Origin of the sequence: Bacillus sp. FSL H8-0516, assembly GCF_038635285.1 — a bacterium.
GTDB classification, from domain to species: Bacteria; Bacillota; Bacilli; order Bacillales; family Bacillaceae; genus Bacillus; species Bacillus safensis.
The window spans coordinates 3334519-3449861 of sequence record NZ_CP152051.1; the positions used below are offsets into that span (position 1 = coordinate 3334519).

General features: G+C 42.1%; 118 protein-coding genes and 1 pseudogene (1 of these 119 running past the window's edge). 30 read left to right on the forward strand and 89 right to left on the reverse strand.

Annotation, left to right across the window (positions count from 1 at the left end):
• Positions 1-182: 182 nt before the first annotated feature.
• The 3 genes from fsa to MHB67_RS16980 all read right to left on the reverse strand — a co-directional run bounded on the left by fsa (position 183) and on the right by MHB67_RS16980 (position 2343).
• Positions 183-821: a fructose-6-phosphate aldolase gene (fsa, locus tag MHB67_RS16970; protein WP_024426351.1), complete on the reverse strand. Its 639-nt coding sequence runs from the start codon at positions 819-821 to the stop codon at positions 183-185.
• Between the two features lie 111 nt (positions 822-932).
• Entirely contained in the window at positions 933-1790 is an 858-nt protein-coding gene (locus tag MHB67_RS16975; RefSeq protein ID WP_024423748.1) for a class II fructose-bisphosphate aldolase, read from the reverse strand.
• 178 nt (positions 1791-1968) lie between these two features.
• Positions 1969-2343, reverse strand: coding sequence for a response regulator (locus MHB67_RS16980; protein WP_003214681.1), 375 nt, complete (start codon positions 2341-2343; stop codon positions 1969-1971).
• 180 nt (positions 2344-2523) lie between these two features.
• On the opposite strand from MHB67_RS16980, the gene MHB67_RS16985 reads away from it, so the two are divergent.
• Complete coding sequence (locus MHB67_RS16985; RefSeq protein ID WP_024423749.1) at positions 2524-3054, forward strand: DUF2529 domain-containing protein; 531 nt, start codon at positions 2524-2526, stop codon at positions 3052-3054.
• Positions 3055-3094: 40 nt separating this feature from the next.
• On the opposite strand, the gene pyrG is transcribed toward MHB67_RS16985, so the two are convergent.
• The 8 genes from pyrG to MHB67_RS17025 form a co-directional block, all read right to left on the reverse strand.
• On the reverse strand, positions 3095-4702 hold the full coding sequence (pyrG, locus tag MHB67_RS16990) for a CTP synthase (glutamine hydrolyzing) (RefSeq protein WP_133744466.1): 1608 nt from the start codon (positions 4700-4702) through the stop codon (positions 3095-3097).
• Between the two features lie 239 nt (positions 4703-4941).
• On the reverse strand, positions 4942-5481 hold the full coding sequence (rpoE, locus tag MHB67_RS16995) for a DNA-directed RNA polymerase subunit delta (protein ID WP_044330927.1): 540 nt from the start codon (positions 5479-5481) through the stop codon (positions 4942-4944).
• Between the two features lie 216 nt (positions 5482-5697).
• Entirely contained in the window at positions 5698-5895 is a 198-nt protein-coding gene (locus MHB67_RS17000) for a hypothetical protein (protein WP_197172998.1), read from the reverse strand.
• Positions 5896-6034: 139 nt separating this feature from the next.
• Positions 6035-7177 carry an acyl-CoA dehydrogenase gene (locus MHB67_RS17005; RefSeq protein WP_133744464.1) on the reverse strand — a complete coding sequence of 381 codons (1143 nt, stop codon included), beginning with the start codon at positions 7175-7177 and terminating at the stop codon, positions 6035-6037.
• Between the two features lie 16 nt (positions 7178-7193).
• A complete protein-coding gene (locus tag MHB67_RS17010) occupies positions 7194-8306 on the reverse strand; it encodes an acyl-CoA dehydrogenase family protein (protein WP_342492658.1) in 1113 nt (370 codons plus the stop codon).
• Between the two features lie 11 nt (positions 8307-8317).
• Positions 8318-9181, reverse strand: a complete 864-nt coding sequence (locus tag MHB67_RS17015; RefSeq protein WP_024423755.1) for a 3-hydroxybutyryl-CoA dehydrogenase — start codon at positions 9179-9181, stop codon at positions 8318-8320.
• Positions 9181-10374, reverse strand: a complete 1194-nt coding sequence (locus MHB67_RS17020; RefSeq protein WP_122631631.1) for an acetyl-CoA C-acetyltransferase — start codon at positions 10372-10374, stop codon at positions 9181-9183. The genes MHB67_RS17015 and MHB67_RS17020 overlap by 1 nt, the downstream gene beginning before the upstream one ends.
• A gap of 103 nt (positions 10375-10477) precedes the next feature.
• Positions 10478-12589: a heterodisulfide reductase-related iron-sulfur binding cluster gene (locus tag MHB67_RS17025; protein WP_185853910.1), complete on the reverse strand. Its 2112-nt coding sequence runs from the start codon at positions 12587-12589 to the stop codon at positions 10478-10480.
• A gap of 142 nt (positions 12590-12731) precedes the next feature.
• Between MHB67_RS17025 and cls (MHB67_RS17030) the strand changes: the two genes are divergently transcribed.
• The 3 genes from cls (MHB67_RS17030) (at position 12732) to MHB67_RS17040 (ending at position 15231) form a co-directional block, all read left to right on the forward strand.
• A complete protein-coding gene (gene cls, locus MHB67_RS17030) occupies positions 12732-13928 on the forward strand; it encodes a cardiolipin synthase (protein WP_197202540.1) in 1197 nt (398 codons plus the stop codon).
• Positions 13929-13940: 12 nt separating this feature from the next.
• Positions 13941-14903 carry a UV DNA damage repair endonuclease UvsE gene (gene uvsE / locus MHB67_RS17035; RefSeq protein WP_342492659.1) on the forward strand — a complete coding sequence of 321 codons (963 nt, stop codon included), beginning with the start codon at positions 13941-13943 and terminating at the stop codon, positions 14901-14903.
• A 73-nt stretch (positions 14904-14976) separates the two neighbouring features.
• Entirely contained in the window at positions 14977-15231 is a 255-nt protein-coding gene (locus MHB67_RS17040; protein WP_024423759.1) for a hypothetical protein, read from the forward strand.
• A 229-nt stretch (positions 15232-15460) separates the two neighbouring features.
• Here the strand turns inward: MHB67_RS17040 and MHB67_RS17045 are convergent, their stop codons facing one another.
• The 3 genes from MHB67_RS17045 to cls (MHB67_RS17055) form a co-directional block, all read right to left on the reverse strand.
• Complete coding sequence (locus MHB67_RS17045; RefSeq protein WP_342492660.1) at positions 15461-16459, reverse strand: S66 peptidase family protein; 999 nt, start codon at positions 16457-16459, stop codon at positions 15461-15463.
• A 204-nt stretch (positions 16460-16663) separates the two neighbouring features.
• Positions 16664-18379 (reverse strand): ABC transporter ATP-binding protein, encoded by a 1716-nt coding sequence (locus MHB67_RS17050; protein WP_024426361.1) that lies wholly within the window; start codon positions 18377-18379, stop codon positions 16664-16666.
• Between the two features lie 105 nt (positions 18380-18484).
• The gene (gene cls, locus MHB67_RS17055) at positions 18485-19987 is read right to left on the reverse strand and encodes a cardiolipin synthase (protein WP_342492661.1); all 1503 of its coding nucleotides are present in this window, start codon (positions 19985-19987) and stop codon (positions 18485-18487) included.
• Between the two features lie 152 nt (positions 19988-20139).
• Between cls (MHB67_RS17055) and MHB67_RS17060 the strand changes: the two are divergent.
• A pseudogene (locus MHB67_RS17060) lies at positions 20140-20271 on the forward strand (LD-carboxypeptidase); the annotation flags it as partial.
• A 471-nt stretch (positions 20272-20742) separates the two neighbouring features.
• Here MHB67_RS17060 and MHB67_RS17065 read toward each other — a convergent pair.
• The 9 genes from MHB67_RS17065 to speE form a co-directional block, all read right to left on the reverse strand.
• Positions 20743-22689 (reverse strand): AAA family ATPase, encoded by a 1947-nt coding sequence (locus MHB67_RS17065; protein WP_041115503.1) that lies wholly within the window; start codon positions 22687-22689, stop codon positions 20743-20745.
• Positions 22686-23171, reverse strand: coding sequence for an ABC-three component system middle component 2 (locus tag MHB67_RS17070; RefSeq protein ID WP_052470320.1), 486 nt, complete (start codon positions 23169-23171; stop codon positions 22686-22688). The genes MHB67_RS17065 and MHB67_RS17070 overlap by 4 nt, the downstream gene beginning before the upstream one ends.
• Positions 23164-24255, reverse strand: coding sequence for a hypothetical protein (locus tag MHB67_RS17075; RefSeq protein WP_052470319.1), 1092 nt, complete (start codon positions 24253-24255; stop codon positions 23164-23166). The genes MHB67_RS17070 and MHB67_RS17075 overlap by 8 nt, the downstream gene beginning before the upstream one ends.
• A 13-nt stretch (positions 24256-24268) precedes the next feature.
• Complete coding sequence (avs1a, locus tag MHB67_RS17080; protein ID WP_041115502.1) at positions 24269-25498, reverse strand: AVAST type 1 anti-phage system MBL fold metallo-hydrolase Avs1a; 1230 nt, start codon at positions 25496-25498, stop codon at positions 24269-24271.
• A 453-nt stretch (positions 25499-25951) separates the two neighbouring features.
• Positions 25952-27625 (reverse strand): arginine--tRNA ligase, encoded by a 1674-nt coding sequence (gene argS / locus MHB67_RS17085; protein WP_342492662.1) that lies wholly within the window; start codon positions 27623-27625, stop codon positions 25952-25954.
• Complete coding sequence (locus MHB67_RS17090; RefSeq protein ID WP_003215400.1) at positions 27622-28044, reverse strand: DUF1934 family protein; 423 nt, start codon at positions 28042-28044, stop codon at positions 27622-27624. Before MHB67_RS17090 ends, argS begins: the two co-directional genes overlap by 4 nt.
• Before the next feature lie 124 nt (positions 28045-28168).
• Positions 28169-28516: a hypothetical protein gene (locus tag MHB67_RS17095; RefSeq protein ID WP_034621833.1), complete on the reverse strand. Its 348-nt coding sequence runs from the start codon at positions 28514-28516 to the stop codon at positions 28169-28171.
• A gap of 78 nt (positions 28517-28594) precedes the next feature.
• Positions 28595-29467 (reverse strand): agmatinase, encoded by an 873-nt coding sequence (gene speB / locus MHB67_RS17100; RefSeq protein WP_103131732.1) that lies wholly within the window; start codon positions 29465-29467, stop codon positions 28595-28597.
• A gap of 69 nt (positions 29468-29536) precedes the next feature.
• Entirely contained in the window at positions 29537-30367 is an 831-nt protein-coding gene (gene speE / locus MHB67_RS17105) for a spermidine synthase (protein WP_025093862.1), read from the reverse strand.
• A 224-nt stretch (positions 30368-30591) separates the two neighbouring features.
• On the opposite strand from speE, the gene MHB67_RS17110 reads away from it, so the two are divergent.
• Positions 30592-32661, forward strand: coding sequence for a transglycosylase domain-containing protein (locus MHB67_RS17110; RefSeq protein WP_342492663.1), 2070 nt, complete (start codon positions 30592-30594; stop codon positions 32659-32661).
• Positions 32662-32785: 124 nt separating this feature from the next.
• On the opposite strand, the gene MHB67_RS17115 is transcribed toward MHB67_RS17110, so the two are convergent.
• Together MHB67_RS17115 and MHB67_RS17120 are read right to left on the reverse strand one after the other, a co-directional pair.
• Complete coding sequence (locus MHB67_RS17115; RefSeq protein ID WP_024423769.1) at positions 32786-33304, reverse strand: YwhD family protein; 519 nt, start codon at positions 33302-33304, stop codon at positions 32786-32788.
• A gap of 12 nt (positions 33305-33316) precedes the next feature.
• A complete protein-coding gene (locus MHB67_RS17120) occupies positions 33317-33973 on the reverse strand; it encodes a site-2 protease family protein (RefSeq protein WP_225315513.1) in 657 nt (218 codons plus the stop codon).
• A 113-nt stretch (positions 33974-34086) separates the two neighbouring features.
• Between MHB67_RS17120 and MHB67_RS17125 the strand changes: the two genes are divergently transcribed.
• The gene (locus MHB67_RS17125; RefSeq protein WP_012011601.1) at positions 34087-34272 is read left to right on the forward strand and encodes a 2-hydroxymuconate tautomerase; all 186 of its coding nucleotides are present in this window, start codon (positions 34087-34089) and stop codon (positions 34270-34272) included.
• Positions 34273-34322: 50 nt separating this feature from the next.
• Here the strand turns inward: MHB67_RS17125 and MHB67_RS17130 are convergent, their stop codons facing one another.
• The 4 genes from MHB67_RS17130 to MHB67_RS17145 all read right to left on the reverse strand — a co-directional run bounded on the left by MHB67_RS17130 (position 34323) and on the right by MHB67_RS17145 (position 37584).
• Entirely contained in the window at positions 34323-35135 is an 813-nt protein-coding gene (locus MHB67_RS17130) for a zinc-dependent metalloprotease (protein ID WP_103131736.1), read from the reverse strand.
• Between the two features lie 224 nt (positions 35136-35359).
• Entirely contained in the window at positions 35360-35860 is a 501-nt protein-coding gene (locus MHB67_RS17135) for a YwgA family protein (protein WP_024426378.1), read from the reverse strand.
• 30 nt (positions 35861-35890) lie between these two features.
• Entirely contained in the window at positions 35891-37192 is a 1302-nt protein-coding gene (locus MHB67_RS17140) for an HD domain-containing protein (protein WP_007497716.1), read from the reverse strand.
• Between the two features lie 170 nt (positions 37193-37362).
• Entirely contained in the window at positions 37363-37584 is a 222-nt protein-coding gene (locus tag MHB67_RS17145; RefSeq protein ID WP_003215259.1) for a DUF1450 domain-containing protein, read from the reverse strand.
• Between the two features lie 242 nt (positions 37585-37826).
• Here MHB67_RS17145 and MHB67_RS17150 point away from each other — a divergent pair, with 242 nt between their 5' ends.
• On the forward strand, positions 37827-38636 hold the full coding sequence (locus MHB67_RS17150) for an RsfA family transcriptional regulator (protein WP_025093853.1): 810 nt from the start codon (positions 37827-37829) through the stop codon (positions 38634-38636).
• 33 nt (positions 38637-38669) lie between these two features.
• On the opposite strand, the gene MHB67_RS17155 is transcribed toward MHB67_RS17150, so the two are convergent.
• The 18 genes from MHB67_RS17155 to pta form a co-directional block, all read right to left on the reverse strand.
• Positions 38670-38903: a DUF5970 family protein gene (locus MHB67_RS17155; protein WP_024426379.1), complete on the reverse strand. Its 234-nt coding sequence runs from the start codon at positions 38901-38903 to the stop codon at positions 38670-38672.
• The gene (locus MHB67_RS17160) at positions 38900-41176 is read right to left on the reverse strand and encodes a glycosyltransferase (RefSeq protein ID WP_332285066.1); all 2277 of its coding nucleotides are present in this window, start codon (positions 41174-41176) and stop codon (positions 38900-38902) included. The genes MHB67_RS17155 and MHB67_RS17160 overlap by 4 nt, the downstream gene beginning before the upstream one ends.
• A 118-nt stretch (positions 41177-41294) precedes the next feature.
• On the reverse strand, positions 41295-41780 hold the full coding sequence (locus tag MHB67_RS17165) for a tetratricopeptide repeat protein (RefSeq protein ID WP_122631698.1): 486 nt from the start codon (positions 41778-41780) through the stop codon (positions 41295-41297).
• 40 nt (positions 41781-41820) lie between these two features.
• Entirely contained in the window at positions 41821-42666 is an 846-nt protein-coding gene (locus tag MHB67_RS17170) for a lipoate--protein ligase family protein (RefSeq protein ID WP_332285068.1), read from the reverse strand.
• A gap of 239 nt (positions 42667-42905) precedes the next feature.
• Positions 42906-43319 (reverse strand): SMI1/KNR4 family protein, encoded by a 414-nt coding sequence (locus MHB67_RS17175; protein ID WP_342492935.1) that lies wholly within the window; start codon positions 43317-43319, stop codon positions 42906-42908.
• A gap of 1 nt (position 43320) precedes the next feature.
• Positions 43321-43584, reverse strand: coding sequence for a hypothetical protein (locus MHB67_RS17180; protein ID WP_342492664.1), 264 nt, complete (start codon positions 43582-43584; stop codon positions 43321-43323).
• Positions 43585-43653: 69 nt separating this feature from the next.
• Positions 43654-43926, reverse strand: a complete 273-nt coding sequence (locus MHB67_RS17185; protein WP_024423781.1) for a hypothetical protein — start codon at positions 43924-43926, stop codon at positions 43654-43656.
• Between the two features lie 29 nt (positions 43927-43955).
• Positions 43956-44318 carry a hypothetical protein gene (locus MHB67_RS17190; protein ID WP_122631697.1) on the reverse strand — a complete coding sequence of 121 codons (363 nt, stop codon included), beginning with the start codon at positions 44316-44318 and terminating at the stop codon, positions 43956-43958.
• A gap of 333 nt (positions 44319-44651) precedes the next feature.
• Complete coding sequence (locus MHB67_RS17195; RefSeq protein ID WP_133744450.1) at positions 44652-45047, reverse strand: hypothetical protein; 396 nt, start codon at positions 45045-45047, stop codon at positions 44652-44654.
• An 11-nt stretch (positions 45048-45058) separates the two neighbouring features.
• Complete coding sequence (locus tag MHB67_RS17200) at positions 45059-46594, reverse strand: T7SS effector LXG polymorphic toxin (protein WP_342492665.1); 1536 nt, start codon at positions 46592-46594, stop codon at positions 45059-45061.
• Positions 46595-46605: 11 nt separating this feature from the next.
• Complete coding sequence (locus tag MHB67_RS17205; RefSeq protein WP_151039732.1) at positions 46606-46884, reverse strand: YwqI/YxiC family protein; 279 nt, start codon at positions 46882-46884, stop codon at positions 46606-46608.
• A 4-nt stretch (positions 46885-46888) separates the two neighbouring features.
• A complete protein-coding gene (locus tag MHB67_RS17210) occupies positions 46889-47287 on the reverse strand; it encodes a DUF5082 family protein (RefSeq protein ID WP_076840627.1) in 399 nt (132 codons plus the stop codon).
• 174 nt (positions 47288-47461) lie between these two features.
• Positions 47462-47728: a hypothetical protein gene (locus MHB67_RS17215; protein WP_342492666.1), complete on the reverse strand. Its 267-nt coding sequence runs from the start codon at positions 47726-47728 to the stop codon at positions 47462-47464.
• 13 nt (positions 47729-47741) lie between these two features.
• The gene (locus tag MHB67_RS17220; RefSeq protein WP_024426389.1) at positions 47742-49076 is read right to left on the reverse strand and encodes a TRAP transporter large permease subunit; all 1335 of its coding nucleotides are present in this window, start codon (positions 49074-49076) and stop codon (positions 47742-47744) included.
• A gap of 43 nt (positions 49077-49119) precedes the next feature.
• A complete protein-coding gene (locus tag MHB67_RS17225; RefSeq protein ID WP_342492667.1) occupies positions 49120-49998 on the reverse strand; it encodes a prephenate dehydrogenase/arogenate dehydrogenase family protein in 879 nt (292 codons plus the stop codon).
• Between the two features lie 11 nt (positions 49999-50009).
• Positions 50010-50681, reverse strand: a complete 672-nt coding sequence (locus MHB67_RS17230; protein WP_133744444.1) for an RraA family protein — start codon at positions 50679-50681, stop codon at positions 50010-50012.
• 150 nt (positions 50682-50831) lie between these two features.
• Positions 50832-51683: a MurR/RpiR family transcriptional regulator gene (locus MHB67_RS17235; RefSeq protein ID WP_122631617.1), complete on the reverse strand. Its 852-nt coding sequence runs from the start codon at positions 51681-51683 to the stop codon at positions 50832-50834.
• Positions 51684-51813: 130 nt separating this feature from the next.
• Positions 51814-52785: a phosphate acetyltransferase gene (gene pta, locus MHB67_RS17240; RefSeq protein ID WP_024423792.1), complete on the reverse strand. Its 972-nt coding sequence runs from the start codon at positions 52783-52785 to the stop codon at positions 51814-51816.
• Between the two features lie 240 nt (positions 52786-53025).
• On the opposite strand from pta, the gene hemQ reads away from it, so the two are divergent.
• Both hemQ and MHB67_RS17250 read left to right on the forward strand, forming a co-directional pair.
• On the forward strand, positions 53026-53796 hold the full coding sequence (hemQ, locus tag MHB67_RS17245) for a hydrogen peroxide-dependent heme synthase (RefSeq protein ID WP_024423793.1): 771 nt from the start codon (positions 53026-53028) through the stop codon (positions 53794-53796).
• Between the two features lie 67 nt (positions 53797-53863).
• On the forward strand, positions 53864-55024 hold the full coding sequence (locus MHB67_RS17250) for an MFS transporter (protein WP_342492668.1): 1161 nt from the start codon (positions 53864-53866) through the stop codon (positions 55022-55024).
• A gap of 13 nt (positions 55025-55037) precedes the next feature.
• On the opposite strand, the gene MHB67_RS17255 is transcribed toward MHB67_RS17250, so the two are convergent.
• Positions 55038-55517 carry an Lrp/AsnC family transcriptional regulator gene (locus tag MHB67_RS17255; protein ID WP_283859714.1) on the reverse strand — a complete coding sequence of 160 codons (480 nt, stop codon included), beginning with the start codon at positions 55515-55517 and terminating at the stop codon, positions 55038-55040.
• Positions 55518-55662: 145 nt separating this feature from the next.
• On the opposite strand from MHB67_RS17255, the gene MHB67_RS17260 reads away from it, so the two are divergent.
• The 6 genes from MHB67_RS17260 to MHB67_RS17285 all read left to right on the forward strand — a co-directional run bounded on the left by MHB67_RS17260 (position 55663) and on the right by MHB67_RS17285 (position 61762).
• Entirely contained in the window at positions 55663-56895 is a 1233-nt protein-coding gene (locus tag MHB67_RS17260) for an MFS transporter (RefSeq protein WP_133744441.1), read from the forward strand.
• A gap of 149 nt (positions 56896-57044) precedes the next feature.
• Positions 57045-57647, forward strand: a complete 603-nt coding sequence (locus tag MHB67_RS17265) for a bacilysin biosynthesis protein BacA (RefSeq protein WP_024423797.1) — start codon at positions 57045-57047, stop codon at positions 57645-57647.
• Between the two features lies 1 nt (position 57648).
• Entirely contained in the window at positions 57649-58356 is a 708-nt protein-coding gene (locus MHB67_RS17270) for a cupin domain-containing protein (protein ID WP_034281271.1), read from the forward strand.
• The gene (locus tag MHB67_RS17275) at positions 58353-59114 is read left to right on the forward strand and encodes a glucose 1-dehydrogenase (RefSeq protein WP_024423798.1); all 762 of its coding nucleotides are present in this window, start codon (positions 58353-58355) and stop codon (positions 59112-59114) included. The genes MHB67_RS17270 and MHB67_RS17275 overlap by 4 nt, the downstream gene beginning before the upstream one ends.
• Before the next feature lie 15 nt (positions 59115-59129).
• The gene (locus MHB67_RS17280) at positions 59130-60551 is read left to right on the forward strand and encodes an ATP-grasp domain-containing protein (RefSeq protein ID WP_341082547.1); all 1422 of its coding nucleotides are present in this window, start codon (positions 59130-59132) and stop codon (positions 60549-60551) included.
• Between the two features lie 17 nt (positions 60552-60568).
• Positions 60569-61762, forward strand: a complete 1194-nt coding sequence (locus MHB67_RS17285) for a pyridoxal phosphate-dependent aminotransferase (RefSeq protein ID WP_342492669.1) — start codon at positions 60569-60571, stop codon at positions 61760-61762.
• 14 nt (positions 61763-61776) lie between these two features.
• Here the strand turns inward: MHB67_RS17285 and MHB67_RS17290 are convergent, their stop codons facing one another.
• The 12 genes from MHB67_RS17290 to MHB67_RS17345 form a co-directional block, all read right to left on the reverse strand.
• Positions 61777-62568, reverse strand: a complete 792-nt coding sequence (locus tag MHB67_RS17290; protein ID WP_269780168.1) for an SDR family oxidoreductase — start codon at positions 62566-62568, stop codon at positions 61777-61779.
• A 103-nt stretch (positions 62569-62671) separates the two neighbouring features.
• The gene (locus MHB67_RS17295; RefSeq protein ID WP_024423802.1) at positions 62672-63127 is read right to left on the reverse strand and encodes a dTDP-4-dehydrorhamnose 3,5-epimerase family protein; all 456 of its coding nucleotides are present in this window, start codon (positions 63125-63127) and stop codon (positions 62672-62674) included.
• Positions 63120-63974 (reverse strand): dTDP-4-dehydrorhamnose reductase, encoded by an 855-nt coding sequence (gene rfbD, locus MHB67_RS17300; protein ID WP_149126167.1) that lies wholly within the window; start codon positions 63972-63974, stop codon positions 63120-63122. The genes MHB67_RS17295 and rfbD overlap by 8 nt, the downstream gene beginning before the upstream one ends.
• A gap of 3 nt (positions 63975-63977) precedes the next feature.
• The gene (gene rfbB, locus MHB67_RS17305; protein ID WP_024426396.1) at positions 63978-64943 is read right to left on the reverse strand and encodes a dTDP-glucose 4,6-dehydratase; all 966 of its coding nucleotides are present in this window, start codon (positions 64941-64943) and stop codon (positions 63978-63980) included.
• Positions 64940-65680 (reverse strand): sugar phosphate nucleotidyltransferase, encoded by a 741-nt coding sequence (locus MHB67_RS17310; protein WP_125585818.1) that lies wholly within the window; start codon positions 65678-65680, stop codon positions 64940-64942. Before MHB67_RS17310 ends, rfbB begins: the two co-directional genes overlap by 4 nt.
• Before the next feature lie 2 nt (positions 65681-65682).
• Positions 65683-66711 carry a glycosyltransferase gene (locus MHB67_RS17315; protein ID WP_342492670.1) on the reverse strand — a complete coding sequence of 343 codons (1029 nt, stop codon included), beginning with the start codon at positions 66709-66711 and terminating at the stop codon, positions 65683-65685.
• Complete coding sequence (locus MHB67_RS17320; protein ID WP_029707507.1) at positions 66708-67448, reverse strand: glycosyltransferase family protein; 741 nt, start codon at positions 67446-67448, stop codon at positions 66708-66710. Before MHB67_RS17320 ends, MHB67_RS17315 begins: the two co-directional genes overlap by 4 nt.
• Positions 67438-68562, reverse strand: coding sequence for an N-acetylneuraminate synthase family protein (locus MHB67_RS17325; RefSeq protein WP_151862801.1), 1125 nt, complete (start codon positions 68560-68562; stop codon positions 67438-67440). The genes MHB67_RS17320 and MHB67_RS17325 overlap by 11 nt, the downstream gene beginning before the upstream one ends.
• Position 68563: 1 nt before the next feature.
• Positions 68564-69439, reverse strand: coding sequence for a GNAT family N-acetyltransferase (locus MHB67_RS17330; protein ID WP_151862800.1), 876 nt, complete (start codon positions 69437-69439; stop codon positions 68564-68566).
• Positions 69436-70614: a DegT/DnrJ/EryC1/StrS family aminotransferase gene (locus MHB67_RS17335; RefSeq protein WP_151862799.1), complete on the reverse strand. Its 1179-nt coding sequence runs from the start codon at positions 70612-70614 to the stop codon at positions 69436-69438. Before MHB67_RS17335 ends, MHB67_RS17330 begins: the two co-directional genes overlap by 4 nt.
• Before the next feature lie 21 nt (positions 70615-70635).
• Positions 70636-72048, reverse strand: coding sequence for a CDP-glycerol glycerophosphotransferase family protein (locus MHB67_RS17340; RefSeq protein WP_342492671.1), 1413 nt, complete (start codon positions 72046-72048; stop codon positions 70636-70638).
• 6 nt (positions 72049-72054) lie between these two features.
• Entirely contained in the window at positions 72055-72825 is a 771-nt protein-coding gene (locus tag MHB67_RS17345) for a glycosyltransferase family 2 protein (RefSeq protein ID WP_024423812.1), read from the reverse strand.
• A 184-nt stretch (positions 72826-73009) separates the two neighbouring features.
• Here MHB67_RS17345 and MHB67_RS17350 point away from each other — a divergent pair, with 184 nt between their 5' ends.
• The 3 genes from MHB67_RS17350 to MHB67_RS17360 all read left to right on the forward strand — a co-directional run bounded on the left by MHB67_RS17350 (position 73010) and on the right by MHB67_RS17360 (position 75146).
• Positions 73010-73675, forward strand: coding sequence for a YIP1 family protein (locus MHB67_RS17350; RefSeq protein ID WP_235356854.1), 666 nt, complete (start codon positions 73010-73012; stop codon positions 73673-73675).
• Positions 73676-73868: 193 nt separating this feature from the next.
• Positions 73869-74399, forward strand: coding sequence for a spore coat protein GerQ (gene gerQ, locus MHB67_RS17355; protein ID WP_044331032.1), 531 nt, complete (start codon positions 73869-73871; stop codon positions 74397-74399).
• A 129-nt stretch (positions 74400-74528) separates the two neighbouring features.
• The gene (locus MHB67_RS17360; RefSeq protein WP_024423814.1) at positions 74529-75146 is read left to right on the forward strand and encodes a cupin domain-containing protein; all 618 of its coding nucleotides are present in this window, start codon (positions 74529-74531) and stop codon (positions 75144-75146) included.
• 41 nt (positions 75147-75187) lie between these two features.
• Here the strand turns inward: MHB67_RS17360 and MHB67_RS17365 are convergent, their stop codons facing one another.
• The 3 genes from MHB67_RS17365 to MHB67_RS17375 form a co-directional block, all read right to left on the reverse strand.
• Positions 75188-75559 carry a DUF423 domain-containing protein gene (locus MHB67_RS17365; protein ID WP_003215282.1) on the reverse strand — a complete coding sequence of 124 codons (372 nt, stop codon included), beginning with the start codon at positions 75557-75559 and terminating at the stop codon, positions 75188-75190.
• A gap of 70 nt (positions 75560-75629) precedes the next feature.
• Entirely contained in the window at positions 75630-76937 is a 1308-nt protein-coding gene (locus MHB67_RS17370) for a purine/pyrimidine permease (RefSeq protein WP_024423815.1), read from the reverse strand.
• 33 nt (positions 76938-76970) lie between these two features.
• The gene (locus MHB67_RS17375) at positions 76971-77303 is read right to left on the reverse strand and encodes a YwdI family protein (RefSeq protein ID WP_024423816.1); all 333 of its coding nucleotides are present in this window, start codon (positions 77301-77303) and stop codon (positions 76971-76973) included.
• A gap of 170 nt (positions 77304-77473) precedes the next feature.
• Between MHB67_RS17375 and MHB67_RS17380 the strand changes: the two genes are divergently transcribed.
• Positions 77474-78832 carry an aldehyde dehydrogenase gene (locus MHB67_RS17380; protein WP_342492672.1) on the forward strand — a complete coding sequence of 453 codons (1359 nt, stop codon included), beginning with the start codon at positions 77474-77476 and terminating at the stop codon, positions 78830-78832.
• Between the two features lie 33 nt (positions 78833-78865).
• On the opposite strand, the gene MHB67_RS17385 is transcribed toward MHB67_RS17380, so the two are convergent.
• The gene (locus tag MHB67_RS17385) at positions 78866-79546 is read right to left on the reverse strand and encodes a uracil-DNA glycosylase (RefSeq protein WP_024423818.1); all 681 of its coding nucleotides are present in this window, start codon (positions 79544-79546) and stop codon (positions 78866-78868) included.
• Positions 79543-80370 carry a glycosyltransferase family 2 protein gene (locus tag MHB67_RS17390; protein WP_257802352.1) on the reverse strand — a complete coding sequence of 276 codons (828 nt, stop codon included), beginning with the start codon at positions 80368-80370 and terminating at the stop codon, positions 79543-79545. The genes MHB67_RS17385 and MHB67_RS17390 overlap by 4 nt, the downstream gene beginning before the upstream one ends.
• 128 nt (positions 80371-80498) lie before the next feature.
• Between MHB67_RS17390 and MHB67_RS17395 the strand changes: the two genes are divergently transcribed.
• Together MHB67_RS17395 and MHB67_RS17400 are read left to right on the forward strand one after the other, a co-directional pair.
• On the forward strand, positions 80499-80813 hold the full coding sequence (locus tag MHB67_RS17395) for a general stress protein (RefSeq protein WP_024423820.1): 315 nt from the start codon (positions 80499-80501) through the stop codon (positions 80811-80813).
• 126 nt (positions 80814-80939) lie between these two features.
• On the forward strand, positions 80940-81749 hold the full coding sequence (locus MHB67_RS17400) for a bifunctional hydroxymethylpyrimidine kinase/phosphomethylpyrimidine kinase (protein WP_024426411.1): 810 nt from the start codon (positions 80940-80942) through the stop codon (positions 81747-81749).
• Positions 81750-81796: 47 nt separating this feature from the next.
• On the opposite strand, the gene MHB67_RS17405 is transcribed toward MHB67_RS17400, so the two are convergent.
• The 8 genes from MHB67_RS17405 to MHB67_RS17440 all read right to left on the reverse strand — a co-directional run bounded on the left by MHB67_RS17405 (position 81797) and on the right by MHB67_RS17440 (position 91357).
• Positions 81797-82870 (reverse strand): chitobiase/beta-hexosaminidase C-terminal domain-containing protein, encoded by a 1074-nt coding sequence (locus MHB67_RS17405; RefSeq protein WP_341082562.1) that lies wholly within the window; start codon positions 82868-82870, stop codon positions 81797-81799.
• A gap of 155 nt (positions 82871-83025) precedes the next feature.
• A complete protein-coding gene (locus MHB67_RS17410) occupies positions 83026-83280 on the reverse strand; it encodes a hypothetical protein (RefSeq protein WP_024423823.1) in 255 nt (84 codons plus the stop codon).
• 217 nt (positions 83281-83497) lie between these two features.
• The gene (locus MHB67_RS17415; RefSeq protein ID WP_342492673.1) at positions 83498-84838 is read right to left on the reverse strand and encodes an MFS transporter; all 1341 of its coding nucleotides are present in this window, start codon (positions 84836-84838) and stop codon (positions 83498-83500) included.
• 183 nt (positions 84839-85021) lie between these two features.
• On the reverse strand, positions 85022-86164 hold the full coding sequence (locus MHB67_RS17420) for an amidohydrolase family protein (protein WP_257802349.1): 1143 nt from the start codon (positions 86162-86164) through the stop codon (positions 85022-85024).
• 906 nt (positions 86165-87070) lie between these two features.
• Complete coding sequence (locus tag MHB67_RS17425) at positions 87071-88528, reverse strand: sucrose-6-phosphate hydrolase (RefSeq protein ID WP_133744424.1); 1458 nt, start codon at positions 88526-88528, stop codon at positions 87071-87073.
• Between the two features lie 19 nt (positions 88529-88547).
• Positions 88548-89936 (reverse strand): sucrose-specific PTS transporter subunit IIBC, encoded by a 1389-nt coding sequence (locus MHB67_RS17430; protein WP_024423827.1) that lies wholly within the window; start codon positions 89934-89936, stop codon positions 88548-88550.
• Between the two features lie 256 nt (positions 89937-90192).
• Positions 90193-91026 carry a PRD domain-containing protein gene (locus MHB67_RS17435; RefSeq protein WP_024423828.1) on the reverse strand — a complete coding sequence of 278 codons (834 nt, stop codon included), beginning with the start codon at positions 91024-91026 and terminating at the stop codon, positions 90193-90195.
• A gap of 52 nt (positions 91027-91078) precedes the next feature.
• Positions 91079-91357 (reverse strand): hypothetical protein, encoded by a 279-nt coding sequence (locus MHB67_RS17440; RefSeq protein ID WP_024423829.1) that lies wholly within the window; start codon positions 91355-91357, stop codon positions 91079-91081.
• Positions 91358-91857: 500 nt separating this feature from the next.
• On the opposite strand from MHB67_RS17440, the gene MHB67_RS17445 reads away from it, so the two are divergent.
• The gene (locus tag MHB67_RS17445; protein WP_342492674.1) at positions 91858-94284 is read left to right on the forward strand and encodes a S8 family serine peptidase; all 2427 of its coding nucleotides are present in this window, start codon (positions 91858-91860) and stop codon (positions 94282-94284) included.
• Between the two features lie 320 nt (positions 94285-94604).
• Here the strand turns inward: MHB67_RS17445 and MHB67_RS17450 are convergent, their stop codons facing one another.
• From MHB67_RS17450 to MHB67_RS17460, 3 genes are all read right to left on the reverse strand, one after another.
• Complete coding sequence (locus MHB67_RS17450; RefSeq protein WP_185853931.1) at positions 94605-95606, reverse strand: LLM class flavin-dependent oxidoreductase; 1002 nt, start codon at positions 95604-95606, stop codon at positions 94605-94607.
• 56 nt (positions 95607-95662) lie between these two features.
• Positions 95663-96412 carry an oxygen-insensitive NADPH nitroreductase gene (gene nfsA / locus MHB67_RS17455; protein WP_024423832.1) on the reverse strand — a complete coding sequence of 250 codons (750 nt, stop codon included), beginning with the start codon at positions 96410-96412 and terminating at the stop codon, positions 95663-95665.
• 111 nt (positions 96413-96523) lie between these two features.
• Positions 96524-97735, reverse strand: a complete 1212-nt coding sequence (locus tag MHB67_RS17460; RefSeq protein WP_024423833.1) for an FtsW/RodA/SpoVE family cell cycle protein — start codon at positions 97733-97735, stop codon at positions 96524-96526.
• 477 nt (positions 97736-98212) lie between these two features.
• Here MHB67_RS17460 and MHB67_RS17465 point away from each other — a divergent pair, with 477 nt between their 5' ends.
• A complete protein-coding gene (locus MHB67_RS17465; protein WP_008345491.1) occupies positions 98213-98476 on the forward strand; it encodes a spore morphogenesis/germination protein YwcE in 264 nt (87 codons plus the stop codon).
• A gap of 77 nt (positions 98477-98553) precedes the next feature.
• On the opposite strand, the gene qoxD is transcribed toward MHB67_RS17465, so the two are convergent.
• From qoxD to MHB67_RS17505, 8 genes are all read right to left on the reverse strand, one after another.
• Positions 98554-98934 (reverse strand): cytochrome aa3 quinol oxidase subunit IV, encoded by a 381-nt coding sequence (gene qoxD / locus MHB67_RS17470; RefSeq protein ID WP_012011667.1) that lies wholly within the window; start codon positions 98932-98934, stop codon positions 98554-98556.
• A 1-nt stretch (position 98935) separates the two neighbouring features.
• A complete protein-coding gene (gene qoxC / locus MHB67_RS17475) occupies positions 98936-99553 on the reverse strand; it encodes a cytochrome aa3 quinol oxidase subunit III (protein ID WP_024423834.1) in 618 nt (205 codons plus the stop codon).
• The gene (qoxB, locus tag MHB67_RS17480; RefSeq protein ID WP_044331067.1) at positions 99553-101511 is read right to left on the reverse strand and encodes a cytochrome aa3 quinol oxidase subunit I; all 1959 of its coding nucleotides are present in this window, start codon (positions 101509-101511) and stop codon (positions 99553-99555) included. The genes qoxC and qoxB overlap by 1 nt, the downstream gene beginning before the upstream one ends.
• Positions 101512-101538: 27 nt before the next feature.
• Positions 101539-102495 (reverse strand): cytochrome aa3 quinol oxidase subunit II, encoded by a 957-nt coding sequence (gene qoxA, locus MHB67_RS17485; RefSeq protein WP_087977856.1) that lies wholly within the window; start codon positions 102493-102495, stop codon positions 101539-101541.
• A gap of 517 nt (positions 102496-103012) precedes the next feature.
• Positions 103013-104095: an aminopeptidase P family N-terminal domain-containing protein gene (locus MHB67_RS17490; protein ID WP_342492675.1), complete on the reverse strand. Its 1083-nt coding sequence runs from the start codon at positions 104093-104095 to the stop codon at positions 103013-103015.
• A 12-nt stretch (positions 104096-104107) separates the two neighbouring features.
• Positions 104108-105619 (reverse strand): UDP-glucose--hexose-1-phosphate uridylyltransferase, encoded by a 1512-nt coding sequence (gene galT, locus MHB67_RS17495; RefSeq protein ID WP_342492676.1) that lies wholly within the window; start codon positions 105617-105619, stop codon positions 104108-104110.
• Positions 105620-105654: 35 nt separating this feature from the next.
• Complete coding sequence (galE, locus tag MHB67_RS17500) at positions 105655-106647, reverse strand: UDP-glucose 4-epimerase GalE (RefSeq protein WP_212047987.1); 993 nt, start codon at positions 106645-106647, stop codon at positions 105655-105657.
• Entirely contained in the window at positions 106647-107834 is a 1188-nt protein-coding gene (locus MHB67_RS17505; RefSeq protein ID WP_134817534.1) for a galactokinase, read from the reverse strand. The genes galE and MHB67_RS17505 overlap by 1 nt, the downstream gene beginning before the upstream one ends.
• Positions 107835-108009: 175 nt before the next feature.
• On the opposite strand from MHB67_RS17505, the gene MHB67_RS17510 reads away from it, so the two are divergent.
• Positions 108010-108855: an AraC family transcriptional regulator gene (locus MHB67_RS17510; RefSeq protein ID WP_024423841.1), complete on the forward strand. Its 846-nt coding sequence runs from the start codon at positions 108010-108012 to the stop codon at positions 108853-108855.
• Positions 108856-108889: 34 nt separating this feature from the next.
• Here the strand turns inward: MHB67_RS17510 and MHB67_RS17515 are convergent, their stop codons facing one another.
• Positions 108890-109147, reverse strand: coding sequence for a hypothetical protein (locus MHB67_RS17515; protein WP_024423842.1), 258 nt, complete (start codon positions 109145-109147; stop codon positions 108890-108892).
• Positions 109148-109174: 27 nt separating this feature from the next.
• Positions 109175-109558, reverse strand: a complete 384-nt coding sequence (locus tag MHB67_RS17520) for a GtrA family protein (protein ID WP_012011676.1) — start codon at positions 109556-109558, stop codon at positions 109175-109177.
• Positions 109559-110014: 456 nt separating this feature from the next.
• On the opposite strand from MHB67_RS17520, the gene MHB67_RS17525 reads away from it, so the two are divergent.
• The 5 genes from MHB67_RS17525 to MHB67_RS17545 all read left to right on the forward strand — a co-directional run bounded on the left by MHB67_RS17525 (position 110015) and on the right by MHB67_RS17545 (position 113767).
• Positions 110015-110155: an anti-repressor SinI family protein gene (locus MHB67_RS17525; RefSeq protein WP_008345506.1), complete on the forward strand. Its 141-nt coding sequence runs from the start codon at positions 110015-110017 to the stop codon at positions 110153-110155.
• Positions 110156-110456: 301 nt separating this feature from the next.
• Entirely contained in the window at positions 110457-111146 is a 690-nt protein-coding gene (locus MHB67_RS17530) for a class I SAM-dependent methyltransferase (RefSeq protein WP_103131770.1), read from the forward strand.
• Complete coding sequence (locus MHB67_RS17535) at positions 111139-111807, forward strand: glycosyltransferase family protein (RefSeq protein ID WP_024423844.1); 669 nt, start codon at positions 111139-111141, stop codon at positions 111805-111807. The genes MHB67_RS17530 and MHB67_RS17535 overlap by 8 nt, the downstream gene beginning before the upstream one ends.
• 107 nt (positions 111808-111914) lie before the next feature.
• Positions 111915-112229, forward strand: coding sequence for a DUF485 domain-containing protein (locus tag MHB67_RS17540; RefSeq protein ID WP_024423845.1), 315 nt, complete (start codon positions 111915-111917; stop codon positions 112227-112229).
• Entirely contained in the window at positions 112226-113767 is a 1542-nt protein-coding gene (locus tag MHB67_RS17545) for a cation acetate symporter (protein WP_151039695.1), read from the forward strand. The genes MHB67_RS17540 and MHB67_RS17545 overlap by 4 nt, the downstream gene beginning before the upstream one ends.
• Positions 113768-113794: 27 nt before the next feature.
• Here MHB67_RS17545 and MHB67_RS17550 read toward each other — a convergent pair whose 3' ends face one another.
• The 3 genes from MHB67_RS17550 to thiM all read right to left on the reverse strand — a co-directional run.
• Entirely contained in the window at positions 113795-114169 is a 375-nt protein-coding gene (locus MHB67_RS17550; RefSeq protein ID WP_025093816.1) for a nuclear transport factor 2 family protein, read from the reverse strand.
• A 135-nt stretch (positions 114170-114304) separates the two neighbouring features.
• On the reverse strand, positions 114305-114973 hold the full coding sequence (gene thiE / locus MHB67_RS17555) for a thiamine phosphate synthase (protein WP_234107439.1): 669 nt from the start codon (positions 114971-114973) through the stop codon (positions 114305-114307).
• Positions 114960-115343, reverse strand: partial view of a hydroxyethylthiazole kinase gene (thiM, locus tag MHB67_RS17560; RefSeq protein WP_234107440.1) — the 3' end only. The gene runs 441 nt beyond the window's last position; the window shows 384 of its 825 coding nt (coding positions 442-825); its start codon lies beyond the right edge, outside the window — the gene reads right to left on this strand; the stop codon is at positions 114960-114962. The genes thiE and thiM overlap by 14 nt, the downstream gene beginning before the upstream one ends.

Sequence of the window (115343 nt, forward strand, 5' to 3'; positions counted from 1 at the left end):
AAGGTCTTGTCCAAAATTTAGCCAATATCAAGAGAAAGAATACAGGTTAAACGAAATTTGTCGGAAGAAAAATAATCGAAGCTTTGCGAGGCTGTGATGTTCTCTTCTTTGCACAAAACATTTCTTAGCGTTTATAAGGAAAACTGCGGCAAACGAGAGACGATCCCGCCTGCCACAATCATTTATTTATTCCAGTCTGCTAAAAATTGCTCAATGCCTGCATCCGTTAATGGGTGTTTCGTCAGCTGCTTGATGACTTTCAGCGGCATTGTGCCGATATGAGCACCTCTAAGCGCAGCTTCTGTCACATGCTGCGGATGACGAATAGATGCAGCAATGATTTGTGTATCTAATCCATGAACATCAAAAATAGTTTTCACTTCGCTGATGAGATCAAGACCATTTTGGCCAATGTCATCTAAGCGGCCAAGGAATGGAGAAACATACGTCGCACCAGCTCTAGCTGCAAGAAGTGCCTGGTTTGCACTAAAAATCAATGTGACGTTTGTTTTAATTCCAAGGTCTGTTAATGCTTTGACAGCTTTAAGGCCATCTGTAGTCATTGGAATTTTGACCGTGATATTCGGTGCGATGGCAGCTAGCTCTTTTCCTTCTTCAATCATTTCCTCTGCTTTTAAGGAAATCACTTCTGCACTGACAGAACCTGATACCACGTCAGTGATTTCGCGAAGGCGGTCGTGGAATGAGACGTCCTTTTCTTTCGCTACTAAACTAGGGTTTGTTGTGACGCCTGCTAAAATGCCAAGCTCGTGCGCCTCTTTGATGTCTTCAATATTCGCTGTATCTACGAAAAATAACATAACTGTGCCACTCTCCTATCAATAAATTGTCTGAAATGTAAATTTGATTGCGCTTTCTCAAGATATGGAGAAAACCGCCTGTGACTCAGGCGGCTTTCGGTTCTCATCAAATTATGCTTGGTTAGAAGAACCAAATTCGCGCATTTTGCCGATAACAGTCGCTTTAATTGCGTCACGAGCTGGTCCAAGATATTTACGTGGATCATACTCTTCTGTTTTTGCAGCAAGTGTTTCGCGTACTGCTTTCGCAGAAGCAATTTGGTTTTCAGTGTTTACATTGATTTTTGCTGTACCAAGTGAAATTGCACGCTTGATGTCAGCAGTTGGGATACCTGTTCCACCGTGAAGAACAAGTGGAAGACCAGTTGTTTTACCGATTTCTTCCATTTCAGCGAAACCAAGGTTTGGTTCACCTTTGTATGGACCATGTACTGAACCTAATGCAGGTGCAAGGCAGTCAATACCAGTGCGTTCTACAAGCTCTTGGCACTCTTTTGGATCAGCATAAATAACGCCCTCAGCGATGACGTCATCTTCTTGCCCACCAACAGTTCCAAGTTCAGCTTCTACAGACACACCATGGAAATGTGCAAGTTCAACGACTTTCGCAGTTGTTTCCACATTCTCATCGAATGGATGGTGAGAAGCATCGATCATGACAGAAGTAAATCCTGCATGAATCGCTTTTGCACAAGATTCAAAGCTTGAACCGTGATCTAAATGAATCGCAACAGGAACTGTTACATTATATTCTTCGATTAACGCTTTAACCATTGCGACAACTGTTTTGAAGCCGCCCATGTAGCGTCCTGCTCCTTCAGATACTCCTAAGATAACAGGAGATTTCTCTTCTTCAGCAGCTTGTAAAATCGCTTGCGTGAATTCTAAGTTATTTAAGTTAAACTGTCCAACAGCGTAACCTTTTTCCTTTGCGTCTTTCAACATTTCTGTCATTGAAACTAAAGGCATGATGAAAAATCCTCCCTATGTAGCTAATTTGCTTGCTAAAAAAAGCTCTCCACCCTAGCATGACCAGAATTTCTCGCCATATGTAAACTTTCAAAGTCAGATCGCTTTCTTCTTCTTTTCTAGAATACCAATTATTCGACAAATCGGCAACAGAATGACTCGATTCAATCATTTCCATCTAGCCATTTGTTTCAAGCGGCAGGTATTCTTTAACAGCATCTCGGATTTCATCAATATCAAAAGGCTTAGCGAAGTGCGTCAATGCACCGAGTTCTTTGGATTCTTGGATCATATCTAATTCTCCATAGGCTGTCATAATGATGACTCGAATGTCTTCATCAATTAATTTCATTCGTTTTAAAATTTCGATACCATCCATTCCGGGAATTTTCATATCAAGCAGGACAAGGTTCGGTCTATGGTTTTTCACAATATCTAATGCCTGAAGTCCATTGGCAGCTTGAAAGGTTTGATAGCCTTCTTTATGAAACACTTCATTCAATAATATTCTAATACCGTACTGATCATCGACAATTAAAATTTTCTCATTCATCTGTTACACCCCATTGCTTTCATTTTTCGCCATAAAAAGAGCTGTTGTTAAATAATTCTGTTTGATTTTCACATTTCCTTTAATTATAATAGTTTACTTTACGACATTTTCTGAGCATTTTTCCTAATATTCTCTTTATATTCTATTATAAAATGATCTGACCGAAGGAGGAAATGAGTCTTGTTAAAAATTTTTACGACCCAGTTATCAGGTATTTTTTCACGTATTGGAGAAAAGCAGGCTGAAGCGATTGAGGACGGTGCACGCCTTCTTGCACAGGCTGTTGTCAGTGGACATGCCGTTTATTTTCACGGAAAGAATGAACTGGCTGCTGTCGCCCTAGAGGCATCTGAAAGCAAGGAGCCATTTCCCGGTGCGAAGGTACTGCCGCTCGATCAAAAGGAGCGCAGCTTACTTCATCCAAGTGACAGGGTGCTGCTATTTTATTCAGACCCAGAAGATCCAGAAATTCAATCTCTTGTCAAAGAACTGCACGAACAAGGTACGCCCGTTGTTGGTGTAGGACCGGCCCAAAAGGAGCCGTCCACGATTGAAGAGCATTGTGATGTCCACATTGATTTCCAGCTCAAGAAACCGCTTGTGCCCGCTGAAGATGGGACAAGGTTTGGTTATCCTGCTTTAATGACCTGCTTATACGTCTACCACGCTCTATCGTTTACTGTGAAGGAAATCGTCGAGGAATATGAATAAAAAAACTGCCGAGAAGTGATATTCTCGGCAGTTTTTTGTTTTATTTTGATTCAGATGCTTGAAGTGAAGCACCAACGAAATCTCTAAATAACGGCTGTGGTCTTGTCGGTCTTGAAACAAATTCTGGGTGGAACTGAGAAGCAAGGAACCAAGGGTGATCCTTCAGCTCAATAATTTCAACAAGACGTCCGTCTGGACTTGTACCTGAGAAGACAAAGCCTGCTGCTTCCATTTGCTGTCTGTATTCGTTATTAAACTCGTAGCGATGACGGTGGCGTTCGTAGACCACTTCGTCATTGTATGCAGCAAATGCTTTTGAGTCTTCATTTAATTTACAAGGGTATAGACCGAGACGAAGTGTTCCGCCTAGATCATCTACATCCTTCTGTTCTGGAAGAAGGTCAATGATTGGGAATGCTGTTTCAGGATCAATTTCCGCTGAATGAGCTCCTTCAAGGCCTAATACGTTTCTTGCGTATTCGATAGATGCCACTTGCATTCCTAAGCAGATTCCGAAGAATGGCACTTTGTTTTCACGGGCAAATTGTGTAGCAATGATTTTCCCTTCTACTCCGCGGTCTCCGAAGCCTCCAGGAACAATAATGCCGTCAACATCTTGTACGAAATCAGCGATATTCTCTGCTGTCACTTCTTCTGCATTAATCCATTTAATTTGAACATCTGCATCAAACGCATAGCCAGCATGACGAAGTGATTCAACGACTGAAATATAAGCATCTTGCAGCTCAACATACTTCCCTACAAGACCAATTGTGACTTGTTTCGAAAGGTTTTGCACTTTATCAACAAGCGCTGTCCACTCCGTCATGTCCGCATCTTGGCAGTCAAGTTTCATATGTTCACATACTAGCTTGTCCAGCCCTTGTTTTTGTAAATCAAGCGGAATGGAGTATAGCGTGTCTGCATCCTGACATTCGATAACAGCTTTTGTATCAATATCACAAAATAGCGCAATTTTGTCCTTCATATCTTGCGTCATTGGCATTTCCGTTCTGACCACGATGACGTTTGGCTGAATACCAAGACTGCGAAGTTCTTTTACACTATGCTGTGTTGGTTTTGTTTTCAATTCACCCGCTGCACGGATGTAAGGAACAAGGGTACAATGAATGTACATCACGTTTTCACGGCCGATGTCACTCTTCATTTGACGAATGGCTTCAAGGAATGGAAGGGATTCGATATCTCCTACTGTTCCGCCGATTTCTGTAATGACCACATCTGCACCCGTTTCTTTTCCGGCACGGTACACGCGGTCTTTGATTTCATTTGTAATGTGGGGAATGACCTGTACTGTTCCACCTAAGTAATCACCGCGGCGCTCTTTCTTCAGAACAGTAGAATAGATTTTACCAGTTGTGACGTTGCTGTACTTGTTTAAGTTAATATCAATGAAACGCTCGTAGTGACCTAAGTCAAGGTCTGTTTCCGCACCATCATCTGTGACAAAAACCTCACCGTGCTGGTATGGACTCATTGTCCCTGGGTCTACGTTGATGTATGGATCGAATTTTTGAATGGTAACATCCATCCCTCTATTTTTCAGAAGGCGGCCTAACGATGCAGCCGTGATTCCTTTTCCAAGTGAGGAAACAACTCCTCCTGTTACAAAAATATACTTTGTCATTTCGTATGCTCCTCTCTTTTTTACCCTTGCATGTCTACACATGCACAGCTTCATCCTTTTTAGAGTGTATCCCTAAATCTCTTGAAAAATAAGAAAGCTCCCTTTCAAATAAATGAAAGGGAGCGTAAATGAACGTATCTTTACGTACTCTTTTTTAGAGAGCCCAAAATACATACTACATAGTTCGCTCAGGAAAGTCAAGACGGTTTTGTCCTGTTTTGAGGACCGGTTTGAGAGGGTTATTTCTCTTCCTCATCATCGTCTAAATCGTCTTCATCAATCTCCGTTAAGCCGTCATCATCTTCATCATCATCTTCGTCGAAGTCTTCAAGATCTTCTTCAATTTCTTCATCATCGTCTAGGTCGAGATCATCGTCGTCTTCAACAAGATCAAGGTCTTCTTCAAGCTCGTCGATTTCTTCTTCCTCTTCGATCTCATCGAAGTCGTCTTCAACGACAGCTGCTTTTGATTTTTTCTTTTTCGCTTTTGTTTTCACAGCTGGCTGAACTTCTTCTTCGATTTGATCAACTGGATACCAGCTGCGAAGTCCCCATCTCTGATCACCTAACGAAATAAAGCGGCCATCTATATTTAAGTCTGTATAAAATTGAGCAAGTCGATCATCAAGATCGGATTTTTGTATTCCTTGCAAACGGACAATTTCATCTATTAACTCGGAAAACGTAATTGGTGTTTTGCTGTCTCTGAAAATTTCATAAGCAAGTTCAACTAAAGACATTTGTTTGAGCTGTTCCTGTGAGTATTCTTTCAAACTCAAGGTCAGACACTCCCTTTCTATTACATGTATGTATCCATTTATCAGTGAAATAATAAGTATTTATACCTTATTCTTACGACAAACCATACCTCTCATTATAAACAAATTAGGGGAGTTTATGCCACCTTTATTGATGTTAATTTTTGATTTTTCTCACGGGGAGCACCTAGAGTGTGTACGGCATGCTTTTTGTCGTTCAGTTTTTTCTCGTCTGTTTTAAAATGGGATGTTCTGAATGAGTGAGACAACGATAGGAATCGTGAATAACATTCCAGCAGACATGAGTACGATTAGTTTTCTGCGGCTGTTTTCTTTTTCTTCCTGCTTTTTTGGAGATTTCGAAAGCTCCGCGGACACCATGATCCAGATCACCATCGTGACGATTGCCAAAATGCCCATAATTGTTGAGTTCATAACCTCCATATTGATATTTTCCCTAATTTTAACATAACACGATGATGATATGGATGAACATTGACAATGCGCTTACATTTGAAAACTGATGACGAACGAAAACAGACCACCTCACGTTCAGGCGGTCTTTGCTTGTTTTCTACATATCTAGCAGTTTCCTTGAGATGACCAGACGCTGGATTTCCTGTGTTCCTTCATAAATTTGAGTGATTTTCGCATCACGCATGTATCGTTCGACTGGATAATCCTTTGTGTAGCCGTACCCGCCGAAGATTTGAACCGCTTCTGTCGTCACCTTCATCGCTGTATCACCGGCAAAGAGCTTGGACATGGCTGATTCCTTTCCATACGGGAGGCCTTTCGTTTCAAGCCATGCCGCCTGATAAGTAAGCAGCCTTGATGCTTCAATCGCTGTTGCCATATCAGCCAGCTTAAAGGCGATCCCTTGCTGCTGAATGATTGGTTTGCCAAATTGTTTACGCTCCTTGGCATAATCAATCGCCGCATCAAGAGCGCCTTGAGCAATCCCAACCGCCTGTGCAGCAATGCCGTTTCTGCCGCCATCGAGTGTCATCATGGCTATTTTGAACCCTTCTCCTTCTTGACCGAGCCGGTTCCTTTCATGAATTCGGCAATCTTCAAATCGAATTTCAGTTGTTGGCGAAGAACGTATGCCCAGTTTACTTTCCTTTTTGCCAACGGAAAAACCAGGTGTCTCTTTTTCTACAATAAAAGCAGTTGTATTTCGAGACGAAGCTTCTTGGTCTGTTACGGCAAACACAATATAATAATCTGCAATGCCTCCATTTGTAATAAAAATTTTCGCCCCGTTCAGGACATATTCACTGCCTGCCTTGACGGCCGTTGTCTTCATCCCGCCGGCATCTGAGCCTGAACCGCTCTCAGTAAGCGCGTATGCTCCTATCTTCTGTCCTTCTGCAAGTGGCTTTAAGTAGTTCTCTTTTTGTTCCTTTGTTCCAAATGTATAGATTGGCCATGAAGCAAGAGATGTATGAGCGGACAGGGTGACGCCTGTAGAGGCGCACACTCTTGAAAGCTCCTCAACTGCTATGACGTAGGCTAAATAGTCACTGCCAATTCCGCCCACGTCTTCCGGCCAAGGGATACCCGTCAAACCAAGCTCCGCCATTTTGCGAAAAATAGATGGATCATATGTCTCTGTTTCGTCTCGCTTTGCTGCTGTTGGCTCCACTTCATTTTTCGCAAAGTCTCTCACCATTTTTTGAATCATTTCATGTTCATCACTTAATTGGAACTGCATCGTGAGCCACCTCGTTTCATATTAGCTGTTTACAGATGACCAGCCTTTGAATTTCACTTGTTCCTTCATAGATTTCACAAATTTTCGCATCACGAAAGTAACGTTCTGCTTGATAGCGATTCGTATAACCATCCATGCCTAGCAAATGGATCGCTTCTGTACTGATCTCTACCGCCGTTTTTGACGCAAATAGCTTTGCCATTGATGCTTCCTTTGTGACCGATCGATTTGCCTCTTTGAAAGAAGCCGCTTGATAGACGAGCAGTTTGGCCGCCTCAAGCTTCGCCGCCAAATCGCCCAGCCGAATGGTCGTTTCAAGACCTGCTGGATGCTTCTTTAAATAGACCACTGCCTCGGTTAAAGCGGCTTCTGCAATGCCAAGGCTTTGAGCCGCAATTCCGATTCTCCCTGCATTTAGGCTGGACATGGCAATTTGAAAGCCCTCTCCTTCTGCACCGAGCAGCCGATCTTTTGGAATCCGCACGCCATCAAAATGAAGCGTGACTGTTTTTGAACCGTGCAGTCCCATCTTTTTCTCATCTTTTCCAATCGTAAATCCCGGCGTATCTTTCTCGACAATGAACGCCGATATATTTTTTCTCGCAGAAGCCGGATCGGTCACCGCAAAAACAAGATACAGTTCTGCTTCTCCGCCGCTTGTGATAAAGATTTTCGTCCCATTTAATACATAATCGTCGCCCACACGCTCTGCTCTTAACTGAATACTGGAGGCATCTGATCCAGCCTTTGGTTCAGTCAAACAAAAGGCGCCCAGCTTCTTCCCGGATGCAAGCGGCGGCACATAAGTTTCTTTTTGTTCCTTCGTTCCAAAAGTCAAAATAGGCATCGTCACAACAGATGTATGAACGGACACAATGACACCAATGGTCGCACTCACTTTCGATAATTCATGGATTGCGATGATATACGTTGTAAAATCTGCGCCTAAGCCTTGATACGAAGCTGGTATTGGAATTCCTAGATAGCCTTGCCGTCCCATTTCACTTAAAAGGGTTTTTGGAAACCGGCCTTGTTCCATGGCTTCTACTTCAGGGAATATACGCTGGCGTGCAAATTCTGCTGTCTGTTCTCTCCAGAGACGCTGTTTATCCGTAAGCAAAACATCCATCTTGACTCCCCCTATGAGTGGTCGTGGTATGTGTAAAAACCTCTCTTTGTCTTTTTGCCCAGCCAGCCTGCATTCACGTATTTTTTCAAAAGAGGACAAGGTCGATATTTGCTGTCTCCAAGTCCCTCGTGAAGGGTATTCATAATAAATAAACATGTATCCAGTCCGATGAAATCAGCTAGACGAAGCGGCCCCATTGGATGATTCATCCCAAGTGTCATCACGTCATCAATGCTTTCTGCATCTGCTACGCCTTCATACAGGGTGTAAATGGCTTCATTGATCATTGGCATCAATATGCGATTTGATACAAACCCCGGGAAGTCTTCCACTTCAATTGGGGTTTTGTTTAATGTCTTCGCTGTTTCATAAACAACTTGATATGTGTCATCACTCGTTTGCAGTGCTCGAATGACTTCAACCAGTTTCATGACAGGAACCGGATTCATAAAATGCATGCCAATCACTTTCTCCGGTCTGCTCGTCACAGCTGCTAATTCTGTGATCGACAAGGAAGACGTGTTTGTCGCAAATATGGCCTCAGCCTCTGCAAATTGATCAAGTGTTTCAAAGATTTGTTTTTTCACACTCATTTGTTCTGATGCGGCTTCTATGACTAAATGAGCCTGTTGCATGTCTTTTAAATCTGTGGAAACGGCAAGCCGCTGCGTAATATCTCGGACTGCCTGATGTGCCAGCTTTCCTTTTTCTGCCCGCTTCGTCAGTTGTTTGGTCATGGAGGAAATCGCTCGATGAATCTGCTTTTCTGATACATCATGGAGCAGGACTGTATAGCCTGACTGAGCAAACACTTGGGCAATGCCTGATCCCATTTGACCAGCCCCAACGACCATAACGGTCTCTTCTATACTCATCAATAAACGCCTCCCTTTTCATCTACCTTTATCATGATGGCATCTCCTTGACCGCCTCCGCTGCAAATCGCCGCAATGCCAATGCCTCCGCCTCTTTGTCTTAATGCATGAATCAATGTCAATATCACGCGTGTTCCGCTTGCCCCAATCGGATGACCGAGTGCGACAGCCCCCCCGTTGATATTCATTTTCCGCCGGTCGATCCCGGTTATTTTTTCACATGCCAAAGCCACAGCTGAAAAGGCCTCATTGATTTCAAACAAATCAATATCCTCTAGGCGCTTTCCTGTTTTCTTTAAAAGCTTCTCGATAGCAAAGGCTGGTGTTTTCGGAAAATCCTTCGCCTCTACAGCAACCTGAGCATGGCCGAGAACAACTGCCATTGGCTTTACGTCATGCCGTGCAGCATACGTGTCTTTCATTAAAAGGAGCGCACTTGCACCATCATTGACACCTGGTGCATTTCCAGCGGTGATGGTCCCCTTCTGATCAAATACAGGCATGAGCTTAGACAGCCGTTCATATGACGTATCACGCCGCGGAGACTCATCTTCTGTGATCAGCCGTTCTCCCGTTTTTATTTTGACGGTGACGGGGGTGATTTCATGTTGAAAAAAGCCGTTTTTTTGCGCTTCGATGGCCCGTTCATGACTTCTGAGCGCCCACAGATCCTGCTCTTCGCGCGTAATGCCGAGCTCCTTTGCAGCCGTACTTCCATACTCACCCATATGAACGCCTGTAAACGAACAGGTTAACCCATCTAAAATCATCGCATCTTGTACTGCACCATCTCCCATTTTGTAGCCCCATCGCGCTTTTTTTAGCAGATAAGGAGCGTGAGACATCGATTCCATACCGCCCGCTGCGATGACCTCAGCATCTCCGGCTCGAATGATTTGATCTGCCGTGCTCACACTGCGCATTCCGGATGCACAGACTTTATTGATGGTTTGTGTTGGAACAGACCAAGGAAGATCAGCATATCTTGCTGCTTGCCTTGAAGGAATCTGCCCTTGCCCTCCTTGTAAAACACATCCCATGATGACCTCATCTATTTCATGAGAACCCGAAACTCTTTCCAGTGCAGCCTTGATCGCTATACCGCCTAGTTCTGCGGCAGTCAAACCACTGAGAGCACCGCCTAGTTTTCCAAATGGTGTTCTTGCTCCAGATACAATGACCGTCGTACTCATATATGCCCCTCCCCGTTTGTTACCGCTTACATATCATTTAGGCAGCTGATGAAACAGCGCCATGGATAAGCCGATGAACATCCTATTCATCGGCCTGTCATGTTTACGACACTTGCTTTCCAGACTCACCAAACACTGATTTTTCAAGAAGTTCGGCGACATCAAATGTGCCTACCTGCTCCTCTACTTCCTTCGCCTTCGTCCCATCTCCCAGCATCGTTAAGCAATAAGGACACCCTGAGCTGATGATGGACGGCTGGACCTGTAACGCCTGCTCCGTTCGTGCAGTGTTAATCCGGGTACCCGTCTCTTCTTCCATCCACATTAAGCCCCCGCCTGCTCCGCAGCACATACCAGTTTCACGATTGCGCTCCATTTCTTTCAGCGTCACACCAGGAATGGCTTTTAAAATGTCTCTTGGCGGGTCGTACACTTCGTTATATCTGCCTAGGTAGCAAGAGTCGTGGAAGGTAATCACTTCGTTTACTTCATGTTCAGGTGTTATTTTCCCTTCTTTCACTAACTCTGCCAGTAATTCTGTATGATGATACACTTCTGCCTCAAGTCCGAAGTCTGGATATTCATTTTTAAATAAGTTATAGGCGTGTGGATCAATCGTGACGATCTTTGTAACGCCGTTTTTCTGGAATTCTTCAATGTTTTTTGCAGCAAGCTCTTGGAATAAAAATTCGTTTCCGAGTCTTCTTGGTGTATCACCTGAGTTCTTCTCTTTATTGCCTAGGATCGCAAAGGAGACCCCCGCTTCATTGAGTAGCTTCGCAAAGGCAAGCGCAATCTTTTGGCTTCGATTGTCATATGCCCCCATTGACCCAACCCAGAATAAATAATCAAAGGTTTGCTCTGCTTTTTTCAGCTCTTTCACTGTCGGCACATGCACATCTTCTCTCAGTTCACGCCAATTTTCTCTTTCTTTCCGGTTCAGCCCCCACGGGTTCCCTTGGCGCTCAATGCTTGTCATGGCACGCTGTGCATCCGCGTCCATTTTCCCTTCGGTCAGCACAAGATATCTGCGCATATCAATAATCTTATCAACGTGTTCATTCATGACAGGGCATTGGTCTTCACAGTTTCGGCACGTCGTACATGCCCAGATTTCTTCTTCTGTAATGACCTCTCCAATAAGAGAAGGATGATATATCGAGCTGGCAGCCGACTCTTCCGCACCTGCTCCTCTCGCCTGCAGTGCCAGCTGGTTTCCTGTTGTCTGCTTGAAGGCTAGCTGCGGGACCCAAGGTGTCTTTGATGTAATAGCGGCCCCTTTATTGGTTAAATGATCTCTTAACCTTAATATCAAATCCATCGGAGACAGCATCTTCCCTGTCCCTGTTGCCGGGCACATATTCGTGCAGCGCCCACATTCCACACAAGCGTAAAGATCGATGAGCTGAGACTGACGGAAGTCTTCAATTTTCCCCACACCGAAGGTCTCTTGTGTCTCATCTTCAAAATCGATTTTTTGCAGCTTGCCTGGCGGGTCTAATCTGCTGACAAATACGTTCACAGGCCCTGCAATCAGATGGGCGTGCTTTGACTGCGGAACATATACTAAGAATGTCAGCAAAATAAGAAGATGCACCCACCATGCGGCATAAAAAACAATGGCAGCCGCCAGAGGTGAAATTCCGCCCAGCAAGAAAGCAATACTAGAAGCGATTGGCTCAGTTGGTGATAGAGAGTGTCCATGCCAGATGATGTTCATGCCGTTCCCAAGTAACACTGTCAGCATTAAGCCGCCAATAAATAAAAGCACTAGACCCGATTTGAAGCCTCGTTTTAAACGAACAAGCTTCTCCACGTATCTTCTATGGAACGCCCATACAACGGCCACTAAAATGAGAAGTGTGACAATCTCTTGGAAAAACGTAAAGACGCCGTACACCGGACCTAAAGGAAGCCCGCTGTCTGGAATAAGCCCCTTCAGAATAAAATCAAGGGCTCCGAACTGTACAAGGATAAATCCGTAGAAAAACAGCACATGAATGATGCCGCTCTTCTTGTCCTTTAACAGCTTCTTTTGCCCAAATACATTGACCCAAACACGCTCTAAGCGTTTCTTCATGTCTTGTTGAAACTCTTCTTTTTTACCAAGACGAATATACGCCGCTCGTGTTCGAATGAGATAAACAAACAAATACACTGCGTAAGCGGTCACCGCCGCAAATGCGATCAAGTTGATAATTAAAAGGCTATTCATCTTGCTCCCCCTTTCATTCCCAAAACCCACTTTGTTCCGTTTCCATGTTGTACCTCTATCATAAATAATGAATGAGTATTCAGTCAATATTTTTTACGCGTTTGGGTACACTATTGAAATATGCAAAAAAGGAGGAAGTTTCATGATCGCATTGATCATCCTACTCGTACTCATTGCCATCGTTTTGCTCGTCATGTTAGACCTTTATATGGGGAAGAAATATTTTTCTACGCATGCATTTGAACGGTCTTTTGACCAAACAAGCGGCGATGCCACCTTTTATCATGATGGCGAACCATTTTTCGATCAGCTGCTTACGGATATACAGCAGGCCTCTTCTTCTATTCATATGATGTTCTTTATTGTAAAGAACGACAAGATTGGTCAAAGGGTGTTCCAAGCATTGAAAGCCAAAGCGGAGCAGGGCGTTTCCGTCTTTTTGCTGACCGACCGATTAGGCTCCTATCCGTTTGATCAAAAGTCGATTGACGTGCTAGAAAGAAGCGGCATTCAATTTTACTTTTTAAATAAGCCTCGTTTTCCTTTTTTGATTTACCGTCTAAACATGAGAAATCACCGTAAAATTACGGTGATTGATGGGAAAATTGGCTATATTGGCGGATTTAATATAGGCGATGAATATGTTGGGAAGAAAGGCCGGTTTGGCATTTGGAAGGATTATCATTTGCGGATGACCGGACAGGTTGTCGCAGATCTCCAGCATGTGTTTCTGAATGATTTGTACCGTTCGTCTGGCATTCATCAGCTGCAATATGAGGTTTTCCCTGCATTGGAACCGGGAACATTACAATGCACAACACGCGCGACTGCTGGCTTTTCTTTAGAAGCTTTATTTCTCCAAGATATTCAGCAGGCGAGGAAACAGATCATCATCTGTACGCCTTATTTTATTCCATCAGCCCCTCTTCTGAAGGCGCTGCTTGATGCACGAAAGCGGGGCGTCACAGTTGAAATCATCATTCCAATGAAAGCGGATCATCCACTTGTCAAAGAGGCTGGCTTTCATTATTTGAAGGACCTCATTGCCTCTGGATGTCTTGTTTATCGTTTTTATAAAGGGTTTTATCATTCGAAAGCCATTTTGATTGATCACAGCCGCTGTATGATCAGTACCGCGAATTTTGATAAACGCAGCTTGTTTTTAAACGAAGAAGTAGATGTAGCCATTGATGATCCCGCTTTTACTGCACACGTAGAAGAAAAGATTCGGGAGCATATGGAGGTTTCTGAGATCTTGACAGAAGAAACATTGTCAAAGCGCCCGCTTTTCACTCGGCCGCTTGAGTGGGTTGCCGCCATGTTCTCGTATTTTTTATAAAGGAGATGACCTATGCGTTATCGATTTGGTTATGTATCAAATGCCGTCACCTTGTGGGAGGCTTCTCCTGCCAAGTCACTGACCTTTGCTAGATACAGCAAGCTCGCTAAGGAAGAAAGAAAAGAGGCTTTATTGCGAACAACGAAGGCCAATCTCGTGAATACATTAAGAACGCTTTATTTCGCCATTGCTCATGATATCCCGCTTTACCGTTTTTCAAGCTCGATCGTCCCGCTCGCGACCCATCCAGAGGTGCTCTGGGACTTTGTGACACCTTTTCACAAAGAATTTCTTGAGATCGGCAAGCTGGTGAAACGGCACGGCTTACGGGTCAGCTTTCACCCCAATCAATTCACCTTGTTTACTAGCCCCAAACCTTCAATTACAGAAAATGCCGTCATCGATATGACGTATCATTATCAGATGCTTGAGGCGATGAAGCTCGATAAGGAAGCCTACATGAACATTCATGTAGGCGGGGCGTACGGCGATAAAGAATCGGCTCTTCAACGCTTTGATGAAAATATCAAACAGCTTCCAGCTCATATCAAAGCGAGAATGACACTTGAGAACGATGACAAAACATATACGTCGCTCGAAACGCTTGGTGTATGTGAAAAGCATGACATTCCGTTTGTTTTTGATTACCATCATCACGTGGCAAATAAAGATGACGATGCCGCACTCGATGACATCCTGTCAAGAATGTTCGACACGTGGACAAACACTGGCATTCCGCCCAAAATCCATTTGTCTTCACCAAAATCAGAAAAAGCTATACGCAGTCATGCAGATGGAGTAGATATGAATTTTGTCTTACCGCTTTTTCAAGCATTAAAACCGTATGGCCGGGATGTAGATTTCATGATTGAAGCAAAATTAAAGGATCAGGCTCTGCTCCGTCTAGTCGAAGAGCTGTCTGCGATAAGGGGCAATCGGCGGACGGGCGGAGGAACCATTGAGTGGAAATCATAAAGAAAGGTTTACCTTTGTGCAAATGGGGGTAACAAAGCTATTGTGAGAAAGTAATTAACAGGAGGATATGAAGATGTCTCAAATCTATTCAATCCGAATCGCTGCGAAAGCGTTGAATTTACATAAGCTTATTTCTCTTTATGAAAAGTGCCAGCAGGCTCAGCATCGTATATATGTGTATTCTAAAAAAACAATGTGCAGCATTAAGAACATCGTAGAGCTTGAAACCTTCAGGCTCACTCATTTAGAGTCTGACTACTTAATTGTCGTAGAGGGGAAAAAAGCGCAAGATCTCCTTCAGCCGTTTGAAAAAGAGACGGTTTCATAAAGAAGAGCAGCCTCGGGCTGCTCTTTCAGATTGGTTGACAAAGGGCTAAAATGATGTTGATTTTAGCCCTTTGTCTTCTTTTCAACGTGATAGAAAACCTTTGCAGCCTAGGAAGGACGAGTACCGGCGCGGAGCGAATTTGACATTCGTGAGTACCGGCACGCAGACCTGACACCGAATGCGCGGGTTTGTCTACATGCTGGGAGAGCAGCCTCGGGCTGCTCTTTTGCTATATCCACTCTTTTGTTAACCAAACTTGTTTGGAGGATGCATCCATTTTCACTTGTGCCCCGATTGGCATCGTAAGCATCGGGTGCGTATGGGCACAGTCAAAGTCAGCGATGAGCGGTCTTTTTGTCTCCCCGAGCACCTCAAGTAAAATCTCGTAAGGTTCTTTGCCCGTCCCTTCGTCATCAAACAGCTCATGTTTTCCTAAGAGAATCCCAGATACCCGTTCAAACACTCCATTTACTTTCAATAAAGAGAAGTTCTTTTCTACAACTGACGCGGTTTTCATACAATCTTCAATGAGAAGGATGTCTCCGTTTTTCAAGGCTGGCATGAACTCACTTCCCCATATGCCGTACATCGCATTCAAGTTCCCGCCGATCAATCTGCCTTCTGCCTGTCCCTCTATGACGCACAGCCAATCGTTCGGACGCTGCTTTTTATCACCCGTCTTTTCTTCCCAATTGATTCGTTCATCTGTCCAAAAAGGCGGTTTTTCAATCTGATAAGGAATGGTTTGATGGGACATCAGGATGTCCTCAAATGACTGATATGTATAAGTGACAAACGGTTCAAACTCGCCAAAAGAAGGAACAAGCGCCGGCCCGTAGAAAACAGGCAGTCCCGTTTTTTCGTACGCCGCTAAAAGAATCGCTGTCGCATCTGAATAACCGATCATGATTTTCGGATGTTGTTTCAGCAGGTCAAAATCAAGAAAAGGCAGCAAACTATTTGAATTCGTCCCGCCAATCATTGACATGATGCACGACAAGTCCCTTTTAGCCATCAGCTCATTCAGCTCATCTGCTCGTTCTTGAATTGTACCTGAACGGTAGTGATCCTTTTTCCCTGTTAATGATCCTGGTACCACAATGAATCCTTTCTGCTCAAGCCACTTCTTCGCCCGCTCATACCTAAGAGGCGAGGTCGCTGATGCAGGACTAGAAGGTGAAAAAATACCGATCTTATCGCCCTTTTGTAATCGCCGAAGCCCCTTCATTCAAATCAGATCCTTCCTACAAACGTTTTTTCTATCCTAACAAAAAAAGCCCTTTATCAAAAGGGCTCAGATTGTTTTTCATTCAGCGTGATAGAAAACCTTTGCAGCCCTAGAAAGGACGAGTACCGGAGCGGAGCGAATTGACATTCGTGAGCACCGGCACGCAGAACTGCGGGCGAATGCGAGGGTTTGTCTACGCGCTGATCAATGACCAAACTGCGCTTCATGCAGTCTGCTGTATACGCCGCCCATTTGAATGAGATCTTGGTGGCGGCCTTGTTCTTGGATGCCTTCCTCTGTCACGACGATGATACGGTCGGCGTGTTTAATTGTTGCCAGGCGGTGGGCAATGACGAGTGTTGTTCTGCCGACAGCCAGTTCGCTCAGTGCATCCTGTATAGCTTTTTCTGTTTCTGTATCAAGTGCTGATGTGGCTTCATCTAAAATAAGAATCGAAGGATTTTTTAGGAACATCCGCGCAATTGACAAGCGCTGCTTTTGACCGCCTGACAATTTGACGCCGCGCTCGCCTATCACCGTATTTAATCCTTCTGGGAAACGCTGAACGAGTTCCTCTAAATGCGCACGACGTACAGCCTCCCAAATCTCTGCATCGCTGGCTTCTAGGTTGCCGTACGCGATGTTTTCTCGAATGGTGCCTGAGAATAAAAAGACATCCTGCTGCACAATGCCGATTTGCTGTCTTAAAGAAGACAGGGTCATCGATTTTGTACTCACACCATCAATCGTAATCTCCCCTTTATCCACATCATAAAAACGTGGCAGCAAACTGCAAATCGTCGATTTCCCGGCTCCTGAGGGACCGACAAACGCAACGGTTTCTCCTTGTTTGATCTTCAAATCGATATCCTTTAACACATGGCTGTGCTCATCGTAGCCAAATGTCACGTTTCGATATTCAATTTCACCTTTTAGTCCGAATACATCACGAGCTCCCTCTGTATCCTTCACATCTGGCTCTGTTTCAAGTAAATCGACATAGCTTTTAAAGCCCGCAATTCCTTTCGGATACATTTCAATCACGGTATTGATCTTATCAATCGGTCGGAATAAGACATTTGTAATGAGAACAAACGCGATAAATCCACCTGCCGTTAATTGCCCTTGAAGAACAAACCATGTCCCTGCCAGAAGGACAAACAGTGTCACAAGACGGGTGAGAATGTAACTGATTGAGCCGTTGACCGACATGATTTTATATGAAAGAAGCTTCGCTTTCCGAAAGCGGTTGTTGTTTTCAGCAAAACGCTTTTTCTCGAAATGTTCGTTGGCAAAGGCTTGCACAAGACGAATGCCGCCAATATTGTTTTCAACCCTTGCATGAAAGTCTCCAATGTCATTGTTCAGCTGTGTAATCGCCTGCGTCATCTTCTTATTAAAATGAAGGGCAAGCCAGATGATGACTGGCATGATCAAGAAGGTTAAAATAGCAAGCTGCCAGTTAATCATCAGCATGACAGCAAAGGCGCCAAGAATCGTCATAATTGCAATAAACAAATCCTCAGGTCCGTGATGAGCCACCTCCCCAATGTACATGAGGTCATTTGTCATCCGAGACATAAGCTTACCCGTTTTGTTGTTATCAAAGAACTTAAATGAGAGACGCTGAAAATGATCAAACAGCTTCTTTCTCATATCTGTTTCAATATTGATACCTAACATGTGCCCCCAGTACGACACAATAAATTGCATAACCGAGCTGAGGGCATAAATGATAAACAGAGCAAGCGCGGTCCATGCAATGACCGTCCAATTCCCTGTTGGTAATAATGTATCAATGAAGTAGTTCACAATAAGCGGGAAACCAAGTTCCATCAATCCAACTGCGACAGCGCAAAAGAAATCTAAAAAGAACAGACCGCGATAGGGCCTGTAATAGGCGAAAAAGCGTTTTAGCATATGTAAAAGAACCTCATTTCCTCTATAATTGATAATCATTTTCAATTATAGAGGAATCCTCTTCAAAATACTAGATCAGGAAATGATTTCTTTGACTGGAAATCCTCATAATACGCCAGAAAACAACCGGGCAAATGATTCCTTCAACCGCTCTTTTATGCCTCTTTTATAAAAATGTACAGGACCCATTTGCTCACATTCCTTCATATCTTCCTCATAGTGGGCCATCAATTGCTCAATTGGCTTTTTCGCAGCTGTAAAGACATTGACCTCAAAATTGAGCTGAAAGCTTCTCATATCGACATTCGCGGTGCCGACGGAGGCTAGTTCTCCATCAGCAATCATCACCTTTTGATGCATAAACCCTTTTTGATAGTGATACACCTTGATGCCCTCTTTTAGAAGCTCAGAAAAATAGGATCTTGTGGCATATTGCGTGAGAAATCCGTCATTGATCTCCGGTACCATCACCCGTACATCCACCCCTCGTGTGGCAGCGATTTTGAGCGCAGTGCGAATCGATTCGTTTGGTACAAAGTAAGGTGTGGCAATCCAGACAAATTGTTTCGCATTAGAAATGAGGGCATCATATAAATCACTCATACTTTCTTTCATATCAGGTCCAGTTGGTACAACCTGAATGACATCCTCGCCTGTCACAGAATGCGGCGTATGATACTTCGGATCATCAATTAATACTTCATCTGATACATACTCCCAGTCCAGCATAAAAACGGAGTGAAGGGTCTGAACAGCCTCACCCTTTAACATGGCATGCGTATCACGCCAAAAGCCGATCTTTTCATCCCGTCCTACGTATTCCTTGCCGACATTTAACCCCCCGACAAACCCTGTCTCTCCATCAATAATGACGATTTTCCGGTGATTTCGGAAATTGAATTTTTGATTAAAGAATCCATATTTTAAAGGTAGAAAAGGAGCGACCTTGACCCCTGCCTGCTTCAAGCGTTTAATATCTTTTCGGGAGAAGCGGATGCTGCCTGCCGCATCATATATGAAACGGACCTCCACCCCTTCTTTCACTTTTTCAATCAAAATCTCCATCATCCGGTGGCCGAGGAAATCGGATTTGAACATGTAATATTCAATATGAATGAACGATTTTGCCTTTTTTAACTCTTCAAAAATTCTGGGGAACGTCTCCTCCCCATTCTTTAAAATCTCCATATCACTATTTGTGTTCACATGCATACCTGTTGCTTTTTCTGTGTAATGAAAAAAAGCACGCTGATTATCGGTTAAACTTGACTCATTCGGCTTACTCTCAAGCTCAGAGATTCTGCGTAATTTCTCGCGGTTATACATTCTCTTTGATTTGAATAAATGACCCTTTACATAGAGCTGCCCTGAGAACAGATAGAACATATAGCCAATGATAGGGAAAAAAATGAGCACATATATCCATAACAACGTGTGCTGTGATGTACGGTTCTCCAGCATGAGTGAGATGATACTAAATAAAATAATGGCGATATAAATCGCTGCGTACAGCTGAACGCTCCACGCCGGCACAGTCCACCAATACACCACATATGCCCCGAATATCATAAAATATAAAAATAAAAATTCCAGTCTTCTCTTTTTCACATTCTCCGCCCTCATTCTGTCTTTTTCTCTTCCATACCCTTTGCACAGCTTGTATGAAACGCACGACCCAATCCTTTCTCCTAGCCTTTACAGACTTTCGCTATTTGATCCGATATAATAAAGAAATATGTGATGGAAAGGAAGATCTGTTTATGCATACCCCCTCACCTCTTAAAAAAGGGAGTCATATACGTGTCATTGCCCCAAGCCGAAGTGCCAGCATTTTATCAAAAGAAGGAATTGCTCAAGCGAAAAAACGTTTAGAGTCTTTAGGTTTCACTGTCTATTTGAATTTTGAGTAAAGTTCCAACACCACCTTTATATTATCTGAATGAAAAGAATATTATTTTTATTTAAATGTGTATTATTCGTCTACTTTTTAAAATCAGAAAAAAAAACTCCTAAAAGTATAATATTTAATCGTTTACTTTATTATCTAATCTTCAAGTTGTATCTCTTGTACCAATTAAAAGGCGGACCTTTGCTTCTTTACGAGTATCAAATTGCCCAATTTCTTTACACTTAAAATTCAAGATGCCTCTCACCTCAGCCGATATGATATGCCAAACGCTTTGACTTCTGTTTTTTGTCCTTATCCATTATTCCATCGAGAGAATCGAAATTGTATATCAAAAACTAAAAAGCATAAAAAATAAGCTTTGTCGTCCGAAAGCTTATTTTTAAAGTTTAGTTAAAATAAATAAAAATTGACTTCTACCTTAGGAACAAGTTCAAACCGCTTAACAAAAATATTACTAATTTGATAAGTTTTCAATATCATCAATTAAACCATAGGGAAGTTTTTTATTTCCTTTCCCATCAAATCTTATTATAATATCATTTGTATCTACAAAATCAGGATAACCATTATTAATAACAATCAACTGTAAATCATCAATAACTTCAACTTCAGTCCCTTCACTTTTTTCTTTATTATCGTCATGTGTTACCGAGATGAAATAATTAATGATTGCATTAAAAATTTCCTCATCTTTAAACTGATCATCATCATCGTCGTCGTTTGCTCCAAGATTTTTACGTGGTGAATCAATAATTAATAAGCCTGGGTGATTTTTATTATTTGTATCAAGTAGAGCAATTGAAAGAAAATAAGCCATAGTGGTCATTGTTATTGCGCCACCGCTTCCCAATTCATCATATTTAATTCCTCGAACGTAAGGCAAGTAATTAGATTCCTTAATATAGGAGTCGCTTAATTTTGGGAAAGTAAACTCTTTTAAAATGCCAGCAAATAATGCAGATAACTTTTCTATAACATCAGCTTTTGTAATTGTATCTTTCTGTAGGTTGGTAATTTTTTCATTTAATTTATCATAATTTTTCTCCTCCTCTACAATTTTCTCATTAATTTTAGAAAATTGGATATTTATCGAAAAATTATGTTCTAATCGCTCCATATTATTATTAATATTTCCAATATCGTAATTTAGCTGTTCAATTTGTTCTATAAATGGACTAATATAGGTATTTCTTAGACGATCAAGTTCATGCTGTTTAAGCTGCAACTGCTTTTTATATTCCTCTTTACTTTCTTGTTTATTAATTAATGAACCTTCTTGCGATTCAATAAAACTAGTTAAGCTATTGAATTTTCTTCTAATTCTACTGATTTCACTCTTAAAAATCTTAGTTTCTTCTTGCGATAATTCCTTTAGCTCACTACCACATAAATCACAACCTTCTTTTTCCTCAATTTCGTTAAGACAAGAAGGGCAAATTTCAAATTTATAATTATTTAAAACTAAGGAACCTTCTAATATAAATTCTATTTTTTGAATCTCACTTGAATATTGATTTCTAAGTAATATCAATTTTTCTAAATATCTTCTCTTGTCTTGGATATCCTTATCTACCTTAATGATTTGCTCTTTTAATCTTGCAATATTATTCTCTATATCCATAGTTAGGGCATCATCATATTTTCCAGAGGATTTTATTTCAATAAGTTTATTTTTTTTCTCACTAAGTAGTCCTTTAAGCCGCTTTCTTTCTTCTTGATAGTCTTTACCATCTAATATTTTCATCTCTTTTAAAAATTCCAACACGCCTTCTCTTTTTTTTACTAGATTATTTATATATTGCCTTTTTTCTTTAAGTTTTTGCTTAAGATCTCCTAATAATTTATCGTAAATATTAAAAATAATTTCAAATGTTGGTTTTCTTTTAATACTTGAACTCCAGTCCTTTTCCTGCAATAAATTTTCAGAGTCTATAGTTGACTGTTTAACATAACAATATTTAAATAAATCTCGGAAACTAAAAGTTTGATTTGCAACTGTGATATTAGAAAGGCCCATTTTATCTAATAAGAAGGCGGAAAGAGAATTTTCATTTACTGGAGATTCGATGGTTAATAACTCAAAATCTTTACTGAAATCTCCAATCTCTTGTTTCCATTTATACAATTTAATTGGTCTATTAAAATCAAATAACGGTCTAACTATTTTATATTTACTTTCTCCAATAAAAAAATCCAGTTCTACTTCCTTACAACTTTTCCTCATTTCAATATACATATTATGTTTTTGACTTCCAAATGCATAGTTAATCATTTCAGCAATTGAGGATTTCCCAGTTGACATCGGACCCGAAATGATGTTCAATCCATTTTTAAACTTGACCTCATAATTTTTTCTTATCCCAATAAGCGTTAATTTTTCCAAAAATATTTTTTTATTCATCGATTATCATCCCTATTTTTTAAAGATAATTCTATAATTTTATTTTCTATTTTAGAATCACTAAGTTTTGATATTTCTTTCTTAACAAATTCTGCAATACTACTTAATTCAAGAAAATACTCACTTTCTAGACTTTTCAATACTTCAGTACCTCTTTTATTGATTCGATAACAAAAATCACTTCCATTTATTATTTTATCAATTAGTCTTTTGCTTACTAAATATCTCAAAAATAAAGTATATTCATCTCTATTAGGTTGTAAATGGAAATAGGAATAGTATTCATTATAATCTCGTTGTCTTGTCATTTTAATCTCGTTTGGTAGCATAGTTTGAGGAAATTTCATATAAAAATCATAAAGCATAATCTTATTCAAATTCATTTTAAAAGATTTCTTTGATTCGAACTTGGATATTAAGATGAGTATCCTTGTTGTATTTAAAATCAAATCACTATTAACTAAATCCAACTCTTTAATCATCTTTTTCCCCTTTTTTTGATAGGTATTCTTTCAACCTAATTTTATAATTTTTTGTCCATCCAACCTTACATTCATCTGACAATTGGTGCAAAACCCCTTTTTTTGCTATCAATGATAAATCCGGATTACTTTTAAGGGTACTATCATTTAATTCTTCTACTCTTTCATAAACCTTGGTTAATAGTTCGTTACCATCCTTTTCATCTTTATATACTCTATGCTGAGTTTTCCAGACACTTTTTAAATTGTTCCTCAACATTAATAAGCTCTTGATCTCAGTTGAAATACCTCTACCTTCTATAGAGCTTTTTGCTATTTCAGCATTAAAAAATTCCTGCTGACAATCTTCATGATCATAAATCTTTGCTGACTCAAGCTTTACAATGAATATAGATTCAGAGAAATCCGTATTTTCATCTAGATCGTATATTTCATCCATACTAAGATCTATTATGGGTTCATCAATTGGAATTTCTGCTTCTAATAAAATATCTTTAATTCTTTCTACACTGATAGAACCTAACGATATTACTTTATCGTTAGCTACTGATTCAGTTAATACAACACCCACTAAATTCCCATTTACAAAGAGTGGTGCTCCTGAAAGTCCACTGAAATCTTCTAGATTCGCCTCATAGTTTAAATCGATATCCCACTCGTATATATTAGTCATATCACTGGTCACTTTTCTTAATACTGTATTCTTTACCCTATGTCCCATTTCCCATTTAACTACTGGGTATCCAAAAGTTTCATATATGGAATCCTTCTGCACTTGAGAATTACAGAACTTTAAATACACATTACTTTGAACAGGTTCTTCCAACTCCAAAATACTAATTGGTGCATGTGAAGTTTTGGAAAGCTTAATAGGAGATGCTTTTCTTTTTATGGGTTCCTTATTAATATTTAAGAACTCCAAGCAGATTTCTCCCTCTTCTAAATAATACTCATCAAGAGCATGTGTAGCTGTAATCGCTTTAGTTGGGGAAATAAGGAAAGCAGTGGCTTTATCCGTGATCTCTCCGCCACAAATTAATCTACCTATTGCTGTTTCATATTCAGATTCAACTTTATTAATCATTTGCTTAACCCCTCTATAAATCAATTACCTTTATTTGCTTGCCATCAGATAATTCCACAGAAAACCTATATTCCTTTCTTAACTCTTCATCTGATAGGAGATCATTCTTAATAGGATAGTTAAATATTAGATGCCTATGCGTCTCTTCCTTTTTTCTAGAAATTATCCTAGCAATAGTCTCAGAGTTGGGATGGTTATTCTTTTTGCCATTTGTAGAAAATAAGTAAATAGGAGAATCGATTAAACTAAGTAGTTCAACACTGGTGTTTCTGTGACTGCCGTGATGAGATACTTTAACAAAGTCAAAAAGCGGATCATAATTAAATTTATAAACTAACTCTTGGATTTCTTTATGTATTTTTCTAGGATGAGAATCCGCTAAGAATAAAAGTTTTTTTTCTTTATATTCAATAATAAAAGAAATTGAAGAACCATTAACCGACGAACCATCGTGGTTCATTTTTTTACTCAAAAGATAATCTAAACTTAATTTTTTATCCTTATGAGATACATTTTTATTTTCATTATTTTGTTGGGAATCTCTTTGGGATAGTAAATAAAATTCGTACGCATCATCAAATAATTTATCGTCTGTTAACTTAAAGTCGTACTTTTTTTTCCTCAACTCTTTAACCCAATACTTCTCTAACTTCCTCAGACTCTCTGAGTTAGGCGATAACATACGTATGTTGATGTCTGGTGTCAGCGAGATCAATCCCACGTTATTACAATTTATTGCTCGGCCACCATATAAACTATTCCAATTATATTCCCCATTGTATAGCAATGCAGCTAACGTAGATCCATCTTTCGCACTTACATCTTTATTTGGGTTATTTTTCTTTTTCTTTGAAACAATACCTCCTTGACTAATTATCCCCGCAAGAATCCTTTTTTCATCAGGAATAAGTTCCTCGCCTTTTTGTTTTATTGAATCAAGATGTCTGTAACTATTGTGCCAGACCTCAGTAATTGGGATAATTAAAGGATTCTTAGCTGTTCCATTTTCCTTAAAAAGCTCTATTATTCCTTCAATATGATCCGAATCCACATGTGTAACAACAACTAGGTCTAATTCCTCGCCATGTTCCGCCATTCTTAATAATCTAGGCTTTAAATAACCATGATATGTTTCCGCAAAACCACCATCTATTAAAATATTTGTTTTTATTTCGTTTCCTATGCTTATTAAAAAGCAGTCCCCTTCCAAAGCAGGATAGACTTCAATTCGAATGTCATACAAAAAATGCCACCTCCATTTCCAATAAATTTTACCATAAAATTAATTGAATTATAATAATCTATAAAAGGGATTTTAGAGCAATATCTTATAAATGCTTTGATTAATCGTAGAGTTAACAGACTAAAATAAGTTTTCAAAATTTTTACTTAAAAGACATGATATTTTTACTATGTGAACATTCAACAGAATATTTAAAGCTAATTAAGATGCTTTATAAGAATTCATCTTTTGATTTGAAAATGATTCTAAATTCCCTTCGTTAAGTAGATGTAAAAAGAAAAGAGAGGAGGCAAAAACATGTTTTCTGATGTACTTAGCCAATTATTCGATTCTATTTCTAACATAATTAATACGCTTGGATAATTTTCAAAACCCGCTATCTCTTAAGGATAGCGGGTTTTTTATACGAAAAAGCCCCACTCATTCAATAGAGTGGGGCTTTCTTTCATTTCATTACATCTTCTCCGGAGCCGATACACCAATTAGTTTTAATGCATTCGCAAGTGTGATTTGTGTTGCTTTCATCAGCGATAGACGTGCTGTTGTTTTTGTTTCGTTTTCTACGTCAATGACCTTCTCCGCATTGTAGAAGCTGTGAAGGGCTGATGCAAGGTCATAAATATAGTTCGTCACGCGGTGCGGAATACGCTTTTCAGCTGCTTCTGCTACAACTTCTGGGAAGCTGCCAATGATTTTCAGAAGATCGTATTCTTTTTCCGATTGAATGTGAGAGAAATCGACTTTTTCAAGGTTCGGTTCATAGCCTTTTTCTTCACCTTGACGCAGCATGCTGCAAATTCTCGCATGCGCATATTGTGCATAGTACACAGGGTTTTCGTTAGACGTAGAAATCGCTAAGTCTAGGTCAAAGTCCATATGTGTCGCCGCACTCCTCATCGCAAAGAAATAACGAGTCGCATCTAAGCCGACTTCTTCAATCAGATCACGCATTGTGACGGCTTTTCCTGTACGCTTACTCATCTTCATCTTTTCGCCGTTTTTGTAAAGATGCACAAGCTGAATGATTTCTACTTCAAGCTTGTCAGCTGGATATCCAAGTGCTTGGATCGCCGCTTTCATCCGAGGAATATAGCCGTGATGGTCCGCTCCCCAAATGTTAATGAGCTGGTCAAAGCCTCTGTCCAATTTGTCTTTATGATATGCGATATCTGGAAGCAGGTAAGTGAAGCTGCCGTCTTTTTTAATCAGCACACGGTCCTTGTCATCACCAAAATCAGTTGAACGCAGCCATGTTGCGCCGTCTTCTTCAAAGACATAGCCTTTTTCACGAAGTGTTTCGAGCGCTGGTTCGATTTTTCCGTTTTCATATAAAGAAGTTTCTGAATACCATACATCAAATGGCACACGGAAATTCTCAAGGTCTACACGTAATTTTTCTAATTCGTATTTCAAGCCGTATTCACGGAAGAACTTCATCCGCTCTTCTTCCGGCTCATGCACGAAACGGTCACCAAATTCATCCGCAAGCTTTTGTCCGATGCCTTTGATGTCTTCTCCTCTGTAGCCGTCTTCAGGCATTTCTTTTTCAAGACCGAGTGCCTCAAAATAACGTACTTCTACAGATAAAGCGAGGTTATTGATTTGATTTCCTGCATCGTTGATATAGTATTCACGGCTCACATCGAACCCTGCTTTATCAAGGATGTTGCAAAGGGAATCTCCTACAGCTGCACCGCGGGCATGTCCAAGGTGAAGGTCACCTGTTGGGTTGGCTGAGACGAATTCGACTTGCACCTTTTGACCGCCGCCTGTATTCGTTTCGCCATAAGCTTCTTTTGCCTCAAGAACAGCTGGAATGAGCTTTGTTAAATACTGATTGTTCATATAAAAGTTAATGAATCCTGGACCTGCGATATCCAGTTTTTCAATGGAAGCTTTCCCTTTATCAAACGCATTGACGATGTCCTCTGCGATTTGACGAGGTGCTTTTTTCGCAATGCGGGCAAGCTGCATCGCCATGTTGGTAGAGTAATCTCCGTGAGTTTTGTCTTTCGGCACTTCTAAAAAGACATCTGGCACCTGGCTTTCATCGGCAAGTCCTGCTTTGACGACTGCCGCTATGATTTCTTCTTTTAACGCATCTTTGACCTGTTCTGCGATATTCATGAACGTAAATCCTCCTTATACGAAATCGATAATGTATGTAAATGCTTTTGATCTTCTCCTGTCAGCATATCGTACGTAATGTGCAGCAACCCCTTGTCCACATCGAGATCAATACCATGTGTGTGCACATCTAGCTGAAGTGTACCGAATGGCATCGTGTAATGTGTGACGGTCGTTTCTCCAATAAGAAAGCGCTGCTTCATTTGAATAGCCCCTGATCTCATCACAAAAATTTCTTTTTCACTCATTTTCACAACGGTTTTTACTTGACCCATTTCATGTTCTTCATGGTAAGTGAGATACGTTTTGTCATTCTTCTCTTGGTACGTTCCAGTCGTGCGGAATTCGATCGTTTCAGCCGGCTCCGTCTCTGGTTTCATCACTGACTTTACATGAATTGAAATTTGGTTTTGTGTCATTTTGCACTTCCTTTGCTAAGACCCGTTTAACTAAAATAGTATACCATAATCATGATCGCCTATCATACCATCATTTCTCTTCTTCATGGCGATTAAACTTCGTTTTTCATCTTCAGCCATCCCTTTAGAAAAAAAGAAAAATACAACTGACCACTACGACAAGTCCAGCCTTTACACCTAAGTCTTTTCTTTTCATTAAGTAAAAAAGAGCCTGTATGCCTGAACTTGCCAAAAATGCCTGAAAAAAATCAAATGGTGCAATTTGATCCTTTTTAAAAACCACCTGCATGAATAACGCAATGGCCGTCAGATAGAAAAAGCCTCGATCGTGAAACAGCCCCAGCATCTCTTCCTTTGCTTCCTTCTTTGAAGCAAAAACAGGCGGATCAGCTGCGAGCTCTCGTTTCAATGTGAGAAAGCCTGCCCCTAACACACATAAAGCGAGGAACACCATCAATATTGACGAAAACATGAGCTCCCTCCTTTATTTTTTGACCAATGTAAAAAAAGAGCTTGTCCACATGAGATGACAAGCTCCTCTATCAACTGATTATTTCACAAATCCAAGCAGCATTTCGCGTAAAAGTTTACTCGCTGTATTCGCTGTTTGGTCAGAGTGATCATATACAGGTGCTACCTCGACAAGGTCTGCCCCAACGACTTTGACGTCAGATCCTGCAATCGCATGAATGGATGCAAGCAGCTCTTTTGATGTAATACCGCCAGCATCTACCGTTCCTGTACCAGGTGCATGTGCTGGGTCAAGTACATCAATATCGATCGTCACATATACTGGACGCCCTTTTAGCTTTGGCAATACTTGCTTCAATGGCTCGAGTACTTCAAATTTAGAAATGTGCATACCCGCTTCTTTTGCCCATTCAAATTCTTCTTTCATCCCAGAACGGATGCCGAAAGAGAATACATTTTCAGGTCCAATCAGTCCTGCAACTTTACGAATCGGTGTTGAATGTGAGAGCGGCTCACCCTCATATTCCTCACGAAGATCTGTATGTGCGTCCATATGGATGATGGCCAAATCAGGGTATTTCTTATACATCGCACGGAAAACCGGCCAAGACACAAGATGCTCGCCGCCCATTCCTAATGGAAACTTCCCTTTTTCTAAAATGCTGTCGACATACTCTTCAATTAAATCTAAGCTCTTTTGTGCATTCCCAAAAGGAAGTGGGATGTCACCCGCATCAAAGAATGGCACCTCATGCAGCTCACGATCTAAATAAGGGCTGTATTCCTCTAGACCGATCGATACTTCACGAATGCGGTTCGGACCGAAACGTGAACCTGGGCGGTAGCTGACTGTCCAGTCCATCGGCATGCCGTATAAAATGACCTTTGCATCTTCCCATGTCGGATGACTTCCAATAAACACTTTTCCTGAATAAGCCTCGTCGAATCTCATGCAAGATTCCTCCTTTTACGCTTCAAAAAATGCGCAAACCGTCATTTGCGCATGTCCATTTCGCTTGATTTATTTGATTAAGTCGCTCACAAATTTCGGCAGAACGAATGCCGCTTTGTGCAATTCTTTTGTGTAATATTTCGTCTCAATATCAAAGAAACGGCTGTCTTCTACAGCAAGTGGATCATATTTTTTAGAACCGATGGTGAATGTCCAAAGACCGCTTGGATACGTTGGAATATTCGCTGTGTAAAGCTTTGTAATTGGGAAAATTTCTTTTACATCACGCTGTACATTTGTAATCAGCTCAGGTGTGAACCAAGGGTTGTCCGTTTGTGCAACGAAAATACCGTCTTCTTTGAGTGCTTTTGCGATTCCTGCGTAAAATCCTTTAGAGAACAGGTTCACAGCTGGTCCAACTGGCTCAGTCGAGTCAACCATGATCACATCATACTCGTTGTCAGCTTCAGCAATGTGCATAAAACCGTCTCCTACTTTCACATCTACACGAGGATCGTCTAGTTTCCCAGCAATAGAAGGAAGGAATTTCTTCGAGTATTCGATGACCTTTCCATCAATATCAACAAGTGTCGCTTTTTTCACACTAGGGTGTTTGAGGATCTCACGAATGACACCGCCGTCTCCTCCGCCTACAACAAGAACATTTTCCGGGTTTGGATGAGTGAAAAGAGGAACATGTGCCACCATTTCGTGGTATACAAACTCATCTTTCTCAGACGTCATCACCATGCCGTCTAAAAACAGCATATTGCCAAACTCTTCTGTTTCCACCATTTCTAAATGCTGAAAGTCTGTTTGTTCTGTGTGAAGGGTTTTGTTCACCTTCAATGTAATACCAAAATTCTTCGTTTGCTTCTCTGTATACCAAAGTTCGCTCATTGTTCATCTTCCTCTCATCCAATAATAAACAAACATCTATTGTTAGCGCCTTTTATCGGCTTTGACTATATCGATTGTCCAAGAAAAAAGTATAGTGGATTCATATCAAATTGTAAAGAACCGCATGAGTTCTCTTCATTTTTTAAAGCGCTCCTGCAATCGCTTGTTTAAAACGGTTTTCTTTGTTCCATACTGATAAAAAACCGTCAAAATGGGGGCTTTGCATGGACACAATCATGAGTAATAAAAAAATCCGCATGACCGTGAAAACGATTCGAGCCTGTTTTTTTATCGGCTTGCTCGCTTTTCTATTTGCAGGTACCGTCTTTTTGACGTTTCTATTAATAGCTAAATGGCAAGGTGCCCCTTCTGTTCAAGTTCCCCAATCCACGACCATTTATGCAGCTGATGGCTCAAAGCTTGGAGAATCCAGCTTTGGAGAAAAGAGATATTGGGTGCCATTAAAGGAGATGTCTCCTCATATCAGACAGGCAGTTGTCGCTGTTGAAGATAAAACCTTTTATGAGCATCATGGCTTTGATGTGAAACGGATGGCAGGTGCTGCGGTGGCCGATATTCGTGCCATGGCTAAGGTGCAAGGTGCCAGCACGATCACCCAGCAATATGCACGAAATCTGTATTTAGATCATGATAAAACGTGGAAGCGGAAGTGGAATGAAGCCTTTTACACGATTCGTTTAGAACAAAACTATACAAAAGATGAGATTTTAGAAGGATACTTGAACACCATTTATTATGGTCACGGAGCGTACGGTGTGGAAGCAGCGTCACGTCTGTATTTCGGGAAAAAAGCAAAGAACTTAACCCTCGCTGAATCTGCCCTTCTTGCCGGTATCCCAAAAGGGCCTTCTCTCTATTCCCCTTATGTGAATGAGGAGAAAGCCGGCGCAAGAAAGAATATGATTTTGAGACAAATGCACGAGGATGGCATGATTACGAAAAAAGCAGCCGATGACGCTGCGAAAGAAAAGCTGTCCTATCGCCCTTTGCAAAAGAAGCAGCTGCAAGCAAAGCAAGCCCCGTATTTTTATGACGATGTGATTCGAGAGTTGAAACAAAGCTTGGGATTAACAGAGGAACAGATTGAAACCTATGGGCTTCATATCCAAACGACTCTCAATCCAGAATTACAGAAAATCGCAGAAAAGACGTTAAAAAATACGATGAATTCCAAATCAGAAATCCAAATCGGCTTTGCCGCCATCCATCCCCAAACAGGGCATGTACTTGCCCTCATAGGCGGGAGAGATTATGAGAAAAGTCCATTCAATCGGGTGACACAAGCAAAAAGACAGCCCGGTTCAACCATGAAACCCCTTCTCTATTACATTGCCTTGCAAAACGGGTTTACACCCGCAACCGTCATGCGCAGTGAGGAAACGGTGTTTGAACTGGATGATCAAGGCAGCAATGCCGCTTATTCACCAAGCAATTATCACGGCTATTACGCCAATGACGGCATTACAATGCTTCAAGCTTTAGCATTGTCTGATAATATTTACGCTGTAAAGACCCATCTATTTTTAGGAATGGAGCAGCTTGTACGTGCTGGCAAGACATTTGGAATCAAGGAAAAACTAGATCAAGTACCCTCTCTTGCCCTGGGCACGTATCCTGTGAAACCAATTGAAATGACCAATGCATACGCCATGCTGGTCAATGGCGGAAAACGCGTCAAACCAACCTTTATTACGAAAGTAACCGACGCAAAAGGCAATGTGCTTTTTGAAGAGAAACAAAAACGAGAACAAATCCTTGATGAAAAAGCAGCATTTGTCACCACCGACATGATGTCAGGCATGTTCAATGATCAATTAAACGGTTATACAAGTGTCACTGGCCGCACCATTATAAAGGATCTTACAAGAACATACGGAGGAAAATCAGGGACTACAGGCGCCGACAGCTGGATGATCGGCTTCTCTCCCCAGCTCGTCACAGGTGTATGGACAGGCTATGATAAAGGCCGCACCATTGACTCAGTCGAAGAAACGGCCTATGCGAAAAAAATATGGGCTTCCTTTATGGAATCAGCTCTCTCGAAGCAGCCAGCCTCCTCCTTCATGCCGCCAGACGGTGTCAAAGGAGTATATATTAATCCAAAAACCGGCGACCTCGCAGGTCCAGGATGTGAATCAAAGGTATTCACCTATTTTATAGAAGGAACGGAGCCGACAGGGGTCTGCTATGGTGCTGAGAACAAAGCCTCTGAGCAGGAACCAGTTCAAGATCAAAAGCCAAAGAAATGGTGGGAAAAGTGGCTGAAACGTTAAAAAAGGCATGAAAAACCCCGAGATCTGCATCTCGGGATTCTCCATGTCCTAGCTTTAACACCAGTTTACTCAAAAACCGGAGAGAATTGGTAGCCATCCGCCAATCTTCACAAAAATTTCACAATTATTCAGGGACAGCCAATCCTTCTTTTAATTCATCTGTTGATGCGTCCCATAGCGCTTGATTATGACCTTTTAAGAAATCAGCCAGCACCTTTTTGGAAACGTCATCCATATGACTAACGACAATTTTTCGCTTCATCGATTTATCCATTAAATTCACATGCTCTGGAAGTGACTTATACCCGCGGCGGATCGAACGGTCAACGGTCATTTCACAAGCCGTCACACCTGCATAATAAGGCCCTTCTTCTCTGCGGTCAATCGTCACCCATACAAGCCAATACGGTTTTCCGTTCGGCACCTCTTCTTTTGTTTTCAAAAATTTAATTCCTTTTTCGACGGCACTTCTTGCATGCATGGCACCAATATCAATGACAGCTTCCTTTTCCTCTACATCAATGATGACTGGCGAGATATTATCAAGGCTGAGTGCACCTGCCCCAAAGCCTCCATGTCCGTCGGTTGCATCTGTTTTTTTAATGATGTTAAAACCAATTGGTTTCTTCTTTTTACCTTCCATTTATTAAACCTCCTAAAGCAGCGGCTTCAAAATAAGATTAAACAATTGTATGATTTGATTCCGCATTTCGATCAATGGACCAAACACAAACTGTCCCAGCGGTGTGATCACGAATATGAGAAAAATAATGATCCCATATTGTTCAAATTGCGTCATTTTCGCCCGGATACGGGGGCTGACGACGTCCTCAATAATTCGATACCCATCCAGCGGCGGAAGTGGTAATAAGTTAAATAGGAACAAGATGACGTTTAAGTTAATAAAGATTAAAAAGAAATTATCGACTCCCGGCTCAAAGCGCATGATCCACTCCCCGCCAAATTTCTGAAGAAGCACATACACAAAAAAGCCCAAAAACGCCAGCACCAAGTTACTTAATGGCCCAGCAATGGAGACACAAATCCCTGCTAAGCGCGGTTTTTTAAAATGGTAACGATTCACCGGTACAGGTCTCGCCCAGCCAAACCCGGCCACAAAGATCAAAATCGTCCCGAATACATCGAGATGCTTCAGTGGATTTAACGTCAGTCTCCCTTGATTCTTAGCCGTCGGGTCTCCGAATCGGTACGCAACATATGCATGCGCCAGCTCGTGCATCGTAAACGCAACAACAAGCGTAATGGCAACATATGGAATAAGCTCTAATGGATAAACAAGAAATTGGTTCAAAGGCATGAATCCCTCTTTCTTTCTATACAATGATTTACTTCATTCAGTATACTATAAGAAGTCCCTTAAACTAAAGGGAAGCGTAGCATTAAAGGAAAAAGGAGGTTTTCGCCATGCCGATTGTCACCGTTCAAATGCTTGAAGGAAGAACAGACGAGCAGAAAAGAGCTCTTGTGGAGAAAGTCACTGATGCCGTTGTAGAAACAACAGGCGCAGGTGCAGAAAAAGTCTCTGTTATTATTGAAGAAATGAAAAAAGAACACTATGCCGTAGCAGGAAAACGCATCAGCGACCTGTAAGCATAAAAAAAGGGCAAACACTCAATGTGTTTGTCCTTTTGTCTGCATTCTTATCTGTACCAAGCTTTATTACGGTTCACTTGATTTTTATGAGCCGCATCGAAGAAATCGACTGTGTAAGAATAATCATAATTCATTAGGCAGACAATGCCGCTTCCTTGAGGGTCGTGCGGTAAGCCAAAGTTATGACCGTATTCATGCGTAGCCGCTTTTGCAGTGTTCGCTGTTCCTTGATCAAGGTTAACGGCGAATGCACTTCCGCTTGGTGCACTATTGTAAACATAAGCGATTCCGCCAGCATCAAAGTTTGGATTTGCTGTAAATCCAGTGACAAAATCGTATCCTCTGCCATCAAAGCTGCGCGCAAGGTTGGAAAGGATTTGTGATGAATTTGATCCCGAAGACGTCCAAGATCCTACGGCTTGTACGACAAAGTCTACATCATGATCACGGTTAAACGTGACATCTGCTTGCTCGATGATGCTGACAATCCGTGTTTGCCAGTCACTATATTTCGCACGATACTGCGCATCAGCAACCGCATAGACAGTGACCTTCTGACTGCCTGTACTTGCTTTTGTTGAAATAGAATCTCCTGTATTGGCCTTAAAGGTTCTCGAGCCTACCTGCTTACCAGACTCATCTAATACCTTTGTTGTCACATCTCGTTCAATTGGAGGTGCTGTCGTCAAATCTTTAAAATCTTTTGCTTTTGGCAACCCCTCACTAATATGGGTTTCGAACGGCGCATGACCATGATCATGCCCATGACCTGCACTCGCTACTGGTGCTGAAGCTGAACTTACCCCCGGTAACAAACTACCTACCAATAAAAATGACAAAAAGACTGAACGCTTTTTCATTCCTATCCCTCCTTTGTTTTTCACAAGGTTATATATTCACTGAAAATTCACCATTTTCCTTCTATTCAGTCAAAAACAGGGAATTAGATGCACAGGAAGAAAGTCGAATCACGTCATTTTCACTAATTTTTCGGATATTTTGACACACATTTCATCTGAAAATAGCGCTTTTGGTCTGGGTCTTACAAAACAAAAAAAGCCCTAAAAGTCGGGCTTTTGTTCAACTAGTTCAATTCCTTCAACTGGTCAATATAAGCAAGGGCCGCCTCAAATTCTTCGTCCGTATAGCGCTGCTTGCTTTTAATGGTGAAGACTTTTTCCTTTACCTCATCTTCTGGCAGGTTATCAAAATATAAAATCGTTGAGACAAGCTCTAGGAAACGGGACGATTGCTCGTTCATCTGCTGCGTCAGCGCTTTGAGGTCAGGCATGTCCACTTCACACTGATCGAGAAACTCTTTCCCATTGTCCGTCAACGAATAGCGATATTGATAGTATCCGCCCTTTTTTTCCTTCATTTCGTCCAAGAATCCAAGGTTGCACAGCTCTTCAATTCTGAGCGTCAACTCCTCTGAATAGGGGCCATAAAAATGAAAATCGTATTTCTCGTAAAAAGGCAAATCTAGCTTTTTTGCTATGTAAATCATCTTTTGCAGCTTCTTCCGACCAACGATTTCCCCTGATTCAGAGAATACCTTCATCAACTTTGCATGCTCTTTCAACAAATTCCCGACATCTCCTTTTTCAGTACTTCCTTATCCCAAACCAAGCAGCTTCATGATCGCCTTTTTTTCTTCAGCTTTTTCCGACATATCTACAATTAAGTCCATCGGGAAATAAAGTTTATGATCGGTTCTTCGTTTACCGGAAATGGCGTCAACAATATCTGACTGTCTCGACAGTTCTTTAATATGACCGCTTTGCGTCAAAAGGTGGATTGGCAGCCTCTCTTCTTCCTCCCCTGGTCTGTAGAAGTCATAGGGCAAGTCAGAGGAAGAATCGACCACTAAATAATAGTCAGGATCAATTCCGGCCTCCTTGAACAAGGCGGTCAGCTTGAAATATTTCGTCATTTCTTCATTTGGATTAAACTCTGTATATTGGAACAATCGGCGGTTCATAAAACGGCGGCACAAATCAGCCAGCACGTGATCTTCTTCATCTTCCCACGCCTGAAAATAAAATAAGACAATGGATTCATCCAGCTTAATATAGTCCTCTGTGGTGACATTCCCCTCAAAGATTGAATAAAAGTGAACGGGGGCATGTGTGAAAATATAACCCGTTTCATGCAGCTCTTTTGCACGGTGAAGAATTTTCGTTAAAATGACTTCCGCACTGCGTGTCACTGGGTGGAAATAGACTTGCCAGTACATTTGATAGCGGCTCATAATATAATCTTCAACCGCATGCATCCCGCTCTGCTTCATCACAATCTGATCTTCTCTAGGGCGCATCACACGTAAAATACGTTCCATATCAAAGTGGCCGTAGCTGACGCCTGTATAGTAGGCATCACGCTGCAAATAGTCCATTCGGTCGGCATCAATTTGACTTGAGATCAAACTGACCACCTGTTTGTTTTGATACGTTTTGGCAATGACTTCAGCCACATGCTTCGGAAAATCATCACTCACCCGGCGGAGCACTTCATTGACTTCCGTCTGCCCTAAAATAATATCTCTTGTAAACGATTCATGGTCTAAGTGGAAGACCTTTTCAAAGGAATGAGAAAATGGACCATGTCCGAGGTCATGAAGCAAGGCTGCACTAAGTACAAGCTCGCGCTCCCCTTCATCCCATTCAGGCCGCCCTTTAAACACATCATCCACAATTCGTCTCACAATCTCGTATACACCGAGTGAATGATTGAATCGGCTGTGTTCTGCACCATGAAACGTCAAATAAGTAGTTCCTAGCTGTTTAATTCGTCTCAGGCGCTGAAACTCTCTTGTTCCTATTAAATCCCATATTAATGCATCCCTTACGTGAACATAACGGTGTACAGGATCTTTAAATACCTTTTCCTCAGATAATTTCCCTTTTGGATACGCCATCGTTTCGTCCCTCTTTTTTTAAGACGTGTTTCTATTATATCGGGTAACTTTTCCCGAAAACATCCTTGAATTTGCTGGTGAATGTGTTCTCAAAGATTGCACGGACGTAAAAAGCCCGACCTGACAGGGACGGACCTCTTTTTAGGTCGACTGAACACATTCAGTGACATTTATTTGACTTTTTTTTGAACCTTTTCAAGTAATTCATCTTCTGTTGGTGCGGATAATGGGCGATTGTTCACAAACGCAAAAGCCTTTTTTCGTCCTGGACCACAATAGGATTGACAGCCGATCTCAATTTTTGCATCAGGGTCAACCGATTTGAGTCGAGGCAATAACGTCTTTAGGTTCGTCGCATCACAATCGTCACATACGCGAAACTCATTAGCCATGGTCTTACGCTTCCTTTCAATGATGATACTTCATTCTATATGAAACAGTTGGACAGCCAATCGTGAATAATATACCACCCAACATTGTACATCGAAGCGGCTGGACTTGCAAGACGCTTTGCCGCCCCAATCCCGAGCTTACATAAAAGCTAGTATTTTCCACTATCCTTTTAGCAAACTTGTATAAACCTTCTTGAACTTGGCTAATCTAATACCATCAAATCATATGGGGGTTTAAACACATGTCAAAACAAAGACAAGATGCTTGGTCAGAGGAAAATGATCTCCTCCTGGCAGAAACCGTCTTACGTCACGTCAGAGAGGGCAGCACGCAACTAAATGCGTTTGAAGAAGTAGGAGACAAGCTGAACCGCACCTCAGCGGCATGCGGATTTAGATGGAACGCTGTCGTCAGACATCAATATGAAAAAGCGTTGGCACTTGCCAAAAAACAGCGAAAACAACGGATGCGCGCACTTGGCAATGGCCAGCCAGCGAAAAAACGATTACTTTATCAGCCGCAAGTAGAAGAAACGGTGACTCAAGAGGAATTCTCACAGGAACTGGAGCCAGCAAAGGAAGAAACATTTGCACCAGCAGCTGAAACGGCCGAACAGCTTCAGTTTGTGGATCAAAGCTACAATGAAGAGTTAGCTAGTTTATCACATTTATTGTCACAGGCTGCTCCTGCCCCAAATACGGCAGAGAAAAAGCCGGAAGCAAATCCATTTAGGCAGCATCAAGAATTAACCATGGACGATATCATTGATTTCTTACGCCGTTATGAAGGTGATGGTCAGCAATCCACTGCCTTACGTATGGAAAACAGCCGCTTAAAACGAGAAAACAATGAACTTTCTCATAAAGTCTCGCAGCTAGAAGCTGAAGTGAAGAAGCTTGAAAAGGATCAGCTCACAATTCAAGAAGATTATGAAACACTCGTGAAAATCATGAACCGTGCAAGAAAACTAGTTTTGTTTGAAGAGGACGATAGTGCCGCACCAACCTTTAAAATGGACCGGAACGGCAACCTCGAAAAAATGGCAGAATAACAAAAAGTGCTCCCCGCCTCGGGAAGCACTTTTTTAAATGCCCAAAAATAGCATCACACTAAAAAGGACATTGATCAAAAACACGAACATAAAAATATATCTGACCTGCCTTACCTGAAAATCACCAAACATAAAAATATAAAGACCTGCGATGCCAAGTGTTAGGACAGGCTGAAGAAATGGCACTAAAAGCGAAATGCCGTAGCCGGCTCCCATGATGACAGGAAGCCATAGTAAATAGAGGTAACCGCCGTTTTTGGATTTCAAGAAACCACTCCCTCTCTTTCTTCTATCTGCTTGATTTCAGGCTGAACAAACTTGAGTCCGGCCATTGTGCGGCCGCGTTTTTGTGATGTCCAGACTGCAATCGCCGGCTGATCTGTGAGAGATTCTGTGTCAATGGTGATCAGCACTTTCTCATGTAATTCAATTGAAGCTTCAGACTCGATTTTGCACCCAGATACACTAATATCATGTATGTTCACCGGCACCTTCTCTTCTAACCGGCCCTCATAGGACAGCGTGCCTGCCACGCTTTGCAACGGTCTTCTCACCCATTTGCGCCTTATAGCCCTTGGTACTTTCTCCGTTTCTCTTATAAAGCGGAGAAATGTCCGAACAGCATAGGATTTTTTCTCACGATCCGTTATCGATACATGCTCTCGTGTGAATAAGAAACGGATCAATGATAGGTACTCTGATTTTTCTGTATCAGTAAAAGCAACACCAACCATCAGCTTGTCTCCCTCTGGATGGCTCCAAACCACATCACACGCCACACTTTGTTCCTCTGAAAAGAACAATTGCATTTGTCCTTGATTTAAAGAAGAAGCTTGATCCAATGGAATGGATAGACGCGCACCTGAATCACTCATGTCTAGTAGAAAACAAGCAATCGACTCATCTTGATGATTAGAACAGAGTTGCCCCTCTTTTTCTATGACAAACCGCTCTGATTTTCGATAACGCGGACGATCAAACGCCACAATCAGTGCCATGAATAGACCTGCACCGTTATAAAGCACCCAAAAAATATTAATCAACGTGAGATCAGCATTCATCGTCCCATTTACCTTCATATCGTATCCTATTTTCACAAGGACAAGCAATGAGAGCAGCAAGAAGATCAAATGAGGAATCATCGTTTTCAAATGAAAATGTCTCTTGTCCGTTTGAATTCCCTTCGGCGTGACAAGGAATTCAACCCTCTTCTTCAAAAACAGCTCACTTAAAGCTACACCAGCCAGATGGAATGCCATAGAGCTTTCGTAAATATGACTCCAAAACATACTTCTTTTTTGATTCGACACCAGTTTAAACGCTAAATACGAACTAAAGAACGCCGGCAGCCAAAACATAAAAATGGACTTGAAATCGGCCCAGAAACTTTGAATACCAAATAATAAAAACAATATTGGTGTAAGAATGTAAATCATTTTAAACAAACCGTTAAACCAATACACAATGCCATCTAAATAAAGAACTCGCTGCATAAGCGTTAAGCCGCGAACCTTCAATGGATTAAACTTACGGGCGCACTGAATGTTCCCTCTCGACCACCGGTCTCTCTGCTTTAACAGATCAAGCCAGCTTTCAGGTGCGAGGCCGACGGCTAATACTTCTCCGACAGACACTGATTTGAACTTCCCTTGGAGAAGCATTCCGGTCGCCATGTCTTCTGTAATCACTCCAGTAGCAAATCCGCCAATTTCCTCTAAGGCCGTTCTTCTAAATACAGTATTACTCCCGACATACATCACCGCATTGAACCGATCCTTACCAGCTTGGAGAGTTTGCATAAAGAAGTCCTGTTCATTTGGAATTCGATCCTTCGAGAACATATTATATTGGAAAGGATCTTCGTTATAAAACGCCTGTGGAACTTGAACAAACGCAGTCGCTCCATCATGAAAGTAAGGCACTGTCTTTTCTAAAAAGGCAGGAAGGGGGACCATATCAGCATCAAGTGTGAGAATCAGCTCCCCATTCGTTTGAGACATCGCATGGTTTAAATTACCCGCCTTAGCAAACTTGTTATCTGTTCTTGTCAGATAATGAACGCCAAACTCAGATGCAAGCTGCTCCACAGACTCCCTCTTGCCATCATCACATAAATAAATATGGACGCTGTCTTTTGGATAAGAGAGATTCAAACAGCCTGCAACCGTGCGTTTCAGCACTTCAATCGGTTCATTATATGTAGCTATGAAAATATCAACTGTTGGCAGCCTGTCCAAATCACTGATCATGACTTGTTTTCGATTGGAAGGCTTCCAAACAAGTGTATAAAACACAAGCAGCTGTAAAAATCCAATACATTCACAGGCTACGAGCAAGATGCCCATTATCATATTAAATGTACCTTCATGCGGCAGTGTAAAGAAGAGACGCCAGCAAATATAGGCAGCATTTGTTAACACACAGAGCACAATGATCATTTTTTTAACAGTAGAGGCCAGCGGCTGAATACGATACATCACATACAACACAGACAAAACACAAAGCATAAACAGCGGGTAATACGTGGTGAATAATGACAACAAATTTACCTTCTTTCTTACGCCATAAATGACTATCACATATAAAATTCCATAACAAAGGAGGGGATTTTTTCATCACATTGCCCCTCCAAATCTATTCAAGCAGCCAAATCAACTATTATTTCCATATCCTATCTAACTGATTTGAATAAAAATCAATCGCTTTTCGATAACTTAAAATAGCAGGATCTTTTGTCGTTTCAGTTAAACAGTTCAGTAATATTTCCATCGCTTTGCTATGTTCCTTTAAATTATACAAAGTCATGGCATAGAACGTTTGAATGGCTTTGTTGTCCGGATAAGTTTCCATCCCTTTTAGGAATATCTGTTTTGACTTTTCATATTCTCCTAAAGTTCTGTATGTACTTCCTAACTCTAGTAAAGCGTCTTCTAGTTCTTCTGAAGACAATCCTAACTCAATGGCCCTTTCATAAAAAAAGACAGCTTGCCTTTCCTCTCCTAACAGGTCATAACTCCAGGCACATTGATAATGAATAGAGGCATCGTCTGGATACTCCTCTACAAGATGAGACAGCATTTCATTTGATTCTTGAAGATGTCCACTTTTTCGAAGTTCAATGGCTTTTTCAAGCTTTGTTTCCATCACTTCACCTCTACTCTTTTCAAGATGAAAAGGCTGATATTTATGAAAACACCTTTTCATTCCGTTCAATCATCCGCGTCATGTTTTTCTCAAATTCCAGCTGTTCTTCTGCGTTCAGGCCCGAGGCTGTCAGCTGATTACTAAGCTTTTGAAGCTCCTCTAGTAATAAACGCATGAGAAGCTTACAATCAATTGGTTCACCGATTAATTCTGATAAGGATGCCATCGTATCCGGCTGTATATCAGGAAATACTGCCTTCACTTCTTGCCGTTTATCCTTTAAGGCGGCGTCATAAAAACGGCGGATCAAATCGGCACGTTCACGCCCGCTTCCATCTGCACACAAATAAATTTGCACAGCGACCCCACCGCGTAATCTACGCTGAGAAATGCCTGCAAATTTCTTTCCATTGATACTTAAATCGTAGCTGCCTGGACAATAAGAGCCGACTATTTCATAGGCTTCAATGTCCACCTCGTACATCGACAGCATCCGGCGGATCAATTCCACCATCGCATCATATCCGCGGTCAATATCAATGCCCTTCTTTTGTTCCGCAAAGATTAAAGACACATTCAGTACACCTTCATCCAGCACCACAGCAAGACCGCCTGAGTTGCGCACAATCACACGATATCCCTCTTCCTCAAACAGCTTTAAGCCATCTTGGAGAAATGGAAGTCTTGTATCCTGAATCCCAAGCACAATCGTATTGTGATGCACCCAAGAACGGGCTGTCGCTGGTGAAAGGCCCTTCCCCACCGACGCGCAAAGCGTATCATCCATCGCAAAGGATTGCTTCGGGTCCACATAAAGACCGAGACTCGACTGATCGATGATACGCCATTTTGGCTGTGTCAGTAACTCAATAGGTTCATTTTTCATCTCCTGCATATCCTCTCGTTCATAAACTGTGTTTATTATAACATGTGATGAATGGAGGGAGAATGCAAAAAGCTCTATGACATTTGGCGTCACAGAGCGTTTCAGTTGGATGATTTGGTTTTCTTGTTCTTGCTTTTCGAGATGAAATAAACAGCTGCAATTAAAACGACAGGAACCCCAACCACGAGGCATGCAGCGATCAATGTATTCCACGGCAAATCGATCATCTCCTTAATAGACTAAACTTCTATGAAACAGCCCTCATTTACCCAGCTCAACAAGTCTTCAGCGACCAATTCCGCATGCTGAGGGTCCATCACACCAGCATCCACGATCCATACCTTTTTCTCCTCTTCAGCCAGCCGCATGAGAAGTACTCGCCCGCCACCATCGTCGCCAATTGCTACATAGCCGCTTGCATATTGCTGAACCTCCCATGTTGCATTGCGTTCCACCATGTCCTCCGTCCCGTATAGAAGCACCTCACCGCCAATGGAAAATCCATTTGTCTGTTTCAGCAATTCCTTATAAGCACGGGGCAGCACCATGTTTAGCTGGGATTCTGCCTCTTTGATATGTATGTCACTTACTGGTTTGTTCACGTGCAGATGTGGGATTTCAGGTAAATTGAGCATTTTAAGAGCCTCCTCTATGTTAAGCAGCTGATTTTTTTATGACCCTTTTATACAAACGAAGAAGCATTTTTAAAAGAAAATAGAAAATGACCACGTCAAGTATAAAACCCCACAATAGAAATTCAAAAGCATGATGTCCGTGCAGAACTAGCCAATCAATAGGGAAACCGCGATAATCAGCTTCTGAGTAAGAAACTCCTCTCAGCAAAGCTGTTCCTATAACAATCAGAACACTGATACTTAATAGCCAGTTGGATGTTTTTTTGTTTTGTTTATGTTCCATAGGCATTCCTTTCTCTGTTTTGCTGCCCGATACAAGACTTGATTCCAGTACTACAGACAACCGTCCTATCTATGACAGCATTTCTTTAAGCAAACTCTCTGCTTTATGTAATTCATCTAGAAAGGGGTTTAGATAATCATTATAACTATCCAAATAAGCTCTCACCCCGCCAATGATCAAAATCTTTTGGAGATCTTCATTGTTCTGAATGATCCTTTCAGCAATTTTATATCTTTTGTATATTAATTGGAGAACACCTTGATTGATTTCTTGTGGATATTCTTTTTCTAGGATGTTGATGACTGTTTGGATTTGTTTTATTAGTTCTTCTTTTTTGTTCATTTAATGCTCCTTAAGACTTCAATCTCCTACTAATAAATATCTAATCGTTGACAATTAAAACTTATAAAATCGCCTTCATTTATATCTCCTGGTATATTGTAATCCAATTCTAATAAAAATCCGCCCACTCTCACTTTTTCATCACGCTTATCAATTAATTGTCCTAAGAAACTATAACTAAAATTATCATCTAATTTTTCAATTCTAACCTCTGCCACTTCTGCTTTCACTAAGTCTGACACATCTAAACAAAAAATAGGTTCTAATAGTTCACTTTCTTCAAGGTAATTTAATGGTTGAGCAAAACACATTAATTCCAGTTCGCCATCTGTTACAATCACATCAGCTTCTGAAGCTTCTTGTGAAATCCAGTTTATTTTTTTTATTTTCAATACGATCATCCTTTTTTTACTTCTTTGTCTTTACACCTAAACTTGGTACTTTTCAGAAAGTTCTTCAGCACAGAGTAGTTAAAATGCTTGTAGTAAGTCAAATAGTGATGGCCGGATTGATAGCAAAGAAAAAAGTAAAACCAGATATAGCAATCAAACTTAGAATGACCTTCACAGAAACATTTTAAAAATGCACAAGCTTACATTCAAAGATTATTTAACATTGCATCAAATAAAGTAGAAAAAGAAAGAATATCTTTTTTATTAACAATAATAAACATTTAAAAACCCTCAAAGAGACTCAAATTAATTCTTTTTGAGGGTTCATCTATTCTATTTCAATCCTACTTTTACTTCACCATCATGAAAAATTTCAATCGCATATCCAGAAGATGGTGAAAAAATCCACGTATCAAAACTGACAGCTGTAACATCATCTATAGCTTCAAATACTTTATCTAAAGTAGATTGGATAATTGGTAACGCCCCTTCATCCCAAATTACATAAACAATATCACTGTACTCATTCAGTTTTTGATTCAAAAAGGATCGTATTTCATCGAATGTATCCACTTGCTCATAAGAAGATATCTTCTTCCATTCAATTTGCCCCCAATCAGTAAAGGGAAAAGAATTTTCAAAATCATTTAATATTTGCTCTCTATTATCTTCATATAAAATATGTACATCCTCACCTATTGCCTCAATACACTCATCTAATAAACTCATCTAAAATCTCCTTATCTATTCAAATGTTTTAATAAAGATTTAAAAGTGCTTTCATTACCCTCAAATGGAATAGCAATCTTTCGAGCATTCGCCCCTTTACCATTACGAAAATCTTCAATATTTATATGTGGTCCCTTTTTAGGGTCATAATCTAATCTCCATCTTACTTTTCCGTCAGCGGACTGTCTACCAACGACTTTACCATATCCAGCACTCGACTTAAGCGTACCTGTATATGGTTGTGAATTGGGTCCTAGGTCTCCAACTATGTCTACTGTCTTATTTCTAGCTTGCTCATATGTTTTAACTTTATCTAATAATTGTTCTCCTCTTCCAATACCCTTTACTTTCTTCTCAACTTTCTTAGCTGCTTTCTCCCCTTTAATAATCTTAAAAACATATTTCCCCACTTTAACAATGTTGGTGCTTGGAACCATGTACACCCCTGATACCAAACGATCCATATCCGCGACTTTATCACCTGTTATCGGATCTCTTCCTGTAATAACCCGAATCGCGTCGTTTATTCCTGTAAATTCAACCGCTGTATTTAAGATATTTTGGGGTTGATCGCCTGTTTTTACATCAGAAATCGGTTTAACGCTCTCAATCGTTACTTTGTTTTTTTCTGATATTCGTAACCGATACAGCATTCCGTCTCGCATGACATCAACCGTTTTGGCATGTTCGAAGTTGATCTTTTTGTACTCATTTATGTTGTATACTTTTCCATTTAAGGTCAAGGTGGTTTGATTGATTTTACTAGACGGCGTTTCCCGAACAACCGTCTCCACATTCGCCTGTTGTTTCTCTTTCAGTTTCTTCAGCATGATCATCAATGGATTGTCTTTTGGGGTGTCTATTTTATCTTTCAATCCACTGATGATGCTGCTTACTTTTTCTTCTTTTCCATCTTTGAAAATAGATCCCTTTTGATAGCTCGTGATGTCGATTTTTGGGCTGGTGAACATGGTACTTAAGATATCTATGTATTGCTTCATTGTTTGAAGAGAGCTTTTGGTTTCATGTAAAGCACTTGTCTGCTCCCTGTCAAATGCATGAAGCAAACCAATGGTTCTTGATGTCTCGAGCCATGCCTTTTGATAGTTCTGCTGAAACACTGATTTGTCTACATTTGGCAAATGAACAATATGACCAACTCTGCCTATGGCATGGTTTACCTCTGATACAATTTCAGAAATCGTTCGTTCAGCTTTTTTTAAGCCTTGATCAAGATCATGTTCGATAAATGCTTGTGATATATAGCCGTGCTCATTTGATTCTATCGCGTGAAGAGCCTGCTTTGTGTTTTTCAATGCAGCGCTATATTCCTCAATGACAACCTGAAAGAATTGCAGGAAGGGAATATGGCAATCTGTATAAAAGGCGCGGATGGCTTGTCCCGCCTCTCCCTTTAGTGCACCATCGAGTGAGATGATGTGATTGATTTGTTTTTCTAGGGAGCTGATTTGCTGTGACTGCTGCTTTAACGCATTCAGCGTTTGATCTATTCCGTTTATTAGCGCAAAGGCGTCAAGGGTTTTCATTGCGTTCTCCTTTATTTTCTTTTACTGCTGGAAGCAAGCGCCTTGTCCGTTTCAATCATGGTGTTCACCGCTTGTTCTGTTTGTACAAGCTGTTTCTGAAGAATGCCTATATAGGATGTACTTAATTCGTTCAGCTGCTGATTGATCTTTTCTAATGTGTCTGCCGTCAGGAGCTGATTTCTTCCTTTGATGGTGGTTGGAAGGGCTGCATTCATTTGAGCGCCTGATTGTTTTGCATGCTGTAATACTTGTTTGACCTGACTGGCATCTATTTTAATTTCTCTCGTCATGTGACTACCCTCTTTTTTCTTCCAGTTGTTTCTGCTTTTCTTTCTCTATTTTTCTTTCAACCGAATGAATTTCATGTTCTAACGAATGGATATCCGATGTTAAATCACTGATTTTCTCATTGATTCGATTTAATAGATTGGTTAGCTGTACATCTTTTATTTCCTGACTGGCGGAAGCCATTTCGTCTCGAATGTCATCAAACGTGTCTGCCAAATGGCCAAACCATGTATGTGATGTCAGGTCTGGATGTGTGATTTTTTTGCTGGCATCTGACAGGGCCCATTTTGCCTCTTTGATTTCTTTTCGGCACATATTGAGTTCGATGATTTGTTCTTTTTTGATAGATATATCTGCCTTTAATGAATACAAGGCTGCTTTATATCCGATGATTGCTCCAGATATGGTCAAACACCTCTATTCCTTAAATAGTCCTCCGTTATGTTACCATTTACTAGCACAAGAGGCATATGATTGAAAGTGGATTTACCAAAAAATGAGTCGTATGTATCGGGTTTTAATACCTATTTCCCGCGCACAAAAAGCTGGATCCATTTACTGAATCCAGCTTTTTATTGCTTATTTGAGCGATTCACCTGCTGATGCAGATGGATGATCGCTAAATGCGGTGTCTTTCTTTTCAGGAATATAATTGAGAGAGAAACCAACAAGACTGAAAAAGGCACTTAACACCAATGTTGGGTTTTTGAATAGGTTCGTACTTGCAATGATCATATCTCCCTTTTGCAAAAGAATCCCTAGTATTTGACCGAATACCAACAGGGCTCCTGACGTTAAGAACAGGACAAGCAGCACTTTAAATAAAAATTCCATCAATGCTCTCATGTGTTTCTCCTTTCTATACTGGAAGTATTCCCATTCCGATGAGCCAACCAATTCCTACGATTGGCAGCATATAGTAGAGAATCAGCGGTATAAACGTTTTCTCCGGTCTGGCTCCTGCAAGACCAGAAGCAATGAAAATCGATCCTGATGCCGGCGGGGAAGCGCCTTCTGTTGATGAAAAAGCAAGAATGGCGACAACAGCCACAACTGGGTCCACTCCGACTGAGACTAAAGCTGAAAATGAGACAAGTCCAACAGCTGTTAATGTGGCTGTAGAAGATAATGGTCCAGCTACCAGCGTGACAAGAATACCCACAATGAGCACCATGAGCCATTTCGGAATGGTAAGTACTGATGTGATTTGCGTCAAATCTTCTGCCAATCCTAATTCAGCAAGCACCTGACTAGCAGCAACAGCAAACAGCATCAAGGCACCGATCGTTGTAAACTTAGGAATAGCCGACTTGAAAAACTGAGACCAATCTAGTGCAGACGCCTTTTTTCTCCCAATTGTTAAACTAATCAACATCATGAGAATCGGAATCCACGTAATTAAAGAAATTTGATCCATTGCCTCTGGTCCAATGTTTGGATTACTTTTCAAGTAGTTTGCCAGCGGACCTATCGTGACAATGATAGGAATTAAGGCACCGAAAAAAATAAAGATCGACTTCCACCCTTGTTTTACAGCTTCCCTAAAAGGAAGAATATCATCTGGCGGCATGGCCTGAATTTTATTCTTTTTCACCAGAATATACACAAGAATAAATCGGTATACAACTTGATACAGTCCTCCTATTAACAGGGCAATATATAAATCTCCCTCAGATACAAGGGCTGCAATTGGTGCAAACCCCAGCATGATAAACATGGAAGAGTTCGGAGGCAGTGCCGCCCCAAGTCCGCCATTCCCTGCTAAAATGGTCGCTGTATGCGTTCGGCTCCAGCCTGATTTAATCATCCAAGAAGCGGTGATAGAGCCAGTGGCCGCTGTGTTTGCAGAATTTGAACCTGAAAGTGCACCTAAGACTGCTGAACCTAACGTACTCATATAAGCCGCTCCACCGGGAAGTTTTCCTACAACCGAATTTAAGATTCGCAAGAGTGCATGAATTAATTCCAGCTTTTCAATTAAATAAGCCATGAATACAAATGCGACAGCTGCATAGAGCACCTCATATGTGGATGCAAATTTTAATCCATCCCAGAACAGTCTTAATGCATCCAATCCGCCAAATAATGTGGTTGCAATAAAGCCTAATAGCATGGCTTCTCCCATATTCCGCTTCACGACGACATTCCATATAATGATGACAGCTATGAATACAATCAACGCAATAAAACCCATATCGTTTTTTCGCCTCCCCTTCGTTAAATAAAACGCTTACAATTTATTGCCCCTGCTGCATCACGTCAATGACTTCTTCCCAGCTGGCCGGCTTTTTCCCATTAAACCGTTCAACGAATTGAAAGTCTGCTAATCTCTCTAGCTTCTGTTGTGCTGCCCGAGACATACTGGCATCAACCTCTGCTTCATCCAGCATTTCAATAGAGCCAAGAAGCTCGATCGCTCGTCTTTTCGCATGAAGTGCACTCCCTGTCACAAGACGGTTCATGGTCTCTTCAAAACTTTTGCTATCCATTGTATCGCTAAGTGAAGAAATCACTTGTTGTTCCACGTTGTACTTTTTTGAAATTTCCAAAAATTCAACCATGAGACCAACGATCCCCTTCATATAAACGCTTCTGATCAGCTTCAAGGCCGAAGCATCTCCTGGCTGGTCACTGATTTTTTTAATATTCATGCCATAAGCATTCATTACTTTCATGAATTGGTCAGTTCCACTGCCGCTTGCCGTGATCGGAACCTTGTGTTTGTTAACTGGAAGAGGCCCTAGCATGGCAGCATCTACGAATAGAGCTTTTTGCTTTTCAATTTCGTTTGCCACTTGTTTTTTGATGTCTGGTGTTGATGCCGATACATCTACATATAATTGATTCTCTTTCAAACTTCCCGATACGGATTGGGCCACTTCTAAGGTTTTATTCGCTGGCACAGCAGCAATGACAATATTAGATTTCTCAATGACTTCACTAATACTGCTGGTTAATTGAACTCCTGTCTGCGATGCTTTTTCTTTCAACGCGCCAGCCAATTTCTCGTTTTGTAATAGTACATCATACGCATAAAATTGATCTAATCCTTCTGTTTTCAATCCTGTTGATAACTCATATGCAGCTTCTCCATATCCAATAAAGCCTATCTTCATCACAGATTCCCCTATCCCTGATATTTTTTCATTCTGCCTTCCAGCCATGCCGGTGCTAAGAGACTGATGTCTTGCTTTCCTTCGTTCATATACTGTTGAATCGTTTGTAATCTTTGATTTTCATACGCTTGTTTCTCTTCCGCTAGTGTCAGCAGGTGTTCCGCCTTTTCCTTTGGTACGATGACGACTCCATCATCGTCAGCAATGACTAAGTCACCTGGTGCTACTTTGACACCGCCGCAAGAGATGATTTGATTTAATTCCCCAGGACCATCTTTAAAAGGTCCATTTGGCATAAACCCCTTACTGTATATCGGAAAAGCCAGTTCCTCTAAAGCGAGTTTGTCGCGAACAAGCCCGTCAATCACGATTCCTTCTATTCCTACAGCCTTTGCTACACCTGCCATCAATTCCCCTAAATATGCATGGCCCTTATGGTCTTTTCCATCAACAATCAGTACATCTCCTTCTTTCGCAGAGTAGATCGCTTGATGAAGAAATAAATTATCCCCTGGCCGTAAGCTGACGGTAAAAGCTGTACCTACTATATCCATGCCTCTTGCAACTGGTTTGATTTGATGATCCATCGCACCGGTGCTTCCCATCACATCTGCCAGCAAGGTCGAGTTCAGTTTTTTTGCCCGATCTATTAGATCATTTGACACGAATTGAACAGTACTCATTGTTTCCATCATCCCCTTTGAGTTATATTCGTTACACTAAATTTTATTAAAGTAATATATATTACTTTTGTGACACGATCATACCATCTCGATTTTATTTAGTAAAGCGCTTTCAAAAAAATCAAATGAAAAAAATGAGTCACCACACGACTAATGTGTTGTGTGATAACTCATTTTCGTTAACATATGATTGATTTGATCTAAACGAGGTTTTGTCCTTTCAGGATCATTAATGGCTAAGGCACTTAAAATGTAATCTACGATAAAGATAGCAGATACGACAGAGTTATGAGAGCCCGCACTTGCTGAGGAACACGGTAATACATATTGTGCATACTTAGTTAGTGGAGAGCTGTAGCTGTCTGTAATTAAAAGCACTTCCACCCCATATGACTTCGCTGCCTCCAGCAAGTCCTTTATACGCTTTGCATAGCGAGGATAGCTGACCGCTATAATGAAATCATCAGATTGAAAATGAACGAGTTCATCGACCCAGTCGCTTTTGTCCGCATCAATATATTGACAGTTCCCCAAGAGCCGATTGATTCCAAATGACAGATACTCACCAACAGGTCTTCCACTTCGGACACTTGTACACAGAACCTGGCGGGAGCTGGCTATTTTTTCAACAATATGCTGAAAGGTTTCTTCTGTGATATTGTCTAAAGCGTACTGGATATTTTGAAATTGCAGCTCTACATGATTATGCAGGAGCTTACTTTTATTTGAATGTTTGAGGTTCGCTTCAAGTCTCGTTTGAGGGGCAGCTTTATGCTTCATATTTGATTGAAGCTCTTTTTGAAGCTCGGAGAAACCGGAATACCCTACAGCAGCAGAGAATCTCATGATGGTCGCTGTACTCGTCCCTACTTTTGACGCCAATTTATCTACTGTTAAAAACGCGACCTCCATTGGATTTTGCACGATATAATCTGCAATTCTCCTTTGTGCCTCTGTTAATCCCGCGACCTTATGCTGAAGCTTATGTATTAAATCATCCATTATAGCACCTGCCCATTCTATCGGCTTTATCTACGATCAGATTTTTTCTTTTCCCCCTATATTGTACACATTTGTCATCAAAAAAACAGCCAGCACGAATCTATCGTACTGGCTGCCTTTGTTGAGATCATTATAGTGCTTGAGCTGCTGTGATAAGCGCAAGGTTGTAAACGTCTTCGGCATTACAGCCTCTTGATAGATCGTTTACTGGCTGGTTTAAACCTTGAAGGATAGGACCTACAGCTTCAAAGTTACCTAAGCGCTGTGCAATTTTGTAGCCAATGTTTCCAGCTTCGAGGCTAGGGAAAACAAATACGCTGGCGTCGCCTTTGATGACGGAATCTGGCGCTTTTTTCGCTGCTACTGAAGGAACGAAAGCTGCATCGAATTGGAATTCTCCATCAAGTACAAGCTCAGGTGCCTTTTCTTTTGCAATGCGAACTGCTTCAGATACTTTTTCTGTTTCGTCTGATTTTGCTGAGCCTTTTGTAGAGAAGCTAAGCATTGCCACACGTGGTTCGATATCAAACATTTTTGCTGTGTTTGCACTTTCGATCGCAATTTCAGCTAGATCTTGGCTGTCTGGTGCAATGTTGATTGCGCAATCAGCAAACACATATTGCTCTTCGCCGCGAGCCATGATGAAGACGCCAGATGTTTTCTTTACGCCTTCTTTTGTTTTAATGATTTGAAGTGCTGGACGCACTGTGTCAGCAGTTGAGTGTGCCGCACCGCTCACAAGTCCGTCTGCAAGACCTTTATATACAAGCATTGTTCCGAAGTAGTTTTCATCCAGTAATGCTTTTCTTGCTTGCTCTTCTGTTGCTTTGCCTTTACGTCTTTCTACGAAAGCTTGTACAAGCTCTTCAAAACCTTCATATGTATGAGGATCATACACGTCAACACCATCAAGTGTAAGACCTAATTCTTTTGCTTTAGCTTCAACTTCTTGTTTTTTTCCTACCACAATTGGCTGCAATACTTTGCCATCTGCTAGTTTTTGAACGGCTGTTAGAATGCGTTCGTCCATTCCCTCAGGAAAAACGATCTTTACTCCTTTACCTGCAACCTTTTCCTGAACTGTTGAAAAAATATCTGCCACTTCAATACCCTCCTTGATTTTACAAAAAAAGCGTTCTCTTTTAAGCATACTCTTCTTCTACCTAAATTCAAACTACCAACTTATATTATAGCGCTTACAAATTAAATTCTTATTTTTCAAACTAATTTAATCAATTTTGAGAAAAGCTGTTTTTCTCGTTCAAGTTTTGATCACATCTCCATTTGGACAAACTATGTTATAGTTGGAACAGATGGAAAACTGTTAATAGGAGTGAAAGAAATGAGCGAACAACATACAACAAATGAAGCAGCTCAAACACTAGATGGCTGGTATGCGCTGCATGATTTTAGAACAATCGACTGGACAGCTTGGAAGCTGCTGACAAGTGATGAGCGCCAAGCCATCATTCATGAATTCACAGGTCTATTGGAAAAATGGAAGACAGCTGAGCAAGATAAAGCTGGAAGCCAAACAATCTATAGTATTGTCGGCCAAAAAGCAGATATTATGCTCATGATTTTACGTCCGACAATGGAAGAACTAGGTGAAATTGAACTCGAATTCAACAAGACACGACTAGCAGAGTTTACGATTCCAGCTTATTCGTATGTTTCAGTTGTTGAGCTCAGCAACTACTTAGCAGGAGGCGGCGATGGCGGTGATCCTTACGAGAACCCGCATGTACGTGCTCGCTTATATCCAGAGCTTCCTTCTTCTCAATACGTGTGCTTCTACCCAATGGATAAAAGACGTTCTGGCAATGACAACTGGTACATGCTTTCCATGGATGAGCGTAAATCTCTTATGAGAAGCCACGGTTTAATTGGCCGAAGCTATGCTGGAAAAGTAAAACAGATTATTACAGGTTCTGTTGGTTTTGATGATTATGAGTGGGGCGTTACCCTTTTCTCTGATGATGTGCTTCAATTTAAAAAATTGGTTTATGAAATGCGCTTTGATGAAGTCAGTGCACGCTACGGCGAATTTGGTTCCTTCTTTGTTGGAAACCGATTGGCAAACGAGCAGCTGGCGTCTTATTTCCATGTATGATAAACTCTTAAGGCTTCGGATCTCTCCGAAGCTTTTTTATGTATTTGTTTAGAAAGGTGATCACATCATGAAAAACTTCCCCATCGCTATTTTTGCGTTAACGCTCGGTGCGTTTTCGATTGGCATGACTGAATTTGTCATCATGGGACTTTTACCAAATGTCGCAAACGACCTTCATGTATCAATTTCTGCTTCAGGACAGCTGATTACTGGATATGCACTTGGTGTCGCAGTTGGCGGACCTATTTTAACGTTATCGACTGGAAAAATGTCGAGGAAACGTCTCCTCATTCTGTTAATGATTCTTTTCGTTGCAGGAAATGCTGCTGCCGCTGTCTCGACCTCTTATGGTCTATTAATGGCCGCGCGTATTTTAACGTCATTTGCTCATGGAACCTTCTTTGGCGTCGGAGCCATTATGGCTGCACGGCTTGTGCCTAGAGAGAAAAGCGCAAGCGCGATCAGCTTCATGTTTACAGGACTGACAGTTGCCAATGTACTCGGTGTGCCGTTCGGTACCTTTATCGGAAATCAATTCGGCTGGCGTATGTCTTTTCTAGTCATTGCCGTCATTGGTCTCATTTCCTTAATTGGTATCATCAGCTTAGTCCCAAATCAGTCGAAAGAAGAAGTACTCGATATTCGAAATGAAGTATCCGTTTTGAAAAAACCACAAGTACTCGTTTCCTTTGCAATGACCATCTTTGGTTTTGCTGGTGTATTTACAGCCTTTACGTATATCAGCCCAATCTTGCTGCTAGTCACTGGCTTTCAGGAAAATGGGGTGACGCTCATCCTTGTCCTATTTGGACTTGGGGTCACTATCGGGAATTTAGTTGGCGGAAAGCTTGCTGATTGGAGGCTGATGCCAAGTATTATGGTGACACTGATCCTGCTCATTGCTGTCCTGTTATTGTTTACAGTTACTTCCGAATTCAAAGTGCCTGCCGTGCTGACCATTTTTGTTTGGGGAATCATTTCATTTATTCTTGTTCCTACCTTGCAATACCGCACGATGAACATGGCACATGAAGCACCGACACTCGCATCGACGCTCAGCCATTCTGCCTTTAATATTGGGAATGCCGGCGGTGCAGCGCTTGGCGGTCTTGCTATCGAAATCACACATTTACAGCTTGTTCCGTTATTTGCTGCAGCTGTGACATTTATTGGTCTTATCATTACAATTATGAGCTATCAGTCAGATAGACGAACAAAAAGGACCTAAGTCAGGTCCTTTTTTATTTCACCACGGTCATTTTTGGCTCTTCTATTTGTTTCAAGCGTTCCTGAATTGGATGGGAAAAAGAGTGCTCTGACAAGACAATATGTGAGACAGTTTTTGTAAATCCAGATACTTCTTGAATAAAGGCTTCAATTTCTTCAAGAGAAGAAACTGACAGCTTAATGAAAAAGCAAGACTGCCCTGCCACTCGATAAGCAAAAAAGGCGCGTGGATGCTCATTCATAAAAGTCACAAAACGCTGATACTCCCCATTTAACACCGTAACTTCCAGCAGGCAGTCAATCAGAAGCCCTAATTTTTTATAATTGACCTGAACAGAATACCCTTCGATAATCCCTGCATCCTCTAATTTACGCACTCTTTCTGCTACCGCAGGTGCTGATAAATTCACTCGTTTGGACAATTCCCTCATGGATAAGCGGGCATCTTCTTTCAATTCATTTAAAATATGCACATCTACATCGGTGATTTTCATTCGTACCTCTCCTATCCAAAAATCGTTCCATTTGAAAAGTATTTTATGATAATACTTATGATGCGAAATGTAAAATAAAACTAAATAATGGTAGAATTTATTTTAACGGAATTGAATGAAAAAGCAAGTATGGAGGGATCACTTGATGAAAGAATCTTTAGACAGCCAGGCTTCTAAAACATTTCCCATCACACTTGCCATTGCACTCACACTTGGCGTTTTTGCGGCGGGATCGGAAGAGCTGGTGATTTCACCACTGCTGCCTGATTTATCAAACTCCTTTCAGCACTCTCTTGATGTTCTTGCTCTTTCCATCAGCATTTATGGGTTAGCTGTGCTGGTTGGAGCTCCGCTGCTCGTTCCTTTAGGGGACCGGTATTCAAGAGAGCTGTGTTTGATGATTGGGCTGTCTTTCTTTTTGATTGGAACAGTGATGTGTGCTGCTGCCCCAAATTTGGCCGTGTTTTTTGCAGGCCGTGCTATTTCTGGGCTGGCGACTGGTGTATTTGTGCCAACAGCCTATGCTCTCGTGGGCGACCGGGTTCCATATGAATATCGCGGCAAAGTGATGGGACTCATTGTATCGAGCTGGTCTCTTTCTCTTGTCCTTGGTGTGCCCATTGGCGCCTTTATTGGTCAAAGTTTGAACTGGCGCTGGACATTTTGGATTTTCGCCATGATGAGTCTCGTTGTCCTGCTGCTCGTCATCCTTGAATCTCGTAAACAAGTCGCAGCAGCTGATCCGAAGGCATCTCAAGCTAGGGAGAAATCAGGCTCTATATGGGGGGCTTTAAAAATCGACCGAGTCCCTGCCTATTTGACCGTGACATTTTGTAACATGCTTGGATTTTATGGCATGTACTCATTTTTAGGGGCTTACCTGCAAAGTCTGTTTTCCGGGGGTCAATCAACAGCTGGACTTCTGATCATGGCTTATGGCGTTGGTTTTTCCATGAGTATATTTACCGGGAAATTAGCTGATTGGTTTGGCAAAACACGCTCACTTTTCTTTGTGCTGGGCGGCATTACGCTCGTTCTTGCCTTACTTCCTTATGCACCGTTCTCATGGACATTGCTCATTTTCGCTTTATTTATTTGGGGTGCCATGCAAAGTTTATCCGTCACGCTTTTGAGCACCGTCCTGAGCGACTGCTCTCAAACCCACCGAGGCAAAGTGATGGCTTTTTACAGCCTTGCTTCCAATCTTGCCGTTATGCTTGGCTCCGCTCTGATGGGACCTGTTTATGTCCATTTCGGCTATCATACGGTAGGGCTTGTATGTGCACTCATTACGCTTGTTGGTTTTCTCATCAGCTTCGTCAGCTATAAACGCGAAAAAACTTTACAGCAGAAACATAAAAATACATTTGAAACGTGAGCTCATTTCACTGCACATCTTGATATGTGCAGTTTTTTAGATCAATTTTTAATATCATCATAAAATACATTTTTTATAAATTTTGTTGACAATTGCCAATTTTATTTTTTATAATCTAGTAAAAATTTGAAAAAGATTGGATGGTAAACATGATCTTAAAGAATGATGTTTTTCATTTCAAAGAAGAGCCCATCGTTTCACCTAAGATGTTTACAGTCAATACATTAGGCCCTAAGGGGACAAGCAGTGAATATGCAGCAAAACATTTCATCTCTCATTCCACCACTACACTCGGCACTCATACGAAACTATCCCTTTATGACACATTCGAAACTTGCATTGAACATACTCTCTCTAACGCACTCCAATACACTCTCGTTCCACACGCATACGAAGGAATTAAACACTTCTACATGAGACCTGACCTACAGCTTTTACAAATTTTCAGATGTGACACGCCCATGTATGGTTTGGCTGTCAGACCAGATTTCCCCTTTCAAGAACAAATGCTTCACCATTTAAAAATTGTTTCTCATCCTGCACCTGTGAATTTGATTCAATATTTTATTCATCAAAATGCTGAATTTGAGCTTGTCAATTCTACAAGTACAGCCGCACAAAAGGTAAGAGACGGCGAATTTGATTTCGCTTTAACCAATGAGGTGGCTAGAGCTACATACGGCCTCACCTTCATTCGAACATTTAAAAGCATTCCTATGAGCTGGTCTATATTCGGAAAAGGAGAGATGTAACATGACAACTGAACAAAAGGTGCAAGAATTATATTTTCCTCAAGCGAAAAAACGAGAATGGGATAATGGTGTCATCCAATATTCTACTGTCAGAGGCGATACGGAAGTGTTAATTTCATACGTCCCTCCTCACACGATCATCGAACCTCACGAGCATCCAGAAGCACAAATCGGCATCGTATTAAAAGGCGAGCTTCAAATGACGGTCGGCCAATCGACCCAATTGCTGACCCCATTAGAATCAGCCTATATTGCACCACCATTCGTTCCTCACGGCGCATCAAATCTGACAGATGAAGAAGTGATCGCCATTGATATTAAGAGATTAAAAGATGGCGAAGAATATACGGCTCCTCCTACTTATTTCTTAGACATTTTCAAAACGCGTGATTTACTTCCTGGCATGGAAGTGACTTTTTTTGTAGAGGACTGGATGGAGCTTATGATTGCCAACATTCCGGGAAATGGCGGGGAAATGCCTTTTCATAAGCACCGTAATGAACAAATCGGGATTTGTATTAGCGGTGGGTACGATATGACGATTGAAGGCTTTACAGAAAAGATGGAATTTGGCACGACCTACTTCTGTGATCCAAAAGAAGATCACGGCGCCATTAATCCAAAGCCAGAAGCATCAAAGTCTATTAATCTCTTCTTCCCTCCACGCTATAACCGCTTAAAGCCAAAAGCGTCTAAGGTGAAGAAATGAACATTGCCGGAAAAGTGGTCCTGATTACAGGAGGTGCGTCTGGGATTGGGCTTGCCGCCGTCAAGCTTTTCCTTGAGCACGGAGCAAAAGTAGCAGTTGCTGATATCAATGAAGATAGCGGTAAACAACTCGTTGAATCATTGCCTCATGAACATGCTGCGTTTTTCAAAACAGATATTACAAATGAGTCTGACTGTCAAAAAACCGTTCAATCCGTGCTGAGCCAATTCGGGACAATTGATGTTTTGATTAACAACGCAGGCATCGAAATTGTCTCACCTATTCACGAGATGACACTGGAGGATTGGAACCACATTCTACAGGTCAACCTGACTGGTGTATTTCTTATGAGTAAGTATACATTGCCCCATATGCTTGAAAAGAAAAGCGGAAGTATTATTAATACTGGATCTGTCGGAGGTCTCGTTGGCTGGCCTGACATTCCTGCATACAACGCAACAAAGGGCGGTGTCATCCAGCTCACCAAATCGATGGCGATCGACTATGCCGCTCATCAAATCAGGGTGAATTGTATCGCCCCAGGCATCATTGATACGCCATTAAATGAAAAATCCTTTTTAGACAATCATTCAGAAAGTCTTGAGGTTGTCAAAAAGGAAAAAGCAAAGGTGAATCCCTTGCTTCGTCTCGGAAAACCCGAAGAAATTGCGGGCGTGATGCTGTTTCTCGCCTCTGATCTATCCAGCTATATGACTGGAAGTGTTGTCACAGCAGATGGCGGATACACCGCTAGATAAAAAGGAGTGCTTTCATTGAGTAAAAAAACCGTACTTGTCATTGCTGACTTAGGAGGATGCCCTCCCCATATGTTTTATGAAAGCGTGGCAGCATCTTATCATATCGTTTCTTATATCCCGAGACCCTTTGCCATTACAAAGGGTCACGCTGAACTAATCGAAAAATACTCCATTGCCGTCATCAAAGATCGTGATTATTTTGAGACACACCCTTCTTTTGAACACCCTGATTCTATTTACTGGGCACATGATGATTATTTGAAATCAGAGGAAGAAGTGGTAGATGACCTAGTCCGTGTGGCTTCCTTTTTCAAAGCTGATGCCATTACCACCAATAATGAATTATTCATTGCACCAATGGCAAAAGCAGCTGAGCGGCTGGGGCTGCGCGGCGCTGGGGTAAAAGCAGCTGAAATGGCACGTGATAAAAGCCAAATGAGGGCTGCATTTAACGCTGCTGGTGTCAAAGCGGTGAAAACTCAGCCTGTCACGACTTTAGCTGATTTCCAGCAAGCTATTGAACATATCGGGACACCACTTATTTTAAAGCCTACATATTTAGCAAGCTCCATTGGTGTGACCCTTTTTCATGACAAAACCGGCAGTGATGATCTCTTTTTAAACGTACAATCCTACTTGCAAACAATTCCCGTCCCAAACGCTGTGACATATGAAGCACCATTTGTCGCTGAAACGTACTTAGAGGGCGCTTACGAGGATTGGTATCAGGAGGATGGCTATTCCGATTATGTCAGTGTAGAAGGGTTCGTCGTGGAGGGGGAATATATCCCTTTTGTCATTCATGACAAGACCCCTCAAATCGGTTTTACAGAAACGGCTCATATTACTCCTTCGATCCTAGACAATGAAGCCCAGCAAATCATCATTGAGGCAGCAAAGAAGGCAAATGAAGGGCTGGGCCTTGAAAACTGTGCGACTCATACAGAGATCAAACTCATGAAAAATCGAGAAACGGGACTGATCGAATCAGCAGCTAGATTTGCTGGCTGGAATATGATTCCGAATATCAAAAAAGTGTTTGGGGTGGATATGGCCAAGCTGCTGATCGATGTATTAGTCGATGGAAAAAAAGCGGCGCTGCCAAAAGAGCTGCTTTCTGGACATACGCATTATATTGCAGACTGCCATTTATACCCTCAGCATTTCAAAGAAAGCGGACACATACCGGCAGAGGCCACACATATCACCATTGATCATATCCATATTCCGCAGGATGCTTTAGTTGGAGATACTGTGATCGTCAATAAATCCGTCCCGTCCAAAGGCACCTTTGTCGATCTATCTTTATTTGAAGCCTTTAACGGCATCGTGTCGCTTGAGTTAAAAGGGTCATCCTCACAGGATGTTGCTGCATCCATCCGCAACTTACAGAAGCAAGCTGCTATTCATTTAATGGATGAATTAGTCAAGGGATAGAAAGAGAGGGTAACGTGGTGGAGATCTTACCATCTAACATGATTAAACGGCTGCCAGAACAGAAATTTGGAACCGTATTTGAGAAAATTGCGCAAAAAGCACAAAACGGAGCGAACATCATAAACCTGGGTCAGGGAAATCCCGATCTTCCTACTCCTGCACATATCGTAAGCGCCCTTCAAGAGGCAGCAGCCACTTTGCAATTTCAGCAATATGCACCTTTTAGAGGCTTCGACTTTTTCAAGCAAGCCATTGCAGATTTCTACAAAAAGGAGTTCGGCACTGAGATAGATCCACAGAAAGAAGTTGCTCTTTTCAATGGAGGGAAAACAGGCCTTTATGTCATGAGTCAGTGTCTGCTTGACCCTGGGGACGTTGCCCTCATCCCCGATCCAGGATACCCAGAATATCATTCTGGGATCTTGATGGCAGACGCTAAGCCCTACTGCATCAAACTTGAATCGAAAAATGGCTATTTTCCAAATCTCTCTTCAATTGATCCGGAGGTGATTAAAAAGGCAAAGGTTCTTTTCTTAAATTATCCGAATAACCCAACAGGTGCTGTGGCAAATGATGCATTTTTTGAAGAGGCTGCTGATTTTGCATCAGCTCACGGACTGCATGTCATTCATGATTTTGCCTATGGTTCATTTCATTATGAGCAAAAACCAGTAAGCTTTCTGAACGCTCCTCTTGGGAAAAGCGTAGGAGTGGAATTATATTCTCTATCCAAAACATTTAATATGGCAGGATGGAGAGTCGCTTTTGCTGTAGGTAATGAGGACATCATCCAAGCCATTAACGCCTTCCAAGATCATGTGTTTGTCAGTATGTATGGCGGATTTCAACAAGCCGCAACCGTCGCCTTGCAAAGTGATGACTGTCACATACAATCATTAAAAGAGGTCTACCTTGAACGAATTCACTTCTTCATCCGTCAGGCCGAAAAGCAGCTAGGATGGTCCATCGAACGTCCAGCTGGCGCCTTTTATTTATGGGCTCCCATCCCTGATGATTTTGAACATTCTCATGCATTTGCAGACTATTTACTCGAACATTCTGATGTTGTTGTCACGCCTGGGGGTGTGTTTGGAGCACATGGAAGCCGTCATGTCCGCATCTCAATGGTTGCTCCAATTGAACAGCTTGCCCTGTTTATCGACCGGCTTCGCATCCTTCCGATTCGCTTTAATCAAAAAACCCGCATATAGCGGGTTTTTTGATGTCATATACTTTTCATCGAACCACCATCGACGGATATTTGTTGTCCTGTAAGATAGGAGGCTTCCTCTGATGCGATAAAAGCGGCCAATGAAGCCATTTCACTAGCTGACCCCACTCTTTTCATTGGAATTCCTGACGCTACAGCCTGTACAGCTTCTTCCCTCGATAATGCCTGTTTACGCATCATGTTTCCGATAAATTGTTCATACCGATCTGTAGCTATAAATCCCGGATTTAAACAATTCACTGTGATCCCTGAAGGTGCAAGCTGTGTGGCAGCATTTTTACTAGCATTAATAATCGCTGCATTCATCATACTGTTCGTAAACATTTGGTCACCGGGCTCCTTCCATAGGTTCCCGACAATTTGAATGATCCGGCCATATTCATGTCGTTTCATCATCGCTGCCGCACGCTTCATCATATCAATGTACGCAATGGCTTTTTGAGAAAATGCTGCCATCATCTGCTCGCTGTCACATGAATCAAAAGTATCTGGCTTCCCCCCTGGAATGTTATTAATCAACACATCCAGTCTGCCAAACTCTTTTTCTATTTTCGTAAAAGCCTCAGCCCTCACTCCTTCATCTGACATGTCCCCACAGAAAAGAGCCACCGGCTCCTTTGTTTCTGCCATACGCCCAATGTGCTGCTGCGCTTCTTCTAGTGAGGATTGATTTCTAGAATTGATGATGATCTTTACATTGTCTTGAGCGGCAAGCTTTATGGCGATGGCCTTTCCAATCCCTGTACTTGCTCCTGTTACAAACGCAATTCTTTTAGACAAACTCATCCACATCCCTTTTCTTATCAGCTTAGTACATATACATAAAATGACACATATAGAATGTATTTCAACAAAAAAAGACCTTTCTCCTGCGAAAGGCCCCCGTTCTCTATTTAAATGTCGTTTCCCAATTAAACCCGATCGTTTCGTCATTCCAGGCGATTCTCTTTTCATCTGGGTTTTTCGGGTCATACGATTCTGTTGTGAAATACACAATTTGCAGCGGCGTCTCACCTAGTACACGGTAGCCATGCGCGACACCCTTTGGGATGAGAAGCAGCATCGGATTGTCTTCCCCCATATAATACACATCGGTTTGCCCCTTTGTGGGAGAGTCCTCACGCAAATCGTATAACACGACCTGTGCATGACCTGCCGGGAAGAACCAAACGTCGTCTTGTTTTTCATGATAATGAAAAGCTTTGATCACGCCTGGAAAGCTTTTCGACCATGACGCCTGACCAAAGCGTTTCAGCATCGGCTCATCATCTCGAATGAGCTCTGCAAAAAAGCCGCGGTCATCACAATGTTTCATGAGTTTTTTTGTTTGAACACCATCAATCATACTGTTGCCATCTCCCTTCTTTCTGCAAATATTCGTGAAGTGCATCCTTCCAATGCCTCGGCTGCCAGCCTGTGGCTTCAATCGCTTGAAGATCTAAGACAGAATAGGCTGGGCGTGGCGTTTGGAAGCCGTACTCTTCCGTGGAAATCGGCTCAATTGTAGCGGACAGGCCGCTTTTCATCACAATTTCTGACGCAAAATCAAACCAGGAACAGCTTTCTCGATTACTGACATGGTACACGCCTGCCTTCTGATCAAACAAATGAATCAAGGCCTCGGCTGCATCCTTTGTATAAGTAGGAGACCCTATTTGATCGTTCACAATGCGCAAATGATCCTTCGTTTCAGCGAGCCGAAGAATGGTATTCACAAAGTTATGCCCCTCATGTCCGTAGAGCCACGAGGTACGAATGATTTTCACTTCGTCTGACACAAGCTGAATCAATTCCTCACCAAGCTTTTTACTCTTTCCATAAATGGTTTGAGGATCTGCTTGTGCATCGACTTGGTAAGGGGTGTCCGCCTGCCCGTCAAACACATAATCTGTACTGACATGTAACACATCAGCGCCTGCGCGCTTTGCTTCCAGGGCTGTATAGTAGGCGCCAATGCCATTCACAAGATACGCCTTTTCGGTTTCTGTTTCACATTGATCAACAGATGTATAGGCTGCTGCACTGACAACAATATCAGGCTGATAGTGTCTCATCGCATGTCTAACTGCCTGCTGGTCTGTGATATTGAGCATGTTCCTCGTTAAGGCAATGACGGTCATGTCTTTTTCTTTGAGCTGTCTGCTCAATTCTTTCCCTAATTGGCCGCCTGCACCGGTGATTAAAACTTTCATCCGTCACCCTTCTTCGCTCTGATCGTATTTGGTTCGATACCAATTGATCGTTTTTTCGATACCTTCTTCAAATGACGTCTCCTGCGTCCAGCCGAGCTCGCCTTTTAGCTTACTGGCATCAATGGCATACCGTCTGTCATGTCCTTTTCGGTCTTGAATAAACGCAATTTGATCATGACTGATTCCGAGCTGCGATAGAATCGTTTTGGTTAAATCGAGATTTGTTTTCTCATTGCCGCCGCCAATATTGTATACCTGCCCGGCTGTGCCGTTTTCGAGCACCTTCTTCACAGCTCTCGCATGGTCCTCTACATACAGCCAATCGCGAATTTGCCGGCCGTCTCCATAAATCGGGATTTTCTCTCCATTGACTGCTTTTCTAATAATGGTCGGTATTAATTTTTCCTCATGCTGATACGGTCCGTAATTGTTGCTGCATCGTGTAATCATCGCGGGTAATTGGTGAGTGTGGATATAGGATTTCACAAGCAGGTCTGAACTCGCCTTGCTTGCTGAATAAGGATTATTCGGTGAAAGTGGTGTTTGTTCTGTGAAAGCAGGATCATCTGGCTCCAAATCTCCATATACTTCATCTGTTGAAATATGAATGAGCTTTTTCGCCTTTCCTTTTAAGACTGCTTCAAGCATACGATACGTTCCGAGGACATTTGTTTGAATAAAAGGCTCTGCCGATTCAATGCTGCGATCAACATGCGATTCTGCCGCAAAATGAATGATTGCATCATAGACTTCGTCAAATGCTTGATCCAGCTCATGCTGAAGGGTAATATCCCCCTGAATAAACCGAAAATGAGACAACTTTAATAATTCATCCATCTCGTCTGGATGACTGGCATATGTTAATTTATCAAAAACGGTGAGCCTGATATTTGTATCCTGAAGCAGCAGCTTCACAAAATTCAGTCCGATAAAACCCGCTCCACCTGTAATTAAATAAGACTTCGTCATTCGGATCCCTCTTTTTTCTTCATCGTTTCAAACATTTTCGCAGATGCTTCGTGGAGAGATTCATGTGTTCCTGCATCAATCCACCACCCTTTTAACATATCATAGGTCAGCTGGCTATTTGAGATATAGAGATTGTTCACGTCTGTAATCTCTAATTCGCCTCGATCTGACGGCAAGATTCTCTCAATATATTGAAAGACTTCTTGATCATAAAAATAGATGCCCGTGACGCAGTAAGATGAGCGCGGATACTCCGGCTTTTCTTCTATTGATAAAATCCGTTGGCGCGTGGCATCAATTTCTGCAATGCCAAACCGGTTTGGATCTGCCACTTCTTTCAACAAAACCTTGGCTCCTCTATCTTGCCGCTGAAAGGCTTCAACAAAAGGGTTTAGCGAATCCTCAAATACATTATCACCAAGCATCAGCACAAACTTCTCCCCTTTAACAAAGGGCTTTGCATAGGATAAGCCGTCTGATATCCCAGACGCTTCAGGCTGTACCTGATATACGATGTTCATCCCCAGTTCCTGATCGCTTTCAAGCAGCTTTTGAAACAGCGGGATTTGTTCTTCTTGTGATATGACCATCACATCTAAAATCCCTGCTTCCTTCAATTTGAACAATGACCAATAAATCATTGGATATGGACCAACCGGCAATAAATGTTTATTGAAAATCTTCGTTAAAGGCGCCAGTCGTGATCCCTTTCCTCCTGCTAAAATAACTCCCTTCACATCTACACATCCTTATGTTCTTTTTGGTGATGATTCATGAGGTGTATAAGAATGTTTTTCACTCGTTCAGTTCCTTTTCCATCGATGAGTGTCCGTCCATTGAGATGGATGCTCCTGCGGAGAAAATAGCTGCCGGACAGCCTTTCCACAGCACATCGTATATCTTTTTCATCCACAAGTTCACCTAATCCAAGATGACGGCAGGCTCCCTTTTGTGCAAAACGAGCGGCTGTCACTGCTTGGTGATCGACTTGTGAAAGGACAATACTGGGCACTCCGATACAAACTGCCTCGTATAACGTCATCCCGCCAGCCACTATTGCCAGATCAGCTTCCGAAAGGCGTGCAAGTAATTGATCTGTATGACGAATGAATTGAATATGCTCAGCCTCTATTTGTTCTTCAATGCGGGAGGCTTTTCCTGTAACCGCTAAAATGTGTAAGTGGTCTGCTTCGAGGAGTGCTGATACAGCCTTTGATAACAATCCGCGCGGGTCACTGCCCCCAAGGCTGATGACCACCTTTTTGCATTCTTTTCGAACCTCATATTTGTCTTTTAATCGACTTATCTCTTGATCTAACAATAAATAAGGTGTTCCATAAAAATATTCTGTCCCATCTACTTGCATGTGCTTTTCGTCAAGACCGCCATAAATGCCGTTCACGACAGCATCGGCAAGCTGACAGGCTTCTGCTCTTATTTCTTCAAATAAAACCAGCCTTGCAGAGCCGGAGGACGCTTTGATCAATCGGAGAAATTGGAGGTCACAATCAAGTACATCAATCAGCAGAAGATCTGGGTTCAGCTCTTTTATGTCCTGCTTCATCTGAAGGAATGCCTTCGACTCCTGCACCAAATGAACGTGCCAATCTGGACCTGAGAGCATCTCTAAACAGATCTGTTCATTTGTATAGAAAGATATGTCGTTTCCTTCTTGAAGCAGTTGATTTGCCAGCCGTTTCATTCTGAAGACATGCCCCATCCCTCTTAAAAACCCACCGTACACAACAATCATGATTTTCTTGTTCATTCAGCATCCTTCTGTTTCACAAATTGATTCAACCGAACAATATCAGGGTCTTGTTCGCAAATGGTGATGAGTTCAGCCGTAGGCACAGCAATGGAACCGCCAGCTTTCTCTAGTAAACGGGTCGCAAACACATAATCTTCTTCTGTATCAATCGTGAATCGATAAGCAGGATATGCAAGTTCTTTGGGCGGTGTGAATAATTGCAGGTGAAATTGCTCAGGATGCTTTCTGATATAGAGCGTGACATGCTCACGCTCTGGCTGCGTAAGGGGAAAATTGTCGATTTCACTTAAAATCTGTGCGTCGATCATTTCCCCGGAAATACCCAGTGGCGTTCCAGCCGTATACGTGTAATCAGCCTTCTCTTGTCTATGTTTTTCAAGCATTTTCGACAAAAGGACTGGATCTATAAATGGGTTATCTCCTGTTAAACGCACAATGGTTTGCGGTTCAAAATGACGGACAATCTGCGCAAATCGCTGCAGTACATCCGTCTCACTGCCACGAAATACTTTATAGCCCTTGGAGAGACAATAATGAGCCAGCAGATCATCTTCTGCCTCAACTGTTGTGGCGATCATGAGATTCTGCGTTTTGTGATTGTAATGATCTGATTGCTTTACTCGTTCAACAATCAGGTCGATCAGCGCCATACCGCCGATCGGTTTCATTACCTTTTTTGGCAGCCTTGTTGAGCCCATTCTCGCCTGTATGACAAAAAGGACATCATTGATCATTTGGCGTCTCCTTCATGAGTACATCTTTCCACGAAACCCCTGTATGGGCTGGGATATCTCTGACAGCCTTTGCGCCAAGTAAAACCGCCATATACCTTGGATGCAGACCTTGGCTTTTTTGTCCTGGACGTAACACGGCTAGATTTTCTGCGGTCAATGTCTCGCCTTTCGCAATGCCTTTTGTCGTAAAAATGCCTCGATACGCAAATTCACGAATCTTGCCTTCAATGGCTGTTGTCGTTTTATAAGAACTGCCAAGTAGCTCCTCTGGCACTGAATGAGTGTCAGCTTCTGTTTGATTCCGCTGCTTTTCTGCCGCTCGAATATGCTGAACCATTTCCTTCAATTCTTCAGGATCAAGCGCAAAGGAATGATCAGCCCCAGGTAACGTTTTATCGACTGTAAAATGCTTTTCAATGATTGCTGCCCCAAGCTTCACAGCAGCTACAGGCGCTTCAGTTGGATGCTCACTATGATCAGAAAAGCCAATGACTGCGTCGGGAAATGCCGCAGCTAAAGTTTGAAGCACGCGCAGATTCGTGTAAGCTCTAGGTGCTGGATACTTTGCTACGCAATGCATGATAGCAACCTGTTGATTTTGAGCGCTTGTAATCGCCTCATATGCTTCATGGACATCTGAAATGGTTGCCCCAGCTGTTGAGAAAATGATGGGCTTTTGAAAAGATGCCGTGTGACGCATAAGAGGCAGATGATTGATTTCATAGGATGCCAGCTTGAAAGCCGGCGGATCGGTTTGATTCAATAGATTCGCAGATTCTTCGTCACACACTGTGCTTAAAAATATCAGCCCTTTTTCCGCGCAACGTGACAATAACACCGGGAGCCATTCTGGCGGCAGCTCCATTTGTTCCACTAAAGAAAAAATAGACACCTCTTCCCCCTTGGCTGTTTCGTACAAACCCGGTTCCTTTTGATACATCCGATCAGCTTGAAACATTTGAAACTTCACCGCATCGGCACCTGCTTCTTTAGCCACATCAATTAAAGCAAGCGCCTGATCCAGCTTTCCATCATGGTTAATGCCTGCCTCTGCAATGATAAAGACAGGCGCACCATCCCCTACTTTGCGATCTCCGATATAGAAATGCGCCATCTTACCTCTCTCCTTTTTTCGGCCACACATGGTAATACAAGAAGGCATTTTTTGTTCTAAAGCCTAGCTTTTCGTACAGCTGAATTGCGGTTGTGTTATGCATCTGAGTTCCGGCAGACATAAACCGATGCCCTCTCTCATAAGAGGCTTTTATTATCGCCATCACGAGCTTTTTTCCGATCCCTTTTCCTTGTGCATCCGGTCTAATGGACAATAAATCAAGCACTAGTTCATCGCCCTTTGTTACCCCTTGAATCAAACCAATGACTTCATCGTTTACCTTTGCCGCGAGATTGATATCTGCACGTCCGAGTAAATTGTTTCTCATCCATTCCTGAAAGAAATGCTGGACGACATTCTGATCTAAAAAAGGATCAAGTGCGTACCGGCTTTTCACAAATGCCTGATGAGCAAGTGACACAGCCTCATCGTATTCCTTTTCATCTGGCAGACTGATAACCACATCTTCACCTGTTGATGGCATTTCCATTTGAACAGGCGGCGCCTCAAGACGAGTGAGACCTCCCACATAGTACACATGTGACAGTCTTTGAACGATGCGGTTTTTTACAAGATCAGACGCTTCAAGACGTAAAAAGAAAAAATCGCATTTTTCAGTTCTCATCCAATTGATGAAACGCTCCATCAATTCTTGAAAAGCAGACGCTGACTCCGCTTCTACAAACTTCACATGAAAAATATGCTGATCAAAAATGCCACTTTCCCATTTAGACCATTCATATAACAGGACTGCTTTGAGCTGGGCGCCATTAACAAGAGCAAACTGCTTGAAGCCGTTCATTTGTTCCGCTTGTTGACCGTATTTCTCCAGCCAAGTAGCAAGCACCTGATCATCTACAGAATGAACGACCTTCATGATGATGCCCTCTGTTCTTTTAAAATAGACAACACCGCTGTGATAACATCCTGCACATCTTCATCTGTCATACTTGGATAGAGCGGCAGTGAGAGCGTCTGCTTGTAGTATGCGAGTGACTCAGGGAAATCCTCTGGTGAATAGTGATATGTTTCCTGATAGTATGGATGCAAGTGAACAGGGATAAAGTGAACACTCGTGCCGATTTTATATTCCTTTTGCAGCTGATCAATCAGTTCATCCCGCGTGATGAATGCTTCTTTTGGATTCACTTGCAGTACATACAAATGCCATGCATGTCTTCCTTCTTGATGCACAGGCGGCAGGATCAGACCCGCTTCTTTTTGGAAAGCCTGATTGTATGCTTTTGCAATCTGTTCTCTCCGTGCCTGCATGTCATCCAGACGGTTTAGCTGAACAAGTCCTAACGATGCCTGCACGTCAAACATGTTCATTTTATAGCCTGGTTCCTCGACCTCGTAATACCACGTTCCTTTTTCTCCATAACGATTCCACGCTCCCTTGCTCATCCCATGGAGCGCTAGTCTTCTAATCCGAGCAGCAAGCGCATCATCATTTGTTGTCAGCATGCCGCCTTCACCAGTCGCTAGGTTTTTCGTTGCATAAAAGCTAAAAGCAGTCGCATCACCAATGGATCCAACGGGCTGACCGTGGTACGTTGTGTAAAGAGCGTGGGCAGCATCTTCAAGTACAAATAGATCATACTTTTTGGCAATCGCTAAAATTCGGTCCATATCGCACGATTGACCGGCAAAGTGAACAGGAACAATCGCTTTTGTATGTGGTGTAATGGCCGCTTCTATTTTCTCTGCATCTATGTTGAGGGTCGCTGGATCAATATCGACAAATACAGGCGCTGCCCCCGTATGGATAATCGTATTAGCTGTAGCGCAGAATGTCAGAGGGGTTGTAATCACCTCATCCCCAGCCCCAATCCCTCTTGCCTTTAAGGCTAAAAATAAAGCAGCCGTACATGAATTGACAGCGATCGCATGTTTTGCACCTGTCAGCTGCTGAAATTCTTCTTCAAACTGTCTTACTTTTGGTCCAGTTGACAGCCAGCCGGACTTTAATGTTCCAATGACTTCATCAATTTCCTCCTGCTCAATGAAAGGCAGAGCATAAGGAAGAAATTGTGCTCTCTTTTTTCCCATATCGCTTGCACACCCCTATCTTCATCTCTGAAAATCCACACCAGTTTTTGTTTTGAGCAGAGAAAGCAGAACATCGATAGATCGCGCATGCGGATAATGTTGTTTAATGAACTGTGCTCCTTGCTGCTTTGCCAGTTTCATCTCTTGTTCATCCGACAAAATACGAATGGCTTTCTCAGCTAGTTCAACAGGGTTTTCCATATGATAGCTGCCAAGCGACTCGTAATATGGGTATCTTCTGCCTTCTGTCATTTTCCCGATCAGCACACTCTTTTCAAAAAGCATCGCTTCAAGACCAACTGTGGATGTGAGCGTAATCACGATATCCACATATGGCAGCAGGTCATACAGATCAATTTCTTTTTTAATCAATTTCACATGATTTCCCGCTCGTTCAATAGACACATAGTCATTTAATCGATTTCGAGCAATTTCCCAAGGATGCGGCTTCATGATCAGCTGAATGTCTTTCCGTTTGGCGATCGTTTTAAGAACATCGCCATAAAAGGCTTCAGAAAATGGCTGCGTTGCCACAAGCACGGTCTTTTTAGCCGGACTGAAATTCAATTTACGAAAAATGAGATCCTGTTGAAGCGGCGTTCGCTCCTTCACCAAATCAAACCTCGGATGACCTGTGATTTCCACCTGTTCCGGCTGACAGCCTTTGTCTACATACCAATCCTTTTCATACTTTCCAAACACCCCATGGCAAGTCGTAAAAATCGGTAAAAAGGCTTCGTCTCCCATAAGCGCGCCGTGTTGAAGACAGATACTCGTTAGCTGGCGTTTCACTGTTTGCAAAGCGAGTACGCGGCTGTAGACATCCTCTGTCGTTCCAACAATAACAGCTGCAATCGGCTGCATTTGAAATAGCATTTCTATCTGGTCAATGACATCAATAAATTGCACAATGTCCTTCCGCAGTTTTTCTCTAAAAAAGACATTGCCAAAGACAGGGTGGTGAGCGTAAGGTTTAAGGAGAGCATTTGCTTTTTCAATATATTCAGCGTGGGCTTCTTTATTAACCTCTCCGGCTAATTCCGGCTTACTGATCACGGGTAAACCGAAATAATCCGCCTTCTTCCAGCGAGCGAGCACCACCGTTTGGTTTGGATGGAACCGCGTGTAATTTTGTTCCGTAAAACGCAGGTGTTCAAAGTGAAGCAATACCTTTCCATTCGCCGGACGATAAGCAATACGCTTGATCTGCTGTTTATGCTGATCAAAAAATGGCTGAATCTCTTCCGGTAATGGACAAGCGGTTGTCAGTTCTTGACCGAATGCCTCTTCTTCCATGCGTTCCCTCACTTCAGGACTGATATATTGATAAAAATTACTGATCAACCCAAGAGGAATTTGCTTGTAGGACAAATCCTTCATCAGATTCACATACTCAAAGTACACCTGCCAATAATGATGAATATAGTGCGACACTTCAGGTCACCTCCCATGTCTTTGTTTTAATATACTGCGAAGCTCCCAGCAGGTGGACTGCTCGGGAAGTGCTTGAATAAAGGCACTTTTCTCTTCTTCTGCCAGCTGATAATGAATGGACTGTTCTGTAATGTAATTTGTATCTAATATTTCATCAAAGGGATAGAACGGATAAAAATGATTTAAGCGGAAAAAGAAACGGGCATCCCCTATTCGATAAAAATGCGGACTCTCGTCCCAGTAAGACCCAAATTCCTCATGAATTTTTGATAAAATGGATGTACGATGCACGACCGAGCAATGATCTATGGCGCAGGGGGCATTCCATTGCACTGTTTGCGCCGGCCGAATCGTTTCCTTCACTGGCTCTTTTTTGCTATTTAAATAGATCACTTTAGAACTAGAATAGACAATATCTTTACCTGGATGGGCATCTAGATAATGAGTGAGCTTCTCTAAACGGTCCGGGGCGTAGACATTGTCATCTGTGGCATAGGAAATATACTCCCCTTTTGCCAGTTCTAATGCTTGATTAATCAGCACGGCGTAGCGAGTTTTCGCTGTTCTCTCTTCCAGCGTTTTGACACCGCTTTGGATAAAATGAACGCGCGGATCTTTGCGAAACGGTTCAATAGCAGCAAGGGTTTTTTCGTTTGATCCATCATCCATGATAAAAAGTTCAAAGTCTGACAGCGTCTGCTGCAGGACCGCTTCAATCGATCTGCCGACGTAAGCCGCCTTGTTGTAGCTCGTCATAATGACAGTTACTTTTGTCAAAGTTTTCACCTCGGTCTCTTTCAAACTATGTTTATCATATGTGTCTCCTCTTAAAGAGACTGTAGAGTGACCTATTTTTGATAAAATTGTATTTTTTTATTGATCTATCTTTGAAAAATGCGAACTTTTTGGTAATATAAGTAATCATTTGTGTGTATTAAAGGAGTAAAGAACATTGGAAGCTATGAAGAATGATCACTCCCAAGAAGAGGAAGTAAAAGGATTTTTTCGATTTTTTAAAATTTTCGTCGCGACAAAAACGATTATTCGCTCATATCAACATTCCAATATTCCCATTTGGCTGATGATGCTCCTTGCAAGTATCGCCGGTACGGGCTGGATCTACGAAGGGTATTTTAGCGAGTATATGGGCAATCATATTCCATTCCCTTTTATTCTGTTACAAGGAGCGGGATATGGTATTTTGGCAGGCAATATGATTCTATTTTTCGGTATCCTCATCATCAAGTGGTTAGGACGTCTCTTTTTCGGCTGTCAAACGGCGTATCGAGATATACTCAACGCCTGCACACTGACGGTCTTTTTCCCTTCTGCTTTATTTTCACTTACTTGGATTTTCACTGTTGGGATGCTAGGTCCGTATACGTTTGTTAAAATCTCACCATATTTAGATCAGCATTATGAAGTATGGTATTATCTCGATCTTTTACCTCTTACGGAAGCATATGCTAAGACGTGGATATTGGGAATGGCTGTTTTAGGCATTGTCGCTGTGATGAAGCTCAGATTATGGCAAGCCTTCATCATTGTGATTACACCGCTCGCCGCGTTTTTTCTCATCATGACACTTTTATTTGATATTCAGCACGCTATAAACTGGATCATGTAAACAGGACGAGTACCGATAGAATACGAGGGATTGTCTTCACGCTGAGGAATTGCATAGCAGTTCCTTTTTTTCGTTCAATGTACATATTCTCCCCTCCTGTCTCATAGTGTGAAAGAGAGAAAGAATGCTATGGAAACAACAGGTGCTTTAGCGCCTTCTGTTTAGAACACCATGAGGAAAGAGGAGGAACGTTATGAAATTGAAAAATCAATTTGGGCAAGGTTCGGGTTTCGAAGGTCAAGATTTTCGCCAGCAACAATTTGGAGCAAATCCGTATCCTGCGCAGCAGATGGGTTATTCAGTCCCTCCCCAAACGCAGGGTCAAATGCAGCAGGGGTTTTCACCAATGCCGTCTACCGGTACTTCACAAGGAGGCCAAGGAACGCAGGGCGGTGGTCAGCCCTATCAAATTCCTTCTGGACCGGTTTATCAGCAGAATGTCACCGGGCAGCTGCCTATTGAGCAGTCCTATATTGAAAATATTTTACGATTGAACCGCGGCAAGGTAGCTACGATTTATATGACGTTTGAGGCGAGTAAGGAATGGAATTCGAAGATTTTTAGAGGCGTCATAGAAGCTGCAGGGCGTGACCACATTATCATTAGTGATAATAAGACAGGAACACGATACTTACTATTAACAATCTATCTTGATTACATTACGTTTGATGGAGAAATTCAATATGATTATCCTTATTCGATGTCAACATATTCTCCGAGATAACGTCAAGCATGGCAAAAGCAAGGCTCAGGTGCCCTTGCTTTTTTCTTTTGTCTAGGTTTTTGTCACACCTCTAGGGCGCTGCTCATAAAATGCCTAGTAGTTTTTATCAAAAGCCTAGAGGTGACATCAATGACTGTTGAGCTGGATTATACATCACCAAATGTCAAATTTTCATACGATCTGAATCAAAGCCCCCTTGTGAAATTCGATCAGCATAACCTGATTAATGTGTTAGGAAAAAAACAATTAAACTCGTTGGATCAAGTGTCCCTGCTGGATATATATTTGAGTAAAAGCAAAGTCGTAGAGCCTCATTATCATCAAAATGCCGCAGAGCTTGTTTATTGTATAGCCGGTTCTGCTGCCGTATCGATGCTGAATCCATTTACAAAAAAACTGCACACCTACACCATCACACCTGGACAGGTGGCAAACGTGCCTCAAGGCTGGTGGCACTATGAAGTCGCTCTCCAAGACAGAACTCATTTGTTAGCTATTTTTAACGCATCTACACCTGAAGTGATCCTAGGCTCAGACCTTCTCACCCTCACCCCTTCTCACATCATGGCCCATACTTATTGCATGAACGAAACACAGTGGAAGCAGGCGATAAAGCCTGTGAAACCAAGTGTGTTTATCGGACCATTTTGCCACCGGGAGGAAGAGTCTCAAACGCATCCTGTCCCTCCATCTCACTACGTCCCATATTATCAAGCACCGCCCAACTATACCCCTTACTGGAGTTAAGAAAAAAACCGATGCCCCTATGAGAGCATCGGTTTATTGGCTTATAAATTTTTTGCTGCTGCAATGACAAGCATGATCCAAGAGGCGATAAATGCTACTCCCCCAATAGGAGTAATGGCACCTAGAATCTTCACCTGCGTCAATGCCAGCACATAAAGGCTTCCTGAGAAGAAAAGGATGCCTGCAAGCATCACCCAGCCAGCGGTTGGAACTAGGGAAACACCTGATAGCTTATCTGCAAGAAAGGCGACAATAAATAGTCCTATCGCATGGAACATCTGATATTGAACACCTTTATTCCATATTTCTATATATTTTTCAGGGATTTTCCCTTCTAGACCGTGCGCACCGAAGGCTCCAAGTCCAACAGCAAGCATGGCGTTAATGGCACCTAAAATGAAAAATAGTTTCATTCGTCATTCTCCTTATCTCGTCAATTATATTTATCATAGCGCGGGTGAAGGGCGACATTCAACTTTCCCTTTACGTTGACACGAGATTGTCGGATTTCTTTTTCTTTCGTAACAAGACTTGGTCGACCACGATCGCAATGAGTGTGCCTAGAACAAGACCGTTGCTTAATAATGAAATGAGCACAGGATGCATCCCTTTCAAGGCCCCCTGAGGCACAAACATCGCCCCTACGCCTGCTAAAACAGCAATACCAAGAACAAAGCGAATGCGCGGAATTTCTTCTTTCTCATACTGATCAAACTCCGACATCGCAATCCCAATCATAGAAGAGAAGACCACAAAGTTTACAGCAAGCCCCACAGGTGATGGCAATGCAGAGAAAAAGCTCATGAGCAGGGGAAACAAACTAATGAGAACAACAAGCAGACTTCCTATGAAAAAAGGCTTTCTCGAAGGAATTTTGGTTGTCTGGATAAATCCGGCTGCCCCCGAAATAGGTACAGGCGCAATCGCCCCGATCAGCCCGCTTAATAAATGACCAAATGCAGCGACAAAACCAGCAGGACGTGCTCTTTTCCGCTCACGCAGATCACCAAATGCCTTCACTGAGCTTTCCACAATTCGAATACTTGCCAGCATGTTCACAATGAGTAAAATCGTTATAAAAAAGGACGTGACAAGCAATCCACTGTCAAAGACCGGCATACCGAATGGAAACAGCTTCGGAAACTCGATGATTTGTTCTGGAATTCGAACCGGCTTCGCCAATCCGAGTAGAGCGAATAACAGCCATCCGCCTGCAAGTGCGAATAACACAGAAAACTGTCTTAAATAATGCCATTTTGAGCGGCTGATCATGAAGGTGAGGATAATAATCAAGATCGATAAGCAAAAGACAAGCCCGTCTACTTGATTTCCCCGATAACCGATGCCCATCAGCCCTTTCATAATTGGCTGACTTAGCTGCACAACAAGCAGCAGCAGGTAAATGCCTGTGACGACTGGCGTAAATAAAGACGCGAGCCAATTGATGATTTTAAATAGACTAAAAATAAAAAAGAAAACAGCACTAAAAATTAAAGCCCCTTGTAATGCTTGCAGGGTTTCAGGATACGTCGCAAAGATTGTACCTGTCATGCCGGCATAAAGGGTATACACACCCCACCAAAGCCCTGCTGGACTTTCATTAATCGGCAGCATATGGCCGCATAAACACTGCACCATTGCCACAAGACCAAGTGAAAAGAAAGTACTTTGAATTAGCTCCGCCGATTGCACTTGATTCAATTCAAATGCTTGTGCAATCGCAATTGGTACGGCAATAGAAGCTGCGATAAAAAATGCCATCCACTGAATGGCGCCCAAAAATAGTTTCAAACCGATCACCTTCCCTTTGTCGTGACAAGACCATTAAAAATCAAAAATAGAGTCGCCGTTCCCGTCCTTCTCTTTTTGACCCTCATCATTTTGCTGAAATTTCTTCGCGCCACTTGTGCCCATGAGTTTCTCCAGCATGGCTTGATCTGCAGACACAGATGGTGCTGATGGTGTATGTATCGATGAAGGTGGTGAAATGACCGGCGACTGCGGCATTTGCACCTGTGATGGTGCGTCGAGAATAACATCACATAGTGAAGAAATGGCCGCCACTTGACGTTTCACCTCTTCATCATTTCCACTTTGTTTTGCTTTTTGAACCGCTTCCTCCATTTTTTGAAGCAGGCTTGATATATGAATATTCAAGGGTAGACCCTCCAATCTAAAAAAATCTCTTTTCAACATTATTTTACCAAATGAACAAACCAAATGGGTTCATTTTTTCAAAGCAGTGCGCTCACGACTCTCTTATTTGACCCGTCATCTTCATTCACACATAATAAAAGAAACAACATCGTCTATGAAAGGATTGAATAATGGACAAGCTCACTGCTCTATTTCAGAAACAAAAAGTCTTTCAGAAGCCAGCGGTTCAAGAACGCATCCGCATTCTTCAAGACTTAAAAGCAGCAATCAAACAGCATGAAAAGGATATTTTACAGGCCTTAGCCCATGATTTACATAAATCCGAACAGGAAGCCTATACAACAGAGGTCGGGATGGTGTATGAAGAAATCAATCATACCCTCAAGCACCTTCACAAATGGGCGAAGCCAACTCGCGTGAAAACACCGCTGACTCATATCGGATCAAAAAGCATGATCATCAAGGAACCCTATGGAAGTGTGCTCATCATTGCTCCTTGGAACTATCCTTTCCAATTGGCCCTTTCTCCATTAGTCGGTGCGATTTCTGCGGGAAATGCCGTGATTTTAAAGCCGTCTGAGCTGACGCCGGCAGTCTCACAAGTGATCAGCACTATCATCAAACGTGTATTTCAAGAAGACCATGCGGCTGTCGTAGAGGGCGGTGTTGAAGTCAGTACAGAACTGCTGAAACTGCCCTTTGATTATATCTTCTTTACTGGAAGTGTGGCAGTTGGCAAAGTCGTCATGGAAGCCGCCGCAAAACATTTGACCCCTGTCACACTTGAGCTTGGCGGAAAAAGTCCCAGCATCGTCATGCCTGATGCCGACATCAAATTAGCAGCGAAGCGGATCACCTTTGGAAAATTCACCAATGCAGGGCAAACCTGCATTGCACCAGACTATTTGCTCGTTCATGAATCCATCAAAGAGGAACTTTTGCGAGAAATGACGGCCTGTATCCGTGACTTTTATGGTGAACATCCCGAAACGCATCCGCACTTTGGAAAAAATGTCAGCCAGCGTCATTTTGACAGGCTTACACAATTTCTCTCAAATGGAACGATCGTCACAGGTGGACAGCGCAATGAACAGGAGCTCAAAATCGCTCCGACCATTTTAGACCACATCACATGGGAAGATCCCGTCATGCAGGAGGAAATTTTCGGACCGATTCTGCCTGTCATGACCTTTGAATCTCTGCATGAGACAGTTCATATGATCAAAGCAAGGCCAAAGCCGCTTGCGCTTTACTTATTTACAACAAATAAAGAAACAGAAACCTATATTCTAGACAACCTCTCATTTGGCGGAGGATGTATCAATGACACGCTTATGCATGTCGCTACACCTTACCTGCCATTCGGAGGCGTCGGCGAAAGCGGCATGGGGCGATATCACGGGAAGGACAGCTTCTTTACTTTTACGCATGAAAAAAGTGTCCTGCGGCAAACCAATCGCTTCGATTTTTCCTTCCGTTATCCAAATGCGAAAAACGGACTCGACTTGGTTCGTAAATTTTTAAAATAAACAGGACGAAGGGTCTCTCCCCTCGTCCTATTTTCATTCAATATCCTTGATACACCAATGGATTTCTTCAATCCCCATTTGCTTTAAATACGCGTTTACCTTTGAAAACGGCCGGCTGCCAAAAAAGCCGTTTCTTGCAGAAAAAGGACTTGGATGAGGTGACTCAATGATAAAATGCTTGTTTTGATCAATGCGTTCTTTCTTGTTTTGAGCATGTCTTCCCCATAACACAAAAACGACGGGCTGTTCACGCTGATTCAGCACATCAATCACGCGGTCTGTCACACGTTCCCAGCCCTTGCCTTTATGAGAATTCGCCTCGCCCTTTCTCACAGTCAGCACAGTGTTTAAAAGCAGCACACCCTGCTCTGCCCAGCTGACAAGTGAGCCGTGGTTTGGAACAGGACAGCCAAGATCATCCTTTAGCTCCTGAAAAATATTTCTCAAAGATGGCGGATGTTTGACGCCCGGCTGAACAGAAAAGCTTAATCCATGTGCCTGCCCTGGGCCATGATAAGGGTCTTGTCCTAAAATCACCACTTTGACCTTTTCATATGACGTCAAATGAAGAGCACGATACACGTCATCTGGTTTTGGAAAAACGGTCTGCGTGCGATATTCTTCCTTCATCCATTCACGTAATTCCTGATAATACGGCTGTTCAAATTCACTTTTCATCACAGCCCACCAGCTATCATTTAAAAATGGCTTCATTGTGGTTTTCCTCCTTCTACTTGCTGCGCTAGTCTGGAGATCATCGGTTTTCCATCCCACACAATCTCACTCTCTGATTCTCTTTTTTTCATCGCTGGTTCTTCTAATAATATCGCAAAGTTCGCTGTCGGCAGGTCGCCCAGTTCATGCTTTTCACTTAAATCATCTAAGTAGTTTTTCCTTGTTTCACCAAGATCACTAGACTGATTTCCACCGCCGTCAAAAAACGCATAGATCACGCTCGCAGCTGGCACTCGTTTCACTCGGGCATGCTGTGATACACGCAAAAAGAAGTCCCAGTCCCAATAATGATGCATCGCTGGATCAAAATAGCCAATCTCATCGTGTATACAGCGTTTGTACATACTGCCCGAAGGAACATATGTAGAAAAGACACGCATATCCTCAATATCTGCTGAATAAGCAAACAAACGTCTCGACAGCGGAAAACGGGTCGCGCCTTTTTCTTCAAACGATACAATTTCTGCATCAGAAAAGACAAAATCGGCATCCTCCAGCGCCTTGCTCATGCGTTCGATATGACAGGGTGTGAAGTAATCATCGTCGTCACTCAGCATGATGACGTCGCCTGTCAGCTCCCGCACCCCCACATTTCTGGCATTTACATGCTGGACATTCTCATCTAAATGAATCAAGCGGATCGGAAGCTCAGGGTAAAGTTCCCGAATGATGTCGACTCGCTCTCCTGCATCATTGACGACAACAATTTCAAAAGGCTGTACGGTTTGTCTTGTAATGGATTCAAGCAGCTCACACAGTGCGCTGAGCCGGTTATGTGTCACAATTAATAAGGAAATCTTCATATGCAGCTTACTCCTTTAATAGATTCGTCTTTTTCCATTAAAACATAAATTGACTTTCTTCTCATGATATAAAAGGCGGTTTGATTTGATGGGAAAATGGGAATTTTTGATGAAAAGGAGTGATGATGATGGAATATATCACGGTGGAGAATAGTAAAGAAGCAAAACAGACCATTGACCACATTCATTCATCGGGATCATCAAAGGACGCTGTTTTTGTTTTTGCCTACGACCCAGAACGCTCTGATACCGTAACAGAGCATACAGACGCCAAAAGCATGACAGCGGTCGATCAAGGAATTTTGGATCAAGTCGCCAATGTCATTCGCACCCGGGATGATGAACTGATGGCCAAAATGATGTCAACTGGGGCCGATCAAGAGTTAGCCTTAACCCTTTTAGACGAGCTGAAAAAAGGGAAATTGGTGATTTGTAAAAGGTAAGAAAGAGAGGCGTTCCCCAAGAGAGGAACGCTTTTTTATGCCGTTTCATTGTGATAAATGGAAAAGCTGATTATAATAAGGGATAGAACAATAACTGTTACACATCACATTGGAGGTTCAGCAACTATGTCTATGAATAAAGCACTCACCATCGCAGGTTCGGATTCAAGCGGCGGTGCAGGTATCCAAGCAGATTTAAAAACGTTTCAAGAAAAAAACGTCTACGGGATGACAGCTTTAACCGTTGTCGTTGCAATGGACCCACATAATCATTGGGATCATCAGGTGTTTCCAATTGATACGGCGACAATTCGCGCGCAGCTCTCTACTATTGTAGAAGGCATTGGTGTAGATGCACTGAAAACGGGTATGCTTCCTACCGTCGACGTGATCGAGCTTGCAGCTGACACCATCAAAACATATGACCTTAAAAATGTCGTCATTGATCCTGTCATGGTTTGTAAGGGTGCAAACGAAGTCCTTTACCCAGAGCACGCGGAAGCACTGCGTGAAAAGCTCACGCCACTCGCAACCGTTATCACACCTAATCTTTTCGAAGCAGGTCAATTAAGCGGAATCGGCGAGATCAAAACGATCGAACAAATGGAAGAAGCAGCAAAACGCATTCACGAACTTGGTGCAAAGTATGTGGTTATCACTGGAGGCGGTAAGCTCAGCGAAGACAAAGCCATCGATTTACTTTATGATGGACAAACCTTCGAACGCCTTGAAACAGATAAAATCGACACAGAATACACACACGGCGCAGGCTGCACATTCTCAGCAGCAGTCACAGCTGAACTAGCGAATGGATCAGACGTGAAAGAAGCCATTTATGCAGCAAAAGAATTCATCACGGCTGCCATTAAAGGCTCTTTCCAGCTAAACGAATACATTGGACCGACAAAACATTCTGCTCATCGTTTTGACAAATAAAACAGAAAAAACCGATTCGCCTTGTTAGGAGGTGAATCGGTTTTTGTTTATCGAAAGCTTCGTCTCTGTGCAAACAGCCAATCTGTTAAGCCTGGCGTCTCATAAGCAGGCGTCCATGATGCATGGTCATATCCATACCTACTTGCATACTCCGTATAAAGCGGCTGGCCGCCAGCTTTTTGAATAGCTTGAATTGTATTTCTCGCATAGCTGATAGGGATAATGGAATCATCTTCTGCATGAAATGCCCATATTGGCTTGTTTGCTAAAATTCCTGCCTTGCTTGGATCTGCTCCCCCCGCAATAGGAATCATTGCTGCAAACAAACGAGGATATGTGATGTTCAACTGGTACGTGCCAAATCCACCTTGTGATAAACCCGTCGCATAAATTCTTTTCTGATCAATCTGATAAGAAGTTAACACATGCTGAAGGACATCATAAGCTTTGTGTAAATCTGGTGAAAATTGAAACACGTTCGTCAGATCGATTTCATTTTGCGAATTTCTTGTTAATGCAAAGCCTCCATCGACAGCATTTCGCGCCTGAGGTGCAAGTACGTACGAAGGATGTTTCTTTTGGACTTCAGGGGAAGCCCATAAAGCTGCACCATCATTCGCAAGTAACTGCTTTTGATTGTCTGTTCCCCTCTCCCCGCCTCCATGTAAGAATAGGACGAGAGGATAGGCTTTACCCCTTTTATGGTTTTTTGGAATATACAGCCGATAAGGCATTCCTTGGTATTCGAAAGATAAAAAAGATGATGCAATGTCTTCTCGTGTGACAAAGCGATAATTGTACGTAGACGTGGAAAGGCGGCGGTTTTTCTTGTAAACGCTTACTTTTAAAGTCGTATCAGTTTCGATATGAATGGGCTTTTTGTATAACTGACTTTGAGTTGTCGGCTGGCTGCCATCTGTTGTGTAATAAAGAGAAGCTTTTTGAACGTGAGAATGCAGAGCTAACTCTTGTGAACGATAATATTGACCAGATGGGACTGAAGCAATTGATGCAGCATACGACGTATGATTTCGGGCAGAAGAAACGGAAGGAAAAAGAAAACTCATAGAAAATAGGACAATCGTAAAGGTGATCAAGCATTTCTTGGTTGTATGGTTCATATCGTTCCTCCTGTATATGCTCAGATGAATTTTTATTTATTTTGTATCATGACAAAAGAAATGTCAACGCTTTCATTTAAATTTCTGAATGATCAGTCAGAATATAAAAAAGCGTACCCGCACGCAGGTACACTCTTTTATCCATACATGAATGCCTATTTTTGCTGATCGGACTCTTTCGCCATTTTTCGAATAAAGGCTTCAATGGATTCAACAAATAAAGCATATTCTTTCATTTGTTTATACGTATCTGACAGCTTCTCTTTTACTTCTTCCTGCTCCAAAGAAGGTTCACCGAGAATAGATTGAACTTGAATGAGCAATTCTTTATATTCTTCACGTTTATCTTCAACATGATCTGCCATTGTCTCCAAGCGTTTTCTAGTCGTCGGCTGCTGTTTTGAATTCAAGTAAACAACCCCTTTTTTGTCCTACCGCATTTGGATAAACGTCAGCCTCAGCTGTATATATTTTAAAATGATACCATATTTCCACCTGTTATCATATGCGTAAAACGTCATCAAACCGCTTTAGGCCAACCTTGTATATACACGTTATAGGCTTTAAGATACAGGCTGATCTCACTAGAAAAAAGCAGATCATTGATCTGCTCAGATTGTAGAGAAGTTATTTTTCAAGCCGGATTTCCCCTATTTCCTTCTGACTCTTTAAGATAGTTCTTTTTTGCTCAAATTTCATAGCTAATACTAAAATAAAAGCGATTATTAAAATCATACTTAAGAAAATCAAACCGGCCTGCATTTTTCCTGTAGCATCTTTTAGCCATCCAACTGCATAAGGGCCAACAAAACCTCCTAGACTTCCAATTGAATTAATGACTGCAATTCCAACAGCTACTGTGGCTGGACTCAATATCATAGTGGGTAATGACCAAAAAGGACCTTTAAAACAATACATGGCTGCCAATGAAATGGTGATGAAAATCATTGCAATAAATGGATTGGCCACCATTCCTACACTGAGTAACGTTAAACCAGCTACGAGTAACGGTAAAGCTGTGTGTATACGTCTTTCACCAGTGCGATCTGAGCGTCTTGACCAGTAATTCATGACGATTGAAGCAATAATGTAAGGGGTTGTAGCAATGAAGCCGATCTGGGTGTTTGATAAATAGCTAGATAATCCTTTAATAATTTGGGGCATCCAATAACCAACGCCCAGTGTACCTGCAGTATATACAAAGTAAATTAAGGCGAGGTACCACAGTTTAGGATCAGTCAAGGCCGTCTTATGACTAGAGGCTTGTCGGCCTTTCTTTTCTCTTAGCTCCTCGTCCTTTCTTAATTCTGACATCAACCAATTTTTTTCTTCAGCTGTTAACCACTTTGCTTGTTCTGGCCGATCTGTTAAATAGAAATATGTAACAAACCCTAAAATAACAGCAGGGGCGCCTTCGATAATAAACATCCAACGCCATCCAGGTACATTCATCCAATGAATATGATCAATAATTAAGGTAGAAACGGGAGCTCCAATAATATAAGAAACTGCGATTGCTGTCATAAACATCGCAATTGTACTTGCTCTTTCTTTAGCTCGGAACCAATAAGTAAGGTATAGAATAATGCCAGGAAATAGACCTGCTTCTGCTATTCCAAGAAGGAATCGAATAACATAAAGCTGGGTAGCATTCTGAGCAAACCCAGTTGCCATAGAAATAATTCCCCAAGTAAAGAGAATCCTAGTAATCCAAACTCTTGCCCCAAATTTTTGCATTAAAATATTACTTGGTACTTCAAAGAGAAAATAACCAATAAAAAAAATACCTGTCACAAGACCAAACATTTTACTTGTTAGTCCTAATGCTTCGTTCATTTCCAATGCAGCATATCCCACATTTGCCCTGTCTAGATAAGAAATTATATAGAGTAAAAATAGTAACGGGATAATTCTTCGGGTCACCTTTCGAATCGTCTTCTTTTCGAAATTCAATTGAGAATTTTCCATTCAAATTCCTCCTTTTAAAATAATAAAAAGAAATTTTGATAACGCTTACATTCATTTGAAAATAAAGAGATACTCTCACGGTTCTGTAAGATGTGTAAGAGTATCTCATTTACTCTTCTGTTGTTTCCTCAAGACAGCGAACAAAATGAAAACTTTCTTTCATCGTGTCAAAAACGTTTATTTTTAACTGAAATTGCTCTCAATGTCTGGTTTACCGTTAAATATTACATGTTTCGGTTGATAATTAATGTTACCTAACACCGTTTCTCCATCTACATCGGGAAAAGCAGTCTCAGTAGAAGTAGAATCTAGAACCACAAGGTGATTTGGAGTAAAAGTAACATCGTCAATTCCTAACAATTTAGGAGCTGTTACCAGAACTGCTCTAAAAGCTTCATCAAGAGACAGTCCACCTACAATCATTTTAGAAATGATGTAGCTCATGTTATAAACAGGGTATTTTCTCCATGACGCGCTTGTTAAATCTGTACTGATCGTATCTGGTTTAATTCCCTCAGCTAAGCATTTATGAAAAACATTCCAATTAAAGTGTTTTCTACCGTGACCGATATCTAATACTATTCCTCTTTCTACTGCAGCTAGAAATTCTTTTTTTACCTTCCCGGCAGTATTTAACACGTTTCCATCCCTTCCTTGAAATGGATGAGTGAGAATGTCCCCTTTATTAAAATATTGTGTTACCTCTTCAATATCTAGTTGAGTTCCAGTTAAATGAACCATCATTCGTAAATTGGTTCGATCGGCTGCTTCTCTTGCTAAGCGTAATAAAGACCGGTCAGTCGTTTTGTCCACCTGACCTAACCGAATCTTAATTCCTAATAAACAATCATAAGCTAAAGATGCAACTTCAACAATTCGATCCAACGAAATACTTTCTGGCTTGGTTGGGTTAGGATTGGGGTGATTGGTTAGCCCTTCTGGTAAAGCTGATAACCAAGAACGAACTGTTAACGGGCTGTTTTCCCAATAACGATTTGCTTCCTCCCATCCGTCATAGCCAAAAGTACCTGCGTCCCCAACTGTAGTTACTCCTGAGGAAAGATATTGTTTATCTGTTACACCAATCTCTGCTCCAGGTGCCCATACATGACAATGAAAATCTACTAGTCCCGGTACAATTACGCTAGATTCAGATAAATGAATATCCCTATCATCCTCATGAGTAACTGTAATGCTTGTAGACTTATTTGGAATGAACCCCTTTTCTGACCAAATAGAACCGCCTTTAAAATTCCATACTCCCATGCAAATACACCCCTTAACTTCATATTGATTTAATAGATTAATTTTTTTAATTGTTTGCATTAGCAACTTCTTTACATGCATTGATAACATCCAACCACTGGTGCTAAATCACTGACCAACATACACTCCTCTTCATTTTGGATAGTGGAAACAATCAACTAAGTAGAATTTTTAATCTGTTTACTGCCAGCCATACACCAATAAGATAGCGCTTTCAATAATGAAATGAATGACGCAACCCCTATCTACGACAACTTTCATTTTAGAGACAGAGCACCCCTCATCATAAAAAAATTTATATGATTTATCCTATGTAATAAAAATTACTTTATTTTATATAAAAGTAATATTCATTACCAATAATTTAAATGTATGTTATCACTCATAATTAATAAAGTAAACCTTTTTTATAAAGAACAGCATGATAAAGTAAAACGAACAGTGAAGCAAATGGGAAAAATCGTTTTAACTGATAGTTATCAAGAAAATATAATGGAATTAATGGCGAGGGGATGCAGATGTCATGGTTGCCATTGGTCCAAAAGCAAAAAAACCAATGAAAATAAAAATTCCACTTATGAGCAGTGGAATAAGATGCAAGACTTTCTTTGGCTGAAGCAGCTAATAATGTCAAAACATCGATTAATCTTGAGGAAGGCGGGGTTAGTTTTCAAAACTGATCGATCAGAAGCAGAACTATTTAAACGGGCTGATATGATTGAAGTTAAAAATTTGGACAAGGTACTTTAGCCGGAACGGGCGGGGTATTTAACAAAAAAAACGAGGATGCGGTATTGGGGTACCCAATATCCCGCACCTCGATTATCTGATAGAGAAATGTAATTCTACATCGGCACCTTCTCTATCAATCGTGCAGACGGTGCTGAAGCGCCCTTTTTTATATGCCTTGCTGTTTCTGTTACTTTCAATTTCACGTCATACTGATCATCACTTGTAGGATAAGGATCAACGATTTGCTTCTCTTTGTAAATGCCATGTCTTCAGTTTCAGCTTTGTTTCATTTCTGCCACTGATGGAGATCGATTTATTTCCCGGGGAAGGAAAGTAACGTGCAGTAAAAACTTCTCGGCCTCCGTTTACAAAAATCTCAATTGACGATGAGTCGATAAAGATATGAAGGTCGTGTAATTCCTCTATAAGTGCTTCACGAACTTCCTTTGATCGATCTTCAAATCGATCCCGCTCTAATGTCAGCTTCCCTTCCTCTTTATCATAGATGATGCGTGCAGCTGCACGGATACAGCATTCAAACCCTTTTTGTGTGTCAATTTGATCAATGAATACCTCTGCGCTCGTAATATCCTCTACAGGGATGGAATGAACAGAACGTTTAATATGAAAAACATGCTCTTGTTCATTGGTCCGCATGGATTGAAGTTCACTTACTGGTTTTTGAATCAGATGTCCGTCCTCATCTAAACGGAGTTCTCTAGGGATCGTGAGGCAGTGTATCCATTGATAAGAAATCGTCGGATGATGCTCTTCTCCTTGATCAGGCACCCCCATCCACCCGATTAAAAGTCGTCTGCCTGATTCGTCTAGAAAGGTTTGCTGCGCATAGAAGTCAAAGCCACGGTCCAGTTCCTCAAACGCTCCGTGTGTATATTGATACGAGTGATCATCCAATGTGCCAACAAAATAGCCTGATTGATGTGTATTGTGATATTTTAAGCCATCTGGCTCTAGTCCTTGCGGTGACACGATCAATACATCCCGGCCGTCTAATTCAAACAGATCTGGACATTCCCACATATAGCCGAAATTGTCTAAACCATTCTTTCCGCTGCCTGCAATCGTGCCTTGAAACGTCCAATTATCTAACGTATCAGAGGTAAATAAGACAAGGTGTCCTTTCAGGTCTAAGCTTTGTGCACCAAGAACCATGTACCACCGGCCATTTCGCTTCCATACCTTCGGATCTCGAAAATGGGCTGTGAACCCTTCAGGGAGCGTTGCCACGACACCTTTTTTCTCAAAGTGAATACCATCTTCCGAAACAGCTAAACATTGATACGTCTCACGGTTCCCTTGTTCATCCCGAACGTTTCCAGTGTACATCACATGCATCTGCCCATCGTCTATAAATGCACTGCCAGAATAACAGCCGTTTTGATCAAACCAATCACTTGGGGCAAGAGCGGCTTCTTCGTGCTGCCAATTGACTAGATCTGTCGATGTATAATGCCCCCAGAATTTTGCACCATGCCCCGTTTTGAATGGCTGCCACTGATAAAAGACGTGGTAAATTCCTTTCCACTGAATCAGCCCATTCGGATCATTTAAAAGACCGACTGGCGGCATCAAATGAAAATGCTGCCGGTACACATCCTTTTTGACCAAATGCTCATAGTTTCGAATACGGTCTGCTATCTTTTGACGAAGTGCTGCGTCAGTTGTTGTCATGACTGTGACCACTCCTTGATTATTTTTCGACTTCTTTTACTTTAAAAATGATAGTGAGAATAAATGAGACAGCAACAGCGATTAACATACCAATCACATAATTGACCACATTCTGAAGACCGAATGGTGCTGCAATCGCAATCATCGGTATGCCTGTTAAACCATAGGCATTGGCGGCTACCTTCGTGAAAACGACAAATGCCCCGCCCAATGCGCCTCCGATCATCGCCGCAATAAATGGTTGACGATAGCGGAGGTTTACACCAAATATGACAGGCTCAGTAATTCCTAAAAAAGCAGAGAAGGCAGCAGGAAGGGCAATTTCTTTTGTTTTTGCACGCTTGGCTAAGAAAAAGACAGCCAATCCTGCTCCGCCTTGCGCGACATTGGACATTGCCCAGATCGGCAGCAAATAGTTACGCCCAATATCATTCAGCAATCCTGCCTCAATCGCATGGAAGCTATGATGAACCCCTGTGAGCACAATTAAAGAGTAAGCACCGCCGAAAATGAGTCCTGCTAAGAATCCTGCATGGTCATAAATAAATGTCAGTGCACTCGAAATTCCTGTACCAAGCATTCTTCCAAGCGGTCCAACTGCAATAAACGTCACAAATCCAGTGACAATCACGGTCACAAATGGGGTCACAAGTAAATCAATACTGTTCGGAACCACTTTTCTTAAATTCTTCTCAACAAGGCACATGATATATACGGTCAATAACACTGGAATGACCGTCCCTTGGTAACCAAGAAGAGCAATATCAACATTGAATAAATGCATATACTCTGGTTTTGCTTCCGTCAATCCCCACGGATTAAGCAGATTCGGGTGAATCATAATTCCCCCAATGACAGCCCCTAAATACGGATTTCCGCCAAACTCTTTCGCTGCACTGACCCCAATTAAAATCGGTAAAATGATAAAGGCTGCACTTGAGAACATATCAAGCATTTGGAAGATCGCTGAGCTTGGATCAGCCCATTTGAAGGCTTTCATCATGCCTAAGAGACCCATTAACAAACCGCTTGCCACAATTGCTGGAATGATCGGTACAAAAATATTTGATAACGTCTTTGCAAAACGCGCAAGTGGATTCATTTTTTGTTTCACTGCTTCATCATGGCTGACAGGCTTTTGATTCTCGTCGCCTGTCTCAAGACCAGTCTCACGAGCAAATGGTTCATACACTTTGTTGACAGATCCCGTTCCAAAAATGACTTGAAATTGCCCTGAACTTGAGAAAGCCCCTTTCACACCTTCAAGTTCTTCAATGGCCTCTTTGTCAATCAAATCCTCATTTTTCATCACCAATCTGAGTCTTGTTGCACAATGCGTTGCACTGATGACATTTTCCTTGCCGCCTAACAGTTTAGTTAATTCTTTGGCTGTTTTTTGATAATCCATGATGTCTCCTCCTTTTTTAAAGCAAAAAAGACCTAAAATTCACCAACGAGTAAAGGACATACACGTCCCCTCGTTACGCAAATTTTAGGTCTTGCCTGCCTGACAGTCACAATCCCGCGATATCAATTTTTGATGACGCTTTCATCATAGTATAAGACTGTGACATGCGTCAACCTCTTTTTTCAAATCCAATGACCCATATACACTAATAAGAGTAGTGTGCATAAAAAAAAGCCTGCATGCAGGCACGATCATTTTAAACCAATTCGGCTTCCTGCAGACGCTGGACATGCAGCGTGATGTAGCCGATCTCCGATTCAGGGAGATGAAGTCCATATTCATCTTTTAACAAATCAGCGAGTCCAAGTGCACACCGGTACGCCGTATCATACTTTGTTTGGATAAAAATCAGCATGTCTTCGTCCATGATTTGAAATGCCTCATTCGATTCCAACCTGCCTAATGCATACCTCAAATGTGTCACAAGCCGCTGATAGGAAATACTATCCTCATCAATTGAATGCTGAAAATAGCTTTCAATATGCTCGATCATTTCTTTAATCATCGTTGTATATTTCACGGTCTTTTTCATGGACTCCGTATTCATTTTGGCCGTATGAATATGAAGTGCCACATATCCTGCCTCATCGTCCGGCAGTTCAACCCCAAGCCGCTCCTTTACATAACGAATGGCATACTTTCCAATCTCATATTCCTGCTTATATAAGACTTTGATCTCACCAAGCAATTTATTATATAACACAATGCCTTTTTGAAGGCGTTCAATGGCGAAGGACAAATGATCAGTCAGTGATATGTGAATGTGATCACTGAGCGGCATCATGAGTTTCCCCTCTGCATAACTGATGATATGCTCTGCCACCTCAATATGCGCTTCTGGCAATGTGGCAAGAATTTGTTTGAATTTCTCATTTTCTTCACGCACAACAAAGATTTTCTCTATTTTTTGAAGAGGAACGACGTCATTTTTCCCCTTCTGAAAAGCAATTCCGGGTCCCATCACAATTTTCTCCTGATCGCCCTCCTTCACAACCACTGCGTTGTTATTCAATATTTTATATATCTTCAAGGGGTATCCTCTCCCAGCAGATAACATTTCTTAAGTGGGATTTTACCCTGTTTCACTTTTTCTGTAAAGGTAAGAGCGGACCAGCACGCGCCTCTCGCATCGTCTTCTCTTCAAGCATCATCAGACTTTGAGTAAACCGCTTCTCTGCCCTGCGTTTCTTCTTATGTTCTTCTGCCAGCTTCTCCAGCTCTCTCTCTTTCACTACTTGAAAGAATCCGGCATCCGCCGCGGCCGCCTGAAACCCTTGATTCTTCATCATCACACCAGGGTTCACAAGCACATTCATCATGAAACCAAACCATACGCTCAACCAGCTTTTTAATTTCTTCACTGAACATCCCTCCGCTTTTCTTAGAATCTAGCAGCTCTAGCAAAACAACTGCTCCTATCATATCCCGAGAAAAAAGAGAGGTTTGTCACAATCTGGGTGAAAAAACCAACTAGTTTTCAGAAGTTTTGTTGAAAAGTGCAGAAGATCATCATGTGCCTGGATGTTTCATTGAAAATTTTATACACACGCTATCCCAAAGATAAGCACACCTTATCAACAGGGTTTATCCACATATCAACACCCTCTCACTAGATTTTGTGTATGTAAATTTTTTATTTTCCATATATGTATCTGAATAATCGAGTTATCAACAGACATTTGTGAATAAGTGCGACTTTATAAACAAAATAGTTCTTTATAACTATGTAAAATAAGACCATTTTAGTAAAGGAATTGTTTTCAACGTATTGAATACTTAATAACGGGCAGTGAATCTTTCCTATTTATCCACAAAAAGAAAGGCTATCTCCCTAAAAACACAGCTAGAAAGGGGAAAATTAATGAAAAAGGTCATATCTCGTTCTTCTGTTCTATTGTTCTCCACTATTTTTATTTTATCCACATTCTTTACCGGTCAACAGGCTGCTGCTGCTCCCTCTAACAAAAAGATGGAACTAGAAAAAGCAGAAATCTTCGGTGAAATCAATGTCAACTCGAGAAAACAAACCACTGTCATTGTTGAATTAAAGGAAAAATCCTTAGTTGAAGCCAAGCAAGAAGGCGAAGCACAAACAAAAGCCTCCCTCAAAAAATCTCGAACAAAAGTAAAGAACGCAGCACTCAAAGAGGTAGATAAAGCGAGTGTTCGTCAAGAATATGAAAAAGTCTTCTCTGGTTTCTCTATGAAACTTCCTGCAAACGAAATCCCGAAGCTGCTCGCAGTTGATGGAGTAAAAGCCGTTTATCCGGATGTTACATATAAAACCGATGAAGTGAAAAAGGAAAGCATCCAGCTTCCAAACGAAGATGTCTCCCCGCTTATGGATAAGAGCGCTCCATTTATCGGTGCACCAAAAGCATGGGATGCCGGCTATTCTGGAAAAGGGGTCAAAGTCGCAGTCATTGATACTGGAGTAGACTATACCCACCCTGATTTAAAAGGAAACTTCGGTTTATACAAAGGCTATGATTTTGTTGATAATGATTATTCTCCGCAAGAGACACCTAAAGGAGATCCTAGAGGCGAATCCACAGATCACGGCACACACGTTGCAGGAACGATTGCGGCAAATGGACAAATTAAAGGGGTCGCAAAGGATGCCACGCTTCTTGCATACCGTGTACTTGGACCAGGTGGATCTGGAACAACTGAGAACGTTCTTGCAGGCATCGACCGGGCTGTTACTGACGGAGCAGATGTCATGAACCTCTCTCTTGGAAACAGTGTCAATAACCCTGATTATGCAACGAGCATTGCACTTGATTGGGCCATGTCTGAAGGCGTTGTAGCTGTTACTTCGAATGGAAACAGCGGTCCTAATAACTGGACTGTCGGTTCTCCCGGCACGTCAAGAGAGGCCATTTCTGTCGGGGCAACTCAGCTTCCGTACAGCCTTTACAATGTGAAATTCCCGAATTATTCTACAGCAAAAGTCATGGGCTACTACCAAGAGAGTGATTTAAAAGCGCTTGACCAAAAACAAGTCACACTCGTCCAAGCAGGAATCGGTGACGAAAAGGCATTTGAAGACATCGATGTTAAAGGAAAGGTGGCCGTGATTGAACGTGGTGCCATTGCTTTTGTGGATAAAGTTGACAATGCAAAAGCCGCTGGTGCAATCGGCGTTGTGATGTATAACAATACCGATGGAGAGATTCCAGTCGACGTACCAGGTCTCGCACTTCCTACAATTAAGCTGTCAAAAGCTGAAGGAACAGCGCTTATCAAAGCCATTGAGGCTGGAAACGATACAACGGCTTTCTCCATTCAATTTGTCAAAGAACTTAGTGAGCAAGTCGCTGACTTCTCATCCCGCGGACCGGTTGTGGATACGTGGATGATTAAGCCTGATTTATCAGCACCCGGTGTCAGCATTGTGAGTACGATCCCAACGCATGATCCTTCTCAGCCTTACGGATATGGTTCTAAGCAAGGAACAAGTATGGCATCTCCGCATGTGGCAGGAGTTGCAGCGATCATCAAACAAGCAAAACCATCGTACTCAACTGAACAAATCAAAGCATTGCTGATGAATACAGCAGAAAAACTGTTTGACGCAAATGGCAGCCCATTCCCTCATAACACACAAGGAACAGGCAGCGTTCGAATCATGGAATCACTTCAAGCGTCTTCTATCGTTTCTGATGCGAGCTATTCATACGGCACTTTCTTAAAGGAAAAAGGCGTTCAAATCAAAACGAAGAAATTTAAGGTAGAAAACCTTTCAAAAGCACCGAAAACGTATACCATTGATTACAAATTCAATGGCAGCGGCATTAGTACAAACGGAACGAAAAAAATCACCGTCAAAGGGAATTCCACTGGATCCTTTACTTCCGCAGTCCAGGTGAATTACGGAAAAACCAAAAAAGGGACGTACCAAGGCAGCATCACCATTCGCGAAAATGGCAGAAAGGTCACGGAAATCCCTACTTTATTGATTGTGAAAGAGCCTGATTATCCGCGCGTCACTTCTGTTTCCGTAGAGCCGGACAATCGTGCTGGAAGCTATGTCATTAGCAGCTACCTGCCTGGCGGTGCTGAGAACCTTGCATTCCTTGTCTACTCAACCAATGGAGAGTATTTAGGTGAAGCTGGTGTTTATCAACATGTTGATAAAGGAGAGCACCGCGTAAAATGGAATGGCACAATCAATCAAGGCCAGAAGCTTGAAGCTGGTGAGTATACAATGCTTGCGTATGCAAGTTTGAAAGGAAAATCAGATACCGTACAAACGAAGGAACCTTTCGAAATTTACCCTGAATAAATGTGAATCACAAGAAAAGCCTTGTATGAGTGGATAAGCTCATCAAGGCTTTTCGATCATATATGGAGGAAAGAGAAATTCATGTTGATATGGCTATGGATCGTTTCTTTTTTTACTGCTTTTTTTCTGACGATCACATTGGTTTATTTTCTAACCTTTTTACATACGAAGCAGCCTCGTCCTTTTCATCAAGCATGCGAGCTGACTGTTTATGCTTCCTGTATCTATCCGCTCAGCCTGCTGGTGTCAGCCGCTTTCTTCCTCACTATGATGCTCCTTTTCCCCTTTTACTGGCTCCGCAGGCGATAAATATACATACGTTATGCATCAAAGGCTTCTTTTAATAAACGATACGATGTGAGCCGGTCTTGCATGTGATGTGTGATGGTCACAGCGATCAATTCATCTGTCCGATAAGCCTTCGCGAGTGTGGTCAGCTGCTTTTTCACAGATGCTGGTGTTCCAACGACCATCCTTTGACGATTGGCAGCCACTCGTTTTTGTTCATAAGGACTGTAGGAATACGACTGTGCCTCTTCATATGAAGGAAAGCCTTCAAGATTCAGCCCCTGTTCATTGGCAAGTAAAGATAAATCTAAGCTGACAGCCAGTTTTTCTGCCTGCTCCTCTGTTTCGGCACATAAAACAAAGACTGCCAGACTGACACGCGGCTGATCACCGAATACTGAAGGTTCAAATCGATTGATATATTGCTCCACAGAGTCTTCTCCGCCTTCACCATTAATAAAAAGCGCAAACGTGTAGCCTGCACCTGCTTTCGCCGCAAGCCTTGCACTCCCTCCAGAAGAACCAAGCATCCATACTTCTGGCGCGGTCTCTACCTTCGGAGAAGCAGTCAAATGAGGCAGCGGGTAAAATTCATCCGCTAGATCATGTAAATAGACCTTCAATTCCTCTACCTGCTCAGGATACTGGTCGCCTAGACGCTTTCGCTCCCCATGATGAAGGGCAATGGAGGAAATAGGCATACCACCAGGGGCACGTCCAATCCCAAGATCGATTCTGCCAGGAGCCAGCGCTTCGAGAACCCTGAAGTTCTCTGCTACTTTATAGGCACTGTAGTGCGGGAGCATAACGCCGCCAGAACCAATGCGTATGTGCGATGTAACGGCTGATAAATGGCCGAGAAGCACCTCTGGACTCGATCCTGCAAGCCGGTTTGAAAAATGATGCTCTGATACCCAAAAACGGTGATAACCCCACTTCTCCGCCTGCTTCGCCAGTTCAACCGTCTGCTTCAGTGCTTCAGCAGGCGTAGCGCCTCCTATCAAAGGAGATTGATCCAGTATACTTAATTTCATTATGCTGCACCTCTTACAGAAATCCCCCTCTCTTAATGGAAAGGGGGATGTCTTATTTATTTTCGATTAAAGCCCTTCTCTTTCACAAATTCTCCAAGGAAGGCACGCTTTGGCTGGCTAAAGCCCCGCAGCATCTGCTCAGACCAAGTATCTTTTCTCTCACCGTTTGTTCGTGCTTCATAATATGCGGAAATACGATCGTCGTATTCTTTTAAATAACGATCCACATGCGCTTCATCTTGCTGATATGAATTTTCATGATATATGAGTTCAACTGGCAGCCGTTCCTTTTGTGACGACTGATTAGCTGGATGGCCAACAGCCAGACCGAATAACGGCAGCACATAAGATGGCGTTTCAAGCACTTCAGAGACTTCTCTCAGCTGATTACGCAGTCCGCCAATATAGCAGATCCCAAGTCCCATTGATTCTGCAGCAACACTGACATTTTGTGCAGCCAATGCCGCATCGATGACGCTAATGAGAAAGGCTTCCGTATTCTCAAGCGCCTCCTGATGATTCTTCCCTGCTTTTTTTGCAATATAATCATGGCGTTTCAAGTCTGCACAGAAGACAAAGAAATGCCCGTTCTTCTCAACGTATGGCTGATTCCCAGCCAGTTCAGCAAGTTTGGCCTTCTTCTCCTGATCTGTCACCCCAATAATACTATACGCCTGTACATAGCTTGATGTCGAAGCAGCCTGTGCACTTTTGATCAGTGTCAGCACCTCTTCTTCTGTCAAACGCTCGTCTGTAAACGAACGGATGGATCGATGATTTAATATGGTTTCTATCGTTTTGTTCAATTCGAAGACCTCCTTCACTTCTTCTATCATAAGGCAAAGACATAGGGCTTTTCAAAAATTAAAACTCGCATAAAAAAAAGACAGCCTATACTTAGACTGCCCTTACCCGTTTTATTTAAATAAATAACTTTGATATTTCGTTAATTGAACGCTTGCGTTATAGGCGATCCCGAATCCAATGAGAACGGACAAGACAGAGCTTCCTCCAAAGCTGATAAATAAGAGTGGAATCCCTGTTACAGGCATCACGCCTATGTTCATCCCAATATTCTGGAACGTATGGATTACAATCAATGCTGTATATCCTACGCAGAAGAATGACGCAAATCGGCTATAAGGATGGATACGGTCAATCAGTACAACAAGCCGGTAAATCAAGAAGAAGAACATGATCACAACAAACGCACAGCCGATAAAGCCAAAGGCTTCACCTATAATAGAGAAAATCATATCCGTTTGTGCTTCAGGGACATAGACCTTTAAGTTTTTAATGCCATTCCCAAAAATCTGCCCTGCACCAATGGCCATAATCGCCTGCTCTACTTGATATTTATCAGATCCAGATGCATCCTGCGTCTGTGCTTGGTTGGCTGCCGAAGAACTATCAGGCAGCCAAGCGGTAATCCGGTTAATCTGGTACTGCTGAATGCCGATTGTTTTCGCAAAATCAGGGAAGAGAATGATGACGGCTAACACAGCGGCAACCAATAGTACAACCACAGAACCGATGAGAGAAATCAGTTTCCAATTGACCCCTGATAAAAACACCATCACGACAACAATAAACATACAAACAGCCGCAGTCCCTGCATCCTGCAAGAAGATCAGTCCAACTGGTACAGCTGCCACGCCGGCAATTTTTAATAGAAGGAAAATATCATCCTCTAATGTCCGTTTTCCTCTAGGTGAAGACTTTCCAATGACAGATGCGAGCATCATAATCAAACCAATTTTCATGAACTCTGAAGGCTGAAATGTCCCTATTCCAGGTAACACAAACCAGCTTTTTGCCCCATTTTTGATTGGAGCAAAATCATGACCTCCGATTTGTGCAGGAGCGATTTTTAGAAGAATTAACAGCATAATGCCGCCTATAAATATATATAAGCTCAGTTTCTCTAATTGCTCTAAGTCAAAATAATTAATAGCAACAATACATATAACTCCGACCATATAGTATATGATCTGTCTGGTCCATGCATTAGATCCGTACTGCCCAAATTGACCCGCAGCATAAATCGCAATGACACTGATGGCAAAGAAGGCTAAAAATATAAAAATCAAATCTCCTTGATAGTAAGGAGATGTATTCTGCTTGTTCATGAACTAACCACCCTTATTACAAAACATAAAAGCCCTTATTTATATTAGATTGAAATTTTCACAAAATCAACTCACCTTAAATATGACGGAAGATACATCCGAAAGGTTCCATTCAATTTTCAAAAAATGAAATACTTTTCATCCTAACAATAGGAAAAAATCCCTCTATACACTTTTCATTCAATCGATCTCAAGTCCTTTAAAAAGTTTATTTTACAGATTTTAAGGGGAAAATTCAATGACCTATGTGGCAATATAACAAGTAAACATCAAACGAGCATAAGCTGCACTGAGGAAAGAGGAATAAAACCATTTTGTATGGAATAAGGCCCATTTTCCAATTATTACGTTTACTTCAAAGTCAATTGTGGTATAATACTTGTAACAAAATGTTCACAATATATCCTAAAAACAGACACAATTGCATCCTGACCTCTCATTTGATTTGAATATCAACTTACAAAGGAGTTGGATACGATGGATATGTTCTTTGCGTACCTATGTATTGCAACGGCTACACCCCTGTTTTTATGGCTGGAAAACAGAAAAATTGCATTAGCATCTATTCCACCCATTATGATTATGTGGATTTTCTTCGGTCTTTACATGACAAGCAGTTTATCTCCAGCAGGACATACCTTCATGATCGCATTCTTTGCCATTAACGTGATTTTGGCTCACATTGCAGCGTTCCTCATCTACGGACTTCCATTCATTCGCAAAAGATTCAGCAGCAGATAGATATCGCCCAACTATTGGAAGCGTTATCACCATCATGATAAAAACCACTCACCTTCAAGAGATGAGTGGTTTTTTTATTATTTCTCTGAATGCTCAGACTGCTTTGGCGCAGACGGTGAATACCCGTCTTTACTGTTCTCTCCGTGGCTGTAGTGAGCCGCAAAGATCCAAACAGATCCGATGACGAAGATAATCGCACAGAACAGACCAAACAAAGTATTTCCGACTTGAACAGTTCCGTTTTCGCTCTCTGTCATGTGCATAAACATGAACAGCTGCAAGAATGCTTGAATGAACGCAAAACCAAAGATAATCCATAGTTTTGCGGAACTGCCAATTTCAGCTCCAATCGCAATCCAGAATGCTAAGACTGTCAGCACAATGGATAGGATAAAGCCAACTACGTGTTTCCAAGGGAAGTGTTCGTGCTCTGCTGAGGAATGTGTTTTTCCAGCCATATCACAAAAGCCCCCCTAATCCGATCAAGTAAACAGCTGTGAAGATGAAAATCCATACAACATCAAGGAAATGCCAGTATAGACTTGAGATGAAAATCTTCGCTGCTGTTTGTGGAGTTAATCCACGCTTTTTAATTTGGAACAAGATCCCGGTAATCCAGAAGATACCGATCGATACGTGTAGTCCGTGAGTTCCTAAAAGTACAAAGAATGCAGACCAATACGCACTTGTATGGATGCTCGCACCTTCATGTACATAATGGAAGAACTCGAAAAGCTCAAATCCAACGAAGCCTGCACCTAGAAGCAGTGTGAGAATCGTCCAAATGACAACCCCTTTTGTACTTCCACGGCGCATTTCATGAACGGCAATCCCGCATGTAAATGAACTAACCAATAGCAGGAATGTCATGATCAATACAAGCTTCATATCAAACAGCTCAGCTGGTAAAACGCCGCCAGCTGTTCTGCCATGTAGAACAAAGTAGGTCGCAAAAAGTGTTGAGAATAACACGATTTCCGCGCCAAGGAATATCCAGAAACCAAGGATGTTTAAACGTCCGGTTTCAGACTGATATTCAAGCGGTGCATTTGCATAGCTGCTATCATTATGTCCCATTACTTCTGCGCCTCCTTATTCTTTTTCTCTGTTTCAATCACTTCTTCAACAGGAATATAGTAGCCATTGTCATATTCGAATGAACGTAAAATCATCGTTGCGAATACACCAATTAAACCAATAACGCCAATCCAGTACCATTCAAATACAAGACCGAATGCACCAAGTCCAAAGAATGCAGACATGATCAGCGGTCTGCCTGAATTATGCGGCATGTGAATTTTCTTGAATTCTTTTTCAGGATGAACGTCCACATTGTTTTGCTTCCAATGATGGAATGCATCTGGTGTTGTCACTTCTGGAAGTGCTGCAAAGTTATAATGCGGCGGAATTGCAGAAGATGTCGCCCAGTCAAGTGTACGTCCTTCTCCCCAGCTGTCTCCAGACACTTCACGTTTTGAGTGTCTCCAGCTGTAGTAAATGTTGTAGCAAAGGATGATGAATCCGATACCCATCATAAATGCACCAATCGTTGAAATAAAGTTTAGTGCAGTCCAGCCATCTTCTGGTCCATACGTATAAATACGTCTTGGCATTCCTTGCAGTCCTAAGAAGTACTGCGGGAAGAAACAGATGTTAAATCCGATCATGAATACCCAGAAGAACCATTTGCCGATTCTTTCGTTTAACTTGTAACCAAACATTTTTGGATACCAGAAAACAAGACCAGCAAAACAAGCAAATACAGTACCTGCGATTAATACATAGTGGAAGTGGGATACAAGGAAGTACGTGTTATGGTACTGGTAATCCGCAGCTGCCATCGCAAGCATAACCCCAGTTACACCACCGATTACGAAGTTCGGGATGAAACCAAGTGCCCAAAGCATTGGTGATGTAAAGCTGATACGGCCTCGATACATCGTAAAGAGCCAGTTAAAGATTTTCACACCTGTTGGTACAGAAATCGCCATTGTTGTAATCGAAAAGAATGAGTTAACCGCTGCACTGTTCCCCATTGTAAAGAAGTGGTGAACCCACACAAGGAAACTAAGAACAGAGATTGCCACAATCGATACAACCATCGCTTTGTAACCAAACAACTGCTTTCTTGAGAACGTCGCAAAGATTTCTGAGAAAATACCGAAAGCCGGCAGGATAACAATATATACCTCAGGATGTCCCCAAATCCAGAAAAGGTTCGCCCAAAGCATCGGCATACCGCCTGCTTCGAGTGTAAAGAATGCAGAACCGAATAAACGATCAAATGTCATAAGTGCTAAAGCAACTGTTAGTACAGGGAATGCAAACACGATGATGACAGACGTAATCAATGTTGTCCATGTAAACATTGGCATACGCATAAGTGTCATACCTTTTGTACGCATTTTTAAGATGGTCACCATGAAGTTAATACCTGTCATAAGTGTACCAATACCTGCAATTTGGAGCCCGAGCAAGTAGTAGTTCTGTCCAGGTCCTGGTGAGAAATCATTTCCGGCGAGCGGCATGTAACTCGTCCAGCCTGCACTTGGTGATCCTCCAATAACGAAGGAAATGTTGAACAGCATTGCTCCGACCATAAATGTCCAGAAGCTAAGGTTGTTCAAATAAGGGAATGCAACGTCACGTGCACCAATTTGAAGAGGAACAACGACGTTGATTAAACCAATTAAAAATGGCATCGCCATGAATAGAATCATGATCGTACCATGCGTTGTAAAGATTTCATTATAGTGGTTTGAATCTAAAAACGTATTATTAGGAAGCGCCAGCTGCGCGCGCATCATCAGTCCGTCTACCCCACCGCGGAAGAACATAATCACAGCAGCAAGGATATACATGATTCCAAGCTTTTTATGATCAACTGATGTCAGCCATTCTTTCCAGAGCCATTTCCACTTTTTAAAGTAGGTTAAAACAAACACGATGGCAATGGAAGTAAGAGCGATAGAAATTTGCGCACCAAGAATTAATGGGTCTCCAGTTACAAAAAACTCATCCCATTTTAAATGCATAACGGCCTCCTCCTTTCCTTAGTCAGTTTATTCTGTTTCTAATTTTCTTTTATAGTTCTTCACATTCTCGAAAGGATCTGTCTTGGAATGCGGAGAAACTGCTTGATAACCTAAACGTTTGCGTGCTTGGAGTGCATATTCAGAATCCTCTCCGTGCTTCGCAAAGGATAAATGTGTTGATGAGAATGTCTGCACATCTGCAGCATCAGGAAGCATCAAGTAGTCATACGTTTTCTTCGTTAACTTTGGTGCTTCTTTCTTCGTTTTGTTTACCCATTTATCATAGTCAGACTGCGTCATCGCATTGACTTTGAATTTTTGCTGAGCAAAGCCCTCGCCTGTGAAGTTGGCGTTTCTTCCTTGGTATGTGCCTACTTCATCAGCTTGAAGATATTGTTCCATTTCCATTCCAGCCATCGCATACTTCTCCCCGCCTAGCTGAGGAATCCATAGTGATGCCATTGTATCAGCGGAAGTGATTTTGAATAAAACCGGCTGATCTTTTGGAATGTTTAAGTAGTTCACTGTCTCAATATTTTCCTCTGGATAACTGAAGATCCATTTCCAATCGACAGCTGTCGCATAAACGACAAGTGGATCTTTATGGCTTGTTGCTTGAGGTGCCTCTTCCAAAGAGTAAATTGTTTTTACAGTTGGAATCGAAAGAGCAGCAACGATTAATATTGGGATCACTGTCCAGACAACTTCTAGAAGCGTATTCCCGTGTATTTCTGGGTTATAAGAGGCGTTTCCAACGTCCTTACGCTCACGGTATTTAACCAAAATGATGGTAAACAGTACAAATACCGCACCAACGATAAAGAGCATGAATCCAATAGATAAAAGGATTAAGTCTTTTTGTTGTGCTGCGACTGGTCCTTTAGGATCTAAAACAGCGATATTGCTGCAACCTCCTAATACAAAAACACTCACGAGCATCGCTAATAAAAGCATAGGTTTAATGGCTCTGAACAAGAAGATCACCATCCTTCCTTAAATAATGTATAAATTGCTGAATAATTGTGAAAAGCCATCTGCCTTCGAAAACTTTTCTTCCCTTTGTAATGCTATCAAAATCTGTTAGAGTTAGCTTCCCTTTTTTCAAAAGTTCATTTATTTTTCAACAGATTTCTCTCAAAATGTCATAAATTCGACATAAATTTATATTATTGCACACACAATAAATTTCTAGGATTTTGAAAAGTTGAGAGTTGAAGGCAAAGGACAAACAATCAAGAACTTTGTCAAATTTAGGTTTACCACAATAAAAAAGTTTGGTCAAATTTCAATTTAACTTAATGAAATTTTATCTAGGTAAACAATTTCAAAATAGGTATCCCCACATTCAACAAAAACCTTACTTATTTTAACGCAAGTTGACAAGAAAAGAAAGTATCGATCCTCTGACTATGCGGTGTAAGAATTGGCAATCATGATGAATATGTGGAATCCCGCTAAATGACTTCCAGCAAAAAACCGGCTCAGCGCCGGCATTCTGCAGTTATTCTTCTCTCACTAAAATATCAGGGCGTCTACAGATGTCCCCTTCATGCTCAACGTCAATGTATGTCCACTTGCCTGTATAGGTTAAAAAGCGGTTCCCCTCTTTCTCTACGACCATCGTATCCTCTGACTTCAATCCAGGCAATGAAGGGTTCCAAGTAAACACTTGTTGCAGCTGAATTTCTTCCTTCGATGAGGGAACTGCAATGATTTCTCTAGATACAAAGCCCGTTTTTCCCCCTTGATGAAGCTTTTTCCAGCTATCAGGGAAGCCCTCTTTTTCATACTGGGCAATACCTGCTTTCAATACATCTTCCAATGTCTTACCAGGACGCGTGGCGGCATTCATGACCGTGTCAATTCGTGCAAGCCGCTCTTTGTTCTCTTCAAGCTCCTTTGGAAGCTGACCGAAGTAAACAGACCTTGTGACATTCGCCACGAGTCCATGCCGTTCAGCGCAAAGAACAACAAGCGCATGCTTTTGAAGTTTTTTGTCTGTCGGAATTGGATGACGGTATTGATGAATTCGGTCATCTGTTGCCACAAGCAGTACTTCTATCGTCATTCCCTGCGCGATCGCTTTTTGAGCCGCAAGCGAAGCGATTTCGTGCTCCGTCTGTCCTGGAACGATTTCTTTACAGACACTCTCTACAATGACTGCTGTTTCATGACAAAGCGTTTCATATTGGCGGAGCTGTGATGCAGAAAGAATGGATCGGACTTGCGACAAATCCGGCTCGATCCATTCGAATCCATCCATTTGAATGTCTGACCCGATCCGTTTGTCTTTTGTGAGTGTTTGAATGTGTGCCGTATCATCCTCAAACCAGTCCATCGTTACCACTTGAAATGGGTGATCGATATACGCCATCTCTTCTTCAATGATCCGCTTTTCTTCCATTTGATTCACAATGAGGACGATGTCGTCTTTTAACACGAGCAGCTTGCACACGCCCTCTGGTGTATTTAACACGATGTGATTTCTTCTTCCTCCTGTCAGCCAGGAGAAGTTATTACGCTTTTGAATCAAGACACCGTCGAGCTGTTTTTCTTCCATTAATGTTCTTACTTGTTCAATCATCTAATCACCTGCCTATATGAGTGTATGAATGAAACGTTTAAAAGCTGTTTTCCCTTGCTCGGTTCTTTTAAACACACCCGCCTGTGAGAGAATACGAGAAAAAATCATACCGACTTCTTTTTGTAAAATGGCTTCTGTATTGTCCTCTGTAAAGGTGTTCTCTTCAAGCAGACGCTTTGCCCATGTTTCGTGTTTCGTGATAGCAGGGCGGGCTTTGATTTCTTCAAGGGGGTTTTTGGATAAGAGCGCTTCTTTTAATTGGCTTAATTCCTCTGCTAATCTACCAGGAAGAACTGCAAGACCCATCACTTCAATTAATCCGATATTCTCTTTTTTAATATGATGGACTTCTTCGTGCGGGTGGAAAATTCCATCCGGGTGCCGCTTGTTTGTACGATTATTGCGCAGCACTAGATCTAATTCATAGTCATCGCCATGGCGGCGTGCAATGGGTGTAATGGTATTATGCGGCGTCTCTCCAGTATGAGCCAGCAGCTCCACTTCTTGATCTGAATACATTTTCCACTTGGTTAAGATAAAGTCTGCGGCGTCTGCAAGCGTCTGCCGGTCACTGCTTCGAAGCCGGATGACAGACATCGGCCATTTCACAATGCCAGCCCTCACATTCGGAAAGGCATTCAGAGAAAAGACCTCTTCCACCTCCGCTTTCGCCATCGGAAATTCATGCGCACCGCCCTGAAAATGGTCATGACTTAATATACTGCCCCCGACAATCGGAAGGTCGGCGTTCGATCCGATGAAATAGTGCGGGTATATATATATGAAAGAAAGCAATCGTTCAAAGGTCTTTTTGGAGATGCTCATCGGCTCATGTTCGCCTTTGAACACAATGCAGTGCTCGTTGTAATACACATAAGGTGAAAATTGTAGAAACCAAGATTCATCTGTGAGTGTCACAGGAATAATCCGGTGATTCTGTCTCGCTGGATGGTTGATCCGCCCCCCAAACCCAACGTTTTCTTTACAAAGGAGACAAAGAGGATATTGCTTTTGACTAAGCTTTTTGGCTTCAGCGATTGCTTTTGGGTCCTTTTCCGGCTTTGATAGATTAATTGTGATCTCCAGCACGCCATCATCTGTTGGTGTAAACCACTGCACATTTTTGGCGATTCTGCCTGTATGAATATAGTGTGCGTGCTGCTGCATTTCATAGAACCAGCTTGTAGCCGCCTCTGGCCCTTCATGCTGGCGTTTCTCTTCAAACTTTGCGTAGATGACACTTGGAGGCGCCACCAAGCATCCCATGATTTTCGCATCCAGTAAATCGCGATACGTATCCGTCCCCTCAGGGATAAGGCCAGTCTCAGCTGCCCAATCCAGCATCGGCATTAAGATGTCTTCAAGCTCCGCCTCCCCTGAGACTGTTCTTGGCTCAGCTTCATCCAGCCCAAGCACCTCAAGCAGCCGATTTCTCGTATAATCGATATCTAGTCGTGTGATCAGCTCTTGATTGATCCCGTATTGAATCAGCTGTTCCAGTTTTTCAAAAATATCAACCGCCATTCTCTCTGTCCCCTCTCTTGCCTGCCTGTTATGCGTTATTTACTCTGGTAGCCGTCTGGATGCTTCTGAAACCAATCCCACGCACTTTGAATGATGGTGTGAAGGTCAGCATATTGAGGTGTCCACCCTAATTCTTGTAGCGCTTTTTCAGAAGAAGCAATCAGCTTTGCTGGATCTCCCGCGCGTCTGTCAGCCACCTGTGCTGGGATCGCATGCCCCGTGACGTTTCTAACAGCATCTACTACCTGCTTCACGGAGAAACCAGTGCCATTCCCTAAGTTATATGTTGCACTTCCTTTTCCAGCGCGCAGACGATCAACAGCTAAGATGTGCGCGTCTACTAAATCCATGACATGAATGTAATCCCTAATACACGTGCCATCCTCTGTCTCATAATCATCACCGTAAATCATAATCTGATCTCGTTTTCCTAAAGCCACTTGCAGAATAATCGGAATGAGATGTGTCTCAGGCTGATGATCCTCTCCGACAAGTCCCTCTGTATGAGCGCCAGCTACATTAAAGTAGCGAAGCACAACGTATTTCATTCCATATGCCTGCTCAGACCACTTCAGCATTTTTTCAATGGCCAGTTTCGTTTCTCCATAAGGATTGGTTGGATTCGTCTCATCCGTTTCAACGATCGGCACTCGCTTTGGTTCACCATACGCAGCTGCGGTTGAAGAGAAAACGATGTGTTTCACATCAAATTCATTCATCACCTGAAGTAAAGCTGTCGCTCCTCCAACGTTGTTGTCATAGTACTTTAGCGGGTCTGTTACACTCTCGCCGACAAGTGAATCTGCGGCAAAGTGCATCACCGCTTCTATTTGATGTGTTTTGAAAACCAGTCTTAAAAAATCTTGATCTCGTAAATCTCCCTCTTCTAAAACAGCTCCCTCCAAAACAGCTTCTTTGTGGCCTGTCTGCAAATTATCCACTACCACCACTTGTTCACCTTTCGCTAAAAGAGCCGCTACTGCATGGCTGCCAATGTACCCTGCTCCCCCGCATACTAAAATCGTCATTATACTTCCTCCTTCGTAAGTTCTCTTGCGCCGCCTCCAATTCCAGCTGTGTAAAAAGAGGCTTGAATGCCTGTCTTCTCTTGATAAATCGCACCCGTTTCTTTTATAAATGATGCCAGCTGCTTTTCTTTCACAATACTGATCGTGCAGCCGCCAAAACCCGCGCCCGTCATACGAGAGCCAATCGTTCCAGGATGGAGCCAAGCGGCTTCTGCAAGTGTATCTAGTTCAAATCCAGTCACTTCATAATCATTCTTTAAAGAAAGATGAGAAGACTTCATAAGCGCACCTATTTCTCCCATTTTATCATCTTTCAGAAATTTGACTGCTTTTATGGTCCGCTCGTTTTCTGTCACTACGTGTCTTGCACGTTTGCGGCATGTTTCATCCTGAATCAAATGGGCATGTTCGGCAAATTCATCTGCCGTGAGCTCACATAAGTGGGCAAGATCGATCTCTTTTCGTAAATCGTTTAAAGCTGATTGACACTCTGACCGGCGTTCATTGTATTTGGAGTCTGCCAGTGTCCGCTTTTTGTTTGTATTGGCAATGACAAGCGCCAGTCCCTCTTGCCGAAACGGACTGTATTGAAAATCAAGGGTATCGCAATTGAGCAAAATGGCGTGATCTTCTTTTCCAAGAGCAATTGAAAACTGATCCATGATGCCGCAATTGACGCCAATAAATTCATTTTCTGCACGCTGCGAAAGGAGGGCAAGACGGGCATTTGAAACGCCGAATGAATGCCATTCATTGATGAAGACGGCGGTGACAAGCTCAATCGAGGCAGAGGAAGACAGGCCTGCGCCATTGGGAATATTGCCGCCGTATACAATGTCAAAGCCTTCTTCTATCTTCATCCCTGCTTCGATAAACTGATGGAACACACCCTTCGGATAATTCGCCCAGCCATCCGATTCTAAGTAAGCGATTTCAAAAAGGTCGAATTCTTTCACACCATCGCCATCAAAGTTCAAGGAATACATTCTCACGCGGCCATCTGTCCGCTTTGCACATGCTGCATATGTACCGAGAGTGAGCGCACAAGGGAATACATGACCTCCATTGTAATCTGTATGTTCACCAATCAAGTTCACTCTTCCCGGGGCAAAAAAATAGCGAAGTTCTTCTTCTCTATCCCCAAATTGCTGGTGAAATGCCGTGCGTAACATATCGATCATATCCATTCCCCTTTTCTCTTCTGATACTCTTATTTTAGTTGCCTGAACTGCGTCAGTTCAATGGTAAAAAAATCGTTAAAAAATACCCTTTTTTTGCTGTGAATGGTACGATGTGATATGAGGTGTACCATGATTCAAAATAGAAAAAGGTTGTTTTTTGCTGTGAAGGAGGTTTTCCAATTTGAAGAAGGAAGCATTTGCATTTCGTTTTCACCATTCTGATGTTACATTGCCGGCACAAATATGGTCTGTTGGCTGGGAGGTTCAATCATCTTCGTTATACAGCTGGAATGGCGTGGAGCGGAAGGATCAGGGCAAGTGCATCTTTCAGCTCACACTGTCTGGACATGGCATGATTGAAATCGGACAGAAGCGGTTCAAAGTCTTGCCGGGGCAGGCCTTTCTTGTGAAAAGCCCTAGTGCCTATCAATATTATTTTCCAGAGGACAGTGAGCATTGGGAATTTCTCTATTTGACGCTTTATGGGGAAGCCTGCGATCTTTGCTTTGACCAATTTATAGATCAAGGAAAGCAGGTCATGCGTTTTCATCCTCATTCCAAACCGATCCGCCTGCTGAAGAAAATTTATGATGAAGCCAGTGAAAGACGGATTACCAATCCATTTGAGGGGTCTAGCCTTGCTTATCAATTTGTCATGGAACTGTATTCATATTTGCCAAAGCTTGAGGGACAAATGGAGAAATGGCCTGAGCCCATCGTCCAAGCGGCCTTGTTTGCCAGCCATCATTTTCACGAGGAAATTGGCCCAGACGATATGGCAGCTGCGGCACGTTTATCCAAAAGTCATTTTACGAGAGAATTCAAAAAGGCCACTGGCTTCACACCTATTCACTACTTAACCAATATCCGGTTAGAAAAGGCGGAAACATTACTAAAAACAACGAAATACTCGATTGAAGAAATCGCCATACAGTGCGGCTACCGAAATGCGAATTACTTGAATAAAGTCTTTCGAAAGAAAATCGGCATGTCTCCAAAGCAACTGCGGGAAACAAGCGATGCATAATAAAAAGCAGCCGCTGCATCATAGGCTGCTTCTTTTACGCTTTTGACAGGTCAACATGAATTCTCCCTTGTCTTAAAACAATGGTCATTTGCGTATCAGGGGTCATTAAATTTTCTAAAATGTCCGTTGCCGTTTGAAGCGCAATGTCCATTCGGTTGATCTTTTCCTTTTCTTGTTCCGAAAACGCTTCTGGATGTGCGGTCATTTCTTTGACTAGCCTCAGCACTTGTTCATGCTGCTTTTCTGTTTGTTGATATATGGCATCATATAAGTCGTCTGGCCTGCTGCTCATTTTACATCACCTATCTTTTTTTATGTGTTAAATCGCATCTTCTTTTGTTTTCTTGAAGACGAACCACTTACTGGCGACATAATTGACCACCACAATCACAAAGTTGACGAGAATTTTTGCGACGGTTTCATTGAGCGCCATTTGGCTCACAAATAAAATCATCAGCCCCAGATCTACACCTAGAGACATGAGACGGACACTAAAAAATGAAGAAAGCTCACGCATGAGGCTTTTTGTGTCACGAGCCTTTTGCTTGAAGACATACTTCTTATTGGTGATATAAGCAAAGAGAACAGCAAATACCCATGAAACAACCGTAGCTGTTTTGTAATCCATGGAAAACATCTCAACGAATAAATAGAAGCTGACGATATTGACAATGGTTGTACACACACCCATCACAAGATACATGACAACTTCTTGATACTTTTGAAAAAGGCTATACATGTCTTTCTTCATTCCTTCTTGGTGGTTTCTGTTTCTTTTAGAATACCATCTTGAGAAGAACTTCCCAAACGAACAATATGTATGTCCTGTAAAGATGAAATTTGTTCTACTCGATGGCAAATGTCAACGCAATTGGTTTATATGAGTCAAATGTTTTAGGTCTTTATCATTATTTTAATTTATAATCTTTCAACTGACTTTACAATTGTTTATTATTAGAAGTAAGATTTCAATATTTATGGGTTTTTTAGTCATTTTTTTAGGGACGTGGTAGGTGATAGATTTTACAAAATAGGTTAAATGTCATCATTTTTCGACAAAAATTTATTTTGCGCTGTTTTCAACCACACGTACAGTTACTAGACGGTTTGTTCAAGTCATTGGTTGCAGTGAATATGTCTTATTGAACTGGAGGATATTATGGATACGCAAGTGAAAAGAAGAGTTGACGAAGAGTGGGTTTATTTGATTCAGGAAGCGAAAAAAATTGGACTAGGCATCGAAGAAATACAAGCTTTTTTAACATCCAACGGTGATCAGAAGATGATAAACAAACCGTAAATCAACGCCGTTATCCTTTGTCTTTCAGACTGCTTTGGCTATAAGTTCTGACCTGTCAATTGACCTTTTGAAAATCCTTTCATGACGATACGCTACAATAATTGAACACCTCTCCATACCAATCCCTTCACTCAATGGGGTTCTGTCTTTCTATATTAGGAGGACAGTCCATTTCCTGTTCTTTATATGATCCCTTTTTAACCGCCATTCATGAAAATTGTCCTTCTCACGTTATAAAACCAAGCTGCTCACCCATATATTAAGCATGAAAACAACGAGAAAGCAGAAAGGTGGGTAGAGCGTGAGTTCAGATTCCCTTTCGTATTATCACCAAAAAAAGGATCAGTATTATCATGGGGTAAACCCGGTCATCGTCAGCCGTATTCGCGCGGAATGGACGTCTTTATTGGATATCGGATGCGGCACAGGCAAGCTTGGAAAAGTCCTGAAACAAAAGGGCCGGACCATTTATGGCATTGAGTCATTTGAAGATGCAGCAAAAGAGGCGGTACAAGAGCTGGATCATGTTCTCTGCGGAAACATTGAACAGATGGCTCTCCCTTATCAACATGAACAATTTGACTGCATTATTTTCGGAGACGTCCTCGAGCATTTATTGGACCCTTGGGCCGTTTTAAAAAAGGTGAAGCCCTTCCTTAAAAAAGAGGGTGCCATCCTGTCATCTATTCCAAATATCGGCCACATTTCAACGGTTTTAGAATTACTAGCCGGCAGATTTACTTATACAGATGCAGGGTTAATGGATCAAACACATTTACGTTTCTTCACCCTTCACGAAATACATGCACTCTTTCATTCAGCGGGTTTTCGCATTCGTGAATTCGAGGCCATACTCGTACAGCATCCTTCCTATGCAAGCGTGTTGAATGATCTACATGAATTACTCATGAAACACGGCATTCGTTCTGATTTTCACGATTCTGCTACAGCCTATCAATATGTGGTCGAGGCGGTTCCATTTCATGAGTAATCCGACGATTCTGTTTGTTTTATGTGTGAATGATGAATCGATGTTTCAAGCTTGCTTCCGGCAGCTCGCTTCACTTCCAGCTCCTCATGGATACCATGTGGAGGTCTTACCAATCAGACATGCATCAAGTATGACCTCTGCATACAATGAAGCCATCACTCATCCAGCTCAGTTTAAAATTTATCTTCATCAGGATACCTTGATTGTCAAACAGCATATGCTGCTTGAACTCATCCCGCTTTTTTTACAAAATCCATCACTTGGCATGGTTGGCGTGATTGGAGCAGAAAACGTGCCTGACAATGGAATTTGGTGGGAGAGTTCTGATTGCAGGGGAAAAGTCATTGAATATCGTCACGACACCTATCAGCTGCTTTCGTTTGAAAGAGACCGTCAGCAGCCCGAAGCGCAAGATTATATCAAAGCTGCGGCCATTGATGGTCTATTCATGGCAACACAATACGATGTGAGGTGGCGTGAGGACCTCTTTGACGGCTTTCATTTTTATGATGTCTCGCAGTCCTTTGAATTCACTCAGAAGGGCTATGAAGTTGGGATTGCAAAACAAGAAGAGCCTTGGTGTATTCATAAATGCGGAGATCATTTTGACGCAGAAACATATGAAAAAGCGAGACAAACATTTCTTGCAAATTATCGATAGAAAGCACCCTTTTCGGGTGCCTTTTTTATGATATACTGTCATAAACAGCCAGATCGTCTCATATGCATTGGAGTACCTTGTCCCTAATTCGTACAAAGGAGGAAACAATGGCAGACAAAAAAGTTCATTATAAGAAGGTTGCCGCTTCAGAGGATTTTCGAAAACTTCTTGAGGAAAAACGCAGATTTATCGTACCGATGACGATTTTCTTTTTTCTCTTTTACTTTTCACTTCCAGTTGCTACATCCTACTTCACCTTTTTGAACACGCCGGCAATTGGCGCGATCTCATGGGCTTGGTTATTCGCCCTCACACAATTTGTCATGACCTGGGTTTTATGTGGACTTTATGCGAAAAAAGCAGCTAAGTTCGACAATTATGTAAGCGCTTTAAAAACTGAATCAAGAGGTGATGACGAATGAGCATGACCGCTTTTAGTTTGTTCGTAGCGATCGTAGGGCTCACATTGGTCATCACATATTTTGCTGCGAAAAAAACAAGCAATGCGAGTGATTTTTACACAGCAGGCGGAGGTCTGACTGGGTTTCAAAACGGCCTTGCCATTGCTGGAGACTATATGTCTGCTGCATCATTTTTAGGGATTGCTGGAATGATCGCGTTAAACGGATTTGACGGCTTTTTCTATAGCATTGGTTTTCTAGTAGCGTATCTTGTCGTTCTTTACGTTGTGGCTGAACCGCTTCGAAATCTGGGGAAATATACGATGGCCGATATGATCGCTGCACGATTTAAGCGCCCTGCCATCCGAGGGGTTGCCGCCTTTAATACCATTACAGTTTCCACTTTTTATATGATTGCACAGCTCGTTGGAGCAGGTGCATTAATCAAGCTGCTTCTTGGCATTGATTACTGGATCGCGGTGCTAATCGTAGGTGTCCTGATGACCATTTATGTCGTGTTTGGCGGCATGATTGCGACCAGCTGGGTACAGATCACAAAAGCTGTGCTTCTCATGCTTGGGACGCTCATTATTTCTCTGCTTGTGTTTGCAAAGTTTGATTTTAGTCTGCTGAAGATGTTTGAACAGATGAAAACTGCAACCCCGCTCGGCGAATCGTTTCTTCACCCGGGAAATAAATATGATGTGCCTTTAGAAACCCTGTCTCTTAACCTCGCCTTAGTGCTTGGAACAGCAGGTTTGCCGCACATTTTGATCCGTTTTTATACAGTAAAGGATGCGATTTCTGCGCGAAAATCGGTTCTTTCTGCTACTTGGATCATCGGGATTTTTTATTTAATGACGGTTTTCCTTGGCTTTGGCGCTGCTGCCTTTGTTGGAACAGAAGCGATCACGGCAGCAGATGCAGCAGGGAATATGGCCGCTCCACTGCTCGCCCAAGCTCTTGGAGGAGATTTGTTATTTGCCTTTGTTTCCGCTATTGCCTTTGCGACTATTTTGGCGGTGGTAACTGGTCTCGTCCTATCCGCCGCGTCTGCCTTTGCGCATGATTTTTATAGTCAGATTATCCGCAAAGGAAAAGCGAGTGAACGGGAGCAGGTGAAGGCGGCGCGCTTTGCTTCAATCGGCGTGGCGATCCTCTCTATCATTCTTGCATTATTTGCCCAGTCCTTAAACGTCGCTTTTCTTGTGTCTCTTGCCTTCGCAGTGGCGGCAAGTGCGAACTTACCTTTGATTATCTTCACTGTTTTTTGGAAACGATTTAACTCTACGGGTGCCATCGCAGGAAGCTTAACAGGCCTTCTGAGCGCACTGATCATTGTCTCGCTCAGCCCAAGCGTCTGGGACCCGTCAGGAGCAGCCATCTTCACAGGAGAGCCGCTCATCCCGCTGTCGAACCCTGGGATTATCTCGATTCCACTCGGATTCCTTGCCGCCTACTTAGGCACGATATTCTCTTCTGAAAAAGCAGATGAAGACACCTTTACAGAAATTCAAGTAAAGGCACATACAGGCATGCATATGGATACTGATTCATAAGGAAAAGCCGGCTGCTTAGCCGGCTTTTTAATAGCGCTGGAATAACTCTGGGTTTTTCGGAACGTTTTCTAAATAAACGATCTTCCCTTGGTCGTCCAGCTCTGCGATATCAATTCCTTCTGCTGTATAGACACGGCCATCCGAAAGCTTTCCGCAAACGGCCCAGTTTGTTTCATACTTTCCGTCTTCTCTTTTCATCCACCCATCCCACATATGCTTAATGTCATCATGTACGTGGAAAAATGTGTTCAAAAACTGTGTGAACGCTTGGATTCCAGGCTTTTGGGCGCCATTTAAGACAATCATGACATCGTCAGAAAACAATGCCAGCAATTCATCCAGCTGCTCCTTCCCTTTTCCTGCTTCATCATACCGGCGAAAATACGTATCGAGCACTTCCATGTTCATTCTCCTTTATTTACCTGTCATTTCGAAAATAATCAAACTAATGTGATTGTACACAATTGTTTCTCTCCTGTCTATTTTTCCAGACATAAGAAAAGACATGAATTGATCCAATCCATGTCTCCAATCAGGTTAAAGGGATGCTTTTTCTGCTACAACAAGTGATTTCAGCTCTTCTGCTGCTTTTTTTGGATCGGCGCTCTGGCTAATAGCGCTAATGATGCTTATACCGTCTGCCCCAGCTTGTATCACTGGTGCAGCGTTATCGTATGTGATCCCTCCGATACCCACAATCGGAATCTGAAGGCCATGACGCCGGACTTCAGTGATCAAAGACACCCCCTGGACACTGCGTGTATCCTTTTTCGTTTCCGTTGGATAGACTGGGCCCATCCCGACATAATCTGCTCCGTCCTTCATGGCTTGTTTTACTTCGTCTAGGTTATGCGTCGACACGCCTAATATTTTATTCCCGATCCTTTCTCTGACGTCTTTTGCATTTGTGTCTTCCTGTCCAACATGAACACCATCTGCATCAAGATCAATCGCTAGCTGTACATCATCATTCACAATAAAAGGAACATTTGCTTCTTGGCAAAGCGCTTGAATTTGACGAGCCAATTGTTTCTTCTCTTCACCCTGCAAGGCTTTTTCACCCTTTTCACGAAATTGAAACATGGTGATTCCGCCTTGAATGGCCTCTTTCACAACATCAAGCGGCAATCTGCTTGTATTCGCTGTGCCCATAATAAAATAAACCGATAATTGCTGTTTGATTTGCTGTTGATCAGCCTTTGTCATGTGAAACTCCCCCTATTTTCCCTAACTTCAGCACTTCATCTCCGGTTGTGTGTGATAGTGCGTTTAACAATTCAATTTGAAAAGTTCCCGGTCCTTTATCCTTTGCGCTCAGAGCTGCCCTTTCAGCGGCGACACCATAAAACAGCAATGCAGCGGCCGACGCATGAAGCGGCTGTTCACCTGCTGCACAAAATGCCCCAATGACAGACGTCAGCAAACAGCCGGTTCCCGTCACCTTGGTGAGCCATTCATGTCCATTATGAATGGACAGCACCTCATCTCCATCTGACACCACATCGATTTTTCCTGTGATTACCACTATTGTCTGAAGTGCAATGGACGCTTGTTTGGCTAATGCCGATACATCTCC

What these genes read in the sequence shown, in the direction of transcription:
- qoxC (WP_024423834.1), bottom strand. Translation starts at nt 99,553, where the DNA reads ATGGGACATAATGATAGCAGCTATGCAAATGCACCGCTTGAATATCAG.
- MHB67_RS17020 (WP_122631631.1), bottom strand. Translation starts at nt 10,374, where the DNA reads ATGAGTACGACGGTCATTGTATCTGGAGCAAGAACACCATTTGGAAAA.
- MHB67_RS17405 (WP_341082562.1), bottom strand. Translation starts at nt 82,870, where the DNA reads ATGAACCATACAACCAAGAAATGCTTGATCACCTTTACGATTGTCCTA.
- MHB67_RS17165 (WP_122631698.1), bottom strand. Translation starts at nt 41,780, where the DNA reads ATGGAAACAAAGCTTGAAAAAGCCATTGAACTTCGAAAAAGTGGACAT.
- galE (WP_212047987.1), bottom strand. Translation starts at nt 106,647, where the DNA reads ATGACGATTTTAGTATGCGGGGGAGCAGGGTACATTGGCAGCCATGCA.
- MHB67_RS17270 (WP_034281271.1), top strand. Translation starts at nt 57,649, where the DNA reads ATGACAACTGAACAAAAGGTGCAAGAATTATATTTTCCTCAAGCGAAA.
- MHB67_RS17150 (WP_025093853.1), top strand. Translation starts at nt 37,827, where the DNA reads ATGTCAAAACAAAGACAAGATGCTTGGTCAGAGGAAAATGATCTCCTC.
- MHB67_RS17215 (WP_342492666.1), bottom strand. Translation starts at nt 47,728, where the DNA reads ATGAGAGCATTGATGGAATTTTTATTTAAAGTGCTGCTTGTCCTGTTC.
- fsa (WP_024426351.1), bottom strand. Translation starts at nt 821, where the DNA reads ATGTTATTTTTCGTAGATACAGCGAATATTGAAGACATCAAAGAGGCG.
- MHB67_RS16980 (WP_003214681.1), bottom strand. Translation starts at nt 2,343, where the DNA reads ATGAATGAGAAAATTTTAATTGTCGATGATCAGTACGGTATTAGAATA.
- MHB67_RS16975 (WP_024423748.1), bottom strand. Translation starts at nt 1,790, where the DNA reads ATGCCTTTAGTTTCAATGACAGAAATGTTGAAAGACGCAAAGGAAAAA.
- MHB67_RS17075 (WP_052470319.1), bottom strand. Translation starts at nt 24,255, where the DNA reads ATGATTAATAAAGTTGAATCTGAATATGAAACAGCAATAGGTAGATTA.
- MHB67_RS17540 (WP_024423845.1), top strand. Translation starts at nt 111,915, where the DNA reads ATGGCAGACAAAAAAGTTCATTATAAGAAGGTTGCCGCTTCAGAGGAT.
- MHB67_RS17450 (WP_185853931.1), bottom strand. Translation starts at nt 95,606, where the DNA reads ATGAAATTAAGTATACTGGATCAATCTCCTTTGATAGGAGGCGCTACG.
- MHB67_RS17220 (WP_024426389.1), bottom strand. Translation starts at nt 49,076, where the DNA reads ATGGGTTTTATTGCGTTGATTGTATTCATAGCTGTCATCATTATATGG.
- qoxB (WP_044331067.1), bottom strand. Translation starts at nt 101,511, where the DNA reads ATGCATTTAAAATGGGATGAGTTTTTTGTAACTGGAGACCCATTAATT.
- MHB67_RS17465 (WP_008345491.1), top strand. Translation starts at nt 98,213, where the DNA reads ATGGATATGTTCTTTGCGTACCTATGTATTGCAACGGCTACACCCCTG.
- MHB67_RS17520 (WP_012011676.1), bottom strand. Translation starts at nt 109,558, where the DNA reads ATGTATCTTGTGATGGGTGTGTGTACAACCATTGTCAATATCGTCAGC.
- MHB67_RS17320 (WP_029707507.1), bottom strand. Translation starts at nt 67,448, where the DNA reads ATGATCAATGATGTCCTTTTTGTCATACAGGCGAGAATGGGCTCAACA.
- MHB67_RS17250 (WP_342492668.1), top strand. Translation starts at nt 53,864, where the DNA reads ATGAAAAACTTCCCCATCGCTATTTTTGCGTTAACGCTCGGTGCGTTT.
- MHB67_RS17390 (WP_257802352.1), bottom strand. Translation starts at nt 80,370, where the DNA reads ATGAAGATTTCCTTATTAATTGTGACACATAACCGGCTCAGCGCACTG.
- MHB67_RS17260 (WP_133744441.1), top strand. Translation starts at nt 55,663, where the DNA reads ATGAAAGAATCTTTAGACAGCCAGGCTTCTAAAACATTTCCCATCACA.
- MHB67_RS17090 (WP_003215400.1), bottom strand. Translation starts at nt 28,044, where the DNA reads ATGACACAAAACCAAATTTCAATTCATGTAAAGTCAGTGATGAAACCA.
- MHB67_RS17420 (WP_257802349.1), bottom strand. Translation starts at nt 86,164, where the DNA reads ATGCAAACAATTAAAAAAATTAATCTATTAAATCAATATGAAGTTAAG.
- MHB67_RS17025 (WP_185853910.1), bottom strand. Translation starts at nt 12,589, where the DNA reads ATGAATAGCCTTTTAATTATCAACTTGATCGCATTTGCGGCGGTGACC.
- MHB67_RS17295 (WP_024423802.1), bottom strand. Translation starts at nt 63,127, where the DNA reads ATGATTGATGGTGTTCAAACAAAAAAACTCATGAAACATTGTGATGAC.
- MHB67_RS17350 (WP_235356854.1), top strand. Translation starts at nt 73,010, where the DNA reads ATGAAGAATGATCACTCCCAAGAAGAGGAAGTAAAAGGATTTTTTCGA.
- uvsE (WP_342492659.1), top strand. Translation starts at nt 13,941, where the DNA reads ATGCGTTATCGATTTGGTTATGTATCAAATGCCGTCACCTTGTGGGAG.
- MHB67_RS17040 (WP_024423759.1), top strand. Translation starts at nt 14,977, where the DNA reads ATGTCTCAAATCTATTCAATCCGAATCGCTGCGAAAGCGTTGAATTTA.
- MHB67_RS17380 (WP_342492672.1), top strand. Translation starts at nt 77,474, where the DNA reads ATGGACAAGCTCACTGCTCTATTTCAGAAACAAAAAGTCTTTCAGAAG.
- MHB67_RS17265 (WP_024423797.1), top strand. Translation starts at nt 57,045, where the DNA reads ATGATCTTAAAGAATGATGTTTTTCATTTCAAAGAAGAGCCCATCGTT.
- MHB67_RS17000 (WP_197172998.1), bottom strand. Translation starts at nt 5,895, where the DNA reads ATGAACTCAACAATTATGGGCATTTTGGCAATCGTCACGATGGTGATC.
- MHB67_RS17325 (WP_151862801.1), bottom strand. Translation starts at nt 68,562, where the DNA reads ATGGCGCATTTCTATATCGGAGATCGCAAAGTAGGGGATGGTGCGCCT.
- MHB67_RS17010 (WP_342492658.1), bottom strand. Translation starts at nt 8,306, where the DNA reads ATGGATGTTTTGCTTACGGATAAACAGCGTCTCTGGAGAGAACAGACA.
- MHB67_RS17330 (WP_151862800.1), bottom strand. Translation starts at nt 69,439, where the DNA reads ATGAAGGTCGTTCATTCTGTAGATGATCAGGTGCTTGCTACTTGGCTG.
- MHB67_RS17130 (WP_103131736.1), bottom strand. Translation starts at nt 35,135, where the DNA reads ATGAAAAAGCGTTCAGTCTTTTTGTCATTTTTATTGGTAGGTAGTTTG.
- MHB67_RS17415 (WP_342492673.1), bottom strand. Translation starts at nt 84,838, where the DNA reads ATGGAAAATTCTCAATTGAATTTCGAAAAGAAGACGATTCGAAAGGTG.
- MHB67_RS17110 (WP_342492663.1), top strand. Translation starts at nt 30,592, where the DNA reads ATGGACACAATCATGAGTAATAAAAAAATCCGCATGACCGTGAAAACG.
- speE (WP_025093862.1), bottom strand. Translation starts at nt 30,367, where the DNA reads ATGAGCGAACTTTGGTATACAGAGAAGCAAACGAAGAATTTTGGTATT.
- MHB67_RS17095 (WP_034621833.1), bottom strand. Translation starts at nt 28,516, where the DNA reads ATGTTTTCGTCAATATTGATGGTGTTCCTCGCTTTATGTGTGTTAGGG.
- gerQ (WP_044331032.1), top strand. Translation starts at nt 73,869, where the DNA reads ATGAAATTGAAAAATCAATTTGGGCAAGGTTCGGGTTTCGAAGGTCAA.
- MHB67_RS17065 (WP_041115503.1), bottom strand. Translation starts at nt 22,689, where the DNA reads ATGAATAAAAAAATATTTTTGGAAAAATTAACGCTTATTGGGATAAGA.
- galT (WP_342492676.1), bottom strand. Translation starts at nt 105,619, where the DNA reads ATGGCGGTTGATATTTTTGAAAAACTGGAACAGCTGATTCAATACGGG.
- MHB67_RS17275 (WP_024423798.1), top strand. Translation starts at nt 58,353, where the DNA reads ATGAACATTGCCGGAAAAGTGGTCCTGATTACAGGAGGTGCGTCTGGG.
- MHB67_RS17125 (WP_012011601.1), top strand. Translation starts at nt 34,087, where the DNA reads ATGCCGATTGTCACCGTTCAAATGCTTGAAGGAAGAACAGACGAGCAG.
- MHB67_RS17185 (WP_024423781.1), bottom strand. Translation starts at nt 43,926, where the DNA reads ATGAACAAAAAAGAAGAACTAATAAAACAAATCCAAACAGTCATCAAC.
- qoxD (WP_012011667.1), bottom strand. Translation starts at nt 98,934, where the DNA reads ATGGCTGGAAAAACACATTCCTCAGCAGAGCACGAACACTTCCCTTGG.
- hemQ (WP_024423793.1), top strand. Translation starts at nt 53,026, where the DNA reads ATGAGCGAACAACATACAACAAATGAAGCAGCTCAAACACTAGATGGC.
- MHB67_RS17515 (WP_024423842.1), bottom strand. Translation starts at nt 109,147, where the DNA reads ATGAGCAGCAGGCCAGACGACTTATATGATGCCATATATCAACAAACA.
- MHB67_RS17365 (WP_003215282.1), bottom strand. Translation starts at nt 75,559, where the DNA reads ATGAAACTATTTTTCATTTTAGGTGCCATTAACGCCATGCTTGCTGTT.
- rfbB (WP_024426396.1), bottom strand. Translation starts at nt 64,943, where the DNA reads ATGACGAAGTCTTATTTAATTACAGGTGGAGCGGGTTTTATCGGACTG.
- pyrG (WP_133744466.1), bottom strand. Translation starts at nt 4,702, where the DNA reads ATGACAAAGTATATTTTTGTAACAGGAGGAGTTGTTTCCTCACTTGGA.
- MHB67_RS17395 (WP_024423820.1), top strand. Translation starts at nt 80,499, where the DNA reads ATGGAATATATCACGGTGGAGAATAGTAAAGAAGCAAAACAGACCATT.
- MHB67_RS17385 (WP_024423818.1), bottom strand. Translation starts at nt 79,546, where the DNA reads ATGAAGCCATTTTTAAATGATAGCTGGTGGGCTGTGATGAAAAGTGAA.
- argS (WP_342492662.1), bottom strand. Translation starts at nt 27,625, where the DNA reads ATGAATATCGCAGAACAGGTCAAAGATGCGTTAAAAGAAGAAATCATA.
- MHB67_RS17045 (WP_342492660.1), bottom strand. Translation starts at nt 16,459, where the DNA reads ATGAAGGGGCTTCGGCGATTACAAAAGGGCGATAAGATCGGTATTTTT.
- MHB67_RS17445 (WP_342492674.1), top strand. Translation starts at nt 91,858, where the DNA reads ATGAAAAAGGTCATATCTCGTTCTTCTGTTCTATTGTTCTCCACTATT.
- MHB67_RS17525 (WP_008345506.1), top strand. Translation starts at nt 110,015, where the DNA reads ATGGATACGCAAGTGAAAAGAAGAGTTGACGAAGAGTGGGTTTATTTG.
- MHB67_RS17200 (WP_342492665.1), bottom strand. Translation starts at nt 46,594, where the DNA reads ATGAAAACCCTTGACGCCTTTGCGCTAATAAACGGAATAGATCAAACG.
- MHB67_RS17140 (WP_007497716.1), bottom strand. Translation starts at nt 37,192, where the DNA reads ATGGCGTATCCAAAAGGGAAATTATCTGAGGAAAAGGTATTTAAAGAT.
- MHB67_RS17005 (WP_133744464.1), bottom strand. Translation starts at nt 7,177, where the DNA reads ATGCAGTTCCAATTAAGTGATGAACATGAAATGATTCAAAAAATGGTG.
- MHB67_RS17070 (WP_052470320.1), bottom strand. Translation starts at nt 23,171, where the DNA reads ATGATTAAAGAGTTGGATTTAGTTAATAGTGATTTGATTTTAAATACA.
- MHB67_RS17360 (WP_024423814.1), top strand. Translation starts at nt 74,529, where the DNA reads ATGACTGTTGAGCTGGATTATACATCACCAAATGTCAAATTTTCATAC.
- MHB67_RS17145 (WP_003215259.1), bottom strand. Translation starts at nt 37,584, where the DNA reads ATGGCTAATGAGTTTCGCGTATGTGACGATTGTGATGCGACGAACCTA.
- thiE (WP_234107439.1), bottom strand. Translation starts at nt 114,973, where the DNA reads ATGACAAAGGCTGATCAACAGCAAATCAAACAGCAATTATCGGTTTAT.
- MHB67_RS17225 (WP_342492667.1), bottom strand. Translation starts at nt 49,998, where the DNA reads ATGAAGATAGGCTTTATTGGATATGGAGAAGCTGCATATGAGTTATCA.
- MHB67_RS17535 (WP_024423844.1), top strand. Translation starts at nt 111,139, where the DNA reads ATGAGTAATCCGACGATTCTGTTTGTTTTATGTGTGAATGATGAATCG.
- MHB67_RS17335 (WP_151862799.1), bottom strand. Translation starts at nt 70,614, where the DNA reads ATGGGAAAAAAGAGAGCACAATTTCTTCCTTATGCTCTGCCTTTCATT.
- MHB67_RS17180 (WP_342492664.1), bottom strand. Translation starts at nt 43,584, where the DNA reads ATGGAACATAAACAAAACAAAAAAACATCCAACTGGCTATTAAGTATC.
- MHB67_RS17490 (WP_342492675.1), bottom strand. Translation starts at nt 104,095, where the DNA reads ATGATTGAACAAGTAAGAACATTAATGGAAGAAAAACAGCTCGACGGT.
- MHB67_RS17400 (WP_024426411.1), top strand. Translation starts at nt 80,940, where the DNA reads ATGTCTATGAATAAAGCACTCACCATCGCAGGTTCGGATTCAAGCGGC.
- rfbD (WP_149126167.1), bottom strand. Translation starts at nt 63,974, where the DNA reads ATGAAAGTTTTAATCACCGGTGCAGGCGGCCAATTAGGGAAAGAATTG.
- MHB67_RS17230 (WP_133744444.1), bottom strand. Translation starts at nt 50,681, where the DNA reads ATGAGTACTGTTCAATTCGTGTCAAATGATCTAATAGATCGGGCAAAA.
- MHB67_RS17290 (WP_269780168.1), bottom strand. Translation starts at nt 62,568, where the DNA reads ATGAGTTTGTCTAAAAGAATTGCGTTTGTAACAGGAGCAAGTACAGGG.
- speB (WP_103131732.1), bottom strand. Translation starts at nt 29,467, where the DNA reads ATGAGATTCGACGAGGCTTATTCAGGAAAAGTGTTTATTGGAAGTCAT.
- MHB67_RS17205 (WP_151039732.1), bottom strand. Translation starts at nt 46,884, where the DNA reads ATGACGAGAGAAATTAAAATAGATGCCAGTCAGGTCAAACAAGTATTA.
- MHB67_RS17315 (WP_342492670.1), bottom strand. Translation starts at nt 66,711, where the DNA reads ATGAACAAGAAAATCATGATTGTTGTGTACGGTGGGTTTTTAAGAGGG.
- MHB67_RS17460 (WP_024423833.1), bottom strand. Translation starts at nt 97,735, where the DNA reads ATGAACAAGCAGAATACATCTCCTTACTATCAAGGAGATTTGATTTTT.
- MHB67_RS17050 (WP_024426361.1), bottom strand. Translation starts at nt 18,379, where the DNA reads ATGCTAAAACGCTTTTTCGCCTATTACAGGCCCTATCGCGGTCTGTTC.
- MHB67_RS17195 (WP_133744450.1), bottom strand. Translation starts at nt 45,047, where the DNA reads ATGAGTTTATTAGATGAGTGTATTGAGGCAATAGGTGAGGATGTACAT.
- MHB67_RS17170 (WP_332285068.1), bottom strand. Translation starts at nt 42,666, where the DNA reads ATGAAAAATGAACCTATTGAGTTACTGACACAGCCAAAATGGCGTATC.
- MHB67_RS17235 (WP_122631617.1), bottom strand. Translation starts at nt 51,683, where the DNA reads ATGGATGATTTAATACATAAGCTTCAGCATAAGGTCGCGGGATTAACA.
- MHB67_RS17550 (WP_025093816.1), bottom strand. Translation starts at nt 114,169, where the DNA reads ATGGAAGTGCTCGATACGTATTTTCGCCGGTATGATGAAGCAGGAAAA.
- MHB67_RS17115 (WP_024423769.1), bottom strand. Translation starts at nt 33,304, where the DNA reads ATGGAAGGTAAAAAGAAGAAACCAATTGGTTTTAACATCATTAAAAAA.
- cls (WP_197202540.1), top strand. Translation starts at nt 12,732, where the DNA reads ATGATCGCATTGATCATCCTACTCGTACTCATTGCCATCGTTTTGCTC.
- MHB67_RS17255 (WP_283859714.1), bottom strand. Translation starts at nt 55,517, where the DNA reads ATGAAAATCACCGATGTAGATGTGCATATTTTAAATGAATTGAAAGAA.
- MHB67_RS17505 (WP_134817534.1), bottom strand. Translation starts at nt 107,834, where the DNA reads ATGGATATGATCGATATGTTACGCACGGCATTTCACCAGCAATTTGGG.
- MHB67_RS17015 (WP_024423755.1), bottom strand. Translation starts at nt 9,181, where the DNA reads ATGAGTATAGAAGAGACCGTTATGGTCGTTGGGGCTGGTCAAATGGGA.
- MHB67_RS17430 (WP_024423827.1), bottom strand. Translation starts at nt 89,936, where the DNA reads ATGGATTATCAAAAAACAGCCAAAGAATTAACTAAACTGTTAGGCGGC.
- MHB67_RS17425 (WP_133744424.1), bottom strand. Translation starts at nt 88,528, where the DNA reads ATGACAACAACTGACGCAGCACTTCGTCAAAAGATAGCAGACCGTATT.
- MHB67_RS17545 (WP_151039695.1), top strand. Translation starts at nt 112,226, where the DNA reads ATGAGCATGACCGCTTTTAGTTTGTTCGTAGCGATCGTAGGGCTCACA.